This window comes from Paraburkholderia sp. RL18-101-BIB-B (genome assembly GCF_046026985.1).
Classification (GTDB): domain Bacteria; phylum Pseudomonadota; class Gammaproteobacteria; order Burkholderiales; family Burkholderiaceae; genus Paraburkholderia.
The window spans coordinates 170955-286297 of record NZ_JARESV010000001.1 but is presented as its reverse complement, the minus strand read 5'-3'; the positions used below and the strand labels follow the sequence as shown (position 1 = coordinate 286297).

At 63.2% G+C, this 115343-nt stretch carries 101 protein-coding genes (2 of these 101 cut by a window edge); 56 read left to right on the top strand and 45 right to left on the bottom strand.

The window, feature by feature from the left end:
• A protein-coding gene (locus P0D73_RS01280) for a putative zinc-binding metallopeptidase (protein WP_408429185.1) crosses the window boundary here: on the bottom strand, positions 1 to 438 show its 5' end (the start). 837 nt of this gene lie to the left of the window's left edge; 438 of the gene's 1275 nt are visible here — the first part of the coding sequence; its start codon is at positions 436 to 438; its stop codon lies beyond the left edge, outside the window.
• 335 nt (positions 439 to 773) lie between these two features.
• Between P0D73_RS01280 and P0D73_RS01275 the strand changes: the two genes are divergently transcribed.
• The 19 genes from P0D73_RS01275 to P0D73_RS01185 all read left to right on the top strand — a co-directional run bounded on the left by P0D73_RS01275 (position 774) and on the right by P0D73_RS01185 (position 27285).
• A complete protein-coding gene (locus P0D73_RS01275; protein WP_408429183.1) occupies positions 774 to 4247 on the top strand; it encodes a transglutaminase family protein in 3474 nt (1157 codons plus the stop codon).
• Positions 4248 to 4276: 29 nt separating this feature from the next.
• Positions 4277 to 6931 (top strand): circularly permuted type 2 ATP-grasp protein, encoded by a 2655-nt coding sequence (locus tag P0D73_RS01270; protein ID WP_408429181.1) that lies wholly within the window; start codon positions 4277 to 4279, stop codon positions 6929 to 6931.
• Positions 6928 to 7818, top strand: coding sequence for a transglutaminase family protein (locus P0D73_RS01265; RefSeq protein WP_342960568.1), 891 nt, complete (start codon positions 6928 to 6930; stop codon positions 7816 to 7818). Before P0D73_RS01270 ends, P0D73_RS01265 begins: the two co-directional genes overlap by 4 nt.
• Positions 7819 to 8188: 370 nt before the next feature.
• A complete protein-coding gene (locus P0D73_RS01260) occupies positions 8189 to 10291 on the top strand; it encodes a fimbria/pilus outer membrane usher protein (protein ID WP_408429178.1) in 2103 nt (700 codons plus the stop codon).
• A 446-nt stretch (positions 10292 to 10737) separates the two neighbouring features.
• Positions 10738 to 11691 carry a lysophospholipid acyltransferase family protein gene (locus P0D73_RS01255; protein ID WP_408429176.1) on the top strand — a complete coding sequence of 318 codons (954 nt, stop codon included), beginning with the start codon at positions 10738 to 10740 and terminating at the stop codon, positions 11689 to 11691.
• Between the two features lie 61 nt (positions 11692 to 11752).
• The gene (locus tag P0D73_RS01250; RefSeq protein WP_408429174.1) at positions 11753 to 12958 is read left to right on the top strand and encodes an HlyD family secretion protein; all 1206 of its coding nucleotides are present in this window, start codon (positions 11753 to 11755) and stop codon (positions 12956 to 12958) included.
• A gap of 11 nt (positions 12959 to 12969) precedes the next feature.
• Complete coding sequence (locus tag P0D73_RS01245; protein ID WP_408429171.1) at positions 12970 to 15078, top strand: peptidase domain-containing ABC transporter; 2109 nt, start codon at positions 12970 to 12972, stop codon at positions 15076 to 15078.
• Positions 15071 to 16375, top strand: coding sequence for a TolC family outer membrane protein (locus P0D73_RS01240; RefSeq protein WP_408280958.1), 1305 nt, complete (start codon positions 15071 to 15073; stop codon positions 16373 to 16375). Before P0D73_RS01245 ends, P0D73_RS01240 begins: the two co-directional genes overlap by 8 nt.
• Before the next feature lie 174 nt (positions 16376 to 16549).
• Positions 16550 to 16972, top strand: a complete 423-nt coding sequence (locus P0D73_RS01235; protein ID WP_132377902.1) for a MarR family winged helix-turn-helix transcriptional regulator — start codon at positions 16550 to 16552, stop codon at positions 16970 to 16972.
• An 81-nt stretch (positions 16973 to 17053) separates the two neighbouring features.
• Positions 17054 to 17476, top strand: coding sequence for a MarR family winged helix-turn-helix transcriptional regulator (locus P0D73_RS01230; protein WP_408175061.1), 423 nt, complete (start codon positions 17054 to 17056; stop codon positions 17474 to 17476).
• Between the two features lie 84 nt (positions 17477 to 17560).
• Positions 17561 to 18661 (top strand): HlyD family secretion protein, encoded by a 1101-nt coding sequence (locus P0D73_RS01225; RefSeq protein WP_207915700.1) that lies wholly within the window; start codon positions 17561 to 17563, stop codon positions 18659 to 18661.
• 7 nt (positions 18662 to 18668) lie between these two features.
• The gene (locus P0D73_RS01220) at positions 18669 to 20240 is read left to right on the top strand and encodes a DHA2 family efflux MFS transporter permease subunit (protein WP_408175059.1); all 1572 of its coding nucleotides are present in this window, start codon (positions 18669 to 18671) and stop codon (positions 20238 to 20240) included.
• A 10-nt stretch (positions 20241 to 20250) separates the two neighbouring features.
• The gene (locus tag P0D73_RS01215) at positions 20251 to 21684 is read left to right on the top strand and encodes an efflux transporter outer membrane subunit (RefSeq protein ID WP_408429167.1); all 1434 of its coding nucleotides are present in this window, start codon (positions 20251 to 20253) and stop codon (positions 21682 to 21684) included.
• A 54-nt stretch (positions 21685 to 21738) separates the two neighbouring features.
• Entirely contained in the window at positions 21739 to 22926 is a 1188-nt protein-coding gene (locus tag P0D73_RS01210) for a thiolase family protein (protein WP_408429605.1), read from the top strand.
• Between the two features lie 196 nt (positions 22927 to 23122).
• Positions 23123 to 24400 carry a NupC/NupG family nucleoside CNT transporter gene (locus tag P0D73_RS01205; RefSeq protein WP_408429164.1) on the top strand — a complete coding sequence of 426 codons (1278 nt, stop codon included), beginning with the start codon at positions 23123 to 23125 and terminating at the stop codon, positions 24398 to 24400.
• Positions 24401 to 24415: 15 nt separating this feature from the next.
• On the top strand, positions 24416 to 24805 hold the full coding sequence (locus P0D73_RS01200) for a cytidine deaminase (RefSeq protein ID WP_408429161.1): 390 nt from the start codon (positions 24416 to 24418) through the stop codon (positions 24803 to 24805).
• Positions 24802 to 25767 (top strand): nucleoside hydrolase, encoded by a 966-nt coding sequence (locus P0D73_RS01195; protein WP_408429159.1) that lies wholly within the window; start codon positions 24802 to 24804, stop codon positions 25765 to 25767. Before P0D73_RS01200 ends, P0D73_RS01195 begins: the two co-directional genes overlap by 4 nt.
• 213 nt (positions 25768 to 25980) lie before the next feature.
• Positions 25981 to 26916, top strand: a complete 936-nt coding sequence (panE, locus tag P0D73_RS01190; protein ID WP_132377885.1) for a 2-dehydropantoate 2-reductase — start codon at positions 25981 to 25983, stop codon at positions 26914 to 26916.
• Between the two features lie 69 nt (positions 26917 to 26985).
• Complete coding sequence (locus tag P0D73_RS01185) at positions 26986 to 27285, top strand: hypothetical protein (protein ID WP_132377883.1); 300 nt, start codon at positions 26986 to 26988, stop codon at positions 27283 to 27285.
• Between the two features lie 94 nt (positions 27286 to 27379).
• Here P0D73_RS01185 and P0D73_RS01180 read toward each other — a convergent pair whose 3' ends face one another.
• Genes P0D73_RS01180 through P0D73_RS01150 form a run of 7 tightly spaced genes read right to left on the bottom strand, consistent with a single transcriptional unit; the run spans position 27380 to position 34231 of the window.
• Positions 27380 to 28426, bottom strand: a complete 1047-nt coding sequence (locus P0D73_RS01180) for an ABC transporter substrate-binding protein (RefSeq protein ID WP_408280975.1) — start codon at positions 28424 to 28426, stop codon at positions 27380 to 27382.
• Positions 28427 to 28458: 32 nt separating this feature from the next.
• Positions 28459 to 29586 carry an NAD(P)/FAD-dependent oxidoreductase gene (locus P0D73_RS01175; protein ID WP_408175049.1) on the bottom strand — a complete coding sequence of 376 codons (1128 nt, stop codon included), beginning with the start codon at positions 29584 to 29586 and terminating at the stop codon, positions 28459 to 28461.
• Complete coding sequence (locus P0D73_RS01170; protein WP_408429155.1) at positions 29579 to 31012, bottom strand: FAD/NAD(P)-dependent oxidoreductase; 1434 nt, start codon at positions 31010 to 31012, stop codon at positions 29579 to 29581. Before P0D73_RS01170 ends, P0D73_RS01175 begins: the two co-directional genes overlap by 8 nt.
• Positions 31009 to 31401, bottom strand: a complete 393-nt coding sequence (locus tag P0D73_RS01165; protein ID WP_408429153.1) for a (2Fe-2S)-binding protein — start codon at positions 31399 to 31401, stop codon at positions 31009 to 31011. Before P0D73_RS01165 ends, P0D73_RS01170 begins: the two co-directional genes overlap by 4 nt.
• Positions 31401 to 32195: an ABC transporter permease gene (locus P0D73_RS01160; protein WP_408249223.1), complete on the bottom strand. Its 795-nt coding sequence runs from the start codon at positions 32193 to 32195 to the stop codon at positions 31401 to 31403. Before P0D73_RS01160 ends, P0D73_RS01165 begins: the two co-directional genes overlap by 1 nt.
• Positions 32196 to 32232: 37 nt before the next feature.
• Positions 32233 to 33147 carry an ABC transporter permease gene (locus P0D73_RS01155; protein WP_408175044.1) on the bottom strand — a complete coding sequence of 305 codons (915 nt, stop codon included), beginning with the start codon at positions 33145 to 33147 and terminating at the stop codon, positions 32233 to 32235.
• Positions 33140 to 34231: an ABC transporter ATP-binding protein gene (locus P0D73_RS01150; RefSeq protein ID WP_132377869.1), complete on the bottom strand. Its 1092-nt coding sequence runs from the start codon at positions 34229 to 34231 to the stop codon at positions 33140 to 33142. The genes P0D73_RS01155 and P0D73_RS01150 overlap by 8 nt, the downstream gene beginning before the upstream one ends.
• Before the next feature lie 302 nt (positions 34232 to 34533).
• Here P0D73_RS01150 and P0D73_RS01145 point away from each other — a divergent pair, with 302 nt between their 5' ends.
• On the top strand, positions 34534 to 35415 hold the full coding sequence (locus tag P0D73_RS01145) for an IclR family transcriptional regulator (RefSeq protein WP_408249228.1): 882 nt from the start codon (positions 34534 to 34536) through the stop codon (positions 35413 to 35415).
• A gap of 62 nt (positions 35416 to 35477) precedes the next feature.
• On the opposite strand, the gene P0D73_RS01140 is transcribed toward P0D73_RS01145, so the two are convergent.
• Positions 35478 to 37058, bottom strand: coding sequence for an OprD family outer membrane porin (locus tag P0D73_RS01140; protein WP_408312103.1), 1581 nt, complete (start codon positions 37056 to 37058; stop codon positions 35478 to 35480).
• On the opposite strand from P0D73_RS01140, the gene P0D73_RS01135 reads away from it, so the two are divergent.
• Positions 36992 to 37207 carry a hypothetical protein gene (locus tag P0D73_RS01135; protein ID WP_408312339.1) on the top strand — a complete coding sequence of 72 codons (216 nt, stop codon included), beginning with the start codon at positions 36992 to 36994 and terminating at the stop codon, positions 37205 to 37207. The genes P0D73_RS01140 and P0D73_RS01135 overlap by 67 nt on opposite strands.
• A 38-nt stretch (positions 37208 to 37245) precedes the next feature.
• On the opposite strand, the gene P0D73_RS01130 is transcribed toward P0D73_RS01135, so the two are convergent.
• The 6 genes from P0D73_RS01130 to P0D73_RS01105 form a co-directional block, all read right to left on the bottom strand.
• Positions 37246 to 38271 (bottom strand): ABC transporter ATP-binding protein, encoded by a 1026-nt coding sequence (locus tag P0D73_RS01130; protein WP_408312106.1) that lies wholly within the window; start codon positions 38269 to 38271, stop codon positions 37246 to 37248.
• Complete coding sequence (locus P0D73_RS01125; RefSeq protein WP_408429149.1) at positions 38268 to 39266, bottom strand: ABC transporter ATP-binding protein; 999 nt, start codon at positions 39264 to 39266, stop codon at positions 38268 to 38270. The genes P0D73_RS01130 and P0D73_RS01125 overlap by 4 nt, the downstream gene beginning before the upstream one ends.
• A 1-nt stretch (position 39267) precedes the next feature.
• Positions 39268 to 40182 carry an ABC transporter permease gene (locus tag P0D73_RS01120; protein ID WP_408175037.1) on the bottom strand — a complete coding sequence of 305 codons (915 nt, stop codon included), beginning with the start codon at positions 40180 to 40182 and terminating at the stop codon, positions 39268 to 39270.
• A 3-nt stretch (positions 40183 to 40185) separates the two neighbouring features.
• On the bottom strand, positions 40186 to 41124 hold the full coding sequence (locus P0D73_RS01115) for an ABC transporter permease subunit (RefSeq protein ID WP_408280997.1): 939 nt from the start codon (positions 41122 to 41124) through the stop codon (positions 40186 to 40188).
• Positions 41125 to 41140: 16 nt separating this feature from the next.
• Positions 41141 to 42757: a peptide ABC transporter substrate-binding protein gene (locus P0D73_RS01110; protein WP_408175036.1), complete on the bottom strand. Its 1617-nt coding sequence runs from the start codon at positions 42755 to 42757 to the stop codon at positions 41141 to 41143.
• Between the two features lie 181 nt (positions 42758 to 42938).
• Complete coding sequence (locus tag P0D73_RS01105; RefSeq protein ID WP_132377855.1) at positions 42939 to 43511, bottom strand: helix-turn-helix domain-containing protein; 573 nt, start codon at positions 43509 to 43511, stop codon at positions 42939 to 42941.
• 929 nt (positions 43512 to 44440) lie between these two features.
• On the opposite strand from P0D73_RS01105, the gene P0D73_RS01100 reads away from it, so the two are divergent.
• The 9 genes from P0D73_RS01100 to P0D73_RS01060 all read left to right on the top strand — a co-directional run bounded on the left by P0D73_RS01100 (position 44441) and on the right by P0D73_RS01060 (position 56279).
• Positions 44441 to 45982, top strand: a complete 1542-nt coding sequence (locus tag P0D73_RS01100) for a peptide MFS transporter (RefSeq protein ID WP_408175035.1) — start codon at positions 44441 to 44443, stop codon at positions 45980 to 45982.
• Positions 45983 to 46194: 212 nt separating this feature from the next.
• Positions 46195 to 47667 (top strand): MocR-like pyridoxine biosynthesis transcription factor PdxR, encoded by a 1473-nt coding sequence (pdxR, locus tag P0D73_RS01095; RefSeq protein ID WP_408429146.1) that lies wholly within the window; start codon positions 46195 to 46197, stop codon positions 47665 to 47667.
• Between the two features lie 158 nt (positions 47668 to 47825).
• Positions 47826 to 49895, top strand: a complete 2070-nt coding sequence (locus P0D73_RS01090) for a bifunctional 2',3'-cyclic-nucleotide 2'-phosphodiesterase/3'-nucleotidase (protein WP_408429143.1) — start codon at positions 47826 to 47828, stop codon at positions 49893 to 49895.
• The gene (locus P0D73_RS01085; RefSeq protein ID WP_408175032.1) at positions 49892 to 50638 is read left to right on the top strand and encodes a tetratricopeptide repeat protein; all 747 of its coding nucleotides are present in this window, start codon (positions 49892 to 49894) and stop codon (positions 50636 to 50638) included. Before P0D73_RS01090 ends, P0D73_RS01085 begins: the two co-directional genes overlap by 4 nt.
• A gap of 399 nt (positions 50639 to 51037) precedes the next feature.
• The gene (locus P0D73_RS01080) at positions 51038 to 51490 is read left to right on the top strand and encodes an HU family DNA-binding protein (protein ID WP_007177969.1); all 453 of its coding nucleotides are present in this window, start codon (positions 51038 to 51040) and stop codon (positions 51488 to 51490) included.
• Positions 51491 to 51891: 401 nt separating this feature from the next.
• Complete coding sequence (locus tag P0D73_RS01075; RefSeq protein ID WP_132377847.1) at positions 51892 to 53301, top strand: circularly permuted type 2 ATP-grasp protein; 1410 nt, start codon at positions 51892 to 51894, stop codon at positions 53299 to 53301.
• Between the two features lie 165 nt (positions 53302 to 53466).
• Positions 53467 to 54417, top strand: coding sequence for an alpha-E domain-containing protein (locus tag P0D73_RS01070; RefSeq protein WP_132377845.1), 951 nt, complete (start codon positions 53467 to 53469; stop codon positions 54415 to 54417).
• A gap of 12 nt (positions 54418 to 54429) precedes the next feature.
• A complete protein-coding gene (locus tag P0D73_RS01065) occupies positions 54430 to 55230 on the top strand; it encodes a transglutaminase family protein (protein ID WP_132377843.1) in 801 nt (266 codons plus the stop codon).
• Between the two features lie 176 nt (positions 55231 to 55406).
• The gene (locus P0D73_RS01060; RefSeq protein ID WP_132377841.1) at positions 55407 to 56279 is read left to right on the top strand and encodes a proteasome-type protease; all 873 of its coding nucleotides are present in this window, start codon (positions 55407 to 55409) and stop codon (positions 56277 to 56279) included.
• Positions 56280 to 56507: 228 nt separating this feature from the next.
• On the opposite strand, the gene P0D73_RS01055 is transcribed toward P0D73_RS01060, so the two are convergent.
• Entirely contained in the window at positions 56508 to 57689 is a 1182-nt protein-coding gene (locus P0D73_RS01055) for a porin (RefSeq protein WP_132377839.1), read from the bottom strand.
• A gap of 416 nt (positions 57690 to 58105) precedes the next feature.
• Complete coding sequence (locus tag P0D73_RS01050; RefSeq protein WP_408429141.1) at positions 58106 to 59437, bottom strand: YhjD/YihY/BrkB family envelope integrity protein; 1332 nt, start codon at positions 59435 to 59437, stop codon at positions 58106 to 58108.
• A gap of 237 nt (positions 59438 to 59674) precedes the next feature.
• On the opposite strand from P0D73_RS01050, the gene P0D73_RS01045 reads away from it, so the two are divergent.
• Both P0D73_RS01045 and P0D73_RS01040 read left to right on the top strand, forming a co-directional pair.
• On the top strand, positions 59675 to 60214 hold the full coding sequence (locus P0D73_RS01045) for a YbaK/EbsC family protein (protein ID WP_408175370.1): 540 nt from the start codon (positions 59675 to 59677) through the stop codon (positions 60212 to 60214).
• Between the two features lie 256 nt (positions 60215 to 60470).
• Complete coding sequence (locus P0D73_RS01040) at positions 60471 to 62030, top strand: methyl-accepting chemotaxis protein (protein ID WP_132377835.1); 1560 nt, start codon at positions 60471 to 60473, stop codon at positions 62028 to 62030.
• A gap of 8 nt (positions 62031 to 62038) precedes the next feature.
• Here the strand turns inward: P0D73_RS01040 and P0D73_RS01035 are convergent, their stop codons facing one another.
• The 8 genes from P0D73_RS01035 to P0D73_RS01000 form a co-directional block, all read right to left on the bottom strand.
• Positions 62039 to 62485, bottom strand: a complete 447-nt coding sequence (locus tag P0D73_RS01035) for a response regulator (RefSeq protein WP_408175027.1) — start codon at positions 62483 to 62485, stop codon at positions 62039 to 62041.
• Positions 62486 to 62645: 160 nt separating this feature from the next.
• A complete protein-coding gene (locus tag P0D73_RS01030) occupies positions 62646 to 64133 on the bottom strand; it encodes a SulP family inorganic anion transporter (RefSeq protein ID WP_408429138.1) in 1488 nt (495 codons plus the stop codon).
• 257 nt (positions 64134 to 64390) lie between these two features.
• Positions 64391 to 64981 (bottom strand): BPSL1445 family SYLF domain-containing lipoprotein, encoded by a 591-nt coding sequence (locus tag P0D73_RS01025; protein WP_132377831.1) that lies wholly within the window; start codon positions 64979 to 64981, stop codon positions 64391 to 64393.
• Positions 64982 to 65167: 186 nt separating this feature from the next.
• Entirely contained in the window at positions 65168 to 66556 is a 1389-nt protein-coding gene (locus P0D73_RS01020; RefSeq protein ID WP_408429136.1) for an FAD-binding oxidoreductase, read from the bottom strand.
• Between the two features lie 349 nt (positions 66557 to 66905).
• Positions 66906 to 67667: a 3-oxoacyl-ACP reductase gene (locus P0D73_RS01015; protein ID WP_408312129.1), complete on the bottom strand. Its 762-nt coding sequence runs from the start codon at positions 67665 to 67667 to the stop codon at positions 66906 to 66908.
• A gap of 782 nt (positions 67668 to 68449) precedes the next feature.
• The gene (locus P0D73_RS01010; protein WP_408429134.1) at positions 68450 to 69748 is read right to left on the bottom strand and encodes a hypothetical protein; all 1299 of its coding nucleotides are present in this window, start codon (positions 69746 to 69748) and stop codon (positions 68450 to 68452) included.
• A gap of 1263 nt (positions 69749 to 71011) precedes the next feature.
• Complete coding sequence (pdeM, locus tag P0D73_RS01005) at positions 71012 to 71671, bottom strand: ligase-associated DNA damage response endonuclease PdeM (protein WP_408312135.1); 660 nt, start codon at positions 71669 to 71671, stop codon at positions 71012 to 71014.
• Complete coding sequence (locus tag P0D73_RS01000; RefSeq protein ID WP_408429132.1) at positions 71668 to 74310, bottom strand: ligase-associated DNA damage response DEXH box helicase; 2643 nt, start codon at positions 74308 to 74310, stop codon at positions 71668 to 71670. The genes pdeM and P0D73_RS01000 overlap by 4 nt, the downstream gene beginning before the upstream one ends.
• A gap of 219 nt (positions 74311 to 74529) precedes the next feature.
• Between P0D73_RS01000 and P0D73_RS00995 the strand changes: the two genes are divergently transcribed.
• The 3 genes from P0D73_RS00995 to P0D73_RS00985 all read left to right on the top strand — a co-directional run bounded on the left by P0D73_RS00995 (position 74530) and on the right by P0D73_RS00985 (position 76605).
• Positions 74530 to 75387 carry a carbon-nitrogen hydrolase family protein gene (locus P0D73_RS00995; protein WP_408429130.1) on the top strand — a complete coding sequence of 286 codons (858 nt, stop codon included), beginning with the start codon at positions 74530 to 74532 and terminating at the stop codon, positions 75385 to 75387.
• A 253-nt stretch (positions 75388 to 75640) separates the two neighbouring features.
• The gene (locus P0D73_RS00990) at positions 75641 to 76042 is read left to right on the top strand and encodes an FKBP-type peptidyl-prolyl cis-trans isomerase (protein WP_041759096.1); all 402 of its coding nucleotides are present in this window, start codon (positions 75641 to 75643) and stop codon (positions 76040 to 76042) included.
• A 101-nt stretch (positions 76043 to 76143) separates the two neighbouring features.
• Positions 76144 to 76605 (top strand): DUF488 domain-containing protein, encoded by a 462-nt coding sequence (locus P0D73_RS00985; RefSeq protein ID WP_132377817.1) that lies wholly within the window; start codon positions 76144 to 76146, stop codon positions 76603 to 76605.
• 47 nt (positions 76606 to 76652) lie between these two features.
• Here the strand turns inward: P0D73_RS00985 and P0D73_RS00980 are convergent, their stop codons facing one another.
• Positions 76653 to 76883, bottom strand: a complete 231-nt coding sequence (locus P0D73_RS00980) for a DUF2964 family protein (protein ID WP_132377815.1) — start codon at positions 76881 to 76883, stop codon at positions 76653 to 76655.
• Positions 76884 to 77234: 351 nt separating this feature from the next.
• Here P0D73_RS00980 and P0D73_RS00975 point away from each other — a divergent pair, with 351 nt between their 5' ends.
• Complete coding sequence (locus P0D73_RS00975) at positions 77235 to 78308, top strand: DUF6765 family protein (protein WP_408429128.1); 1074 nt, start codon at positions 77235 to 77237, stop codon at positions 78306 to 78308.
• A gap of 27 nt (positions 78309 to 78335) precedes the next feature.
• On the opposite strand, the gene P0D73_RS00970 is transcribed toward P0D73_RS00975, so the two are convergent.
• Together P0D73_RS00970 and P0D73_RS00965 are read right to left on the bottom strand one after the other, a co-directional pair.
• Positions 78336 to 78572 carry a hypothetical protein gene (locus tag P0D73_RS00970; RefSeq protein ID WP_132377811.1) on the bottom strand — a complete coding sequence of 79 codons (237 nt, stop codon included), beginning with the start codon at positions 78570 to 78572 and terminating at the stop codon, positions 78336 to 78338.
• Positions 78573 to 78627: 55 nt separating this feature from the next.
• Positions 78628 to 78921, bottom strand: coding sequence for a hypothetical protein (locus P0D73_RS00965; protein WP_408281037.1), 294 nt, complete (start codon positions 78919 to 78921; stop codon positions 78628 to 78630).
• A 371-nt stretch (positions 78922 to 79292) separates the two neighbouring features.
• On the opposite strand from P0D73_RS00965, the gene P0D73_RS00960 reads away from it, so the two are divergent.
• The 4 genes from P0D73_RS00960 (at position 79293) to cls (ending at position 82617) form a co-directional block, all read left to right on the top strand.
• The gene (locus P0D73_RS00960) at positions 79293 to 79631 is read left to right on the top strand and encodes a hypothetical protein (RefSeq protein ID WP_408429126.1); all 339 of its coding nucleotides are present in this window, start codon (positions 79293 to 79295) and stop codon (positions 79629 to 79631) included.
• 215 nt (positions 79632 to 79846) lie between these two features.
• Entirely contained in the window at positions 79847 to 80698 is an 852-nt protein-coding gene (locus P0D73_RS00955; protein WP_408281466.1) for an H-NS family nucleoid-associated regulatory protein, read from the top strand.
• 22 nt (positions 80699 to 80720) lie between these two features.
• Positions 80721 to 81206 (top strand): hypothetical protein, encoded by a 486-nt coding sequence (locus P0D73_RS00950; protein WP_408429124.1) that lies wholly within the window; start codon positions 80721 to 80723, stop codon positions 81204 to 81206.
• 148 nt (positions 81207 to 81354) lie between these two features.
• Entirely contained in the window at positions 81355 to 82617 is a 1263-nt protein-coding gene (gene cls / locus P0D73_RS00945; protein ID WP_408429122.1) for a cardiolipin synthase, read from the top strand.
• A gap of 12 nt (positions 82618 to 82629) precedes the next feature.
• Here the strand turns inward: cls and P0D73_RS00940 are convergent, their stop codons facing one another.
• The 7 genes from P0D73_RS00940 to P0D73_RS00910 form a co-directional block, all read right to left on the bottom strand.
• The gene (locus P0D73_RS00940) at positions 82630 to 83586 is read right to left on the bottom strand and encodes a hypothetical protein (RefSeq protein ID WP_408429120.1); all 957 of its coding nucleotides are present in this window, start codon (positions 83584 to 83586) and stop codon (positions 82630 to 82632) included.
• Positions 83580 to 84374 (bottom strand): MetQ/NlpA family lipoprotein, encoded by a 795-nt coding sequence (locus tag P0D73_RS00935; RefSeq protein WP_408312153.1) that lies wholly within the window; start codon positions 84372 to 84374, stop codon positions 83580 to 83582. Before P0D73_RS00935 ends, P0D73_RS00940 begins: the two co-directional genes overlap by 7 nt.
• Positions 84371 to 85453, bottom strand: coding sequence for a formylglycine-generating enzyme family protein (locus tag P0D73_RS00930; protein ID WP_408429118.1), 1083 nt, complete (start codon positions 85451 to 85453; stop codon positions 84371 to 84373). The genes P0D73_RS00935 and P0D73_RS00930 overlap by 4 nt, the downstream gene beginning before the upstream one ends.
• 7 nt (positions 85454 to 85460) lie before the next feature.
• The gene (locus P0D73_RS00925; protein WP_408429116.1) at positions 85461 to 87407 is read right to left on the bottom strand and encodes an arylsulfatase; all 1947 of its coding nucleotides are present in this window, start codon (positions 87405 to 87407) and stop codon (positions 85461 to 85463) included.
• A gap of 159 nt (positions 87408 to 87566) precedes the next feature.
• Positions 87567 to 88109, bottom strand: coding sequence for a hypothetical protein (locus P0D73_RS00920; RefSeq protein ID WP_408175007.1), 543 nt, complete (start codon positions 88107 to 88109; stop codon positions 87567 to 87569).
• A gap of 113 nt (positions 88110 to 88222) precedes the next feature.
• Positions 88223 to 88870 carry a response regulator gene (locus P0D73_RS00915; RefSeq protein WP_132377793.1) on the bottom strand — a complete coding sequence of 216 codons (648 nt, stop codon included), beginning with the start codon at positions 88868 to 88870 and terminating at the stop codon, positions 88223 to 88225.
• A gap of 2 nt (positions 88871 to 88872) precedes the next feature.
• On the bottom strand, positions 88873 to 90282 hold the full coding sequence (locus P0D73_RS00910; RefSeq protein WP_408175006.1) for a cache domain-containing protein: 1410 nt from the start codon (positions 90280 to 90282) through the stop codon (positions 88873 to 88875).
• Positions 90283 to 90521: 239 nt separating this feature from the next.
• Here P0D73_RS00910 and P0D73_RS00905 point away from each other — a divergent pair, with 239 nt between their 5' ends.
• Together P0D73_RS00905 and mctP are read left to right on the top strand one after the other, a co-directional pair.
• Positions 90522 to 90719 (top strand): DUF3311 domain-containing protein, encoded by a 198-nt coding sequence (locus P0D73_RS00905; RefSeq protein WP_132377789.1) that lies wholly within the window; start codon positions 90522 to 90524, stop codon positions 90717 to 90719.
• Positions 90716 to 92197, top strand: coding sequence for a monocarboxylate uptake permease MctP (gene mctP, locus P0D73_RS00900; RefSeq protein ID WP_132377787.1), 1482 nt, complete (start codon positions 90716 to 90718; stop codon positions 92195 to 92197). Before P0D73_RS00905 ends, mctP begins: the two co-directional genes overlap by 4 nt.
• Positions 92198 to 92283: 86 nt before the next feature.
• Here mctP and P0D73_RS00895 read toward each other — a convergent pair whose 3' ends face one another.
• Positions 92284 to 93516 carry an NAD(P)/FAD-dependent oxidoreductase gene (locus tag P0D73_RS00895; RefSeq protein ID WP_408429113.1) on the bottom strand — a complete coding sequence of 411 codons (1233 nt, stop codon included), beginning with the start codon at positions 93514 to 93516 and terminating at the stop codon, positions 92284 to 92286.
• A gap of 5 nt (positions 93517 to 93521) precedes the next feature.
• On the bottom strand, positions 93522 to 94433 hold the full coding sequence (locus tag P0D73_RS00890; RefSeq protein ID WP_408429111.1) for a LysR family transcriptional regulator: 912 nt from the start codon (positions 94431 to 94433) through the stop codon (positions 93522 to 93524).
• 288 nt (positions 94434 to 94721) lie between these two features.
• Here P0D73_RS00890 and P0D73_RS00885 point away from each other — a divergent pair, with 288 nt between their 5' ends.
• From P0D73_RS00885 to P0D73_RS00865, 5 genes are all read left to right on the top strand, one after another.
• A complete protein-coding gene (locus tag P0D73_RS00885; RefSeq protein WP_408429109.1) occupies positions 94722 to 95666 on the top strand; it encodes an aromatic alcohol reductase in 945 nt (314 codons plus the stop codon).
• 213 nt (positions 95667 to 95879) lie between these two features.
• The gene (locus P0D73_RS00880) at positions 95880 to 96743 is read left to right on the top strand and encodes a DUF3348 domain-containing protein (RefSeq protein WP_408429107.1); all 864 of its coding nucleotides are present in this window, start codon (positions 95880 to 95882) and stop codon (positions 96741 to 96743) included.
• A 10-nt stretch (positions 96744 to 96753) separates the two neighbouring features.
• A complete protein-coding gene (locus P0D73_RS00875; RefSeq protein ID WP_408429105.1) occupies positions 96754 to 99372 on the top strand; it encodes a DUF802 domain-containing protein in 2619 nt (872 codons plus the stop codon).
• Positions 99369 to 100016, top strand: a complete 648-nt coding sequence (locus P0D73_RS00870) for an OmpA family protein (protein WP_132377777.1) — start codon at positions 99369 to 99371, stop codon at positions 100014 to 100016. The genes P0D73_RS00875 and P0D73_RS00870 overlap by 4 nt, the downstream gene beginning before the upstream one ends.
• The gene (locus P0D73_RS00865) at positions 100009 to 100659 is read left to right on the top strand and encodes a DUF2894 domain-containing protein (protein WP_408429103.1); all 651 of its coding nucleotides are present in this window, start codon (positions 100009 to 100011) and stop codon (positions 100657 to 100659) included. The genes P0D73_RS00870 and P0D73_RS00865 overlap by 8 nt, the downstream gene beginning before the upstream one ends.
• A gap of 53 nt (positions 100660 to 100712) precedes the next feature.
• Here P0D73_RS00865 and P0D73_RS00860 read toward each other — a convergent pair whose 3' ends face one another.
• Both P0D73_RS00860 and P0D73_RS00855 read right to left on the bottom strand, forming a co-directional pair.
• Positions 100713 to 101006 (bottom strand): TFIIB-type zinc ribbon-containing protein, encoded by a 294-nt coding sequence (locus P0D73_RS00860; protein ID WP_408429100.1) that lies wholly within the window; start codon positions 101004 to 101006, stop codon positions 100713 to 100715.
• A 72-nt stretch (positions 101007 to 101078) separates the two neighbouring features.
• Positions 101079 to 101843: a TerC family protein gene (locus tag P0D73_RS00855; RefSeq protein ID WP_408429098.1), complete on the bottom strand. Its 765-nt coding sequence runs from the start codon at positions 101841 to 101843 to the stop codon at positions 101079 to 101081.
• A gap of 121 nt (positions 101844 to 101964) precedes the next feature.
• On the opposite strand from P0D73_RS00855, the gene P0D73_RS00850 reads away from it, so the two are divergent.
• Positions 101965 to 102843, top strand: coding sequence for a LysR family transcriptional regulator (locus P0D73_RS00850; RefSeq protein ID WP_408174992.1), 879 nt, complete (start codon positions 101965 to 101967; stop codon positions 102841 to 102843).
• Here P0D73_RS00850 and P0D73_RS00845 read toward each other — a convergent pair.
• Positions 102819 to 103280, bottom strand: a complete 462-nt coding sequence (locus P0D73_RS00845) for a TerB family tellurite resistance protein (RefSeq protein WP_408174990.1) — start codon at positions 103278 to 103280, stop codon at positions 102819 to 102821. The genes P0D73_RS00850 and P0D73_RS00845 overlap by 25 nt on opposite strands.
• A 326-nt stretch (positions 103281 to 103606) precedes the next feature.
• Here P0D73_RS00845 and P0D73_RS00840 point away from each other — a divergent pair, with 326 nt between their 5' ends.
• Both P0D73_RS00840 and P0D73_RS00835 read left to right on the top strand, forming a co-directional pair.
• Positions 103607 to 104692, top strand: coding sequence for an alpha/beta fold hydrolase (locus tag P0D73_RS00840; protein WP_408429095.1), 1086 nt, complete (start codon positions 103607 to 103609; stop codon positions 104690 to 104692).
• A 194-nt stretch (positions 104693 to 104886) separates the two neighbouring features.
• Positions 104887 to 105855, top strand: coding sequence for a hypothetical protein (locus P0D73_RS00835; RefSeq protein WP_408174988.1), 969 nt, complete (start codon positions 104887 to 104889; stop codon positions 105853 to 105855).
• A 202-nt stretch (positions 105856 to 106057) separates the two neighbouring features.
• Here the strand turns inward: P0D73_RS00835 and P0D73_RS00830 are convergent, their stop codons facing one another.
• Complete coding sequence (locus tag P0D73_RS00830) at positions 106058 to 106336, bottom strand: hypothetical protein (protein ID WP_408429092.1); 279 nt, start codon at positions 106334 to 106336, stop codon at positions 106058 to 106060.
• A 4-nt stretch (positions 106337 to 106340) separates the two neighbouring features.
• Between P0D73_RS00830 and P0D73_RS00825 the strand changes: the two genes are divergently transcribed.
• Positions 106341 to 106706 (top strand): CPBP family glutamic-type intramembrane protease, encoded by a 366-nt coding sequence (locus P0D73_RS00825; protein WP_408429090.1) that lies wholly within the window; start codon positions 106341 to 106343, stop codon positions 106704 to 106706.
• Between the two features lie 48 nt (positions 106707 to 106754).
• The gene (locus tag P0D73_RS00820; protein WP_132377761.1) at positions 106755 to 107123 is read left to right on the top strand and encodes a VOC family protein; all 369 of its coding nucleotides are present in this window, start codon (positions 106755 to 106757) and stop codon (positions 107121 to 107123) included.
• 118 nt (positions 107124 to 107241) lie between these two features.
• Here P0D73_RS00820 and P0D73_RS00815 read toward each other — a convergent pair whose 3' ends face one another.
• Positions 107242 to 107562, bottom strand: coding sequence for a DUF4148 domain-containing protein (locus P0D73_RS00815; protein ID WP_132377759.1), 321 nt, complete (start codon positions 107560 to 107562; stop codon positions 107242 to 107244).
• Positions 107563 to 107749: 187 nt separating this feature from the next.
• Here P0D73_RS00815 and P0D73_RS00810 point away from each other — a divergent pair, with 187 nt between their 5' ends.
• Positions 107750 to 107947, top strand: a complete 198-nt coding sequence (locus tag P0D73_RS00810; RefSeq protein WP_132377757.1) for a hypothetical protein — start codon at positions 107750 to 107752, stop codon at positions 107945 to 107947.
• A 74-nt stretch (positions 107948 to 108021) separates the two neighbouring features.
• Positions 108022 to 108825 carry a hypothetical protein gene (locus P0D73_RS00805; RefSeq protein WP_408429602.1) on the top strand — a complete coding sequence of 268 codons (804 nt, stop codon included), beginning with the start codon at positions 108022 to 108024 and terminating at the stop codon, positions 108823 to 108825.
• 159 nt (positions 108826 to 108984) lie between these two features.
• Here the strand turns inward: P0D73_RS00805 and P0D73_RS00800 are convergent, their stop codons facing one another.
• Entirely contained in the window at positions 108985 to 110151 is a 1167-nt protein-coding gene (locus tag P0D73_RS00800; protein WP_408174984.1) for a porin, read from the bottom strand.
• Between the two features lie 427 nt (positions 110152 to 110578).
• Between P0D73_RS00800 and P0D73_RS00795 the strand changes: the two genes are divergently transcribed.
• A complete protein-coding gene (locus P0D73_RS00795) occupies positions 110579 to 111238 on the top strand; it encodes a M24 family metallopeptidase (protein WP_408281093.1) in 660 nt (219 codons plus the stop codon).
• Positions 111239 to 111280: 42 nt separating this feature from the next.
• On the opposite strand, the gene P0D73_RS00790 is transcribed toward P0D73_RS00795, so the two are convergent.
• The gene (locus tag P0D73_RS00790; protein ID WP_408429086.1) at positions 111281 to 112777 is read right to left on the bottom strand and encodes a HAMP domain-containing sensor histidine kinase; all 1497 of its coding nucleotides are present in this window, start codon (positions 112775 to 112777) and stop codon (positions 111281 to 111283) included.
• On the bottom strand, positions 112774 to 113520 hold the full coding sequence (locus P0D73_RS00785; RefSeq protein ID WP_132377749.1) for a response regulator transcription factor: 747 nt from the start codon (positions 113518 to 113520) through the stop codon (positions 112774 to 112776). Before P0D73_RS00785 ends, P0D73_RS00790 begins: the two co-directional genes overlap by 4 nt.
• A 266-nt stretch (positions 113521 to 113786) precedes the next feature.
• Here P0D73_RS00785 and P0D73_RS00780 point away from each other — a divergent pair, with 266 nt between their 5' ends.
• Positions 113787 to 115343 carry the 5' portion of a cytochrome c biogenesis protein DipZ gene (locus P0D73_RS00780; RefSeq protein ID WP_408429084.1) on the top strand. 318 nt of this gene lie beyond the right edge of the window, so 1557 of the gene's 1875 nt are visible here — the first part of the coding sequence; its start codon is at positions 113787 to 113789; its stop codon lies off the right edge, out of view.

Below are 115343 nucleotides of genomic sequence, written 5' to 3'. Positions count from 1 at the left end.
GCCGCCGTCCTCGAGGAATTCGAAGGCGAGGCCGTGCTCGGGATCGGCCTGGCGCGACTTCACGTCGAGGCCGAGTTCGGCCAGCGTGTACAGCAGACGGCGTTTGGCCATCTCCAGCCGGTACCAGTAGAGCCGGTTGTCCGGCGCGCTCAGATTCGGAATCGTGAGGGTCAACTGGCACGCGCGGCACAGCACGTCCGGCGAGTCGGCGGGAATCATCCAGTTGCAGACGTTTTCGACGGCATAGTTGTGGCATTGACGGAACAGCGCGCCTTCGGCGCCCGGATGCAGGCTGCGCCAGCGGCCTTCGCCGGCATCTTCGAACGCGCTGATTTCCGCCAGTTCAGGCACATAGCCGAGCAATGACTCGCAACGTTCGCAACGAACGTTTTCGTAGAACACGAGGTGCGAGCAGTGATTGCAGTGGAAGGTTTTCATCGGTCGAGTTTGGGAGGTAGGAGGGCAGTCATAAGCGAACACCTGCCGCAATCTTCATGCCGCATTTGCCAGACGTCACTGGTTTAACGCACATTACGTGCATGATCGTGCATGAACGCTGCGCCGCTTTGGTGCGCGGCCTTGAAAACGGCGGTGGAAGGGCGCTTGGTTCGATCGACCGGACGATCGGCGAGGCGCGGCATACTTCACGAGAGGCGGTGATCCGGGCAGTAGAGGCAGTTCACGCAGTTTTTCGCACTTGTTCAACAAGCGTTCAGTAAACGGCATGAAGCTTGCTTTTTGGCGGGCTGCCATCCTTCGTCCAGGAGTCCGGTGTGTCCATACGCGTCGCGTTGCATCATGTCACACATTACCGTTACGACAGGCTGGTTTCACTGTCGCCCCAGGTCGTGCGTCTCAGGCCTGCGCCGCATTGCCGGACCCCGATTCTTTCGTATTCGATGCGGGTCGAGCCGGCCGAGCACTTCATCAACTGGCAGCAGGACGCGTTCGCCAACTATCAGGCCCGGCTCGTCTTCCCCGAGAAGACGCGCGAATTCAAGGTGACCGTGGATCTGGTCGCCGAGATGGCCGTCTACAACCCGTTCGACTTCTTTCTCGAGCCCTCGGCCGAGCGGTTTCCCTTCGACTATTCGCCCGGCCTCGCGCTGGAACTCGCGCCGTACCGCGTCAAGCGGCCGATGACGCCGCGCTTCGCCGAGTTCGTCGCGAGTATCGACCGCACGCCGGCCGGCACCGCCGACTTCCTCGTCGCCCTGAATCAGCGGCTGCAACGCGAGATCCGCTACCTGATCCGCATGGAGCCGGGCGTGCAGACGCCCGAGGAAACGCTCGTGAGCGCCGCCGGCTCGTGCCGCGATTCAGGCTGGCTGCTGGTGGAGACCTTGCGGCAATTGGGGCTGGCGGCGCGCTTCGTGTCCGGCTACCTGCTGCAGCTCGCGCCCGACGTCAAATCCATCGACGGCCCGAGCGGCACCGAAGTCGACTTCACCGACCTGCACGCGTGGTGCGAGGTCTACCTGCCGGGCGCCGGCTGGATCGGCCTCGATCCGACCTCCGGGCTGCTGGCGGGCGAAGGGCATATCCCCGTCGCCTGCACGCCCGAGCCGGGCAGCGCGGCGCCGATCTCCGGCGCCGTCGACGAGTCCGAGGTCGAGTTCGACCACACCATGTCGATCGAACGGGTCTTGGAGACGCCGCGCGTCACCAAGCCGTTCAGCGAAGCGGTATGGGCCGACGTCCTGAAAATGGGCGCGCAGGTCGACGGGCAGCTCGCCGACATGGACGTGCGTCTGACGATGGGCGGCGAGCCGACCTTCGTCTCGGTGCGCGATCGCGACGCCGCCGAATGGAACACCGACGCGCTCGGCCCGACTAAACGCGGCTACGCGGTCGCGCTGATGGACAAGCTGCGCTCGCGTTACGGCGCGAACGGCTTCCTGCATATCGGCCAAGGCAAGTGGTATCCGGGCGAGCAATTGCCGCGCTGGGCGATGTCGCTGTACTGGCGCGCCGACGGCGAGCCTTGCTGGCACGACCCGGCGCTGTTCGCGGACGAACGCGAGCCCGGCACCTACACCGCCGCGGACGCACAACGCTTCCTCGCGCATCTGGCGATCAAGCTCTCGCTCGACACGGATTGCATCCAGCCCGGTTTCGAGGACGTCTGGTACTACCTGTGGCGCGAGCGCCGTCTGCCGGTCAACGTCGATCCCTTCGACGCACGGCTGGACGACGAACTGGAGCGCGTGCGCCTGCGCCGCGTGTTCGACGCCGGGCTGGGCGGCGCGACCGGCTTTGTGCTGCCGCTCGCGCGCGAACGCGAGGTGCCCGGCGAGGCGCCGCAATGGGTTAGCGGCCGCTGGTTTTTCCGCGACGAGCGCATGTTCCTGATTCCGGGCGATTCGCCAATGGGTTATCGCTTGCCGCTCGATTCGCTGCCGTGGGTGTCGAAGACCGACTACCCGTACCAGCACGCGCACGATCCGTTTGCGCCGCCCGTGCCGTTGCGTTCAGCCGCGCAGTTGCGCATGCAATACGACGGCGAGCAGCGCACCATGAGTCCCGCCGACGCGCGGCGCGCGGCGGCGTTGTCGTCCTCGGCGGCGGAGTTGCTGAGCGGCATGCCCGGCGGCGGCGTGCTGGCCTATGCGCGTCAGCCCGGCGACCAGGCGGCGCCGGCGCGCGGCCAGTCGTCGAAAGAAACGCTTCGCACGGCGATTTGCGTCGAAGCGCGCGACCCGAAACGCGCGGCCGGTCCGAAGGCCGAAACGGACGCGTTCGGCAGCGGCCGCACGCTGCTGCATGTGTTCATGCCGCCGCTCACCGAACTCGACGACTATCTCGACCTGCTCGCCGCCGTCGAAGCGACGGCCGCCGAGTTGCGCATGCAGGTGGTGCTCGAAGGCTATCCGCCGCCACGCGACGCGCGTCTGAAAGTGCTGCAGGTCACGCCGGACCCCGGCGTGGTCGAGGTGAACATTCATCCCGCGGCGAACTGGGATCAACTGGTCGATCACACGGAGTATCTGTATCAGTCGGCGGCTGAAAGCTATCTGAGCAGCGAGAAGTTCATGACCGACGGCCGGCACACCGGCACCGGCGGCGGCAATCACTTCGTGCTCGGCGGCGCGACGCCCGCCGACAGTCCGTTCCTGCGCCGTCCCGATCTGCTGGCGAGCCTGATCGCGTACTGGCACAACCACCCGTCGCTGTCGTATCTGTTTTCCGGGCTGTTCATCGGGCCGACCAGCCAGGCGCCACGCATCGACGAAGCGCGCAACGATCAGGTCTACGAGCTCGAAGTGGCGTTCCGCGAATTGCAACGGCAGATCGACATGCTCGGCGGCCGGGACAGCGCGAGCCTGCCGGCGTGGATGATCGACCGCTCGCTGCGCAATATCCTGATCGACGTGACGGGCAACACGCACCGCGCCGAGTTCTGCATCGACAAACTCTATTCGCCCGATGGTCCGACCGGCCGTCTCGGCCTGCTCGAATTGCGCGGCTTCGAAATGCCGCCGCACGCGCGCATGAGTCTCGTGCAGCAACTGCTGCTGCGTGCGCTGGTTGCGCGTTTCTGGCACACGCCGTACACACAGCGGCTCACGCGCTGGGGCACCGAACTGCACGACCGCTTCCTGCTCGGCACCTTCGTGAAGATGGATTTCGACGATGTGCTCGGCGAACTGAACCGCGCGGGCTTCGCCTTCGACGGCAGCTGGTTCGCGCCGCACTTCGAATTCCGCTTCCCGCTGGTCGGCGAGACGACGGTCAATGGCGTCTCGCTGACCATCCGCAACGCGCTCGAACCGTGGCACGTGATGGGCGAGGAGGGATCGCCGGGCGGCACGGTGCGGTATGTGGATTCGTCGGTGGAGCGGCTCGAAGTGCGCGCGCTCGGTCTGAACGACAACCGCCATGTCCTGACCGTCAACGGCGTGCCGGTACCCTTGCAGCCGACCGGCCGCGTCAGCGAATATGTGGCCGGCGTGCGCTTTCGCGCGTGGGCGCAGCCATCGGCGTTGCATCCGACCATCGGCGTGGATGCGCCGCTGACTTTCGATCTGGTCGACACATGGGCTGGCCGCTCGGTGGGCGGATGCCAGTATCATGTCGCTCATCCGGGCGGGCGCAATTACCAGACCTTCCCGGTCAACGCCTATGAGGCGGAAAGCCGGCGGCGCGCGCGCTTCTTCGCGTCTGGACATACGCCGGGGCCGCTCACGGTCGATGCGCCGCATCGCAGTCTGGAGTTTCCGTTCACACTGGATCTGCGCTACTGGTGAAACCAGCACACTCTTAAAACGACACGACCTTGGCCTTTCAATCGACTTTTCCCTTCGAAACGTCCGCGGCGCGCGCGGACGCTTCGTCCCTGTTGCGCCTGCTGCCGGCCCACGAGGGACATTGGGACGAGTTACGCGACACCTCGGGCGCGTTGCGCGAACCGTGGCGGCAATTCTTCGAGCGGCTCGGCGAAGACGGCATTGCGCGGCTCGACGATCACCTCGCCTCGGTCGCGCAGCAGATCCGCGACAACGACATCAGCTACAACGTCTACGCGGATAACGGCGAGCCGAGGCCGTGGGCGCTCGACCTGCTGCCGTTCCTGATCAGCGAGGACGAGTGGGCGCATATCGAGCGCGGCGTGACGCAGCGCGCGCATCTGCTCAATGCGATCGTCGCCGATATTTACGGGCCGCAAACCTTGCTGGAGCGCGGACAATTGCCGCCCGCGCTGGTCTTCGGCCACCCCGGCTATCTGCGCTCGGTGAAGGGCTACGCGCCGCCGGGCGGCCAGTTTCTGCAAGTGGTCGCGGTCGACCTGGCGCGCACACCGAACGGCGACTGGACCGTGATGGCGCATCGCACCGAGGCGCCGTCCGGGCTCGGTTACGCACTGGAAAACCGCCTGATCGTGTCGACGCTGTTCGCCGATCCGTTTCGCGCCATGCATGTGAGCCGGCTCGCGCCGACCTACTCGCAACTGATCGCGACACTCGTGCAGGCGGCGCAGGCCACGATGCGGCACGACAGCGAAGACGCCGAGCATTCGCCGCATATTGCCTTGCTCACGCCGGGGCCGTTCAGCGAAACCTACTTCGAGCACGTGTTTCTGGCGCGCTATCTCGGCGTGACGCTGGTCGAGGGCAAGGACCTGACCGTGCGCGACGACAAGCTCTATCTGAAGACCCTCGCCGGTCTCGAACGCGTGCATGTGGTGCTGCGGCGTCTGGACGATGCGTTCTGCGACCCGGTCGAACTGCGCGCCGATTCGAGCATCGGCGTGCCCGGCTTGTTGCAGGTGATGCGCGCGGGCAACGTGATCGTCTCGAACGTGCCGGGCTCGGGCTTCGTCGAATCGCCGGCGTTGCATGGTTTTCTGCCCGGCATTGCCGAAGTGCTGCTCGATGAAGACCTCGTGTTGCCGAGCGTGGCGACGTGGTGGTGCGGCGAAGAAGCGGCGCGCGACCATGCGTTCGCGCGTCTCGACGAAGCGTTCGTCGTGCCGACGTGGCCGGTCACCGGACGCGATGCGCCGCCCGGCGTGGAGCAGGGCCGGCAGCGCTTATCGACGTGGCGCGAGCGGATCGAGGCCATGCCCGACACCTACACGATCCAGCAGGCGCAGCGCTTTTCCTGCACGCCGCGTTACGAGGAAGGCACCATTGGCCGCCGTCCGTCGGTGCTGCGCGTCTATGCGATTGCGGACGTCAACGGCGGCTGGCATGTGATGCCGGGCGGCTTCACCCGCATGGCCGCCGAACGCCAGGCCACCGTGTCGATGCAGTACGGCGGCAGCAGCGTCGATACGTGGGTGCTGTCGAGTCAGCCGACCTCGACCTTCACGCTGTTGCCTTCGCCGATGCAGCCCGCCGACCTCGCGCGCAAGCATCGCACCGTGTCGAGCCGCGCGGCGGAAAACCTGTTCTGGGCAGGCCGTTATGGCGAACGCGCTGAAAACAACGTGCGGCTGTTGCGCCTTATCCTCGGCTCGCTGGAAGGCAATGATGCCGACGCGATGTTTCCGACTCTGGTCGAACTCGCCATGCACTGCGGGCTCGTGCAATCCGGCGACATGTTCGCGCCGCATTCGCCGCCAGCTTTCGAGCGTGCGCTGGTCGCCAATCTGAGCGAGAGCACCGGCGCCGCGAGTATCGGCCAGAACCTGACCTCGCAGGCGCGCTCGAATGGGGAAGTGCGCGGGCGTCTGTCGAACGATCACTGGCGCACGATTCTCGCGGCGCGCAACGACTTCCGCGACGCGTTGCAGATGTTGATGCCTGCGCCGGGATACGGCGGTGGTTCATCTTCGTCTTCGTCGCAAAGCAATGGCAACGGTGGCGCGAACGGCCGCGGCGAACGCTACGAGCGGTACGACCGCGTCACGCTGATGAACGCGCTCGAACACCTGTCGGTGCAGTTGTCGGCGATCAGCGGCGCACAGGGCGACCGCATGACACGCGACGAAGCGTGGCGTCTGCTGTTCGTGGGCCGCCACATCGAACGCGTATCGGCGATGACCTCGTTCCTGCGCGTGGTCGCCGACAAAGGCCAGCTTTCGACGCCCGCCGGTTTCGATCTGCTGCTGCAGTTGTTCGACAGCACGCTGACGTACCGCTCGCTCTATCCGGGCCGCTTCGAAGTGCCGGCCTTGCTCGACCTGCTGGTCATCGAGCCGACCAATCCGCGTGGCATCTACGGCGTGTACGAGCGCCTGCGCAAAAAGCTCGACGAGATCGCCGTGGCGGCGGGCAGCACGCGGCATCGTCCGTTCGCTGAATTGATGGCGCCGACCGATCTGTTGCCGACGCTCGAATCGCTGTGCGAGGTGGACGAAAACGGCACGTACGTCAATTTGATTGCGGTGTGCGATCAGATCGGCGGCTTCGTCGGCGCGGCCGCGCATGAAATCAGCGCGCGCTATTTCAGTCATGCCAGCACGGTCGCCTCGCAGGTGTGGTCATGAAGCACACGCCGACCGTGCTGTCCGTCTCGCATCGCACGACCTATCGCTACTCCACGTATGTGGAGACCGCGCAGCATCTCGCGACAATCCGGCCGATTGCCTGTTCGTGGCAACGGGTGGTCTCGCACAGCGAAAAGATCGAACCCGAACCGTCGTATCTGAATAGCCGGATCGACGCATTCGGCAACGACGTGCTGTATTTCGCTCTGGATGCGCCGCATGAGCGCTTGCAACTCGTCAGCGAAACGACCGTGGCGCTCATGCCGCGTTGGACCGATCTCGATCCGGAAGCGACGCCCGAATGGGACGACGTGGCCGATGCGCTGCGCTTTCGCGTCGGCGGCCAGTTCCGGCCCGAGGTGGAGTTCTGTTTCGCGTCGCCGAATATCGTGCCGCGTCCGTCGCTGCGCGACTATGCGTTGCCGAGTTTTCCGCCCGGCATGCCCATCGCCGCGGGTGCGATCGATCTGATGCACCGCATTCACGAAGACTTCGCCTACAAGCCTTCCGCGACGATGTTCGATACGCCCGCCGAACGCGCCTTCGAATTGAAGAGCGGCGTGTGTCAGGACTTCGCGCAGGTGATGATCGGCTGCTTGCGCTCGCTGGGTTTGCCGGCGCGTTACGTGAGCGGATATCTGCGCAACGATCCGCCGCCGGGACAGCCGAGACTGATCGGTGCGGATGCGTCGCACGCGTGGGTGTCGGTGTATTGCCCCGGCAGCGGCTGGATCGATCTCGATCCGACCAATGACGTGCTGGCCGATATGGATCACGTGACGCTCGCCATCGGCCGCGATTACAGCGATGTGTCCTTGCTGCGCGGGATGATTCTCGGCGGCGGCGCGCATCGGGTGGAAGTGGGGGTGACGGTGCTTGCGCTGTAGGGGCCGCGCCTTCCCTCTCTATTTCACATAGTTATCCCCGGCTTGGATAAGCTTCAGACCGCGACCCATGTGTCGCGGCTGCCACGCTCACGGCTACGCTCCTCTCCCGCATTCGCAAATCTCCCGCTGGTGCACGTTTGCACTCGGCATGCAGCAACGCGGCTCAATGCTTGTACCGCGCGTAAAACCTGCGGCCCTATTGGGAAAGTTCCGGCCTTCTCTCAGTGAAATCGTCTAGCTGGCGCGAGCGCCAGCGCCGATACTTTCGTTCGAAACGCGGCCACGCAGAGCCACGTGCACATCGCTACACGCATAACGAACACTGACGGTTGAAATGGCGGGGAAAAGACAGTCCGAATTCGCGCGGGGATTGAATAGGCGTGCGTTCAGGCATACCCATGCGCTGATGTTCGGCGCGCTCGGCGCTTGCGTGCCGGCGTCCGGGCACGCGCAGGCGCTTGCCGGCGTTAGTAGCGTGTTCAGCGGCCAGCGCAACGACGATCGCGTCGATGCTTCGGCAATAGTGCCTGAAGTGCCTGCGCCCACAAGCGAACCTGTCGTGAATCCGTACGCTGAGAGTCCGTCGGCGGCGCTCGGCTACGCGTTCAATACGTTCCATACGTCCAGCGAAGGAGCAGCGGACACACAGAGTTATCTTGGCTTTACTGCCGGCGTCAATATCGGCAACTGGCGAGTGCGCGAGCGGGGTGTGTTGCAGTCCAATACGGGCCGGGGCACGTCCTACCAGAATGTCGCGGCTTACCTGCAGCATGACATCCCGTCGTTGAAGAGCCAGCTCGTGCTGGGGGACCAGTTCACGGACGGCGCTGTGTTCGACAGCATCGGCGTGCGTGGCGTAAAGATGGAGAGTATCGATAGCGCGGTGTCTGAGTCGCTGCCCGGTTACGCACCTGTGGTGCGTGGCGTGGCGATGTCGAATGCGCTGGTCACCGTTACGCAGAACGGCAACCGTTTATACGAAGCGACAGTTGCGCCAGGGCCGTTTGAGATTCATGACGTTGCACCAACAGGGTACGGCGGCAATCTGCTCGTTACCGTGACGGAGGCGGATGGAAGTCGGCACAGTTTCACCGTGCCGTATACATCTGTCGTACCGCTTGTGCGGCCAGGCTCGACGCGCTTCAGCATCGTCGGTGGCGCGACCCGTGACGCGCAGATCAGGCATCACGGCGCTTTGCTGCAAGGCGCGGTTCAGCACGGTATCAACAGCGTGATGACGGGCTATGGCGGGGCGATCGTCGCCGACGGCTATCTGTCCGGCCTGATCGGCGCGGCGCTCCGTACGCCGATCGGCGCACTGTCGGCCGATGTCTCGGAGGCTCAGGCCGATGTATCGCATGCACGGAGTATGCGCGGCACAAGTCTGCGCATCGGCTATAGCGAGTTCATCGAGCAGACGGATACGAACGTGTCCGTCGCGGCGTACGGCTACTCATCCGGTGGCTTCCTCACGCTGCGCGACACGATGCTGGGGCGGGACGCAATGCAAGCGGGTTCGGGCGCAGACGGCATCCGGCGCCGGCGCAACCAGTTGCAGATCACCCTGAACCAGCGCGTCGGCGCCGGTGACGGTTCGCTATATGTGGTCGGCTCGACCTCGAATGCCTGGAACCGTTCGGGCTCCGATACGCAGTTTCAGATCGGCTACACCGGCGCATTACGTGTGGCCGAAACGAATCTGAACTACACCGTATCGGTTTCCCGTCAGCGCAACGGGTTGGCAGGGCCAATGAGCAATCAGGTGTTCGCAAGCGTCTCGGTGCCGCTAGGCAAGGTGGAGCGCGCTTCGTCGCTGTCGGCGGGCCTGATGCATGACAGTCGTGCCGGCTGGTCCGAGCAGGCCATGCTCGCGGGCTCCGCCGGCACCGCGGATGAACTGCGTTACGGCATATACGGAACGCATTCGGAACGGTCGACTACAGGTGGTGGCAGTGCGCAGTACCAAAGTGCCTACGCGACTTTCGGTGGGAGTGCGAGCGGCGGTTCCGGTTACTCGCAGGCGTCGGCGAATATGCGGGGCTCAGTGTTTGTTCACCGGCGAGGCATTGCGCTGGGCAACGAACCGGGAGTCACAGCAGACATTGTTTTGCCGACGAACGGCGTAAATGTCAGCGCGCCAGACTCTATCGGCCCGAACGCGAGCAGTCCCGGTTATGTGCCGGTGCCGCATCTGGAGCCGGGCGGTGCGGACCGGATTGAAATCGGCGTCCGGCGCGAATTGGCCAACGGCAGCGCCGAACCGACGGATCCGGAGACTGCGTCGCGATGGAATGAGTGGGTCATCAAGCAGGAGACGGTTGGCGACAACGTCGCTGCGAATGTCGCCACTGCGGACCAGACGGAAGGCGCCGAGCGTCTGATGCTGTTCACGAACATCATGCCGATGAAAGTGTATGCACGTAATTCGGTTGTTTTGTGGTCGGACGTCGAGCGCGGGAACGGGCATCACTGAAATAGCCCGGGACGCTCACGCGCGATGTCCTGACTCGGGGCTGTCTGAAAATCTGCGTGGCCCAGATGGATAAAGATTCGAGAATTGGCCGAGTCTCACTGGAGGCAAAGCCATGTTTTGTAGGTCGTAGTCTGTAGTTATAGCTGTACTAACTTTATTTCACAAAAAAGGCAAGAAAATGCAAAAGATCGATCGTAACGCGCTGGCTCAATCGAAAATCGCCGGTGGCTGCTGCAAGGGCTACTGTGCACCGGCGAAGCCGGCTCCGGCACCGGCACCGAATTGCCACGGGGGGCGTAACTAAGCAGCGTTAAGGGTGTAAGGGCGGGCTGATTACCCGCCCGCAGTCTCGCGAAGCCCGATCGTTCGCGATCGGCCTTCGCGTTCAGATGACGAATGATGGCGTTCCCGCGGAACGGCTATGTCACCGTGACGAAGGAGCCAGCATGGGGTTGTTAAAAGCGTTGCGCGCGTTGCCCGTTGCCGTCAGGCGCGGTGCGAGGCGCGGCCGCGCCTGGGTGCAAGGCGCCTGTCTCGCGCGCATACCTCTGCGTGCGATCGAACCGCTTGCAATTTTCGCGTGGTACGTGGGGAGTCGTTTCAACGCTCGGCTACGCTGGAGCGGTATTGAGCGGCGGGATGTCGGGCGCGACGTGTTGAAGCTCGAACAGATTGACGACCATCGCGTCCTGTCGGGCAGGGTGCTCGAGAAACTGATCGATCAGCGGCTTCATTTTGGCCGCCAGCGCAATCGCGCCGAAACCTGGCCGGATTTGCAACGCGCGGCTGGCGTCCTCGCGCAGATCATCAGGAAAGTGAAAACAGCGACGCCGGAGCGGGCGGTCATCGTTTCGCCGTTCCACTACCTTTCGCAATACGCCAATATTTATCTGATCGACGAACTGCGCAAGCAACTCGGTCTCGCATCCATCGGTGTCGTATCGGGCGTGCCGCAAGACATTTACGGAAGCGATGAGGCGATGATTCCGCACATCGACATCCTTCACACCTATAGCGAAACGAACCGCGGCGGATTGGGATTGCGCGCGGCGCGCTCGCTCAGACGCAACGGCGTCGTCGTGCTGTTTTCCGACGCGCCGCCATTCGCGTTGAGCGGCTATCCTATGGAGACGGTCGGCGTGTCCATGTTCGGCCGTTCGGCGCGTATTCATAACGGCGTATTCCGTATGGGCGCGCCGCTCGACGCGCTGCTGCTGCCGTTCTATCTGCGCTTCGAGCGTGGGCGTTTCAGTGCGGTCGTGCTGGAGCCGATCGAGCTCGCGCAAAGCGACGCACCTCAACGTGTCGCCGATTGCATCCAGAAAGCGCTGAGAGACAACTATGCGCGCTCGCTAGCCGCCGGACATCCTTCAATGTACGCGTTTGCGCCCGCCAGATAACGCACGCAACCGCCGTTAGAAAGACACATCTCGTCTCCAGAAGAGAGGCGGCAGGACAGTAATGGAACCAACCAGTATCCCGCAGTTCAAGGACATTTCATGGCGATGGATCGCCTATGTCGCGTCGGCAATCGTGATGGTCGCAATTGGCTTCGGCTTCCTGCATGAAGTCGAGCTCAAGCAGGATGTGCAGTGCGAAATCGTCTCGCCGTCTGAAGTGAAGGTGCGGGGTTTGAGCGGACTCGTGACGTCGGTGTACGTGCACCCGTTGGAACGTGTGGCGTCGGGTGCGCCCTTGTTCACACTGCAGCGCGATCTATCGTTATCGAGCGACGGCCGCCAGCGCAATGTGTTCGACTCGCAAATGCGCGACGAGCAGATTCGTGTCGCAGACGAGCAGTACACGCAGCGCAAGGCGCAACTCACCGCGCAGCGCGATGCTTCATCGCTGACCGGCGCGAGCCGGAGAGCGGAATTCAGCGCGCTGGATGAACAGATCGCCCAGAACCGCCAGCTTGCGGACGAATCGCAGCAGAAGCTCGTGCGCCTCAAGTCGGTGTCGGACTACGTGACAGCCGATCGTATCGAGCAGGCCAGCGCGGACGAGCATCAGGTCAAGGTCTCCATTGCTCAAGGCAGGGCGCGCCGCGAACAGTTGCGCGGCGAGATATCGACGTTAAGCGGCACGCTGATCGACCTCGATGCGCAACTGAAAGAGAACGACGCCAGGCACGAACAAAGCATTCAGGAAATCCAGATGCGCTTCGAGCAGTCGCGCCTCGACGCAACGATCTCGGCACCGCGGGCGGGAGTCGTCACGTTTTCGAAACTCGTGCCGGGTCACACGCTGGAGGCATCCGACGTCGCGCTCGTCATCGCGACGGACGAGAAGGGCGCGTTGCGGGCGGCGCTGCGCATTCCGTCGCGGCGTCGTGGGTTCGTCGAAAAAGGTCAGACCGTACGGCTTAAATTCGATGCGTTTCCGTACGCGAAATTCGGCAGCTACGAAGCCCGCATCGACGCTATTTCCGACACGACGATGCAGGCCTCCGCAGCGCCTCCTGGCGTTCCCGCCTCGCTGGCCGCTCAAGGCGGTGGAGACGGCGACTATCTGGCGTGGGCAACGCTGCGGGGCAAGACGTTCGACTACGGCAAGCAACATTTCGACATCTTGCCGGGGATGCGGGCAACGGCGAGCATCGTCGTCGAGCGCAGGACGATCGCCGAATGGGTGCTGGCGCCGCTTTTCCGCATGATCAGAGGCTAACAGGAGACCCGGTGCGAACGATCTATCAGAACGAAGTCGCGGAATGCGGCTATGCCTGCCTGGCAATGGTGCTTTCACATCTCGGCCGCGCGACTGAAGTGCGCGAGTTGTCCGCGTTCAGGCCAATCTCGGCAAATGGCCTGACTTTGATGGATCTCTACGACGTGGCGACCGACTTCGGCCTGGCCGTACAGGCCTACCGGTTCGACATGGCGGATCTTCATTCGGTCAAGCGAGGCTCGATTCTTCAATTCGGCGGCGCGCATTTCGTGGTGTTCGAGAAGTGCGGGCATGGCTACGTTCAAGTCCTCGATCCGGCCAGCGGGCGGCGGCGGGTCTCGATGGATACATTTATGGCGAGCGTGTCCGGTTATCTGCTGGAATGTTCGGCAACGCCTTCCATGCCGCGTATTCGCGCGAAATCGCCGGTGCCCGGTGCGCTTGCACGCGTGCGGGCATTGAATCCCGCACTGCGCAGACAACTGGCGAAAGTCATGTTCGTCACACTGGGAAGCCAGTTTGCGATTCTCGCCATGCCTTATCTCGGCAACCTCGTGCTCGACTACGTGGTCTCCGCGGACAACCTGAATTTGCTGAGCGTGTTAGTGCTGACATTTGCCGGCATTTTCGCGGTCGGGGCGCTGAGCCAGTATGTGGAGTCGCGCCTTGTCGAACTGCTGCATCAGCTTACGCAGGTCAATATGACCGAGGGATTGCTCGGTCATCTCCTGCGCAACCCGATGTCGTGGTTCGAAAAGCGTCATGTCGGCGATGTCTTCGCACGCGTCAAGGCGCAGGACGAGATCAGCGTCTATGCGACCCGAACCGTCACGTCGATGTGCATCGACATCGCGGTGGGATCTCTGGCGCTGGGTCTGATGCTGGTGCAGAGCCGCATGCTGACGGCCGTCGCCGTGGCCATGTTCATCCTCTATCTTGCCGTCGCGCTGGGCATGTTCGCGCGCATGCGGGACAACCACGCGCTTGTGCTGGAAACGTCGGCGCGCTGCGACGACGCATTGATCGAAACGATCCGGGCTGCGAGCCTGATTAAGCTCGCGCAGGGCGAGACGCGCCGTACGGCGCTCTACATGATCAAGTACAAGGAATATGTGGGCGCGCTGCTGGCGAGTAACAGGTTGAACAGCGCGCGCGACGCGATCCTCAAACTGGTCCAGTACGCGGACACGATTGCGATCACCTGGTTCGCCGCGCGGCTGATGCTGGCCGGCAGCGTTTCCGTGGGCGTGTTCTATTCGTTTCTGATCTACAAGTCGTTGATGTCCGAGCGCTTTGCCCATGCCGTCAATGGCGCGTTCGCGTATTTCATGCTGAGCGTGCCGACCGCGCGCGTGGCGGATATCGTCGAGTGCGAGGAAGAGCGATATACGCCGTTTGCCGAGCGCAACCGTGTGACGGAGATACGTATGTTCGAGCGTATCGAGGTGCGCAACGTCACGTTTCGCTACGGCGTGTCCGACCAGCCGGTTCTGCGGGACGTGAGCATCGATATCCGGCATGGCGACAAGGTCGCCATTACGGGTCCGTCGGGCGCGGGGAAATCGACGTTATTCAAACTGCTGTCGGCTGCCGAGCCGCTTCAGAAAGGTCAGATCATGCTCAACGGCATCGCATGGCCCAATCTGACTATCGACGAAATCCGCCGGCATGCGGCCCACATGCGTCAGGGCGATCTGATTCTGCACGGCTCGATTGCCGAAAACATCACGTTATTTGCAGCCAGTATCGACGAAGACCGCGTACACGCGCTGCTCGAAGACGTCGGATTGATGCAGGACGTCATGCGTCTGCCGATGCGCACCCGAACCGTGATTAGCGACACGATTGCGAACATCTCCGCTGGCCAGCGGCAACGCCTGCTGTTGGCGCGTGCGCTCTATCAGGGCCGAAGTCTGCTGCTGCTCGACGAGCCCACGTCCAATCTGGATCCGGCTTCGGTGCAACACGTGGCTGCCTTGCTGCGCCGGCTGAACTGCACGGTTGTCGTGATCACCCACGACCGGTCGCTGGCAGCCGCGTTCGACGTTCGGTATCGCCTTGTAGACGGTGCACTGGTGCCCGAGCACTTACATCCTCTGCCGGAGCCGATCCATGCTTAAGTTCCGTGTCGCGCGCGTTGCGGTGCACCTGTTTTGCGCCATGGCGAGTCCCGCATTTGCGGCTGACCTCCTCACCGTCACGCAGCAGACGCTCGGCCGCGACTCCAGCCTCGCGCAGGCACGTGCGGGCTACGCGGCCGCGCAGCAGGCCGTTCCGCTGGCGCGTGCGGGATTACTGCCGCAGATTTCCGCAGGCTGGGGGCGCACCTACAATCGCCTCGCGACAGATGGTTTTCCGACCACGACCTACTGGCAATCGGGCTGGACCGTCAATATCGCGCAGCCGTTGTTCGACTGGACGAAATGGAGCAACTACAAGCAGGCGGATTTTGTCGAAGCGCGCGGCGCTGTCGAACTGAATGCCGCGCAACAGGCGGCGATTCTGCGCGCCGTGCGTATCTATTTCGAAGCGCTTGTCGCCGAGGATGAGCTGAGGCGCGTGAGCGAATACGCGGCCGCGGTCGATCAGCACCTGCAGTTGATCAATCGGGGCAAAGCGGCGGGTGAAGCAACGCTGATCGATTTGCGCGACGCCCAGACCGCGCGCGAGAAGGTCGCGATCGAGCGGATGGATGCTGAAAACACGTTGCTTGCGAAGCGCCGCGCGTTCGAGCAGGCCACCGGCGTGCCGTTCGAGACGCTCGCGCGATTGCCAGAGTCGTTGCCCATGCCGCGCCTGCAACCTGAGGACATTGATGCATGGGCCGCGCAGGCGAAGAATCACGCGTTCGACGTGCAACTGAAACAGCTGGACTGGGAGATCGCCCGGACGGAGGTGAGCAAGGCGCAGTCGGCGCACTTGCCCTCGGTTTACCTGACCGGAAGCTATACGCCCGCCGGCGCGGCCTCCGGTTTCTCGCGACCCACAACCACGACAACGGGCATGCTGGCGGTCTCGATACCGATTTTTTCCGGCGGTGAGACACAGGCAAAGGTGGAGGCGTCATCGGCGCTGGAAGACAAGGCGCAAGAGGGCTTCACGGGCGCCACGCGGGACGCCGAAGCCGCGGCCCGCGACGATTACAGCCGCTATCAGTACGGCCGCACGCGAATCGACTTGCTTGCCCATCTGGTGGCGTCTTCGCAAGAAGTGCTGGCGGCAAGTCGGGTCGGTTTTCGCGTGGGTAGCCGCACGGCCAGCGACGTGCTCAGAGCGATCGACGCACTCTATTCTGCGCAACGCGATTTGCTGGCGGCTCGTTATGACGCCATCGTCGCGTTGATGCAACTCAAGGGCGACACAGCCGCCCTGAGCATTGCCGACGTGGTCCAGATCAACAATGTGCTGGTGCACTGAAGGAACAGTGATTTGGCCCGTTGATATGGCAGACGTGCTAAAAATAACACTTTCGCGTGGGTAACCCCATATAGCGGGAAGCAGCATGGATGAGGCCGTTGCCCAAATTCAGCAACACTGTGTTCAAAATAGCCAAACTTGACTCTGTGCGTATGCACATATAGACTCCACCTCATGAACCGTCCCATCTCTTACGACGAATGCAACTGCTTCGCGTTGCGCCAGGCGGCCCGGCACGTCACGCAAATCTACGAACGCCACCTCGGCGAGGTAGGCCTGACGGCTGCGCAGTTCACGATTCTCGCCAAGCTCGCGCGCATGCCGAATCTGCCCATGGTGGATCTGGCGGACGCCATGGTGATGGAGCGCACCACGCTGGTCCGCGCTATGAAACCCCTGCAGCGCGACGGTCTGGTAGTAGCCGAATCGGCGGAGCATGACGGCCGCACCCTTCTGTTCAGCCTGACGGACAAAGGCGAAGCCACGTTCGATCAGGCGGCCATCGCGTGGCGCGCCGCACAGGACGAGTTTGAAAAGAAGTTCGGCCATGCGCGCGCCAAAACGCTGCGCGCCGAACTCTTCAGCATCACCGGCTAGTTGAGGCGTACCCGCTCGTTCCGACGAGCATCGGTTCGCCTGTTTATGTGCATACGCACTCACAAACGAGGAAGTGCAGCAATGGAAGGGCTCTTCGACGACGACTGCTTTGCCATCCGCCAGGCCGCGCGTTATGTCTCGCAGATATACGACCGGCACCTGGCGAATGTCGGGCTGACCATTACGCAGTTTTCGCTGCTGGGACGGCTCAAACGCACCGGCCCCATGACGATGAAGCAAATGGCTGAAGCCATGCGCATGGAACGCACCACCCTGGTCCGCACGATTCAGCCACTGCGCCGTAACGGCCTCGTGTCGAGCGAGGCACTCGGTGCCGACGCGCGGGCGCTGACGATCACGCTCACGCCTGCAGGCGAGGCGCGTCTCAAGGCAGGGGGCGAACATTGGCATGCCGCGCAAGCCGAATTCGAGCATCGTTTCGGCGAACGGCGTGCGGCTGCATTGCGAGGCGAATTGTTCGCCATCACACGGGATTCAATCTGAAGTCGCGGATACGGCGACGTACAGCCGGCGCAATCCACGCGCCGTTTTTTTAACGTAACGAGTGCATACGCACATATCGACACCATGTCCACTACTCCATCGACTATCGCCCCGCCGAGCGCGGCGCAGACCGCCAAACCGGCACGGCGCATTCCGTGGATGCTGCTCGCGGTCATCACGGTCATTGCCGTGCTGGCGCTTGCTGCGTCGTACTGGTTCTTCGTCGGCCGCTTCGTCGAAACGACTGACGATGCCTACGTGGGCGGCGATGTCACCGTGATGGCGCCGAAGGTGAACGGCTTCGTTACGGATGTGCTCGTGCACGACAACCAGTTCGTCCACGCGAACGAGGTGCTGATCCGGCTCGATGCGCGCGATTACGACGCGCGGCTCGCCCAGGCCACGGCGGAAGTGCAGAGCGCACAAGCCGCGGTAATCGAACTGCAGGCGAAGAAATCCTTGCAACTCGCCACCATCAACGAGCAGGCCGCCGAGGTGCGCGCGTCCGGCGCCGAATTGACGCGCAGCGCCGCGGACCAGACGCGCTACCGCGAACTGGTGAAGGACGACGCGGTATCGAACCAGGTGGTCGAACGCGCGGATGCCGATCTGACCAAAGCGCGTGCGGCGGTCGATCGCAGCGGCGCCGCGCTGATCGCGGCGCAACGTCAGATTGCGGTGCTCGACGCGCAAATCGGCGACGCCGAGGCGCGCATCGCGACGGCGCAAGCCGCCCAGCGTGTCGCGGCGCTGAATGTGGAGTACACGACGATTCGCTCGCCGATCGACGGCTATATCGGCAATCGCACGGCGCGTGTCGGCCTGCTGGCGAACACCGGCGTGTCGCTGCTGACCGTGGTGCCGTCGAGCGGATTGTGGATCGACGCCAACTTCAAGGAAGACCAGTTGAAGAAGATGCGCGTCGGCGACAGCGTCGATGTCGATCTCGACGCATCGAGCACTGCGATTCACGGTGTGGTGGAAAGTCTGGCCCCGGCCACCGGCGCGACGTTCAGCGTGCTGCCTGCCGAGAACGCCACGGGCAACTTCACGAAGATCGTGCAGCGCGTGCCGGTGCGTGTGCGGCTGAACGTGCCGAAGGAAATGCAAGGCGTGCTGCGCCCCGGTCTGTCGGCCACGGTGAAAGTGCATGTGAGTTCCGGCAACGCGCCGGCGCGCGGATGAGCCGATCATGACCCAAGTTCTCGCCAACCCCGCCGACCTGCCGACGCGAACCAAAGTCCTGGCGTTCACGCTGATGTGCGTGGGGTTTTTCATGGCGACGCTCGATATCCAGATCGTGGCGTCGTCGCTCAAGGATATCGGCGGCGGTTTGTCCGCGAGCCAGGACGAACTCTCGTGGGTGCAAACCTCGTATCTGATCGCTGAGATTCTGGTGATTCCGATGTCCGGCTGGCTCACCCGCGTGTTCTCCACGCGCTGGGTGTTCGCGTTTTCCGCGCTCGGCTTCACGATCACCAGCATGTTGTGCGGTCTCGCGTGGGACATCAACTCGATGATCCTGTTCCGCGGTTTGCAGGGCGCGCTCGGCGCCGCGATGATCCCGACGGTGTTCACCACGGCCTTCGTGCTGTTTCCCGGCAAGCAGCGGCTGATTGCATCCACCACCATCAGCGCGCTCGCCACGCTCGCGCCGACCATTGGTCCGGTGATCGGCGGCTGGATCACGTCGCAATGGTCGTGGCACTGGCTGTTCTATCTGAACCTGGTGCCGGGTCTGGCCGTCGCGCTGATGGTGCCGAAGTACGTGCATTTCGACAACGTCGAACTGTCGCTGCTGAAGAAAGGCGATTACCTGGGCATCCTTCTGATGTCCGGTTTTCTCGGTTGCCTCGAATACGTGCTGGAGGAAGGGCCGCGCAAGAACTGGTTCGGCGACGACGTGATCCTGACGTGCGCGTGGATAACGGCGATCTGCGGATTCCTGTTCATCGTGCATGCGTTCACCGCGAAAGAGCCGATCGTCGATTTGCGCGCGTTGGCGATCCGCAACTTCGGCATTGGCAGTCTGCTGTCGTTCATCACCGGGATCGGGATTTTCTGCGCGGTGTTCCTGACGCCGGTGTTCCTGTCCCGTGTGCGTGGCTTCGATTCGTTGCAGATCGGCGTGGCGCTGCTGTCGGTCGGCTGTTTTCAATTGGTCGCGATGGTGGCGTATTCGGTGGTCGCGCGCTTCATCGACATGCGGATCCTGCTGGTGTTCGGTCTGGTGCTGTTCGGCGTCGGCTGTTATCTGTATGTGCCGCTGACCAATCAGTGGGGCTGGCAGGAGTTGCTGATCCCACAAGCGTTGCGCGGCATCGGCCAGCAGTTCTGCATTCCGCCCATTGTCACGATGGCGCTCGGTTCATTGCCGATGTCGAGGCTTCGCTCCGCAAGCGGCCTGTTCAACCTGATGCGTAACCTCGGCGGCGCGATCGGCATTGCGGTGAGCAGCACGATGCTCAACGACCGCCTGAACCTGCACTACGAGCGGCTCGATGAACACCTGAACGTGGGCCGTCCGGTGGTCGAATCGATCTTGCAGCAGCAAAGCGCGCATTTTGCGGCGGTGGGCGGCAACGCGCTGAACGCGGCCAACGCCGGGCTCGGCCAACTGCACGCGCTGCTGATGCGCGAAGCGCTCGTGCTCACGTTCTCCGACACGTTTTACGCCCTGTCGCTCTGTTTCGTGGTCGGCCTGCTGAGCGTGCTGTTCTCGCGCCCGTTCGGCAATACCGCACCGCCGCCCGATGCTCATTGAGGAATTCAACATGAAACCGATCCTTGTCAAAGTACTGGCGAGCGCCGCCTTGCTGACGCTCGCGGCGTGCGCGGTGCAACCGGCAACGCACGCGGATTTGCCGCAAACCGTGAAAACCGTCGCGCCTGCCGCATGGAATGTCGACGCGCCGCAAGACAGCGTGAGCGCCAACGCGTGGTGGGCGCAATTCGGCGACCCGGTCATGCATCAACTGGTCGAATCCGTGTTGACCGGCAACCTCGATGTGCAGGCGGCGGTGGAGCGCGTCAGGCAGGCGCAGGATCTGGCGAAGCAAAATCGCGCGGCCCTGCTGCCGGAGTTGAATGCGAGCGCGACCGCGTCCAACTCGCGTCAGAACACGCCGCCGCCGCTCGGCTATGTGCGTCAGGCCGGCGTTGGCTTGACCGCGAGCTGGACGCCGGATGTGTTTGGTGGCGAGCGTCTCGCGGTATTAGCGGCGCAGGCCCAAGTGTCGGGACGTCAGTCCGCATTGAACGAGGTGCGCCTAGCGCTCGCGGCGAATACCGCGGCAGCGTATATCGATCTGCGCTGGGCGCAATCGCAGTTGCAGATTCTGAGCGACAACGAGCAGATCCGCGCACGCGCGCTGAAGCTCACGCAGCAGCGTCTGCACTACGGCCTGTCGACGCAACTCGACGTCGCGCGCGCACAGAACCAGCTCGAGGATTTGCAGGCGCAGATCCCGCGCGTGCAATCGGCGGTGCAGCATCAATTGAGTCTGATCGCGGTGTACTCGGGCCGCACGCCGGAGAGCGTCGACGGCTTGCTGCTCGCCAACGCACGCGACATTCCGGTGCCCGCGCAAAGCGTGCCGCAGATGCTGCCTTCGGAAGCGCTCCTGCAGCGTCCCGACGTGCGCACCGCCTACGCGACGGTCGAACAGCGCGCGGCGGAAGTGGGCGTGTCGAAAGCGCAGCGTTATCCGCAGTTCCGCCTCAATCTCGCCGATGGCTTGCTGGCCTCGTCCTATCTCGGTTTGCCGACGCTGACCGACAACCTCTTCAGCGCCGCCTTGAACGCGACGAGCCCGATCTTCAACGCGGGCCGCATCACCGCGAATATCGACGCGAGCGAAAGCCGCATGCGCGAATCGCAACTCGGCTTGCAGCAAACCATGCTGCAAGCGCTGAAGGAAATCGAGGACAACCGCGGCGATCTGGTGAGCGGCGCCGTGCAGGTGCAACGTCTTGGCGGCGCGCTCGATGCGTCGAACCAGGCGCTGCGTCTGTCGAGCGAACTGTACAAGGGCGGCGCGGCGGATTTTCTCGATGTGCTGACCGCGCAGGAGGCGTATCTGCGTGACGCGGAGTCGTTGAACCAGGCCAAGCGCGAGCATGCGCTTTCGGCCGTCGCGTTGTACCGGTCGCTCGGCGGCGGCTGGGATGTGCCTGACGCGGTCACGGCGGTATCGGCGAACAACTGATCGACCGATGCACGCGCGTGGCCAATGAGGTGTTGAACCAACTGGAGAGAAATGATGGCGAACCAGCGAGAAGTAGTGATCTGCAATCCGGTGAGAACGCCGGTCGGCGCATTCGGCGGATCGTTGAAGGACGTGCCGGCAACCGAAATCGGCGCGGTCGCCGTGCGTGAGACGTTGCTCCGCAGCGGGCTCGACGCGGCTGAGTTGGCGTCGGTCGTGATGGGCAATGTGATCCAGGCCGGCAACAAGATGAATCCCGCGCGCCAGGCATCGATTGGCGGCGGTGTGCCGGTGGCCGTGCCGGCATTGACGGTCAATCGCGTGTGCGGCTCGGGCGCGCAGGCAATCGCATCGGCGGCCCAGGAAATCCTGCTAGGTCTCGGCGATGCGGCCGTGGCGGGCGGCATGGAAAACATGGACCGCGCGCCGTATCTGCTCGACGGAGGCCGTTGGGGCTACCGCATGGGCAACGCGCAGATCCACGACAGCCTGTTGCGCGATGGCCTGAACGACGCGTTTTCCGGCGAGCATTCCGGCTGGCACACGGAAGACCTCGTCGCGCAATTCGACATCACGCGCGAAACTCAGGACCGTTGGGCCGCGCGTTCGCAGCAGCGATTTAGCGAAGCCCAGGCGCGCGGCGATTTCGACGCCGAACTGGTTGGCGTGGAAATAGCAGGGCGCAAAGGCCCGCAGCATTTCACACGCGATGAACAGCCGCGTCCCGACACCACCGTGGAAACGCTGGCCAAACTACGTCCGGCATTTCGTCCCGACGGCACGATCACCGCGGGCAACGCGCCCGGATTAAACAGTGGCGCGGCCGCAATGCTCGTGGCCGAGCGTAGTTTCGCGGAAGCACACGGTATCGCGCCGTTCGCGCGTCTCGTGTCTTATGGCGTTGCCGCGGTCGAGCCCGGCATGTTCGGCCTCGGTCCCGTGCCGGCCGTGGAGATGGCGTTGGCGCGAGCCGGTTGGCAATTGCGCGATGTCGAGCGCTTCGAAATCAATGAGGCGTTTGCCGCCGTGCCGATCGCGGTCGCGCGCAAACTCGGCATTGCGGACGAGCTGATCAACGTGCAAGGCGGCGCGATCGCGCATGGCCATCCGATCGGCGCGACCGGTGCCGTGCTGACGACACGCCTGCTTCATTCGATGCGGCGCGACGGCCTCAAACGCGGCATCGTGACGCTTTGTATTGGCGGTGGCCAGGGCATCGCGCTGGCATTGGAAATGCTGTGACTTTGAGTCGATAGCTGCAGGGTGCGTCGGCATGCGAAATACATGTCGACGCACCCTTGTCGAAGTTTCGCAGATGCGTCTCGCATCAACCGTGATGCATTCTTCGGCACTAGAGTGCCGTCCCATATTTAAAGTTTTTGTTCCGGCATCAGTTTCGTTTAGCATCAATGCCATTTTCACAAGAACATCACGAGACATGGCACTGATCGCTCGAAATATCCTCGGTATTGCCGTACTGCTATTCATCGCGTTGATCTTTTCCACTAACCGGCGCGCTATCCGCTTACGGACTGTAATCAGCGCGCTGCTGGCGCAGATCGGTATCGGCGCATTCATTCTGTTCGTGCCGGTCGGCAAATCGATACTTTCGGGCGCGGCGTCCGCCGTCAATAACGTGCTCGGCTACGGCAACGCGGGCATCGAGTTCCTGTTCGGCGGCCTCGTGCAAGCGAAGATGTTCCAGGTCTTCGGCGACGGCGGTTTCGTGTTCGCCGTGCGCGTGTTGCCGGCCATCATCTTCGTCACGGCGTTGATCTCCGTGCTGTACTACCTCGGCGTGATGCGCTGGATCGTGATCGTGCTCGGCACGGTATTTCAGAAGCTGCTCGGCGTGTCGAAGCTCGAATCGTTCTCCGCGGTCACCACGATCTTTCTGGGTCAAAGCGAAATGCCCGCCGTGGTCAAACCGTTTACGCGCGACATGACCGGCGCTGAATTGTTCGCGGTGATGTCGAGCGGCATGGCGGCCGTCGCCGGGTCGGTGCTGGCGGGCTATGCGGGGCTCGGCGTGCGCATCGAGTATCTGCTGGCGGCGTCGTTCATGGCGGTACCGGGCGGCTTGCTGTTCGCGAAGATCATTCATCCGTCCACCGAACCGAGCCGGGTACATATGGACAACCTCAACTTCGACGAGAAGCGTCCCGCCAATATCATCGAGGCCGCGAGCTCCGGCGCGACCGTGGGCCTGAAAATCGCGGTGATGGTCGGCGCGATGCTGATCGCGTTCGTCGGGCTGATTGCATTGCTCAACGGGATCGTGGGCGGCGTGGGCGGCTGGTTCGGCCATCCGCAACTGTCGATGCAATCGATGCTCGGCGTCATCTTCGCGCCGCTCGCCTATCTGATCGGCGTGCCGTGGAACGAGGCCACGATCGCCGGCAATTTCCTCGGCCAGAAGGTCATTCTCAACGAGTTCGTCGCGTATGCGTCGCTGTCGCCCTATCTGAAAGACGCCGCGAGCGTGACCGCGGCCGGTCTGCAGGCGCTCGATCCGCGTACCATTGCTATCCTGTCGTTTGCGTTGTGCGGCTTCGCGAACTTTTCGTCGATCGCGGTGCTAACGGGCGGCTTTAGCGCCGTCGCGCCGGGACGCCGTGCCGAAGTCGCGCGTTACGGCCTGCGTGTCGTGCTTGCCGCGACGCTCTCGAACCTGATGAGCGCCACGATTGCGGGCATGTTCATTACGCTGAATTGAATCGAGGATTGCTGGATGAATATGGAACAACTGTTGGAACGCGCGGGCGTCGCGCGAGAAAAGGCCTATGCGCCTTATTCGAAATTCAAGGTCGGCGCGGCGCTGCTGACCAAAGACGGCCGGGTGTTCGACGGCTGCAATGTCGAGAACGCCTCGTACGGTTTGTGCAATTGCGCGGAACGTACCGCGTTTTTCAGCGCCATTGCTGCGGGTTATCAGCGTGACCAGTTCGCAGCGCTTGCGGTGATCGGCGATACGGACGGCCCGATCGCGCCCTGCGGCGCGTGCCGCCAGGTGATCATCGAATTGGGCGGCCCTGAACTGCCGATTCGCCTCGGCAATCTGCATGGCGCCACGCGCGACACCACCGCGCGCGAACAATTGCCGGATGCGTTCTATCTATGACCAAGCACAAGGTCATCTACGACACCGACCCAGGTGTGGACGATGCAATGGCGCTCGTGTTTCAGGCGCTGCATCCGGATATCGAACTGCTCGGTCTGACGAGCGTATTCGGCAACGCGACGATCGAAACAACCACGCGCAACGCGCGCGTTCTCGCCGGACGGTTCGCCGCCGGCGTGCCGGTCGCGCAGGGTGCGGCGGCTCCGCTCGAGCGCAGCGCACCTGAACCGCTCGCCTGGATTCACGGCGACAACGGGGTCGGCAATATCGCGCTGGATACAACGGACGCGGCCGCGCTCGATGCGCGCCCCGCGCATCGCTTCATCATCGAGACGGTGCGCGCGCATCCTGGCGAAGTGACGCTGCTTGCCGTGGGCCCGCTCACGAACCTTGCGCTCGCGCTTGCCGACGATCCGCAGATCGCCTCGCTCGTCAAGCAGGTGGTGATCATGGGCGGCGCGTTCGGCACGGACGGCGTGCTCGGCAACGTCACGCCCGCGGCGGAAGCCAATATCCTGGGCGACCCGGATGCCGCCGATATCGTGTTCGGCGCGGCGTGGCCGGTTGCGATCGTCGGGCTGGACGTCACGCAGCGCACCATCATGAGCCACGAGTATCTGGCTTCGCTGCGCGATCGCGGCGGCGCGGCCGGTCAGTTCGTGTGGGAAGTGTCGCGGCACTACGAGGCGTTCCACGAGCAAAGCGCGCAGCTTGAGGGCATCTACGTGCACGATTCGTCCGCGGTGGCCTATGTGCTGGCGCCGCATCTCTATACGACGCGCAGCGGTCCGGTGCGCGTGTTGACGGAGGGCATCGCGGTGGGCCAAACCATCCAGAAGCCGTCGGCCATGCCCGTGCCCGCGCCTGCCTGGGATAGCCGCCCCGACTGCAAAGTATGTGTCGAGGTGGATGTGCCGGGCATGCTGGCGCTTTACGAGCACACCATTTGCGGCACGCTTTGAGAATGACGCGGTCGTATGACAGACTCACATGCGGCAGGCGCGGATTGATCTGACGTAAGCCGCTGTGCAATGCAACACGCCGGACCACGGCAATCCTGGCCGGTGCCGATCTTCAATCTTTGCTACATTTCTGCACACGCACTGCATAAGCGCCTCCTGAAGCCGTGGCTCATGGACGCCGGTGCGTGACCGAAATCTATCAAGAGGCCAAAGATGCGAATTCTAGTAGTAGGGGCGGGCGCCGTGGGCGGCTACTTCGGCGGGCGTCTCGCAGCGGCGGGCCAGGACGTGACCTTCCTCGTGCGTCCCGGCCGGGCGGAAAAGCTCAAGCGTGACGGACTCGTCATCAGCAGCGTGCGCGGCGATCTCAAGCTGCCCGATCCGCAAACGATTCTCGCCGGCGTCAGCGCCGAGCCGTTCGATCTCGTACTGTTGAGCTGCAAAGCCTTCAGTCTCGACGACGCCATCGATTCCTTCGCGCCGCTGGTCGGCGAGTCGACGCTGATTCTGCCGATGCTCAACGGCATGCGCCATATCGACGTGCTCAACGAAAAGTTCGGCGCCGCGCGCGTGCTGGGCGGTCAATGCGTGATTGCCGCGACGCTCAATGCCGAGCAGCACATCGTGCATCTGAACGACACCCACGCGATCACTTTCGGCGAACCGGCCGGCGGCACGTCGGAGCGTGTCCAGGCGATCGCCGACGCGATGGCCGGCGCGAATTTCGACGCGCTGGTCAGCGACAACATTTTGCTGCGCATGTGGGAGAAGTGGGTGTTCCTGGCCACTTTGGCGGCCGGCACGTGCTTGATGCGCGGTTCGGTGGGCGATATTCTGGCTGCGCCGGACGGCAAGCGCGTGATCGAGAATCTGTTGGGCGAATGCCGCGCGGTGGCGGAGCACAACGGTTTCACGATGGGCCCGGATTTCGACGCGCGCGCCACGCAAACGCTCTTCACACCATCGCCGCTCACCGCTTCCATGCTGCGGGACGTGGAAAACCACTCGCATACCGAGGCGGATCACATTCTCGGCGATCTGATTTCACGCGGCGGCGACGCGCAAAAGGGCGAGCACGGCTTGTCGTTGCTGCGTATCGCCTATAGTCATCTGAAGACGTATGAAGCGAGGCAGGCCCGCACGTCCTGAGCGATACCACGGGCACGAATCGGGACTCCGCTGGCATGGCCAAAACAGCCTAACGATCAGAGGTGAAGCATGCCGAGTCCAATCGGATCAGTGCCCGCACTCAGTGCCGCTTCGGCCACGATCTTCTCGATCGGCATCGTCTTTCTCGGCTACTGGGGTTTGTATGAACCGACCACATGGCGAGTTGCCGACGTCTTCGTCTTCGTGTCCGCGCTGATCGGCTTCGGGTGTCTCGGGCTCGTGCCGTGGGTCGCGACGAGTCCTGTCGAACCCGAATCCAGCGATAGCCGGATTCGCATTGCGCGGCATCTGTTTCTTGTCGGCGTGGTGGGAATCTGGCTTGCGGTGGCGATGTCGGTGATCTTCTAGCGCAGCCACGCAACACGACGTTCACGCACAAAAAAACGCGCGCCTTGCAGCCTTGCAAGGCGCGCGTTTTCGTTGAAGCGCAACCAATCGGCGCTTAGCGCTCGATCTGCCGGTTCCAGCGCGTATCCCACTGCGCGCGGTGCGCGTTGATCGTATCCCAATCCACTACCGTCACCTTGCGCACCAGATCGTCGACGTTGCCGAGGCTCTGCTGCATGGGCGGCGTCATCTTCGCGAGATGGTTGGTGGGAATCTGGCGGCCGGCCTCGGCGGCCCTGGTTTGCGCCGGCGCCGACAACAGGAATTGCGCGAGCTTCTGCGCCAGTTGCGGATCGGGGTTGTTGTTGACCACGCACAGGTCGACCAGCAGCAGCACCGGACCTTCCTTCGGATTCACATAGCCGACCGGAATGCCCTTGTCCGCCAGATCGCCCACGGCGGTCGGCGTCAACGGGAACAGGCCCGCTTCGCCGGTCTGGACCATTTCGGAAATCTTCGCCGAGTTCGGCACGTACTCGACCACGTTCGGTCCCACCGTACTCGCCCATTTCGTGAAGCCCGGCTCCACGTTTTGCTCGCTGCCGCCCATCAAGCGGTTGATGGCGAGAAAGCCGTGCAGCCCGAAGGTGCTGCTCGACGCCGACTGGAACACCACCTTGCCCTTGTATTTCGGATCGGCGAAATCCATCCACGATGTGGGCGGGGCCCAGCCTTTTTCAGCGAACAGCTTCTTGTTGTAGGCAATACCGGTCATGCCTAGTTGCACGCCCGCGCCCATATCGTCCTTCATGCGCGCGAACGGATAGAGTTCCTTGAGAACGGGCGCGTCGTCGAGCTTCTTGCACACGCCCATGCTGACCGCGCGCGCCATCACGCCGTCGTCGAGAAACACCACGTGAATCTGCGGGCTGGCCTTGTTGGCGAGCAGCTTGGCGAGAATATCCGACGACGTGCCCGGCACCACCACCACCTTCACATTGTTGGCTTTCTCGAAGTCGGGCAGCACCTGGCTCGTATAGGCCTTCTCCATCGGACCGCCGTTCATGCCGATGTAGATCGTCTTGCTTTGCGACCACGCCGGCGCGGCTGCGCCGAATGCACACAATGCGGCCAGCGCCGCGAGCGTCTTGAACAGTTTCATTGAGGGGCTCCTGAGATTCACTAAACGAGGACTTAAGCGACCGGAGAGGTCGCGACAGCAGCAAAGCGGCCAATCGAAAAAGCGTCGAGTGGCGTGGCGGTGGCGCCGTCGACGACGAGATCGGCGAGCACGTCACCGACACCCGGCGCGAGCAGGAAGCCGCCGCCTGAAAAACCGAATGCATGCAACAGACGCGGCACGGTACGGCTCGCACCGATGATCGGATTGCTGTCGGGCGTTTCGCCTTCCACGCCGCTCCATGTGCGGATCAGCAGCGCCTCGCGCAACGCCGGGAGCAGCGCGCACGCATCGCGCATCACGGCGCGCGTGGTGTCCGTCGACGGCTGGCCGTATTCGCCGTCGCCATGTCCGCGTCCGCCGCCGATCACGCAATTGCCGCGCGCCACTTGCCGCGCGTAGATGCCGCCGCCATACACGCCCAGGTTGTGCGTGATGAAGAGCGGCAGCGGTTCGGTGACCCACATGTTCGGGTAGATCGGTTTCATCGGCACGGTCTCGCCGAAGTGGCCCGCCACCGTATTCGCCCACGCGCCTGCGGAATTGATGAGCCAATCGGCGCTGATGCGCAGGTCGCCGGCGCGCAGTTGAAAGCGCGTGCCGTCGTGATGAATGTCGGTGAGTTCGGTTTGCTCGCGCACGTCCGCGCCGGCGGCCCGCGCGGCTCGTGCGAATGCGGGCGACACCAGCCGCGGATTCGCATGACCGTCCGTCGCGCACAGCGAGCCGCCGACGGCCGCTGGCCCGAGCCACGGATAGCGTTGGCGGAACGCCGTGCCGCTGATCAGTTGAGCATGCAGTCCATAGTCGCGCGCCATGTCGGCCCACGTTTGCAGCGCGACCAGATCGCTTTCGCTGCGCGCCAGGCGCAAGTGTCCGGACACCGTGAATTCGCCGTCGATGCCGATCAGCTCCGGCAAGCGGTCCCAGATACGCCGCGCGCGGATCGCGAGCGGCATCTGTTCGACAGGGCGTCCCTGGCAGCGCACGCCGCCGTAGTTCACGCCGCTTGCTTGCGCGCCGCAATAGCGCCGCTCGAACAGGCCGACGCGCAAGCCTCGCTTCGCCAACGCCAGCGCAGCCGATGAACCGACCAGCCCGCCGCCCGCGATCGCGACGTCGTAGTGCAATGTGTCACTCATCGCGCGCCTCCACGGGGATGTCGGCGATGTCGTCGGCAACCATCTCCGGCGAGAGCGGAATCGGTTTGACGGGCGGCTGGCTGCGCAGGCGGCCCACCGCGTCGAGCAATTGGCCGGTTTCCTCGGCGAGCAGGGTCAGCGCGGCTTCGCCGCACATGCGTCCCTGGCAGCGGCCCATGCCGACGCGCGTGAGCGCCTTCAGCCGGTTGATCTCATTCGCTTCGCCGTCGCGGATGCAGCGCCGCAACGTGCCCGCGTCGACCTCTTCGCAGCGGCACACGGTCATGTCGTCGGGCCATTGCGACGCGCATTTGGCCGGCGGCGCGAACGCCGTTTCGATGCCCTCGCGAAATACCGCGATACGTTTCAGGCTGCGCTCGATCGATGCGGCGTCGGGCATGCCCGGACCGCGTGGATGCGCGATGCCGAGATCGTCGAGCAAGGCCAATGCGGCGCGGCGGCCGGCCAGTTCGGCGGCGTCCGCGCCGGCGATGCCCGCGCCGTCGCCGGCGAGATAAAGGCCGCGCACGGAACTGCGTCCCGCCGGGTCCACTTCGGGGAGCCAGCAACGGTTGGTCGCGTCGAAACGGAAGCGGCAGCCCGCGAGATCGGCCAGCTGCGTTTCCGGCTTCAGGCCGAAGCTCACGCCGACCGCGTCGCATGCAATGGTTTCGGTCGGCGAATCTTCACGCGACGCGCGCCATTCGAGCGCTTGCACACCATCGACGCCGCGAATGCCGACCAGCGTCACATTGCGCTCGATCCGCACGCCATGCGTTTTCAGCCAGCCGACGTAATACAGTCCTTTCGCGAAAGTAGACGGCAGGCGCGCGAGTTTCGGCGCTGCGGCGATCTGCTGCGAGAGCGGACTCGTGTCGAGCACGGCCACGACTTGCGCGCCGGCTTTCACGTACTGGTACGCCACCAGATACAACAGCGGTCCGGTGCCGGCCAGCACGACGCGCCGGCCGATCGCGCAGCCTTGCGCCTTCAGCGCGACCTGGGCCGCGCCGAGCGTGTAGACGCCCGGCAAGGTCCAACCCGGTACCGGCAGTACACGGTCGGTCGCGCCGCTGGCGATGATCAGATGCGAGAACGGCACGCGCAGCTCGCGCCCCGCGTGCAAGGTATCGAGGCGGCCCGCTTCGCAGGCCCACGCGAGCGTGTCGGGGCGATAGTCGAGATGAGGCAGAAGTGCGGCCATGGTCGAATGCAGGGCTTCGGCCTTGTGCGCTTCGAAACCATAGAGCGTTTTTTTCGAGCGCTCGAAGCCGCCGTTCGCGGGCGGTTGCCGATAAATCTGGCCGCCCCAGCGTGCGTTTTCATCGATCACGATCGGCTTCACGCCGGCCGCGACCAGCGTCTCGGCAGCGCGTACGCCGGCCGGCCCGGCGCCGACGATCACGATGCGGCGTTCGTCGCTCATCGGGCGTCTCCGGTTTCATCCGCGGCGCCGGCTTCCACAGCGGCGAGTCGCGTGAGCACACGCATGCCTTCGGTCACGAGCGTCGAGCACGCGCGCACGCGCTTGCCGTCTTCGGTGCGCATCCAGCAGTCCTGGCATGCGCCGATCAGGCAGAAACCCGCGCGCGGCGCGCCGCTGAATTCGCTTTCGCGCACGCGGCGTTGTTGCATCAGCACGGCCGTCAGCAGCGTATCGCCTTGCAGTGCGGCGACTTCCTGGCCGTCGAGAAAGAAGTGCAGCGGTTCGCGCCGCGTTTCCGCCACGCGGATGAACTGCGGCTCGCGGCGTGACGCGGGAGCGTGAGTAGGCGGCAAGGTGGACGGCATGAGAGCTTGGTCGGAAGAGGACATCAGTGCTGGCCGATCAGAATGCGGTTCAGGCCGTACACGCGGTCGAGCAGCAGCATCGCGCCACCGGTGATGAAGATCACCAGCGCCGAGACGGAAGCCATCATCGGATCGATCGATTCGGTCGCGTACATGTACATGCGCACCGGCAGCGTGACGGTTTGCGGCGAGGTGACGAAGATCGACATGGTCAATTCGTCGAAGCTGTTGATGAAGGCCAGCAGCCAGCCGCCGGTGATGCCCGGCAGAATCATCGGGAAGGTGATGCGGCGAAACGTGGTCCACGGGTCGGCGCCGAGCGAGTGCGCGGCATGCTCGACGCTGCGATCGAGGCCGCTCACCGAAGCCAGCACGAGCCGCATGACGAACGGCGTGATGATGATCATGTGCGCGAGCACGAGCCATGCGAACGAGCCGGTCGCGCCGATCAGCGCGAAGAAGCGCAGCAGCGCGATGCCGAGTACGAGGCCGGGAATCACGAGTGGCGACAGCAACAGCCCGTTAAGGAAGCTGCGTCCCGGAAAGCGCGCGCGGCCGATGGCGAGCGCGGCGGGCAGCGCCACGATCAGCGACAGTGTCGCCGAAGCGAATGCCAGCTTCAGACTGTTGAAAAACGCGCCGATGAAATCCGGGTAATTGAGGATCGCGCGAAACCAGCGCAGCGAGACGCCGTGCGTGGGCAACGTGAGCGTTTCGTCGGGCGTGAAGGCGACCAGCACGACGATCACGAGCGGGGCGAGCACGAACGCGATCACGAGCGTGTGGAAAATCAGCGCGATGGGGCCGTTTTTTCTCATGATGTTTTCACTGAGTGAGCCAATGTATGCCGATGAATTAGCCGAGGCTTCTGGTGTACTTGCGTTCCAGAACCCGGTAGTACGTGAGCATCACGATCAGATTCGCGACCAGCAAAAGGAGCGCGATGGTTGCACCGAGCGGCCAGTTCAGCGAGCCGAGGAATTCGTCGTAGACGGCGGTGGCGGCGACCTTCAGGCGTCGTCCGCCGAGCAGGCCCGGAATCGCGAAGGCGCTCGCCGACAGACCGAACACCATCAGGCTGCCCGACAGAATGCCCGGCGTCAGTTGCGGGAGGACGATGCGGCGCAGTGTGGTGGCCGGCGACGCCATCAGCGAAAGCGCGGCGTTTTCCGTTTGCGGGTCGAGCTTCTGCAAGGCGGTCCATACCGGAATCACCATGAACGGCAGCATCACGTGAACGAGTGCAATGACGATCGCGAAGGTGGTGTACTCGAGTTTGTACGGCCCGAGTCCGACCAGACCGAACGCCTGGTTCACGAGGCCGTTGGTGTTGAGCAGCATGCTCCAGCCGAACGCCCGTACCACCACTGAGACCAGCAGCGGCGCGAGAATCACCAGCAGGAACATCGAGCGATACGGATCGCGCATGCGAGAGAGCACGTACGCTTCCGGCGTGCCGATCACGATACACAGCAGCGTGACCAGAAACGCAATGCCGAAGGTCCGCAAAAAGATGGTGTGGTAATACGACGAGCTCAGCACTTCCGCGTAATTGCCGAACTGGAATGCGGCGATCGGCCCGCTGGCCGGATCGAAGCGATAGAACGTCAGCACTAGCGTCATCAATAGCGGCACCAGCACGAGCGCCACGAACAGCAGAAAGGCCGGCGCGCACATCAGCCAGAGCGGCAAAAACGCATGCCAGGGCGCGCGGCGGCTGTTGCCGGATTTCATGTCGCGGTCGTCGGTGGCGGGCAGCGTACTAGCCATGATGCGCGTCCCGTTGAATGAAGCGGATTGCCTCGCTGTTCCAGTCGACGCCGACCGCCGCGCCTTCGGCGAGCGGCTCCGTGCCTTCGTTCTGGCAACACACCAGCACTTCGCCGAGCCGGCTGTCCAGCCGGTACAACCATTGGCTGCCGAGGAAGAAGCGGCTCGTCACGGTGGCCGGCACACGTCCCGCGTTCGGTGCGCACAGGCGCAGCTTTTCCGGGCGGATGCACAAGGTCACCGCGTCGCCGACGCCGACCACGCGCTCGCGCGCCGGCAACTGCGCCGTGTGCCCCGTCTCGGCGAGATCGTGGCCGAGGTCGATGCGGATCGCGTCGCCGTCGCGCGCCACCACGATGCCGGGCAGCATGTTGGCCTTGCCGATGAACTGCGAGACGAAGCGATTCTCCGGGCGCTCGTACGCTTCGTACGGCGTGTCGATCTGCGTGATGCGGCCGGCTTCCATCACCACCACGCGATCGCTGATCGACAATGCTTCGGATTGATCGTGCGTCACCATGATGGTGGTCGTGCCGATCTTGCGTTGAATGCCGCGCAGTTCGAACTGCATGTCTTCGCGCAGCTTGGCGTCGAGGTTCGACATCGGTTCGTCGAGCAGCAGCACCGGCGGCGCGATCACGATGGCACGGGCAATCGCCACACGCTGCCGTTGACCGCCGGAGAGTTCGCGCGGAAAGCGATGCGCGAGCGCGTCGAGGCGCACCAGCGCCAGCGCTTCGCGGATGCGCTCCTTGCGCTCGGCCTTGTCGATGTTGCGCATCTCCAGCCCGAAGCCGACGTTGTCAGCGACGCTCATGTGCGGAAACAGCGCGTAGCTCTGGAATACGATGCCGAGACCGCGCTTGTTCGGTTTCATGTGCGTGATGTCGCGGCCGTCGAGCGTGATGCGTCCGCGCGTCGTCTCGACGAAGCCCGCGATCATCTGCAAGGTGGTGGTCTTGCCGCAGCCGGACGGTCCGAGCAACGAAACGAACTCGCCTTTTTCCACCGACAGGTTCACGTCGGCGACTGCCTGCAGATCGCCGAACGATTTCGTTACGTCCGTGAGTGTAAGGAACGACATGATCTGGCCTTTGGATGTTGCGACACCGGTTCAATCGACTACTGTCTCGATGACGCCGACTCTAGCTAGCCAAATTACCGTCAGTCAATTTCAAATTCCGTTTGACGGTATAAAATTGGAAAAAATTTCGTTTGATGGAATGTATTCGGTAGATCGATAGCAAACGTTCCGCTGCGTGACGTCCGGAAAATCCCTATGAATCATTAATGCAACGGCAAAAGAGAGGATGACGGGCCGGATTCCACTTGCGGATAAAACACTTTATAGTGTTCCGATCAGTGAAATAATTGCGAACCATAAAGATGAATGCTGCCGCCAAACGAGATACCGACCCAGCCGCCGCCGACGAGACCGGCGGCGCGCCCGGCCCCGGCATGCTGGAACGTGCGTTCGCGGTAATCCGCGCGTTGTCCGAAGCGCAACCCGATGGCGGCCGCGTCACGCGTCTGGCGAAAGCAGTCGGGCTGACGCAGGGCACCGTGCATCGCATCCTGCATGCGTTGATCGCGGAAGGCATCGTCGAACAGGACGAGAACTCCAAGCTGTACCGGTTGAGTGTCGATTTCTTCGCGCTCGCGGCGCAGGCCGGCAATCCGAGCGGCATGCGCACGCTGTGCCGTCCCGCGTTGCTGCGCTTGTGCGCGAGTCTGGGCGACACGATCTTTCTGCTCGTCAAAAGCAGTTTCGACGCAGTGTGCCTCGACATCTGCGAAGGGCCGTTTCCGATCCGCTCGTTCACCGGCGATATCGGCGGGCGTGTGGCGTTGGGAGTCGGGCAGGGCAGTCTGGCGATTCTCGCGTTCTTGCCCGAGGCCGAGCGCGAGGAGATCATCCGCTTCAACGTGCCGCGCATTCGCGGCTACGGCGTGCTCGACGAAGTGTATTTGCGCACTGAGATCGAACGTGTGCGCCAGTTGGGCTACGCGGGGCGCAATAGCGGCGTGCTCGACGGCATGGCGGGCGTGGCGGTGCCGATTCTGGATCGCACCGGCGTGGCGGTGGCGGCGTTGAGCGTCGGCACGCTGGCCGCGCGTCTGGGCGACGACCGTCTGCCGATGGTGGTCGAATTGCTGCGTCGGCAGGCCGATGCGATCGGCCCGCAAACCAATCCGTTCGATGTCGCGTTGCGCCGGCCAATGCACGGCTTGTCGCGCGCGATGACGACTGAACGGATCACGGGCTGAGCCTAAGCGCGATCACCGAGGCAGCGCGCAAACCGCGCCGCCCCGAATCGCGCTGGAAGCGCTTAGAACACCTTCACCGGCACATTCACCACTAGCCGGTATTCCATGTTGTTGCCATCCGAGTAGTGGTACTGGCTGTTGTGCCACATCGCGATGAACGTGATCTTCGTATCCTTGAAGCGTCCGCTTTGCAGCGTGTAGCTCGGAATGAAGCCGAACTCGTGGTGGTGGCCATGCACTGGCTCGCCGTTCTTCCAGTACAGATCATGCAGCGGCGCGGAAGGCGAGGCGTTTTCCGCCGCGCCCGCCGATGCATCCGCGCCCCAGCCGTATTGCCCCCAGAACATCGCCTTGAGCCCCGGCACGCCAGCGTATTTGCCGTCGAACGTATAGCGCAATTGCAGCGATTGCTCGTGCGGCGCGTTGTAGTCCACGTCCATCGAGTTGGTCAGGTAGATACCGTTGGTCTCGTTGACGTAGTCGAAGAACTGGTCGCCGAGTACCTGCTGGTAGCCAAGCAGCAGCGCATGCGGGCCGTGCTGCGCGGAGACCGACACGCTGTACGCATTGCTGTTGATGTGCCCCTGACGCGACGCGCCGGTATCGTGCGTCGAGTAGATGTTGGCGAGGCCGCTCCACTTGATGGTGGTCGGATCGCCGAACGACTGCGCGACCGAACCGTAGTACTGACGCCAGACGTCGTCGGCCTGATCGACATACAGGGCCATCTCGCCGTTCTTCGCGTAGTGCCACGTGCCGCCCACATACGTGAGGCGATCGATCCGCGTGCCGCCATACGAGGTGGTGAGATTGCTCAGGTTCGTGTGGCCGCGCGCGTCGACTTTGGTGAAGCTGCCGGCCTCGAGCGTGGTGTGCACGAGATCGTTGCTGACCATCGAGACGCCGAGGAAGGTCGGCGGCAGCGCGCGGTTGTCGTGTGGTTCGAGGAACGGGTTGGTGACGATCTGCAAACCGTATTTCACGACCGTTTCCGAAATGCGTCCCTTGATATCGTACATGCCGGGATAAGCCCACGCGAGCTGCTCCGACCCGCCGCCGTCCTTGCCGACGTGCACCATGTTGCCCGCGCCGTTGCCACCGTCGAGTTTGAGCGCGCCGAACAGCGATGCATCGACGCCGAAGCCGACCAGCCCTTGCGTGTAGCCGGATTCGTAGTTGGCCTGCACGCCTTGGACCCACGCGTGACGGTAGATCGTGTTGGGCGCCTGGAAGTAGTCGGAGTAATTGCGAAACTGCAGATTCAGATGGCTTTCGGCGATGAAACCCTTGCTCGCCGCCTGGCTCGACAACTGCGCGGGCGGCGTGACCGTTTGACTGGCCTCGGCGTTGACGATGGCGTTGGTGGTGTCGGGCTGATCGTTGCGCACCTGGCCGCCTTGCTCCGCGCGGCGCTTGCCGGACGTATCGTTTTGCTGCGTCGGTGTGGCCTGCGCGAGTTGCGCCGGGGACGACAACGTTTGCGCGAGCGTTTGAGTTTTAGACGCCTCGGAGGTGGGCTCCGTGACGCCGTCGTCGGCATACGCGTTAGCGGCTAGTGTCAGTGCTGGAAGCGTGAATGCGCAGTAAAAGAAGGTTGCTGCTCCGGTTTTTTTTGACCGGTTTTTTGATCGGCTATCTTTCATTGAGTACGTCTCTGATTATTGTGGTGAATCTTTGGCTGGCGGTTAGCCAGTCCACGTTTATCGTTCGTCCCGCGATTGGCAGGACGAACGAATCCAACGGCGCGACGGCCCGCCGCGCCGGGAATACGGTTTTAACTTTCTGGTTTTAGCTTCTCAGGTTCTTTGCTGTAGCGTTGCCCGAGGGCATTTACTTCGCGGTGTCTCCCACGCGAATGCAAGCGACGCGTGTCGCCTTGGCCCCATGCGTGACGGGCTGCGGAATCTCCCGGGTACAGGCTTCGATCGCATCCGGGCAGCGCGTGCGAAACGCGCAGCCGGAGGGGGGACTGAGCGGCGAGGCAATCTCGCCGCGCAACAGCAGATGACGGCGCGCGCGCTCCACGACCGGATCGGGCACCGGCACGGCCGAGAGCAACGCCCGCGTGTACGGATGACGGGGCGTGCCGTACACCTCGCGCTTGTCGCCGAACTCCATCACACGTCCCAGATACATCACCAGCACGCGGTGGCTGATCGCTTTGACGACGGCCAGATCGTGCGCGACGAACAGCAGGGAGAGCGACAGTTCGCGTTGCAGATCGCGCAGCAGGTTGACGATCTGCGCCTGGATCGACACGTCGAGCGCGGACACCGGCTCGTCGCAGATCACCAGTTGCGGCTCGCCGATCAGCGCGCGCGCAATGCCGACGCGCTGACACTGGCCGCCGGAAAACTCATGCGGATAACGGCGCAGATGCTGCGCGTTGAGACCGACGCGTTCGAGCATGGTCAGCACGCGCCGCTGCACGTCGGCACGCGCAATGTCCTGACCGTGCGTGAGAAGCGGCTCGGCGACGATCTGTTCGATCGTCATGCGCGGGTCGAGCGAGGCGAGCGGATCCTGGAAAATCATCTGCACGTCGCGGCGCAAACGCGAGGTATCGCGGCGCGCGCCCGGCAGCACGGTTTCGTCGCCGAGCCAGCGCACGCTGCCGCTCGCCACCGGCGCGAGTCCGATGATCGCGCGCGCGAGCGTCGACTTGCCGCAACCCGATTCGCCGACGAGCCCCACGGTTTCGCCGCGCCGCACGTTGAACGACACGCCGTCCACGGCGCGCAGCGTCGCTTTACCGGACCACGGATAACCGCCACGCGGCACGCCGAATTGCACCTTGAGATTGTCGACGCGCAACAGCGTGGCCGCGTCCTGGTTTGCCAGAGGAGTGGTGTTCATACGTGTTGTGCCTCGAGAATTTCCCCGACCGGCCGGTGGCACGCGCGCAGCGCGTCGGCGTGGCCCGCGGCGGCGGAAAGGGGCGGGCGCGATTCGCGGCAACGGTCGGTGCAATATCCGCAACGCGGCGCGAATGCGCAACCCGCGCCGACTTCACCGGGCAGGGGTGGATTGCCCGGAATGGTTTGCAGCGGACGGTCGTCGTCATCGTCGGTCAGACGCGGCAGCGCGTTCAGAAGGCCGAGCGTGTACGGATGCGTCGGCGCGGTGAATAGCGCGGCGGCGCTCGCCTGCTCGACGGTCTGGCCGGCGTACATCACCATCACGTCGTCGCACAGGCCGGCCACCACGCCCATGTCGTGCGTGATCAGGATGATCGCCGTGCCGCGTTCGCGATTCAGTTCGCGCAGCAGTTCGATGATCTGCGCCTGCACGGTCACGTCGAGCGCGGTGGTGGGTTCGTCGGCGATCAGAATTTCCGGTTCGGAGAGCAGCGCCATCGCGATCATCACGCGTTGGCGCATGCCGCCGGAAAACTCGTGCGGATACATGTTGATACGCCGTGCGGCATCGGGAATGCGCACCGATTCGAGCGTTTCGATCGCGCGGCGGCGCGCTTCGCGGCGCGACATCTTGCGATGCAGTTGCAGCGTCTCGGTCATCTGCCGTTCGATCGTCAGGAACGGATTGAGCGAGGTCATCGGGTCCTGAAAGATCATGCCGATGCGGTCGCCGCGAATCTTGTTCAGCGCCGCTTCGTTCATGCTCAGCAGGTTCTCGCCGCGATAGGTCGCGGCGCCCGACACCTTGCCGTTGCCAGCGAGGAGACCCAGCAACGCCATCACGGTCTGGCTCTTGCCGGAGCCCGATTCGCCGACGATGCCGAGCGTGCGCCCCGCTTCGAGTGAAAACGACACGCCTTGCACCGCGTCGACGGGTGCGCCTTCGCGGCGCGTAAAGCGCACGCTGAGGTCTTTGACTTCGAGTAGCGGCATGTCAACGGTCCTTCGGATCGAATGCGTCGCGCAAACCATCGCCGACGAAATTCACGCAATACAGCGTCACGCACAGCATCACGGCCGGGCACAGCAGCAGCCAGGGCATCGATTCGAGCTTCTGCGCGCCGTCCTGAATCAGCACGCCCCAGCTCGTCATCGGCTCCTGAACGCCGAGGCCGAGAAACGAGAGCACCGATTCCGTCAGCACGATGTTCGGCACGGTCACGCTCGCATACACGACGACCACGCCGAACAGATTCGGCACGATGTGGCGCGCGATGATCGAACGCGAGCTCACGCCGATCGCCTTCGCGGCGTCGATGAATTCGCGCGAGCGCAGCGACAGCGTCTGGCCGCGCACCACGCGCGCCATGTCGAGCCATGAAAACGCGCTGATGGTGAGCACGACCAGATAGAAGGCGCGGCCGAACATCGTCATCATCAGGATGGCGATCAGCATGTAGGGAATCGCGTACATCATGTCGACGATACGCATCATCACGGCGTCGACGCGTCCGCCCAGATAGCCCGCGGTCGCACCGTACGCGACGCCGATCAGTCCCGACACCAGCGTGCCGAGCAGGCCGACTTCGAGCGACACGCGCCCGCCTTGCAGCGCACGCGCGAGCAGATCGCGGCCGAGTTCGTCGGTGCCGAACCAGTGCATGTTTTGCAGCGTGGGCGGCAGGCTGATCGCGCTCCAGTCGCTATCGATCGGGTTGTTCGGCAGGAACCACGGACCCGCCACGCAGGCGAGCACGATCAGCATCAGCACGACGAAACCGGTAAAAGCGGCGCGGTTGCGCACGAAGCGCCACGCGGCGGTGGCGAGCGGGCCGCGCGAGCGCGGCGCCTTCGCGATGGCCGCGAGCGGGTCGAGCGCCGCGGCAGTCGATTGAAGAGAGCGGGGCATGGATCAGTACCGGATGCGCGGATCGAGCCACGCATACGCGAGGTCGACCAGCAGATTGAACAGCACGGCGACGGCGGTCGTCAGCACGACGAGGCCGAGCACGAGGGTGTAGTCGCGGTTGATCGCGCCGTTGACGACCAGTTGGCCGAGGCCCGGCAGCGCGAACACCGATTCGGTGACCACCGCCGCGGTGATCGACGAGATGCAGATCGAGCCGAGCAGCGAGACGACCGGCATCAGCGCGGGCTTCATGGCGTGGCGCAGGACAATCGTTCGGCCAGGCAAACCCTTGGCGCGCGCCGTGCGGATGAAGTTGCCCGACAGCACTTCGATCATGCTGCCGCGCATCACGCGGGCAATCGCGGCGACGTTGATGATGGTGAGCAGCACGATCGGCAGCACGCGATAGCGCCACTCGCCGTCGCCCCAGCCACCGGCCGGCAGCCAGCCGTGTCCTTCCGAAGTTTTCAGCAGGATCGCGAAGATCCACACGAGTACCGGACCGAGCACGAAAGGTGGCACCACGTTGCCGATATTGCCGAGCACCATCACGAAGTGATCCACGAAACGGTCGCGCCGCACCGCGGCCACCGTGCCGAGCGCGACGCCGATCACGACCGCGATCGGCACCGACACGCCGCCCACGCCGAGGCTGACCGGCAGCGCCTTCCACACCAGGTCGTTGACCGACCAGTCGGCATAACGGAACGACGGCCCGAGGTCGCCGTGCAGCAGTGAACCGAGGTAGTGGAAGTACTGCAACCACAACGGTTCGTCGAGGTGATACTTGGCGTTCAGGTTCGCCAGCACGGCCGCCGAGAGTTGCTTCTCGGTGTCGAACGGGCCGCCCGGGGTGAGATGCAGCAGCAGATAGCACGCGGTGATCACGGCGATAATCGTCGGGATCGCCCAGAGCGTGCGGCGCAGCGTATAGGCCAGCATGACGGTGCTCCCGTGCTTAGTGCTTGATCAGATACATGTCTTGCGTGGCGCGCTGGTCGAGGTAGTTGGTCGGTTTGTAGCCGCCTACATACGACTTGACCAGCCGGTCGGCCGAATACTGGAAGAGCGATACCACGGGATAGTCGTTCATGGCCAGATCGTGTGCCTGCGTGAACAACGCGGTGCGCTTCGCGTCGTCGAGCTGCTGGTTGCCTTCGTCGATCAGCTTGTCCACTTGCGGGTTGCAGTAGTGCTGGTCGTTCTGCACGCTGTTGCAGCGGATCAGATCGAAAAACGAGTTGGCATCGTTGTAGTCGACGAACCAGCCGTCGCGCGAGGCCTGCACCTTGCCGTCGTGGCGTTGCTTGAGCAGCACCTTGTATTCGACGTTTTCAAGCTTGGCGGTCACGCCGAGCTTGGTGCGCCATTCGGAGGTGGCGAACAACGCGACCTTCTTGTGCAGGTCGTTGGTGTTGTAGGTGAGCGTGAACGTCAGCGGCTTCGCGTCCGAATAGCCCGCGGTCTTCAGCAGGTTGCGCGCGTAGTCGATGCGCTTGGGCATCGGCCAGCTCGCCCACTCCGGCGTAAACACGCCCGAGCCTTCGGTGCCTTTGGCGATCAGGCCGTACATCGGCACTTCGCCGTCGGCCGTCAGACGCTTGGTCAGCAGGTCACGGTCCAGCACCATCGCCAGCGCCTGGCGTACGCGCTTGTCCTTGAAGGCCGGGTCGTCGTTATTCAGGCTGTAATAGTACGTGGCGATCTGCAGGCCGGTTCTCAGCTCGGAACCGAACTGCTTGCTCACCTGTGCATAGATGCCCGAGGGCACCGAGTAGGTGTAGTCGAACTGGCCGGCCTGATACATGCGCATCGCCGTTTCGTCGTTCTCGATCGGCAGGTAGGTCACTTTCGTGATCACGACCTTGCCAGTATTCCAGTACGTCGGGCTTTTGGTGGCCACCAGGCGATTGCCTGGCTGCCAGTCGGCCAGCGCATACGGGCCGTTACCCACGAAGTTGCCCGGACGGGTCCAGTCGCCGCCGAACTTCGTCACGACCGCGCGATTGACCGGCGTCATCGTCGCCATGGCCGTTAGCTGCGGGAAAAACGTGGCGGGCACTTCGGTCGTGACTTCGAGCGTGTACGGATCGACGGCGCGCACGCCGAGGCTCGCGAGCGGCGCCTTGCCGGCGAGAATCGCCTTGGCGTTCTTCACGAATTCGACCAGCACCGTGTATTTCGAACCCGTCTTCGGATCGAGCACGCGTTGCCACGAGTAGACGAAGTCGGCCGCCGTGACCGGCTGGCCGTTGCTCCAGCGCGCATCGTGACGCAGCTTGAAGACCCACGTATTCGGCCCGGTGCGCGACCACGATTCGGCGACGCCCGGCACGATCGCGCCGCTCGCATCCATGCGCGTCAGGCCTTCGAACAGGTCGAGCCCGATCGTATTGCCGGTCCATGATTCGATATGCGCGGGGTCGAGCGATTCGGTTTCGCCAGGCACCTGGCGGGTCATTTCCTGGCTGGCGGCGAGCGTGACGCCCGCGGGCACCGTGATGGCGAAAGCGGAAGGGGCAAACGTGAGGACGAGCGCAGTCAGCGCCGTCGCGTAGACGAACGGGGTTTTCATCGGTTGAGATCGCAGGAAAGGTCGAGAGAGAAACGCGCTGGCGCCAGGGCGCCCGTTTAGCTGCGTTGCTCGGGCCAAGGCGGCCCTTGTTGCTCGTGGTGGTAGCGCGACATGCAGGATTCCTTACATTTCGTAATGCAGGCAATCCCCGGCCGGCTCAACCGGATAAGGTGCCTGCTCTTTAGAACAGTCTTGGTGTGCCCACCCAGACGACCACCGACTCGATGCGCGCGGTGTTCACCCAGCTGTGCGGCACCGTCGATTCGTAATGCGCGCTGTCTCCCGCGTGCAACACGAACGTCTTGCCTTCCAGCGTCAACGACACTTCGCCGTCGATCACATACACAAACTCTTCCCCGGCATGCGTGGTGACTTCGGAGCGCTTCTGCCCGGGCGGCATCCTCACGAGGATCGCTTCGAGCTGACGGCCGCCCGTCACGTTGGTCAGCCGCGCAAACAGATTGGCCGAGTCCGCAAAACCGAAAAACTTCAACTGATCGCCACGACTCACGCTGCGTTCTTCGCTGGGCGTGTCGACGAAATACTGCACCGTGACCCCGAGTGCGTGGGCGATACCGGCCAACGAAGTGATGGACGGTGACGCCAGCCCGCGCTCGACCTGCGACAAAAACGGCTTGGAAATCCCCGCCGCGGTTGCCGTGTCATCCAGCGTCCGCTTGAGCCGTTGGCGCAGTGCGCGGATCTTGCTGCCGATTTCTAGTGCCGGATTGCTTTTTTGAATTGTCGTGACCATAGCAGGAGGAAATTAGCCCGTCAAAATTTGTTTGATATAAGTAAATATGGTTTGATTGCGTCCAGGCCGGGCTTCGGGTCTTTTAGCCCCGGTGCTGCGAGAGACCACATTTCGAGACGACACTCTATGTTGCCAGAACCGAAACTAATCCCAGCCAAATTGACTGGTTATTTCGAGAAATAGCAAACAAACGCAGTAACGGCTGCAGTATTGCCCGCCGCTAACCGCGGTTATGCAATATGAGTATCAGGAAGATTAAACGTATGACACAAAAGACTATTTTCGATGGCAAGCGCCGCTGCGGCCAAGGCGTACGGCGTGTAACGACAGGTTATTGACGCCGGATCAGTGAATTCCCTGAGTGACTCAGGATGTTTCTGTTTGCAGAATCAGCCCCGCTTGCGGAAGGGCGCGCATGTGCACACCACACGCGAACCCGGCCGCTGTTTTTCATTCCGCCCGCGGCGATCCCGCGCGGTGGAGCACTGTCCGGCACGTTCCAACCGAACGGCAGCCGGCGTAAGGACATGACCATCACTGCCGATTTTTCCCGCCGCGGGCTTTCCGCCTGCCACCGCGTGGCAACGCCGCTCTCTGTCGGCCCCGAAATCCCCGTTCGTCGCGATGCTTTATCATTGAGCCCGCTCCGCATGCCGGAGTCCGAGCCCGGTGTGGCGCAGGTTCCCTCAAGGGGACTTCCCGCGGGGCGTTTCGCGAGGCGGGCCTCGATCCCATCCCCTGGTTTATCTGCTGGTTTGGCGCTCTAGCGCGCGGATGAGCGCGCCTACGCGCTGTGGCCGCACGGTGCCGTGTGGTGCCTATTCGCACCGGTGACGCGCACGCTTCGCCGACTGTCTTTCCAGATTCCGTTTCACGCGCCGCGCGGCCAGTTCGCGCGACGCCGCAACCGTTTGAACAAGAGGTACATGATGAATTCATCCAACCCGCCCAGCGCGCGCGTCTCGCAGACCCGTTCGTTTTCGACGGTCTTTCTGATCGAGATGTGGGAGCGTTTCGGCTATTACGGCATGGCGGCGCTGCTCGTGCTGTTCATGATCGACAAGCTGCAATTCACCGACAGCCACGCCACCCTCACGTGGGGCGCATTCACGGCGCTGGTGTATGCGTCGCCGTCGATCGGCGGCTGGATCGGCGATAAGATTCTCGGCGCGCGCCGCACGATGATCTTTGGCGCCGGCGTGCTGTCCGTCGGCTATTTCATGCTGGCGCTGCCCAACGACCAGCTTGCCTATATGTACGCGTCGCTCGGCGTGATCGTGGTCGGCAACGGTCTCTTCAAGGCCAACGCCGCGAATCTCGTGCGCCGCATCTATGAAGGCGACGACGCGCGCATCGACAGCGCGTTCACGATCTACTACATGGCGGTCAACATCGGCTCGACGGTGTCGATGCTCGCCACGCCGTGGATCAAGGACCATTGGGGCTGGCATACGGCCTTCGCCGTCTGCTGCGCGGGGATGCTGCTGTCGGTGCTGAACTACTTCATCATGTTCCGCACGCTCGCGCATATCGGCTCCGCGCCGGACGTTGAACCGGTGCGCTGGAAGCGCGTCGGCGCGGTCGCGCTGGGTGGCCTCGCGCTCGGCGCGGCGACCATGTTCGTGCTGCAGCACAAGGCGATCGCGGTGGCCTGCGTATACACGGCGGGCGTCGCGATTCTGGCGATCTTCGGCTACATGCTGATGAAGTGCGAACGCTCGGAGCGCTCGGGGCTGGTCGCCGCGCTGATCCTGACCGCGCAAGTGATCCTGTTCTTCGTGTTCTACGTGCAGATGTCGACGTCGCTCACGCTGTTCGCGCTGCGCAACGTCGACCCGCGTTTCACGCTGTTCGGCGAAACCTTGTTCACGTGGAGCGCCGCGCAGTTCCAGGCGCTCAACCCGATCTGGATCATGTTGCTGAGCCCGGTGCTCGCGCTGCTTTATACGAAGCTCGCGAAGAGCGGCAAGGACGTGCCGGTGGCGGTGAAGTATGCGTTCGGTTTTGCGGTGGTCGCGGCCGGCTTCTTCGTCTACGCGGCGAGCGGTAAGTACGCGGTGAACGGGCGCGTGTCGTCGTGGTTCATGGTGGGCGGCTACGGTCTGTATTCGCTCGGTGAACTGCTGGTGAGCGGCCTGGGACTCGCCATGATCGCGCGCTACGTACCGGCGCGCATGAGCGGTTTCATGATGGGCGCTTACTTCGTGGCGACCGGCGTGTCGCAATATCTGGGCAGCGTGGTCGCGAATTTCGCGCAGATGCCGGCGGGCGATATGGATCCGCTCGAATCGTTGCCGCTCTATACGAAGCTGTTTACCGGCCTCGGCTGGCTCGCGGCAGTGGGTGCGCTGGTGGCGGTTCTGTTGCTGCCGTTGATGCGCAAGCTTTCGCGCGAGCATCAACGTTGCAGCGATGAGGCGCGTGCGACCGCGCGGCAAACCGCGGCATTGAATGGGGTGGTGGCGGAGTAATCGCGTTCCGGGTGCCAAACGCGGCGCACGTCACGGCGTGCGCTGGCAAAACTTGAATGGCGCGCCTTGCAATGCACGGCGTGCCATTTTGTATCTGGAGGCGCCGCGCACGCGCTTGAATGGCCATCGGATAGCACGGGCAGAGGTAAGCTAACGGTTGCCATTGGTCTTTTCAAATAACCGTTTCCCGGATACTCAAGGTAGCCACCCGGATGGAAATCCATATCGCGGTCGAAGGGCATCACGATCTGTCCGGACAGATCTATCGGCAGTTGCGCGCCGGCATTCTCGAAGGGCGTCTCGCGGGCGGCACGCGCCTGCCGTCCACGCGCGATCTCGCCACGCAACTGGGTGTGTCGCGCAAGACCACGCTCGACGTGTTCGAGCGGCTGCTCTCCGAGGGTTATCTGAGCGCGCGTGGCGGCTCGGGCACCTTCGTCGCCGATGGTCTGGAGCGTCTGCCGGTGGAGCGCTCCGCGCATGCGCGGGCGGCGGAGTCGTGGCGCGAGCGGGCCAAGATGAAGGCGGCCGCGCGCGCCCAGCCGCTGTGGGAGGAGATGCCCGAGAGCTTGCCGTTGCCGCGGCCTTCGGTGGCGTCGCCGCAGGACTTCGTCGGCGGCGCGACCGACAAGACGCTGTTTCCCTTCGACGTCTGGCGCCGCTGCGTGAATCACGCGTTGCGTGCGCAAGCGCGCGGCCCCGGCATCTATCGCGACACGGCCGGCGAGCAGGAACTGCGCCTCGCGATCTCGCGCTACCTCGCCTTCAACCGCGCCGTCGCCAGCAACTGGGAAGACGTGATCGTCACGCAAGGCGCGCAGCACGCGCTCGATCTGCTGGCGCGAATCACTTTGCGTGCCGGCGAAGTCGCGGCGATCGAGGACCCAGGTTACAGGCCGGCGCATGCGTGCCTGAAGGCCACCGGCGCGCGCGTGGTGCCCGTGCCGGTGGATGCCGAAGGCCTGATCGTCAGCAAGCTGCCGGACAAGGCGCGGCTCGTCTACGTGACGCCTTCGCATCAGTTCCCGCTCGGCATGCCGATGAGCCTCGAGCGCCGCGTCGAGTTGCTCGAATGGGCGCAGAAACGCGGCGCGGTGATCATCGAAGACGACTACGACTGCGAGTACCGTTTCGAAGGCCGGCCGATGGAGCCGCTGAAAAGCCTCGACCGCGCCGGACTCGTCGCCTACGTCGGCACGTTTTCGAAGACGATCTTTCCTGAACTGCGAGTCGGCTATGTGGTGCCGCCGGCCTCGCTCTATGGTCCGCTCATCAAGGCGCGCCAGATCGGCGACTGGCACGGCTGCACGCTCACGCAAACCGCGCTCGCGTCCTTCATGCTCAACGGCGATTTCGCCAAGCATCTGCGGCGCATGCACAAGACTTACGCGGCGCGCCGCGAGATGCTGCTCGACCATCTGCGCGGCGGCCTCGCGCCCTGGTTCGAACCGATCGTGCCGACGGCCGGCATCCACATGGCGGCGCGTTTGAAAGCGCCGCTGACGGAAGAAGCGGTGGTGAACGCGGCGCGTGAAGCATCGATCGGCCTGTATGGACTCGCGCCGTTTCATCTACGCGCGAAGGCGCAGCCGGGCCTGATGTTCGGCTACGGCAATATCGCGGTCGAGCACATCGACGCCGCGCTCACGAAGCTCGCCGGCATCCTGCCGCGGCTCGCGCGGTAAGCCCGTGATCCTCGTGTGCGGATTACTTATGGCTATCTAATGCCATACAAATCAGTGTCATAAACCCACCGTACTCTTGCGCCTCTGTAATTGTTTGTAATGCAAAGCCGGCCCGATGGTCCGGCATGACAACACAACAAAACCGGAGGGCGGTAAAGATGCGAGTGACCTTGATGGCAGGAAAGCGGCTGCGCGCGCGTGGCGCGATCGGCGCCTTGGGAACCGTGGGTGCGCTGAGCGCGATCGGTATAACAGCATGCAGCAGCAGTGTCGACACGCCTGCGCCGCAAGTGGCGAACGGCACGACCGCGACGCTCGCCTTGCTGGAGACCACCGACATCCACACCAATCTGCTCAGCTACGACTACTACAAGCTGGCGGAAGACAAGTCGCTCGGCCTCGAGCGCACGGCGACGCTGATCGCGGCGGCGCGCAAGGAATTCCCCAACACCCTGTTGCTCGACGACGGCGACACGATCCAGGGCACCGCGCTCGCCGACTATCAGGCGCAGGTCGCGCCGGTCGATTGCAAGACCACGCTCGGCGTCTACAAAGTCATGAATCTGCTGAAGTACGACGCGGGCACGATCGGCAATCACGAGTTCAACTACGGCCTGCCGTTTCTCGCGCAAGTGACCGGCAGCGCGTTCGACGTGCCGAACATGAGCCCGGTCGCGTCGCAGCCGGCCTGCGCGGGGCCGAACTTTCCGCTGGTGCTCTCCAACGTGCTCGGCGCGAAATCGCAGCAGCCGATCCTCAAGCCGTACACGATCCTCGAACGCACGATCACGGCCACGACGCCCGACGGCAAGACCGTCAGCGCGCCGGTGAAGATCGGCGTGATCGGCTTTACGCCGCCCGCAATCATGGCGTGGGACAAGCGCTGGCTCGACGGCAACGTCTACACGCAAGGGCTCGTGGAAAGCGCCTCGAAGTACGTGCCGGAAATGAAGGCGAAGGGCGCGCAGATCATCGTGGCGATGTCGCATGGCGGGCTCGACAACTCGACGTATTCGCCGTCGATGGAAAACGGCAGCTACTATCTCTCGAAAGTGGCCGGCATCGATGCGATGCTGATCGGCCACTCGCACCAGGTTTTCCCCGATAAAAACAGCACCGTCACGCAATTCAACCTGCCGGGTGTCGACAAGGTAAAGGGCACCGTCAACGGCGTGCCGACCGTGATGGCGAATTTCTGGGGCAAGCATCTCGGCGTGATCAAGCTCGCGCTGAACTACACGAACGGCACGTGGACGGTGGACCGCAACGCGAGCACCGCGCAAGCCCGCTCGATCCAGAACGCGGATAACAGCTACGTGGCCGTCGACCCGGCAGTCTCGCAGGCGATTGCCGCCGAACATGCGGCGACCATCAACTACGTGAAAACGCCGATCGGCACGACCGATTTCCGCATGACCACCTACTTTGCCGATGTGGGCGACGTGTCGGCCATCGAGATCGTCAACCAGGCGCAAGCGGCCTACACGCAGGACTACATCAACGCGAATCTGCCGCAATATGCGGGCATTCCGGTGCTGTCGGTGAGCGCGCCGTTCAAGAGCGGCTTTGGCGGCGGTAACGATTTCACCGACGTCGCGCAAGGCAACGTGGCGATCAACAACGCCGCCGACCTGTACCTGTACCCGAACACGATCTACGCGGTGAAGGTGACGGGCGCCGACCTGAAAGCCTGGCTCGAAACCGCGGCGAAGCGCTTCAACACGATCGATCCGGCCAACACGGCGGCGCAGGCACTCGTCAGCACGTATCCCGGCTATAACTTCGACATGATCACGTCGAAGGACTTCAGCTACGAAATCGACGTGACGCAGGCGGTCGGCAGCCGGATTCGCAACCTGAAATATCAGGGCGCGGCGATCTCGGATACGCAGTCGTTCATCGTCGCGACCAACAACTATCGCGCGAGCGGCGGCGGAAATTTCCCAGGGCTCGACGGTAGCAAGACGATTTACGCGTCGCCGGATGCGAGCCGCGACGTGCTGATCGCCTACATCAAGAAAGCGCAGACCATCAAGGCGGCGAGCAACGGCAGCGATCGTAGCTGGCGCTTCACGAAGGTGGCGACAGCCGGTCCGGTAACCTTCCTGTCGGCGCCGAACCTCACAGCGCTCGCGCAGGCCAACGGCATCAGCAACGTCGCCCAGATCCAGTCCGATGACGGTACCGGCAAGGGTCTCGCGGTCTACTCCGTGAACCTCAACCAATGAACGCGCGCGTCTCTTTGACGCTGGCGTCGGCCGTGGCCATCTGCGCGGGGACGCTCGCCACGGTGGCGGCCACGCGCGTGTCCAACGTGCAGATCGACGACTGGCAGATGCAGGGCACGGCGACGCATGCGGCCTGGCCGCTCTGGCAGTTGCGGCTGACCTCGGCGTTCGGCAACGCGACCGCGCGTGAAGCGCTCGCGGACGTGCTGGTGAGTTCGCTACAGATCGACGAGCAACGCGAAGGCGTCGAGCTTTACCGGCAACTCGCACTCGACGGCGCGCCGCGCGCGCAAGCCACGCTCGGGCGTCTGCTGTTGCGCGGCCTGCCCGGCGTCGTGCCGGACTACGTGGAAAGCCGCCGTTGGCTGACGCTGGCGGCATCGCATGATTCCCGCGATGCCCAGGCGGCCTACGATCTCGCGACGCTCTATCGCAACGGATACGGCGTGGCGCGTGATGCAGGCCTGGCGATTCGCTGGCTCGAACAGGCGGCGCAAGCGGGGCTGCCGCTCGCGCAGTTCCAGCTTGCCAACGAGTATCGCTTCGGCGCGACGCTGCCGCACAACGACGCGTTGGCGCTGCAATGGCTCACGCGCGCGGCCAATGCGGAGTTACCCGAAGCCAACCTCGCGCTGGCGATGGCGTATCGCAACGGCGAGCTCGGCTTGCTGCGCGACGAAAACGAGTATTGGGCTCACGTGAAGGAGAGCGAACACGATCTCAAACACGTCAGCCGGCAGTAAAAAAGTGTTTTGACTGCCGCCCGCGATTTCTATCGCAGGGCGAGATTGGCCGCCCCCTGCAGCGCTTTTCGCTGCAGGGGGGCGTGTTTTTTCCGCCGCATGGAAGCCGACGACGAGCGGTCCACCGGTCATCGTCCACGCAGAAAGTGCCGTTATTCATGCATCGAAATGGCTTGTAACGTACGTTACGTGTTGGTGTTGCCAGGCCCCTCGACGCACGTTTACCCGCTAAAACAAGCATCAAAATGTGTTGCGCAGTCTGCGCCGCGCAACAAACCTTCGCTGTTATACATAAAAGAGTCGCGCAAATCGTATTAGCGCTTGTAGAATCCGGCGTTGAAGCGTGCACATACCGTGTGCGCTTCGTGCAATTCACTGACCACAACAGGTAGGAGAAACATGCCGACTTCCGCAAAAAAGGTGGCCAAGAAGGCTGCTGCCCCGGTACCGACCAAGAAGGTTGCTGCAAAGAAAGTTCCTGCGAAGAAGGCCGTCGCAGCTAAGAAGGTCGCCGTGAAGGCGTCCAGCGCTCCGTCGCCGATCAAGGACACCTTCACGAAGGCCTCGCTGGCTGCACACGTCGCTGAACGCGCTGCTGTGGAACCGAAGACCGCCAAGGCTGTTCTGGCCGCGCTCGAAGACACGATCCTCGGCGCCGTGCACAAGAAGGGCGCTGGCGAATTCACGCTGTCGGGTCTTCTGAAGATCGTCGTGCAAGCTGTGCCGGCGAAGAAGAAGCGCTTCGGCAAAGACCCGTTCTCGGGCGAAGAGCGTTGGTTCCCGGCCAAGCCGGCTAGCGTGCGCATCAAGGCACGTCCGCTGAAGAAGCTGAAAGACGCAGCTGCAGGCTGATCGCGTTTCACGCGTTGCCGTTGTTTAACAATGGTTGACGCTTGAGACGCTTCGAAGGAAGTCCCCTTGGGGACGATCCGCAGTGCACGTTGTCCGAATCCCCGTGGGTGCAAATCCACGGGGATTTTTCATGCGCGCTCAGGGCGTATTGCGATTTGATTGGACGGCTCAGGGATTTCCCGGCGGCGCACCGCGGTGCCGCAAATGCACCGTACTAGCGCATCATGGGCCGCCGCAGTACGATGGCATCGAAGCCATGCCGGCCGGGATGCGCTATTCGCGTGCATGCAACCTGTTTAGTACGCGAAAAGCTCAATGGCATAGCGCTTGCTTGATCGATTGTCGAACACCGAATGCGCAGCGCATTCGCCTTCTATCCGACAACAAGAGCGGGGCGTGACATGCGATGCTATGACGAGATGCGTCATCATGACGATGCCGTGCGGCCACACTACGCGCGCTTTGAGCGGTGGCTGGTGAAGCAGGGCAACGAGGCGATCGCACGCAAGCGTGCGGAAGCCGACCTGCTGTTTCGCCGGGTCGGCATCACCTTCGCGGTGAACGGCGACCTGTCGGGCACCGAGCGGCTGATCCCATTCGACCTGATTCCGCGCATCATTCCGCGCGGTGAATGGCAGACGCTGGAGGCTGGTTTGCGCCAGCGCGTGCAGGCGCTCAATCTGTTCATCCACGACGTCTATCACGACCGCAATATCGTGCGCGCCGGTATCGTGCCGGCCGAGCAGGTGTATACCAACGCGCAATACCGGCCTGAAATGCAGGGCGTGAATGTGCCGCTCGGTGTTTACGCGCATATCGCCGGCGTCGACGTGGTGCGCGCGGGCGACGAAGGCGAGTTCTACGTGCTCGAAGACAACCTGCGGGTGCCGTCGGGCGTCTCCTATATGCTCGAAAACCGCAAGATGATGATGCGGCTTTTCCCCGAACTGTTCGTGCAGAACCGCATTGCGCCGGTCGCGCATTATCCCGATCTATTGCTCGATACGCTGCGCTCGGTCGCGCCGGAAGGCGTCGACGATCCGGTCGTGGTGGTGCTCACGCCGGGCATGTACAACTCCGCGTATTTCGAGCACACCTTCCTCGCGCAGCAGATGGGCGTGGAACTGGTGGAAGGCAAGGATCTATTTGTCGACGACAACTATGTGTTCATGCGCACCACGCAGGGGCCGAAGCGCGTCGACGTGATCTACCGCCGCGTCGACGACGATTTTCTCGATCCGCTCGCGTTCCGTAACGACTCGGCGCTCGGCGTGCCGGGTCTCCTGACCGCGTATCGCGCCGGCCGCGTGGCGCTCGCGAATGCGATGGGCACCGGCATCGCCGACGACAAATCGATCTACCCGTACGTGCCGGAAATGATCGAGTTTTACCTCGGCGAGAAGCCGATCCTCAATAACGTGCCCACGTTCCAGTGCCGCAAGCCGGACGATCTGGCGTACACGCTCGCGCATTTGCCGGAGCTGGTCGTGAAGGAAGTGCACGGCGCGGGCGGCTACGGCATGCTCGTCGGACCGGCTTCGACGAAAGCCGAAATCGAAGCATTCCGTGAGCGCTTGATCGCGCGTCCGGCGGGGTACATCGCACAGCCCACGCTGGCGCTTTCCGCGTGTCCGACCTTCGTCGAAGCCGGCATCGCGCCGCGCCATATCGACTTGCGTCCGTTCGTGCTGTCCGGCAAGACCGTCACGATGGTCGCCGGCGGACTGACGCGCGTGGCCCTGCAGGAGGGATCGCTGGTCGTCAATTCGTCGCAGGGAGGCGGGACCAAAGATACGTGGATGGTCGACTGACGCGGTTGCCGATGCGGTTGCCCAGGCTTCACGCAACCGCGCCTGCAACCCAACGCGCCGGGGCAGCAAGCGATACGCGACTCGCACGCCACCGGCGCACACGGATAACCAGCGCGGGCCTTTTACTTTGACGAGGCCTCGCGTCATCAGATACGGAACGCCGTCATGCTAAGCCGAACCGCCGATCACCTTTTCTGGATGGCCCGCTACATGGAGCGCGCGGAGAACACCGCCCGCATGCTCGATATCAACCTGAAGGCGCTGCTGTTGCCGCAGACGCCCGACCAGGAGGCGCGCGCGCAACGCTCGGTGCTGCGCATCTCCGAACTCGAAACCGCGTTCGCGCAGCGCTACGACGAACCGACCCGCGAACACGTGCTCGATTTCATGGTGGCCGATGCGACCAATCCGTCGAGTATTCATTCGTGTCTGCAGGCCGCGCGCGAAAATGCCCGCGCCGTGCGCGGCACGCTGACGACCGAGTGGTGGGAAACCATCAACGATACGTGGCTCGAATTCAATGAGCGCGCTTCGTCCGGCCAGGCCGCGAGCAATCCGGGCGCGTTGTTCGAATGGGTCAAGTTCCGCTCGCATCTGTCGCGCGGCGTGACGATCGGCACCGCGCTGCAGGACGACGCGTTCTTCTTCACACAGTTGGGCACCTTCCTCGAACGCGCCGACAACACCGCGCGGATTCTCGACGTGCGCTTTGCCGACGTCGAACCGAATTCACGCGACGCCGCACGCCAGCTCGAAGACTTCTATTACTGGACCTCGATTCTGAGCTCGGTGTCGGCGCTGGAGATCTATCGCAAGGTGTATCGCGACGTCGTCACGCCGGCGCGCGTGGTCGAACTGATGATCCTGAATCAGCAGATGCCGCGTTCGCTGCTGGCGTCGCTCGAAGGCGTCTGCGTGAATCTGGCGATGCTGCGCACATCGGGCTCCAACCAGTGCGAACGGTTCGCCGGCAAGCTGCGCGCCGAACTCGTGTACTCCGACATCCGGCAGATTTTCGAAGCCGGCCTGCACGCCTATCTGACACAGTTCCTCGCTCGCGTGTTCGAGCTGGGCAATCTGGTTGCGCGTACCTATCTGATGTTGCCAGTCGCCTGACGGAGTTCTTTTATGTACCTGACGATCCGCCACGACACGTCCTATCGCTACGAAGCGACTGTCCATTATTCGATCCAGCAATTGCGTCTGACGCCGGCGAGCGGCGCCTCGCAGGTCGTGCGGCGCTGGAGCATCGACGCGCCGGGCAAGCTCGACGCGACCTTCGACGCCTACGGCAACGTGCTGCACACGCTGGTCATCAACAAGCCGCATAGCGAGATTCGCCTGCACGTGGCCGGCGAAGTGGACACGATTCCGCTGATCGACGGTCATTTGCCCGACGCAGTCGGCCCGATTCCGCTCGAGCATTTCACCTGCTCCACGCGGCTGACCGAGGCCGATGGCGCGGTCCGTGAACTGGCCGAATCCGTGCCGAACCTGACGAGCTCGGCGAATCTGATCGCGCTGTCCGAGCAGATCCTGCAGCGCGTGAAGTACAACCCCGGCATTACCGAAGTCACCAGCACGGCCGCCCAGGCGCTCGCGCTCGGCAACGGCGTGTGCCAGGACCACGCGCATCTGATGCTAGCGTGCTGCCGCGCGCGCGGCATCCCGGCGCGCTACGTGAGCGGCTATATCGAACCCGGCGAGGTGACGCACGGCGCGAGCCATGCGTGGGTGGACGTGTGGCTCGAAGGCAAGGGCTGGATTTCCATCGACGTCACGCATGCCGCGTTTGCCAGCGAAATCTACTGCCGCCTCGCCGTCGCGCGAGACTATGAAGCGGCTGCTCCGGTGCGCGGCCGGCGTATCGGCGGGCTGGAAGAACAGCTCAAAGTGTCCGTTACGGTCAGCTCGCAGCTGTCACAATAGACGCAGAAGGAGGGCGGTCCGCGGAGCGGGCCTGGAGGCGCGAGCGCGCGCCAGCCCTCATATCTATTCAGCTGAGGCCCGCAAAGGCCGATAAACAGGAACAAAGCACGATAGAGGCGCATGCGCGCCGCATTACAATAGCGGCGTTCAGTTGTTTTTTGCGGGTACCTTTCCTTATGACTTACTGTGTAGCGATGTCCGTCGACGACGGTCTCGTGTTCCTCTCGGACACGCGCACCAATGCGGGCGTCGATCACATCAGCACCGCGCGCAAGATGTCGGTGTTCGAGCTGCCGGGCGAGCGCATGCTCACGCTGCTGGGCGCGGGCAATCTGTCGCTCACCCAGGCGGTGCTGCACGAGTTGTCCGAGCCCACGGATCCTTCCCAGCCCACGCTCTGGAGCGCGCCTACCATGGCCGACGCGGCCCGCGTGATCGGCCGCGCGGTGCGCTGCGTGCATCAGCGCGAGGCGGAGGCGCTGCAGGAATTCGGCGTCGACTTCAATTGCAGCTTCATTCTCGGCGGGCAGATCGCGGGCAACCGGCCGCGCCTGTTCATGATCTACGCGGCGGGGAATTTCATCGAGGCGTCGGCGGTGAATCCGTATTTCCAGATCGGCGAGGCCAAGTACGGCAAGCCGATCATCGACCGCGTGCTGACGCCGTCCACGCCGCTCGACGAAGCCGCCAAGTGCGCGCTGATCTCCATGGATTCGACGCTGCGCTCGAACCTGTCGGTCGGCTTGCCGCTCGATCTGCTGGTTTATCAAAAGGACACGCTGCGCGTCACGCGCTTCGTCTCGATCGATCACGACAATACGTACTTCGAGATGATTCACCGCACCTGGGGCGAGCGGCTGCGCCAGGTGTTCGGCGAGATCCCCGATCCGGACTGGCAGGAATCGCCGAATGTGCCGCTGTTACAGCGGGAGCGGGCGCTGGTGCTGCATCGCGCGCCGGTGGGCGCTGACGGCATCGAGCATGAACTCGATGCGAAGCCCGCGCAGACGTTGGCGCAGGCTGAGCGGGGCAAGGCGCAGCGAAAGTAGGCTGAGCGGCGTATCCGCGCTTGCTTGCTTCAGCGCTCCGGCGCTTCGAGCGCGCGAGGTATCACACCAAAGGTCGTCAGCAGCCTGAATCAGGCTTGCTGACGGCCTTTTTCATTTGTGTCGTCCCGAAGAAGCAAAGAACTCAGGACGAAAAAAAACCAGCCATGGGCTTCTCGCCCGTGGCTGGTCTTCAACTGCGTGTTGCTTCAGCAGTCCGTCAAAGTTCGATTAGAACTTGTGGCGGATGCCCAGGCTGACCATCTCTTGCGAGCTGGAAGCCGAGTTGTAGCTATACGAACCGATTGCTGCGCCTGCATCGACCAGCGTGCCGGCCGACGTGCGTTGCTGGCCGCTTGCGTGCTGATATGCGCCAACCAGGTAGATGTCCGTGCGCTTCGACAGGTTGTAGTCGCCGCCCAGGGAAACCTGGTGATACGTTGCGCTCGAATCGCCGCTAGCCTTGGTGTAGATGTAGCCCACGCCAACCAGCATTGCCGGCGTTGCCTGGTAACCCAGGTATGCGCCGCCGATGTTGTACTTCTCGGTCGAACCGAAGCCCGAATTCGCATCCGGCTTGTACTGTGCGTTGCTGTAGCGCAGGTTAGCCGTGAACGGGCCTGCGACGTATTGCAGAGCGACCGAAGCGATGCCGATCGACTTGGCCGCGGCGTATGCGCCGTTGACCTGGTTGTCGAACGTGCCGTCCGACGTGCTGCCGTTCCAGCCCACCGAGCCTGCCGCCGTGCGGCTAGCCAGCGTGTTGCCGTTGTCTGCGCGGAAGTAACCGGCAGCGACGCTGAACGGACCCGTTGCGTACGTTGCAGCACCCGACCACGTTTGGCCCGAACCCGTTGCGCCAGCCACGCCGCCCAGAGCGTACATGCCTTCGAACTGGAAGCCGCCCCACACCGGCGAGGTGTACTTGATGGCGTTGTTCGTGCGCGAGGAGTTGTCGTTGTTGTCGACGTCGCCCGGCGTGGTGAAGGTGGAACCGAAGTAGTTGTCAGCCGTCAGCGGCTGGACCAGATCGACCAGCGGGTCGTACTGACGACCCAGCGTGACCGTACCCCATTGATCGCCCGTCAGGCCCACGAACGCTTGACGACCGAACATCCGGCCGCCTTGACCCAGCTTGCCGCTGTTCACGTCAAAGCCGTTTTCCAACTGGAAGATTGCCTTCAGGCCACCGCCCAGGTCTTCCGTGCCCTTCAAGCCGAAACGGTCACCTTGAAGGTTGCCGGCGAACATGGCTACCAGGTTCTTGTTCTGGCCAGCGGAATCCACCGTGTTGTGAACGTACTGGATCGATTCGTCGATCAAGCCGTACAGAGTTACGCTGCTTTGAGCATGTGCCACGCCAGTGACGCCGAGCAGCGCCAGCGAGAGGGTAGACAGTGCGATTCGTTTCATCCATTTCTCCACGCAGATGATTAGTTTCTTTGTTGCGGAAAGGAGAATAGCTCAGAGGGTCAATTGGCAAGAACTGGAAAAAAAAGAGTGTCTCCAAAAACTGACAAACCACGCAAAGCCTTGTATTTAAAGCGCGTTAACGATTATTTCTGTTTCCGCAACATTTATTCATTGACTCAGCATTATTGTTGTTTTGTTGACAGTGACTGCTCCGTTACGTGTACTTTCGACACTGATTTGAATGTAGTTTGTAATGAAGTCGTCTAAGTTTCCTGCCTGTTTTGTAGCGTTTCCATAAAAATCGAGACGGATTCGCTTGACGACGCGGCTAGACAGGGTTTCGGCGCTGTGAGCAGGTGCTACCGTCCGGGCTGACGGGTGCAGCCCTGGTAACTGGCCTGGTTGCAACTTGCGATTTAGTGGTTGCTGTCGTCGGTATTGCGGCGCGCGACCATCACCGCGGCGAGCCCAGCGGTCGCCGCGAATAGCACCGACGTCCACGGATGGCGCCTCACGTAGCGATCAGCCGCAACGGCTTTGCGGCTCGCCTCAATGAGCGTGACGGCCGCGATGCGCGTCGCTTGCGCTTCGGCCAGCACGACCGTACGGCCGACCTTGAGCGCCGTCGCTCGCGCCGACGGCCTGTTTCTGGAGTGCACCCGGAAAGTCCCCACCGGCGCTGCGCCGCTGAGTGCGCCCGCCTTTGCGTTGCGCATCGCGGGGGCGAGCGCGGCGTCGCGCAAAGCGGTGCGTCCGTCCGGTTCCGCGTCGGCGTGCGGCACGGCATCCGCCGCCATCGTCGATGCCGCCAGAACCGAGGCGAGCTTGGCGCGGCTGCCGGGCGGCGTGTCGTCCTGTATGCCCCAGCCACCGCGCGGATCGTGCATGCGCCCGCGCGCCGCCGAAAATTCCGCGCCGAGCAGCAGCACGGCGGCGGAGAAGTACAGCCACATCAGCAGCACGGCGAGCGAGCCGGCTGCGCCGAACGAGGTGGCCATGCCGGCGTGCGCGAGATACAGCGCGAACAGCTTCTTGCCCGCCGAAAACAGCACGGCCGCGACTATCCCGCCGACGAGCGCATCCCGCCAGCGCACGCGGGCATCCGGCAGGAACTTGAGCAAGCCGGCGAAGGCGAACGCCAGCACGAGCAGACCGACGCCGAGTTGCATAAGATTGCCGATCACGACATACGGCGAGTCGCCCCACAGCCATTTGCCGATGAAGATAATGACCGTATCGAGCACCAGCGAAACAATCAGCAGGAACGCGACGCCCAGCACCAGCCCGAACGAGATCAGGCGCACGCGCACCAGCGCGATCACGCTCGACGAGCGCGGCCCCGTGTACGGCCACACTATATTGAGTGCGCTGTTGAGCGACGAGAAGGTGGCCGAAGCGCCGATCACCAGTGTCGCGAGCGAAATGATCGCCGCTACGCCGCCGGCGCTGCCGCTGTGATGGGCGTTCTCGACAATGGTTTGCACGCCCGCGGCGGCCTGATCGCCGAGCAAGCCGTGAATGTGGTCGAACAACTCGCCGCGCGCGGCTTCGGCGCCGAAGAACCAGCCGGCCACGGCGATCACCATGACCAGCGTGGGCGCGAGCGAGAACGCGGCATAGAAGGCGATGCTGGCGGCCATCGCAGCGCAGCGGTCTTCGGAGAACTGTTTGAAGGCGCCGATGGCCCAGTTGGCCTGCTTGCGGGCCACCAGTTGGAGGTTCTCGGCGGAAAGCGTGTCGATATCCATGGTCGTGTTTCCCAATGGGTGCTGGCGCCGCGCGGGCAAGACGAGGTGGCGGGTGCGGACCGGGGGCTGACTGTTCAAGGAGCTTAGCCACGGTCTTCGCGTCAAAGCCTTTCGCAAACCTTGTGCCTGTCACTATAACAAGCGTGACCGGCGCGCGCCGCCTGCGTGCCGGGCGGCACACCTCGGGCGAGGAGTGCCGTTAGAATGCCGAGGGATCCTCCTACACTTTTGCTCACTATGCACTCGCACGAACTCGTACAGCGGCTGGACGTCATTGCAGCGGAACAACTGGGCGCGCATTTGCCTGCGCATGTGGTCGAGCAATTGCCGGCGCATGGCGTAACGGTTTTCTCCGTCACCGACGACGCGTCGGATACCGCCGCATTCAGTGCGCGCTACGGCTTCGGTCTGGAAGACTGCGCGAACACGATCGTGATCCGCTACAAGAAAGAGGGCGCCGAGCATTACGCGGCGGTGGTCTCGCTGGGTTCGCTGCGGCTCGACATCAACGGCGCGGTGAAAGCGGCGCTGGGCGCGCAGCGGCTTTCGTTCGCCAAGCGGGAAGCGGCGGTGGAGCACAGCGGCATGGAGTTCGGCGGCATCACGGCTTTCGGCTTGCCGGACGACTGGCGCATTCTCGTCGATGCCGCCGTTATGGAGCGGACCCAGATCGTCATGGGCGCGGGCGTGCGAGCCGCCAAGTTGTTGCTGGCGCCCGACGTGTTGCGTCAATGGCCGCGCTGCGAAGTTGCGTCGCTGACGCTGCCGGCGGAGTGAGGCTCGGCTCGATCCGCAAGCACGACATCAAATTAGGCGAAGGGCGCCGCCGCGCGCGTGTCTCTTAGTAAACAGAGCCAGCCGGGTTCGCGCTCCGGCCGGAGCCTGCCACACCCACGTCCTGGCCCGGCGTCCGAAGCCGACCGGCAAAGCCTGAAGTTTTCCCCCGCTCCGCCGTTAATCCAAAGAGTGACATGAACCGCCGCGGCGTCCGCCGCGAGGCGGCGCGTCGACGACAAGTACAAGGGATACGGAGATGGAACGGTTTCGCCTGAAGGTGCGGCTTTGGCTTGCACTAGCAGTCATGTGCATGGGAATTCTGGCAATCGGCCTGTGGGGCGCTTTCAAAACACGCGACACGATGATCGCCGACCGCCAGGCCGAACTGAAGAGCGTGGTCAGCGTGGCGTACAGCGTGCTCGATCGCTATAACGGCCTGGTCGCCGCGGGCACCATGCCGCTCGCCGACGCGCAGCGCACGGCGATGGCCGATCTGCGCGCCATGCGCTACGACGGTGCAGGCGGCTACCTCGTGATCGAGGACGCGCATGCCCGCGTGCTGATGCACGGCGTGCGCGCCGACCTCGAAGGCAAGGACATGAGCGGCTTCACCGACCCGCAAGGCCGCCACGTATTCAAGGACGGCTCCGATCTCGCCCAGCGAGAAGGCGAAGGCTTCATCCACTTGCAGTTCCTGAAGCCGGGCTCCAACGAAATGGCGCCGAAGATCAACTACGTGCGGCTGTACAAGCCGTGGGACTGGACGATCGTCACCGGCGTATTCACCGACGATATCGACGCCGCGTTCTACACGACACTCATCCAGTATGTGGGCGCCGCGCTGCTGCTGTGCCTGGTCGTGTCACTCGTGATCGGCGTGATTCTGCGCAGCATTTTGCGCCAACTCGGCGGCGAACCGGCGTACGCGGCGCAGATCGCCGCGCGTATCGCCGACGGCGACCTCGACGTGACGGTGGAGACGAAAGCCGGCGACGAAACCAGCCTGCTGGCCGCGATGCAGCGCATGCAGCAGCGCCTCGCGCAGGCGATCGCGCAGATTCGCGGCGGCGCGACGCTGATCTCGACGGTGTCCAACGAAATCGCCGCCGGCAATGCAGACCTGTCGCGCCGTACCGAGCAGCAGGCCACCGCGCTCGGCGAAACCGCGTCGAGCATGGAGCAGATCACCGCGACCGTGAAGCAGAACGCCGACAACGCGAAGCAGGCGAGCCAGTTGGCGCATAACGCATCGGAGACGGCGGCGCGCGGCGGCGAAGTGGTCGGCCAGGTGGTCGAGACGATGCGCGGCATTTCGCAGTCGTCGCATCGGATCGGCGACATCATCGGTGTGATCGAGGGGATCGCGTTTCAGACCAACATTCTTGCTTTGAACGCGGCGGTCGAAGCGGCGCGCGCCGGCGAGGAAGGACGCGGCTTCGCCGTGGTGGCGGGCGAAGTGCGCAGCCTCGCGCAGCGCAGCGCGGCGGCCGCGAAGGAGATCAAGACGCTGATCGAAGAGTCCGCGGCACAGATCGAAGGCGGCTCGCAGTACGTCAGCCGCGCCGGCGAAACCATGCAGGAAGTCGTGCAGGCGGTGCGTCGCGTGACGGACATCATGGGCGAGATCAGCGCGGCTTCGGTGGAGCAAAGCTCGGGCATCGAGCAGGTCAACATCGCGGTGGCGAGCATGGATCAGACGACCCAGCAGAACGCAGCGTTGGTGGAAGAAGCGAGCGCGTCAGCGGATGTGCTGAAAGCGCAGACCGGGCAGCTCAGCGCGGCGATTGCCGTGTTCACACTGCCAGAAGGCCGCTGACCGGCCGCTCACGCCTGGGCGAAGTGGTTTTCGAGAATATCCGCCACGCGCCAGAGCGAACAGGGGCGCCGGCAATGGCCGTCGAAGCCGGCGTCTTTCAGCAGGCCGATCGGGTCGAGCGGCCAGACGTTGCTCATGGCCAGCATCAGGACGTCGGCATTGGACCGTTCCGCGCGCGCCGTGCGCGTGAATTCATAGCTGGAAACGGAGTCCAGGCGCGTGTCGAGTAAAACCGCGTGCGGCTTCCACCACTTCAGAAAGCTTTGCATCTTGATCAGATCTGCGGCGTAGATCGCGTCGTAGCCCTTCAGCGAAAGCAGCAACACCAGCGATTCGCCGATCGCCTTGTCACGATGTCCTATTAGAACGCGGCGCGATTGCCTGGCATCCGCTGCGCTTCTGCGTTTCCAGATCGCAAACTCGGTTTCATCGTCGAGCGATACGCGTCTTGTCACGGTGGCCTCCGAAGACTGCACGCGGAACGTCTACTGTAGTACGAAAAACCGACGGTCTCGGGAAATATTACCTTCGATCAGTGTTTGCACCAGGTGCAAATTGGCGTTAGAAATTCGTCAGGTTGCGCGCGCAACTTTCAGGTGTCCGTGCTGCCATTCGTCATGCAAATGCAATTCCGGCGCGGCTCAGCAGACGCTCGTTGCGCTCGGACAAGTTCTTCATACGTAGCTCCTTGCCGGCCTTTCGATAACGTTCGACCAAGCCTTGCAATGCCGCAAGCGCCGAATGATCGGCCAACAGCAGATCGCGGCAGTCGACCGTGACGCGCTCGGGATCTTTTACCGGGTCGAAAAGCTCGTGAAAACGCGTGGTCGATGCGAAGAACAGCGTGCCGCGCGGCGCGTAGATTTTGTCGCCGGCGCGATCTTCGACATGCGCGTGAATTTCACGAGCGTGCTGCCACGCGAAATTGAGCGCGGCGATCACGATGCCGCACAGCACGGCGATCGCCAGATCGGAGAACACGGTGATGATGGTGACCGCCACGATCACCAGCGCGTCGTTGCGCGGCACCTTGCCCAGCACCCGCAGCGAGCCCCATGCGAAAGTTTGCTGCGCGACCACGAACATCACGCCGACGAGTGCCGCCAGCGGAATGCGCTCGATCAGCGGGGACAGGAACAGGATGTACATCAGGATCATCACGCCGCTGACGATACCAGACAGGCGCGAACGGCCGCCTGAATTCAGATTGATCATGGTCTGGCCGATCATGGCGCAGCCGCCCATGCCGCCGAACAAACCCGAGGCGATATTCGCCGCGCCGAGCGCGAGGCATTCGCGGTTCGGCTGGCCGCGCGTTTCGGTGATCTCGTCAGTCAGATTGAAGGTGAGCAGCGTTTCCAGCAGGCCGACGATCGCCATCAGCACCGCGTAGGGCAGCACCACATGCAGCGTGTCCAGATTCAGCGGGACGCTCGGCATATGCAGACTCGGCAGGCCGCCCGCAATGTGCGCCATGTCGCCTAGCGTGCGCGTCGGCACATGCAGCAACTGCGTGAAGAGACCCACGCCGACAATCGCCACCAGCGCGGGCGGCGCCGCGCGCGTGAGCCGGGGCAGCAGATAGACGATCGCCATGGTCAGCGCCACGAGTCCGCACATCATCAGCAGCGCGCTGCCGTGCAGCCATTGTTCGCCTTGCGGCGTGGTCTGTCTGAAGTGCGCGAGCTGCGCCATCGCGATGATGATCGCCAGCCCGTTGACGAAGCCGAGCATCACCGGATGCGGGACCATGCGGATCAGTTTGCCGAGCCGCAGCGCGCCGAATAGCACCATCAGCATCCCGCTGAGGATCACTGTTGCGAGCAGATATTGCGCACCGTGTTGCACGACGAGCGCGACGATGACCACCGCCATCGAACCGGCGGCCCCGGAAATCATGCCGGGCCGTCCGCCGAACAACGCCGTGATGGCGCAGATGAAGAAAGCGCCGTACAGGCCCATCAACGGATTGAGGTGGGCAACCAGCGCGAAGGCGATGCATTCCGGCACCAGCGCGAACGACGAGGTCAGTCCTGCGAGGACATTGCTTTTGATGCCGGGCAGCGTGGCGAGCCAGCCGTGAGTGGGACGAGCGGTGTTCATCTTCTGCTAGGTGGGAAGTCCGGGCAAACGGCGCGTATGTAAGCGAGACGCGCGTATGCGAACAGATGAGTGTCCCGGCCTGAGGCGCAGCGGTGGCCGGGCAAGATTGCAAAAAGCGTGGATTTTACAGCAGTGCGGTCAGGGTGACCGGGAGGCGGGCAACGCAGTGGCAGCGTCCGCGCCGGGCCGGGCGGAGATGCCACGCAACCGGCGAGGCGGCTGCGTGGCAATGCGCGTGTGCGTTCAGACTCAAATACTCAAATCATCAGACGCGAGACCTTGGTGCCCTCGAGCGATATGCCGGCCATCAGGCCGCCGTTCGTCAGCACAAAGGCTTCGACCGGACTCGTGGCGGTCGACGTGTCGACCGCGCCGTTCGCGCCGATCTTCAGCAAGGCGACGGTGGCATCCGCGCCGGCAGCCCAGCCTTGGCTGCTGGTGAATTTGTCGAGTGCATCTTGCGTCATGAACAGGAATATGAGGGCCTTCGACTGCGCGCCGATCTGCAAACCGAACGAGCCCGCGACGGTGCTGTAGTAACCGGTCGTGCGGCCGGCCACGCGCAGCGCGCCTTCGCCGTACTGGCCGCCGACCCAGAAGCCCGCCGAGATGACGTTCGGGAACACCAGAATGCCGCGTGCTTTGGCCACCAGTTCACGCGAGCCGGCGACGTTCTCGTAGAGACGCGACAGCGTGGAATCGACTCCCGCGTTGATGCTGTCACGCTTGCCGGCGTTGGCCGAAGGCGATGCGCTCGAGGACGGCGACGTCGTCGTGCAGCCCGCGAGGCCGAAACCTGCAGTGGCGAGCGCGGCGCTGGTGGTCATGATGAATTGTCGTCTGCGCATGATTGTTTTCCTTTTGCGTTATTGACGTTATGAAGTGGCGTTTTTCGTTTCCAAGGAAGCGGTAGGGCCGTGACGCCGGCACGCCCGTACGTCAATTGCTAACCAGCACTTTGCGTGCCCGGCCCCGCCGCGCGTTAGCGGGGACAAGGCGCAAGATCCCGGCGCCCGTTCCCCGCCTGTCTATGACTACGCCGACGGCCGGATGTTCTGGTTGTGACGGAACAGGTTGCGTGGATCGTAGCGGTTTTTTACACCGACGAGGCGTTCGTAATTCGGCCCGTACGCATCTGCGACGCGTCCACCTTCCTCCTCCGTCATGAAGTTGACGTAGACGCTGCCGAGCGCGAACGGCGCCGCTGCATCGAAAAATGCGCGGGCCCAGCGGACACAGCGCTCGTCGTCGCTCGCATCGTCCCAGCGGCCGTGCACGTTCATCGCGTACAGCGTGTCGCGGCTCGAATAGGCGGTGGCTTCGACTGGGACGCGCTGGGTCTGCTCGCCGATCTGTCCGAAGAAAATCTCGCATTGCGGCGACGGCAGGTTGTCGATCGCGGCGAGCAGCGCGTCGATGAGGCCGTCCGGAATCTCGTCGAGATTGTGCGATTTCCAGTAGTTGCGCGCGCCCGGCGTGAGCAGCGGGTCGAACGCCTGTTGCCACATGACAAACGGCATTGGGCCGAGATGTTCGCCGAGCGGCGTTCCAAAGGCGCGCACGAATTCCACCGCGGCCGGACCGCTTTCGACGTCGCCGGTATAGCACATCGCGAAGACGATCACCGGCTTGCCGTGTACTTCGGGTGGCAGAAAGGGCAACGGCGGCGCGAGTCGCAGCACGGCCCACACGCTCAGTTCCTGCGGCATGCCGGCGTTAGCGGCGCGGTATTTGAGCAGGGCGTCCCTCGCCTGGTCGATCGGCAGGACCACGAGGCCGCCGTACACCAGTGGTCCGACCGGATGCAGGGCGAACTCGAATCGCGTGACGACGCCGAAATTGCCGCCGCCGCCGCGAATGGCCCAGAACAGATCTTCGTGCGAATCGGCGCTCGCGTGGACCAGTTCGCCCTCGGCGGTGACGACGTCGGCTGACACCAGATTGTCCACGGTCATGCCGTATCTACGGCTCAGCCAGCCGAAGCCGCCGCCGAGCGTCAGGCCCGCGACGCCGGTGGTGGAGTTGATGCCGAGCGGCGTGGCGAGTCCGAAGGCCTGCGCTTCATGATCGAAATCGCGCAGCGTCGCGCCCGGTTCGACATACGCGCGACGGACCGCGGGATCGATGCGCACCGATTTCATCTGCGACAGGTCGAGCACGACGCCGTCGTTGCACAATGCGCTGCCGCCGATGTTGTGGCCGCCGCCGCGAATTGCGAGCGGCAGGCCGTTGTCGCGCGCGAACGCCACGCCGCGGCGCACGTCGGCTACGCCTGCGCAACGCAGGATGATCGCCGGACGCCGGTCGATCATCGCGTTCCAGATGCTGCGGGCTTCATCGAAGCTCGCGTCGCCGGGCAGCAGAACCTGGCCCCGCATGGCGGTTTTCAATTCGTCGACGGCGCTGCTGGACACATTAACCATGACTCAAACTCCTGATAGTGGTGGAGATTTGCAGAACACTATTCAGCTGACCAAAGCAAATCGGAAGTGTTCTGAAAGCTTGTTTTGCGTCCAGTAAACGAGTCTGCCTCCTGAAGTCAAACAAAGGTAAACCCGCGTTCTTTACCGATTGTGCGCAGGAGCTCGCGCGGCAAGCGTCCGCGGGCCTTGACGGTGGCGCTAGCCCATCCAGGCGCCGCGGATGGTGGAAATGCTTCGGAAAAAGATACTGACGGGAAGTGTTGGTTGTGCCGCGGCGTGGTGGGTGCGCAGCGACACTTCCTGGTTTGGCTCGCGCGAATGGGCGGCGCACGAGCCGTGAGCGAACCGCTCAGCCCTTCACGAGGCCGCCGTCGACGATCAGGTTCTGGCCGGTCACCGCGCGTGACCACGGCGACAGGAAGAACAGAACGGCATCCGCGAACTCTTCCGGTGTCGTGACGCGGCGCACCGGCGTGGAGCTCGCGATCAGGTCGAAGACGAATTCCGGCGTGGCCGCGCTTGCGTCGGTGGTGCGCAGCAGTCCACCCGACACCATGTTCACCGTGATGCCGTCCGGACCGAGATCGTGGGCGGCGGTACGCGTAAGCGACAACAGCGCCGCTTTGGCCGCGGTGTAGTCGTGATAGGGAACCACGGGGTTCTGAAACAGATTGGTGCCCACGTTGACGATGCGGCCGAACCCTCGCGAACGCATGCCGGCGACCGCCGCCTGAATCGTATTGAGCGCGCCTTTAAGCGAGCCGTCGAGTTGCTGCTGGAAACGCGCCCAGTCGATGGAGTCGATTTTCGGGCGAGCGTCGCCGTCGAACTGGAAGTCGGCCAGCGCGTTGTTCACTACCGACACGATCGGTTGCCCGGTTTGCACCTGTGCTTTTTCAAACAGGCGCGTGACGGCGGCCGCGTCGGTGACGTCCGCCCGAAGCGGCAGCACACGATCGCCCAATTCCTCTTTCAGCGCGAGAGCCGCTGTTTCGCTGTTACGGTAGTTCACGACCACGCTCGCGCCTTCGCGCACCAGCGCGCGCGTGATCGCCGCACCGAGTCCGCGAGCGCCGCCCGTGACCAGCACCCATTGTTCGGATAGAAGCATCTGTTTTCCTGTTCTCGATGAAATTGCGATGCTCGTATTGTCGCCCGATTCAGGATTCGCGCTCGCTCCGTGCGATGGCGCATACATCGCGAACGAATTCAAAAAGGAATTGGTGGTGGATTCGCGCGGCAATTGGAATGCGGTGCGTGCCACAAGTTTTATATGGCGAGGAAGGGTAGTCGATCCGATGATGAAATGCTTTTGTTCGCTCGACGTCTTTGCGCCTTGCCGAAGTACGGAGGTGATTATGGCGCAGAGTAAATAGTCCGAGTTGTGCCGTCTGTGTGATTGCCCTCACTCGCGCATGGGCAGTTTCCTTTTTGTGTTCGCATGCACACGTATATGAAGCATTCGAACGTATCCGCTTGATTCATCTGATCAAGCGGATTAAGGAAAACGTAAAAAAATAATAGTTGGGACTGCGTATCTAAAGGCTCGAATCTTCGACTCTTTATAAGGCCGGTAACTGACGATCTTTAACAGTTCCGCTGCGCAATTAATCGTAAAAAACGCGGCGATATCGCATTGCGTGGGGTAGCGCACGGTCACTGGATGGCACTCCGCATAACTTCAACGTCCATCAGGCCCAGCTGTGCGGTTTTAAAAAACAGGCTCGCGCACAGCCAGTTGTCTTCTCTCGAATCACGTTGAATCGGACCGGGGTTTTCCGCGCGAGAGAGGCCGAGCGTCATGTGGTTTTAGCGTAACGCGAGGCAAAGACGACTGGGCGTTGAGGTTTCATCTTTGACAGTGAACAGAGATTCACCTGTTACCAGGGCCGGTCACTCAAAGCATATAGTTAGGAGAATGAAATGAAAAAGCAAAACGGGGACGCGCTGGCGCTGGGGACGCGCCGGGCGGTATTCGCAGTTGCTGTGAGTCTGTATGCGGCGATGGCGGGTGCGCAAACGAATCCGGCTGCGTCGGCCGCGCCGTCGGTCAGCTCGAACAAGATGATGTTGGCGCAAGCCTTGCCGGCCGATTGTCTGGACTCGCTTGGGTGCAAGCGGGAAATCGGTAGCCTCGTGATGCCTGGTGGAAGTGGAATCGCCGCGGCTGCGGGTGGGTCGGTATCGGCTACGGGCAGCGGCGGCAACGGGCCTTCGTCGGTGGGGGCGACGGGCGCGGGCAATAGCGGCGCGAATGGTGGGGCTAACTCCGGCTCGTCGGGGTTGGGCTCCGGCAGTACGGGTAGTGGCGGCGGCGGAACCGGCACAGGGGGTGATGGCGGTGATGGCGGTGGCACCGGCGGCGATGGAGGTGACGGTGGCGACGGCGGCGATGGCGGCGGTCATGGTCATGGCCATGGTGGCCATCATGGTCACGGCGGTCATCACGGTCATGGCGATGGTGATGGTGATGGTGGTCATCATGGCGATGGTGGCCATCATGGTGACGGCGGTCATGGCGATGGTGGCCATGGCGATGGTGGCCATGGTGATGGTGGTCATGGCGATGGTGGTCATGGTGATGGCGGTCATGGTGGTAGCGGTCATGGTGGTAGCGGTCATGGTGACGGCGGTCATGGCGATGGCGGCCATGGCGACGGCGGCCACGGCGATGGCGGTCATGGCGATGGTGGCCATGGTGATGGCGGTCATGGCGATGGTGGCCATGGTGATGGCGGTCATGGTGGTAGCGGTCATGGCGACGGCGGTCATGGTGACGGTGGACATGGCGATGGTGGTCATGGTGGTAGCGGTCATGGTGACGGCGGTCATGGCGATGGCGGCCATGGTGACGGTGGTCATGGCGACGGCGGCCACGGCGACGGTGGTCACGGTGACGGTGGTCATGGCGATGGTAGCCATGGTGACGGTGGTCACGGCGACGGCGCTCACGGCGATGGTGGCCATGGCGATGGTGGTCACGGCGACGGCGGTCATGGCGCTAGCGGTCACGGCGACAGTGGTCATGGTGACGGCGGCAAGGGCGACGGCGGCAAGGGCGGAAATGGTCCCGGCACAGGCGGCTCGGGCAATGGTGGCCATGGAGAAGGCGGCCACGGCGACGGCGGCAATGGCGGAAACGGTCCTGGCGCGGGCGGTCCCGGCAGTGGTGGTCACGGAGACGGTGGTCACGGAGACGGCGGCAAAGGCGGAAGCGGTCCTGGCGCAGGTGGCTCGGGCAATGGCGGTCCTGGCGCAGGCGGCCCGGGCAATGGCGGCTCCGGCAATGGCGGTCCTGGCGCGGGCGGCTCGGGCAACGGCGGTCCTGGCGCAGGCGGCCCGGGTAACGGCGGTGCTGGCGCGGGCGGCCCGGGTAACGGCGGTTCCGGCAACGGCGGCAAAGGCGGAAGCGGTCCTGGCGGAGGCGGCGCTGGCAATGGTGGCCCGGGCGCAGGTGGTTCGGGCAACGGCGGTGCTGGCGCAGGCGGCCCGGGTAACGGCGGTTCCGGCAACGGCGGCAAGGGCGGAGGCGGTCCTGGCGGAGGCGGCGCTGGCAATGGTGGTCCGGGCGCAGGTGGTTCAGGCAATGGCGGTCCTGGCGCGGGCGGCCCGGGTAACGGCGGTTCCGGCAACGGCGGCAAGGGCGGAGGCGGTCCTGGCGGAGGCGGCGCTGGCAATGGCGGTCCTGGCGCAGGTGGCCCGGGCAATGGTGGTCCTGGTGCAGGCGGCCCGGGTAACGGCGGTCCCGGCAACGGCGGCAAGGGCGGAGGCGGTCCTGGCGCAGGTGGCCCGGGCAATGGCGGTCCTGGTGCAGGCGGCCCGGGTAATGGTGGCTCCGGCAACGGCGGCAAGGGCGGAAGCGGTCCTGGCGCAGGTGGCCCCGGCAATGGCGGTCCTGGTGCAGGCGGCCCGGGTAACGGCGGTCCCGGCAACGGCGGCAAGGGCGGAAGCGGTCCTGGTGCAGGTGGCCCCGGCAACGGCGGTCCTGGCGCAGGCGGCCCCGGCAACGGCGGTCCCGGCGCAGGCGGCCCCGGCAACGGCGGTCCTGGCGCAGGCGGCCCCGGCAATGGCGGTCCCGGCGCAGGTGGCCCGGGCAATGGCGGTCCCGGCGCAGGCGGCCCCGGCAACGGCGGCCACGGCCGCGGCGGTAACGGCCCAGGCTCCGGCAACGGAGGCCAAGGCCACGGCGGCGGCTTCGGCGGCGGCTTCGGCTCAGGCCGCGGCGGCTTCGGTGGCGGCTTTGGCGGCCACGGTGGCGGCTACGGCGGAGGCGGCGGCGGAGGCGGCCACGGCGGCGGCAACCACTAACGGAGCGACGCTCCTTCATCGCACGGAGGCCGGGAGACCGGCCTCCCTACCGATGCCAAACGGAGCGAGCGAACGACCCCCGTCCGCTCGCTCCCACCCTCAACCTCCACGAATCAGTTGCTCAAGAGATCAGAACGAAGTCCCGCATCACACCACTTCAATCACCCTCTCCTGCACCACCAGGAAAACCTTCTCCCCGGCCACGCGACCATCCTCACGCGCGCCTCCAGTAAAACTCCCGAACGCAGGCAATACCCCACACGCCGTCCCAAACCGGAAACACGGAACCCGTACCGAATCGTTGCGCGTCGCAATCCGATACACCGGGTGCATATGCCCCGCGAGCGCATACGCACCTTCCACCCGGTGCGGGTGATGACACAACGCCCACGGCCCCACACGCCAAGGCTCCTGCACATACTCGACGTCGAGCGTCGCCGGCAGCGCGCCCGCATGCCGGTCGTGATTGCCCTCGACCAACACAACCCGCAGCCCCGCATGCCGCGCGCGCCAGACATGCAATGCGTCGAGCGTCTCGCTGGCATGCGCCTCGCGCGCATGCAGCAGGTCGCCGAGAAACACCAGCATGGCCGGTTCGAATTCGGCGATCAGAATATCCAGTCGCATCAGGTTGTCGGCGGTCGAGCCGATCGGCACCGGAATGCCGCGTGCGCGAAACACCGCGTCCTTGCCGAAATGCGCATCGGCGACGAACAGACAGCGCAGCGCCGGATCGAACATCGCGCGCAAGCTCGACAGCACAAGAGCATGCCCGCCGATCTCCACCGGCAACGATGCCGGCTTCATGTGCGGGCCGCCTTCTCGAGTTCGGCGAGCATCCGCTCGACGCGATCCGCGAGTTTCTCCGTGCTGACCTTTTCCCGCAGGCGTCCGACGATCAGCGGAAACGCAAATGGCGTCGGCTTTTTCGGTCGCGTGACGACCACGCGGCTCGCGTTCATGCGTTCGAGCGCAATGCGAATGCGGCGGGCGTCGAGTTCCTGCAGCAGCACTTCGTCGTCGGCCTGGTTGAGCAACAGGTTGCCGCGATCGTGATTGCGAAAGATTTCGTAGAAGAGGCCACTCGACGCCTGCAATTGCCGCGCGCTTTTCTGCTGCCCTGGATGCCCCTGGAACACCAGCCCCGACACGCGCGCAATCTCGCGAAAGCGCCGCATCGAGAGTTCCGAAGAATTGAGACTGGCGAGAATGTCGTGATCCAGTTCTTTGGGCGAGAGCAAACCGCTTTCGAGTTGCGCAGCCCAATCGAATGGTTGCGCGGACAGCAACTCGAAGCCGTAGTCGTTCATCGAAATAGAAAAGGTGCCGGGTTTTTCGCGTGCGACGCGCCATGCGAGCAATGCGCCCAAACCGATATGCGCCGTGCGCCCGGCAAACGGATAGCAAAAGAAATGGTGTCCCTCGCGCGATTTCACTAACTCCACCACCAGCACGCCCGGCTCGGGCAAGGCCGACCACTTCTGCTGCAATTCGAGCAGCGGCCGCACGGCGCGCATTTCGGGTTCGTCGTAGATGCCGCCGGCCGCGCGTGCGAGCATCGTCAGCGTGGCGTCGGCGAGTTCGGAGGACAGCGGCATGCGGCTGCCCGCCCATTGCGGCATGGCTCCACGCGATGATGTCGCGCGCCGAACCCACGCGGTCATATCCTGCACGCGGACCAGTTCGAGTGCACGGCCGCCGAAGGTAAAAATATCGCCTGGTTTAAGCCGTGAAATAAACGATTCCTCGATCGCGCCGAGCCGTCCGCCCGAGAGATAAGCGACATTCAAGGTGCCGTTCGCGACGATCGTGCCGATGTTGTTGCGATGCCTTCGCACCAGATCCTCGCGCGGCACGCGGTACAGGCCGTCGCTTTCGCGTACCACGCGATGGTAGTCAGGATAGGCGCGCAACGCCGTGCCTCCTCCTTCGACGAAGCCGAGCGCCCAGTCGAACTCCGCCTGCGTCATTTGCCGGTAGGCATAGGTGCTGCGAATTTCGCCGTACAGTTCGCGCGCGTCGAAACCGCCGCCGATCGCCACGGTGACGAGATGCTGCACCAGCACGTCGAACGGTTTCTCGGGCGTCTCGCGTCCTTCTATCTGACGCTTCTCGACAGCCTCGCGCGCGGCGGCGGCCTCGACCAGTTCGAGCGCATGCGTCGGCACGATCGTGACACGCGACGGCCGCCCCGGCGCGTGACCCGAACGCCCCGCGCGCTGCATCAAACGCGCGACGCCCTTGGGCGAGCCGATCTGGAACACGCGCTCCACCGGCAGAAAATCGACACCCAGATCGAGGCTCGATGTGCACACAACCACTTTCAACAAGCCACTCTTGAGGCCGCGCTCGACCCAGTCGCGCACTTCCTGATCGAGCGAGCCGTGATGCAGCGCGATCAGGCCGGCCCATTCGGGCCGCGCTTCGAGCAGCGCCTGATACCAGACCTCGCATTGCGAGCGTGTATTGGTAAACACGAGCGACGTTTGAGCCTCGCCGATCGCTTCGGCCACTGCGCCCACCTGGCGCATGCCCACATGGCCGCCCCACGGAAACCGCTCGATGGTCTCGGGAATCACCGTATCGACGATCAGTGCTTTCGGCAGCGCGCCATGCACGCTCACGCGTGCCGTCTTCACGGGCGCGAGCAAGACATCGGCGGCGAAGGACAGATTGCCGAGCGTCGCCGACAAGCCCCATACCTGCAATTCAGGCCGCCAATGCGCGAGACGCGCGAGCGCGAGTTGCGTCTGCGTGCCACGCTTATTGCCGAGCAACTCGTGCCATTCGTCGACGATCACCAATCGCACGTGCGCGAGCACGTCACGTGCATCCGGGCGAGTGAGAATGAGCGAGAGACTTTCAGGCGTCGTGACCAGCGCCGACGGCATGCGCCGGTTCTGCCGCGCGCGCTCGGCCGACGACGTATCGCCTGTGCGTAACCCGACGCTCCACGGCACGGCGAGTTCCGCGGCCGAACTTTGCAACGCGCGCGCGGTGTCCGCAGCGAGCGCGCGCATCGGTGTGATCCACAGCACGGTGAGCGGCTCCGGCTGTGTGCGGGGCGTGCGTTTGCGCGTGGTTGGCAGGGCGGCAAAAGCGGCCAGTGCGCCGAACCATACCGCCCATGTTTTACCTGCGCCGGTCGTGGCGTGCAGCAAACCGCTCGCGCCACGGCCGATTTCCTGCCAGACCTCGCGTTGAAACTCGAATGGCTGCCAACGGCGCGCGTCGAACCACTCGGCGAGTTTTACGGCAAAGGGGCGTTGTGCAGCGGTTTCGTCGATGGAAAAAGGCAGCGGCTCGAACGCCGGCTCACGCGCGTCGAGCCGCGCCTGTTGCTCGCGGCTGCGCGGAATCCGGCGCGGCCGGGGCGCGCGGCGCCGCTCCGGAAGAGCAGACGGCGCCGGGGCCGTGGTCTCGTCGGAATCAGCCGGCTCGGTCATCGAAAAGCGCTCTTTAGCATCGGATTCGCGTGTCGGCGAACAACTCGAAGGAGGGGGTCTTCTATGTCGACCGCCAAACCGCACAGGTGGTTCACCACGCATCTTCGCACTTACACGCGGCGTGCTGCTCGTGTTTAAATGCCGAGGCGTTGCCCGCCTATATCCGGGGTTGAACGTAGGCGGGCGCATCGCAACGGTTCATTCATCACGGAGTGCGCGTTGAATCACACACAGGCATTGCTGCCGCAAACTTCATTGCGAATCGCGGCTGCGCAAGCTCAACCGGTGTCCGGTGACGTCACGGCCAACATCCCCAGAACGGTCGAATTGACCGCTCTGGCCGCAAACGCCGGTGCAAAACTGGTGGTTTTTCCCGAGAAATTCCTGAGCGGCTACGAACCCGGCCTGATCGCCGGCGACCCCGCGAAATACGCGTTCGACGCAAACGACGCACGCCTCGAACCGATTCGGAACATTTGCCGGCAGCGCGAGATTGCCGTGATCGTCGGCGCGGCGACGCGCGGCGAGGGCGGCTTGCATATTTCTTCGCTGGTGTTCAGCCGTTCCGGCGAGCGACTCGATCCGTATCACAAGCAATACCTGTACAGCAGCGAAGCAAAGATCTATCGGCCGGGCACGCAAGGCCGCATGCTTGAAATCGACGGATGGCGTCTCGCGCTCGGCGTGTGCTACGACTCCGCCTTTCCGGAGCACGCGCGTCTTGCGGCGGTCAACGGCGCGCACGCGTATCTGGTGAGCGCGCTCTTCAGCGTGAAGACCGGCTACCACCAGTCGCGCATCTGGTTTCCCGCGCGGGCATTCGACAACACCGTGTACGCGTTGTTGTCGAATCACATCGGCACGACCGGCGGTTGGGCCACGTGCGGTGCGAGCGCAATCTGGAGCCCGTCTGGCGACGTGGTGGCGGAAGCGAGCCGCGAGCGCGAACAAGTGATTACCGCACTACTCGATCCGGCCGTGCTGGCCGATGTCCGCGAACGCGAGACGGTGCTCGCGGACTTCAACGCGCGCGGCGAGGCGACGACGGGAGCCTACGCGGTACAAAGTCTGGACTGACTAAAAACGCTCGCCGTAAGTCAATTCGAAGCAACAGGCTGCACCACGCTCAAAGTGTTGCGCTGCGACGCGGGCGTCGCTCGGAACAGTGCGATCATGCCCGCGCTCAGTAACGTGAAACGGGCCGCCTCGCTTATGAACGGGCCGTAATAGCCGGCGTCCGCAGTACAGCTTCGTCCATGCAAGCCAGCAGTGCTGGTGCGTCACATGCGATCCGTTACAATGACGCGCACTACCCATCTGGAGACTCGCTTTGAAATCTATCGTTGCATTGGTCGCAGCAGCTCTTCTGTCTTCGACGGCAATGGCCGCCGCGCCCACCACCGAAAAACTGCCTTCCGGCGTCGTGGTTGAACACCTGACGCAAGGCACTGGCGCCCAACCGGCCGCAGAAGATGTCGTGAAGGTCAACTACCGCGGCACGCTCGCCAACGGTACCGAGTTCGATAGCTCGGCGAAACACGGCGGCCCGGCCACGTTCCCGTTGAATCGCGTGATTCCGTGCTGGACGCAAGGCGTGCAGAAGATGAAGGTGGGCGGCAAGGCCAAACTGACCTGCCCGGCAGCGACCGCTTACGGCGATCGCGGCGTCGGCGTGATTCCGCCGAACAGCGACTTGACCTTCGAAGTCGAACTGGTCGGTATCGTCAAGTAAACCAGCGCGACGTGAACTGAAACTGAGCCCCGCTCCGGATATCGCAGCGGGGCTTTTCTTTTTCCGGGCACTGCGTCTGCCCGCTGCCAGGTACTCCCGAGATGAAACGTGAAACCAATGCCGTGCAGGTGGCCACCATCGGATTTACCGGCAAGACGGCTCAGGAATTTTTCGATTTGCTGAAAAACGCACAGGTGCGGACGGTACTCGACATCCGCCTGAGCAATACGTCGCAACTTGCCGGCTTCGCGAAAAAACAGGATCTGCCTTTCTTTCTCGACAAGTTGTGCGGCGCTGCTTACGAGGAAATGCCCGACCTGGCTCCGGAGCCCGATTTGTTCAAGCGCTACAAGGCCAAAGAACTGACGTGGGACGATTTCTCGGCGGCTTACGTCGAGTTGATCGCAAAGCGCCGGGTGGAAAGCAATCTGGACGTCGATCTATTCCGCTCGGCCTGCCTGCTTTGCAGTGAACATTTACCACACCACTGCCACCGGCGGCTCGCACTCGAATACCTGAACTCGCGTTGGAATAGCCGCCTTAAAATTACCCACCTGTCGTAACCGCCGACTGGATGGCGGCGCCTTTGCGCAACGGGAGAAGGCCGGATTCACTCGGATGGCGCGAACAGCATCGAGATATAAATGATGGTGGAGACGACAGTAATGCCGACGCCGATGAAAACTTTGGTGCGATTGAATTCCAGTCCGCCGTTAATGGCCACGCAGATCCCGACCACGGACGCCAGCGTGCCGATCGTGGCCAGCAGGACGTGAAGCTTGCTGCGTAGCAGCTTGCGCCGTTCCGGACTTGCGCCTTCTTTCCAATTGTCGAGTTTCACAGGATTTATCCTTTGAGTTAGCGTGTACTGCCCGAAGGTTTGGACTGGAGAGTGGTGCGGCCCGGTTATGCCCTTTCGCATTACGAATAGTTTCCAATGGCACAGCATAGCTGAGCCGCCGGACAGTGCAAATAATAAAAACGGGTAAATGCAGCGCCCGATTGTCACAAGTCTATTTAGTGGCGCGGCGCGTATGGGCCGGACTCCGCATGAAGCAGGGCGGCGAGCGGTTTTTTAAAGTCCCGGCGCGTTCGGTCGTCTACTATCTACTCACGTGCCGACGCGGCATCCACCTCGCCGCGCAGTCCAGAATCCCCCGTCGTCATTCGTCGCGCGTCAGGAGCGCCTGCCATGAATATCGACTTTCATTATGGTGTCGTCTATATTGCCGCCCGCGTGGCCGGCATGCCGGCCGACGACGCGATCACCGTGACGCATGCCTGCCAATACGTGGACGATGCGACGACCGCGGGCATTTTGCGCTTCAAGGGCGGCGAGACGTTCGAACGCTTTGCCACCGCGCACAAGTTATTCGACTACGCCACCACGGAGGACGACAAAAACCGGCTGGTATGGACGCCCTTTCATTTTCTGCCGGCCGCCGTTGGTTCGACGTTGCACGAAAAGGCCGTGTGCCGCCCGGATAGCGCGGTCGCGCGCGAGGTGGTGCGGCGCGCGATCCTGCGCCGGGACACCGAGACAGGATTGCATCGGCTGGGCGTGACGCTTCACACCTATGTCGATACATGGGCGCATCAGGGCTTCGCCGGCATCGAAAGTCCATGGAATCGGGTTCATCTGCTGGAGGCCCAGGACTGTACGCGCAAAGGCTGGTTCGCCAAACTCAGGCTCGCCAGCGAGCACCTGATCGAGCACATCGAAGAGGATGTGCTGACCGTTGCGTTGCCGGTCGGTCATGGCGCTGCCTTGCACTATCCTGACCAGCCGTGGGCAAAATGGCATTACATCGACGGTAGAAACGAGTTCGTCCAACGACACAATCTGCCGGAATTCGTGCAAGCGGCCGAGATGGCATGCCGCGCGGTGCGCGCCTATCTGGCGGGGCGGCAAGATTTCGAGAACCTGCCCGGCATGCCGGACGATGTGAGAGACGTGCTCACGAACCTGCTCAATACGAACCGGCTCGAGGACGACAACGATCGCTTGCGGCACATTTGCCGCGTCGTGAAGGCCGGCGGTATTCCGGGTTTGAAAGAGTCGATTCCGGAATACGTGCCTAAAGGTCCCGGCTCCTGGAAGTTCCTGGCCACCGGTTTGAAGTTCGACGACGACACCGGAGACAAGCCGGTATGGACGGACGCCTTTGAGAAAAGCGATTACCGGCTATTTCACGACGCGGTCAAGCAGCACCGCTTCGTGACCACGCAGGAGATTCTGCCGACGCACGGATTGCGAATCGCCTGAACGGGGCGCCAGCGCCCCGAACCCCGGTTATTCCACTCTGGCTTGCTGACGTTGCGCGGCCTGTTCTTCCGCATGTTTTTTGGCCATATGCCGCCCCACCAGACAGCCGCCGACCGCGCCGACCACCGCGTGGTGTCCGGCATAGTGACCCGCCACTCCGCCTACGACCGCTCCCTTCATGCAGCCGGCCGCGTTTGCCGTGCCGACCGCTGCTGAAGTGAGTGCGACCGCCGCGAGGGCGGTTTTGATGTAACCCGCTTTCATCTGAAAAGTACCCGTTCAATTGAGGTGTTCTAACGTGGCGCTATTCGGCGTCATTTCAATAGCCGCCCCAGTGCCGTTCACGCCATTCGTGTTCGCGCCAATGCTCACGGCGCCATTCGCGTTCCCGCCATTCACGGCGCTCGCGCCACTCGCGTGCGCGCCAGTCGCCGTCACCGCCATAGGCAACCGGGACCACCGCCGGATCGCGCGCGACATAAACAGGCGGCGGCGCTGCAACCACGCCGACTGGAATGCCGACTCCGACGGCCACATCCACGTGCGCCGAGGCCGCCGACGATGCCGCCAGTACTGCCAGACCCAATGCCGCGCCGATAATCTTCTTGTTCATTTGCCTTCTCCTTGCATATCGAAGTGCGATGCTTCCGATTGCCTCAGGTTCGCCCTTGCGAGCTTTCCAGAGCTTTGCGTCGAGTTACGGTTCGGAGTGTAGGAGGGTGGTCCGGACACAGGTGAAACAGCGCTGCGAGATTGGTAACGCGGGGTTACGGAGGTTCGGGCTAGCGCATTGCATCTCGGGAAACCTGGATTTCCTGGCAGGCAAAAAGTGTTTTTATAAAAAATGACCGGCGCAAACGTACGAAAGCAATAAAAAATGTACTGCCGTCCTTTGAATCTTCGAATGCTTGCCTATAGTAGAAGCGACTAATGCCGCGATGCACAGCGGCTGCCTTTCTTGATGCGTGTGACGGGGAAACGAAAATGACACCATCGAATGCTGCGATCTATCAGTCCCGGGCGTCGACGCCGGAGTCCTTACGAGCGCTCGCCGGCTATCTCGAACTGGCGCTCGACGAAGGCGAAAGCGTGGTCCTGATGCGAGTCGGCACGCATGTGCGCAGTGTTTATGTCGGCGACCCGTCCGGCGCATTGGAGGAATTGACCGAGCATGGTGTGGTGGCCGCCTGTCAGGCTGACGAGATGCTGTCGTTGACCCGGATGGACCTCAACCGCATTACCGCGGATGACCAGCAGTACCGGTTCATGCGCAGTGTGCGGTATATCGCCGACCGTCAGGCCGTCGTGTTTACGCCGATGTGATCGCCGGCCCAACAATTGGAAAGACAATAGAAGAGAAGGGGGAGTGGCAAAGGAAAAGACAGAAAAAGTGCGGCAACGGAGTAAAGAACCCAAAAAGTTCGTACTCCACCGGATCCATGATCGACTCCGACTCGTGTTTTTATAGCCACGCCGATCTGCCTTTCTCGCGTCATTCGTGGCATAGTTCGATCGATTACCACATAAGGAGCAATCAAATGCCCACGTTAGAGCAAATCCAAGCAAAGCTTAAAAAGCTTCAGGCGCAAGCTGACGTCCTTATTGCCAGGAAAGCGCAAGTCGCGGTCGACCAGATTCGTGACCTGATGCTCAAACATGGCCTGACTACCGCGGATATCGAAGCCCAGGCAAAAGCCCGGCGCGCCGCGAGAGGCCTGAATGGCAATGGCAAGGTGAAAGCCGGCAGCTCCGGTAAGGCAATAGCAAAGTACCGCGACCATAAAACCGGTGCGACCTGGACGGGTCATGGCCGCGCGCCGGGTTGGATTGCCGGCGTGAAAGACCGCACACAGTTCCTGGTCGAAGGCGCGAGCGAACTGAAGTCGGCGGCCAAGGCGGCTGTCACCCATGCGAAAGGCAGCAAAGGTCAGCCGAAAGGCGCGCAACCGCCCAAGTACATCAATCCGAAAACCGGCGCGACCTGGAGCGGCCGCGGCCCGGCGCCGGCATGGCTCGCCACGGTCAAGGACCGCACCAGATTCCTGATCGATAGCGCTTCGGCAAGCGTGGCGGATGCTGGTCACAAAGCCGCAAAGAAGGCCGGCAAAGTGAAGTCGGCGGCAACTAGCGGCGTAGTGAGCAAGAAAGCCGCAGCCCGAAAAGTCGTGGCAAAGAAAGCCGGCGCGGCCAAAAAGACAGTTGCAAAGAAAGCCACGGCGGCCACCAGGAAAGTAGCGGCAAAGAAAGGCGCCGCAAAGCCGGCCGCGAAGAAGAGCGCCGCGACTAAAGCAGCCAGGAAAGCACCTGTGCGCAAGACCGCAGCCAAAAAAGCCGTCGCGGCGACTGTCGCGGCCACACCGCAAGCCGCGCCGGCGTCAGCCGGTGCATGAGCGTAACCGAGTCGTGAAGTAGATGACCAGTACGCTTGAAACACCCCAGCAGGAAGACCAGGTCGTCCTGCTGGACTCCGTTCCTCATCCGGCAGAAGATGCCGGCGAACCCTTCATCGTCGCGAGTGACCGCCGGGTCATTCTCTCTTATCCGATTGCGGAATCCGACTTTGAACGGTTCGGACCATTCGATCCCGACGACGACCCATTTTGCGCCGTGCTATTTCCGGACACGGTATTTCATCGCCTGGGTCCGCCCGGCGACGGCGATCTTGAGATCCATCCGCTCGCCTCGCAGGGTCTCACTAGCTACTCGGTACATGAAGTCATGAATTCGTCGCTTGCCGCCGAGCTTGCGGCGGTCGCATCGACGGGACCCGCGCAGCGCCATTTTCTCATCACGTTTCAGCAGTCCACATTCGAATGCGTAGCGTCGGACTATACGGTGGTCGGTGTCTATGGCGCGGGTGAAATAGCCATCCGGGAAGCGTTCTCGCTGGTCAGGTAATGAGGTCGAGTAGCAAGGTGCGGGCCTGCAACGGGCACGCGCAATGCGTCCTGCGTTCGTCGTAACAGCCGGGGCTGAGGCCCGGAGTCTTCGTCAAACCGCAGGACGCGCATCCGACGCGTCCCGCCGATTAGCATCGAGGCCACGCATGCTGACGATTTCCATTACCGCCTTCGTCACGCTCGTCATCATCTTGGTGATTGCCAATTTATCGAGCGGCGAGAAGAAGATCGAACACAAGATCGAACGCCTTTATGCGAGCGACGATCCGCAATTCCTTCGCTCGATGGGTTTGCTGCTCGGGCCGCCCGTCATCTCGGGCAATCGCTTCGAGATGCTGCTGAACGGCGACCACATTTTTCCTTCAATGCTGGAAGGCATCCGTTCCGCACGGCAAACGATCACGTTTGAAACTTTCATCTACTGGTCCGGCGAGATTGGCGAGCAGATTGCGCAGGCACTCGCGGATAAAGCGCGCGAAGGCATCGCGGTGCACGTGCTGCTCGACTGGGTCGGCTCGTCGAAAATGGATAAACGCTATTTGGATCTGCTTCGCGATGCCGGCGCGGAAGTGATTCAGTATCACAAGCCCCATTGGACCGGCCTTGGCCGCATGAACGATCGCACGCACCGCAAACTGCTGGTGATCGACGGGCATATCGGCTTTACGGGTGGCGTGGGTATTGCGCCGGAGTGGACCGGCCACGCACAGAATGAAAAGCATTGGCGCGATACGCATTTCCGCGTGGCGGGTCCGGTGGTCGGCCATATGCAGGCCGTATTCATGGACAACTGGGTCAAGGCAACCGGCAATGTGCTGCACGGTCCCGGCTATTTTCCCAATGTCGAGTCAATGGGCGACGGCCTCGCGCATATGTTCAGCAGCTCGCCCTCGGGCGGCAGCGACGACATGCAGTTAATGTATCTGATGGCGATCACGGCAGCCACGCACTCCATTCATCTGGCGAGTGCCTATTTCGTTCCCGACAAGCTGACCATCAACGCGATTGTCGAGGCGGCGAAACGCGGCGTGAAAGTGCAGATCATCATGCCCGGCAAACGGATCGACACGCATACCGTGCGCGAAGCGTCGCGCGCGTGCTGGGGCGATCTGCTCAGAGCGGGCGTGGAAATGTACGAGTATCAGCCGACCATGTTTCACTGCAAATTGCTGGTGGTGGACGAATACCTGGTTTCGGTCGGCTCGACCAATTTCGACAATCGTTCGTTCAAGCTCAACGACGAAGCGAATCTGAACATCTACGACCGCGACTTCGCGAAGCAGCAAACCGCCGTTTTTGCGGAGGATCTAAAGAAGTCGCAGCAGGTCACGCTCGAAGCATGGATGCACCGGCCCTTTACGGAAAAGCTGATCGAAAAGTTCGTGCCGCTGCTGGATACGCAACTCTGACGATTCTTTGGATTACCGATCTGCGCCAGAGAGATAGGCTTCGATAGGTGATAGAGAAGAGGGAGTGCCGTTTTCCACTTCCATGGCAGGGAGTGGTGTGCCAAGAAGCGTTTGTGCACGTTGATACGCATGAGCGAATCCGCGCAATTCCTGAGTCACCGGACGATCGTCCAGGCGGCGTCGCAAAAGCGCTTGCTCAATACTGCGGTCGATCAGCGCGAGTTGACTGTCGATATAGTCGAGGCATAACTGTCGGGAACGCGCGGAAGTACTGGCCACGGCCAACAGCGCCGGCACGATCGAGATCGTCAGAAAGCCACCCGGCGGAATACGCGCCAACGCGGCGGGCGAGTCGAAAAGATCTTTACGCAGCGATTCGAATACTGCACGGCCCCACACCTCACGCTCTCTTTCGAGCGCGCGGCGGCGACGCGCCAAAGCGTCCCTGGCATTCGCGTCTTTTATCTCGCCTTCCGCTGTCATTAGTGCGGCGTCCGCGCGTTCACCTTCCTGAATGCAGTCGGCGCCCAGGTACGAGGCGCTCTGATTGCGGCCGGCCAGCACGAGATGTTGCAGCGTATCCGGCACGAGCGGATCGAGCGGCACGACTTCACACGTGACCGGCTTGCCGTTTAGATGGATCGCACAGCGTCCATCATCGGCGAGCGCGGGACAGCGCGCCAGAGAAGGGTAATCGTAGCCCTGCGTCATGATGCTGAAGGTGTCGCCCGCGCGATGGAGCAGCGTGTCCGCGATCGATTCGAAAGCGGCGATATCGGCCTCGTCGAGCAAGGCTTCGTGCCGGCCGACGCGCACCCGCTCACCGATGCGCCTGCGCGGCACGCGGCCGATCGCAAGGCAGCCGATGAACCGGTCGCGATGCCGGAACAGCTCGGGTAACGACATGGCCGGCGGACTATTGCAGCACTTGCCGCACGCCGTGCACGCGAACGAGAAAGCGTTCACCACGGCCGGCGCACCGAGTCCTGATAGCGCGTCAGAATGAAATGCGCGACGTCGTTCGAATGGTAAGCCGCCACCAGTTGCGCAACCCAAGGCCGAGCGCGGTCGGAATCGCGCACCGTCAACACGTTGGCGTAAGGCGAGCGGGCATCTTCGAGACCGAGGCTGTCGCGCGCCGGGTAAAGACCCGCGCGCGCCGCGTCGTCGCTATCGATCACGGCGAAGGCCACGCTGTTCAATGAGTCGAATAGACGTGCGCGCGGCACCTGGCGGATCTGCAGATTCAGCCGGTTGCTCGTGATGTCGGCGAGCGTCGCATGCAAGCCGGCCCTGTCCTTGAACGTCAGCAGCGTGAAGTTCTGCAGCAGGATCAAGGCGCGCGCCGTGCCTTCCCGGTCGTCCGGAATGGCGATCGTCGCGCCGCGTTGCAGTTGGCCGAGGTTCGTCAGTTTGCGCGAGTACAAGGCGATGGGAAACGTCACGGTGGTGGCGACGCTCGCGAGCGCAAAGCCGTGCTGTTTGCGCTGTGCGTCGAAGCGTGGCTCGTCTTCGAAACTCGCCGCGTCGATCTGCTTCGCGGCAAGCGCGGCGTCGATACGCTCGGGCTGATCGAATACGACCACGTCGAGCGTGAGTCCGCGACTGGCGGCGACGCGGCGCACCTCGTTCATGATCTCGGCATGCGCGCCCGCACTCACACCTACCTTGATGACTTGCGACGCGGCAGCTTGCACGTGCTGAACCATCGAAGCGGCGACCAGCAGCACGGCCGTTGCGAATAACCGTGACTTCATGACGCATCCCTCAACACCGTGCGAAAACCGATATGCGACGCCGGCAAATCCGCTTCCTGCTGTTCGCGCGACGCCGCCCGATAGCGCACGCAATAGTCGCGCGAGCATAGGAACGAGCCGCCTTTGATGACCATCGGCGTGTCGTGTTTGCGGCTGAGCGGCGCGACCGCCGCGGTATCGCCATTGGTGTGGGACTGGTGCGGACCGCTATAAGCATCCTTGGTCCATTCCCACGCATTGCCGATCATGTCGTAGAGCTTGAAATCGTTGGCGGCATAGCAGCCGACGGGCGCGAGGCCGACGTGACCGTCCTCATTCGTGTTGAGCACGGGAAAGACGCCTTGCCAGTAATTCGCGCTCGGCTTGCCGTGTTCATCGCGCGGAGCGGTATCGAGCTCCGCGCCTTCGCGGCCCGCCTTGCCCGCGTATTCCCACTCGGCTTCGGTGGGCAGATCGCGGCCCAACCAGCGCGCGTAGGCGAGCGCATCGGCTTGCGTGACCATCGTCACCGGTTGGTTCATGCGGCCTTCGAGCGTGCTGCCAGGTCCGGTTGGATGGTTCCATGCGGCGCCTTTCACCCACGTCCACCAAGAGAGATCGCGTGCATTCATCTCGTCGCGTGTCGGCGTATGAAATACCACTGCGCCGCCTTGGCGCTCCGAATCGCTGACGTAGCCCGTGGCCTTCACGAATGCCGCGAACTGCGCATTCGTCACATCGGTCTGATCGATCCAGAAGCCCGCGACGCGCGTCTTGCCGTCGCCGGCCGGACGCTCGTCTTCGTAACCGAGCTTGCTGCCGAACACGAAATCGCCGCCATGCAGATGCACCATGCCAGCTTTCGGATCGTCGGGCCAGCGCGAAGGCAGGCCGGCGTAACGCTTGCATTGCCGCTCGGAGCCGAGCGCGGCCAACGGACGCGATGCATTGAGTTCGTCGAATGCCCCTTGTTTGCCGCCGCTAAAGACCGCCGAAGCGGCCGTCGTGGCGGTAAATGCAGCGGCGAAGGCGACCGTGGCGATCGCCGCGTAGACGCCGTACAGCGCCGCGTTGCTTTTGAGCTTGAATCTGACGGTCATTGCGTGCTCAGTAGTAGCCGCGCGGACGCAACGGTTCGACGCCGCCGACGCTGCTCATATAGTTGTTCCACTGCTGCACGAGACCGTCGATCACCGAGGGATTCTGCGTCGACACGTCCTGCGTTTCGCCACGGTCGGCGCTCATGTCGAACAGTTGCCAGTGACCGTCCACGGGACCGAGCGGCGGTTCCGTCCACAACGCTTTCCAGCGGCCGTCGGCGCTGCGCAGATAGCCGCGGCCATAGGCTTCGTCGCCGAACGATGCGGTGTGCACGGCGCTCGTGGTCTGATCGTTCAGCAATGGCAGCAGCGACTGTCCGGTCACCGGATACACGTAGCGATTGTTATAGACCACCTTGCCCTTGTTCTGATCGACGCCGGTCAGCGTATTGATGAGCGCCGGCGCGGCCTGCGTAGGCGGCGGAATCTGTGCGACGGCGAGGAACGTCGCGGTGTTGTCGGTCACGTGCGTGAAGTCACGCAGCGTCGGCTTCTGCGTGGTCTGACCCGGCTGATGGACGATCAACGGCGTGGATACGCCACCTTCGCCCGAATAACCCTTGGTCAGACGGAACGGCGTGGCGCTCACCTCGGCCCAGCGCAAGCCGTACTGCAGACGTTGCGCGTTCTGCTTGCCGTTGTCGGTGCCGAGTGCCGAATAAACCGGGTCGGCGGCGTTGGCGGTATCGGTCGCGGTCGGGTCGGCGCCGGAGTCGATCGGCCAGCCTTCCGCGCCGTTATCCGACTGGAACATGATGAACGTGTTGTCGTACTCGCCGATATCCTTCAGATGCTGGATCAGCAGGCCGATGTTGTGGTCGAGGTTTTCGACCATGCCCGCGTAGATTTCCATATAGCGCGCCTGGGCCTTCTTCTCGGCGGGCGAGAGGCTCGCCCACGTCTTGTTCACCGTGCCCGGACCATAGTCGGTATAGCCTTGCGCCGCGCTATGCACGGCGCTCACGTACTTCGCGTTCACCGTGCCGTTGTTCGCGGTGGCCGCGGTCGCGGCGAGCGTTTCCGACGCGCCGCCGTACGGCAGAAAGTCGTTCGAGATGATGCCGAGCGCCTTTTGCCGCGCAATGCGCGCGTTGCGGATCGCGTCGTAACCGGCGTCGTATTTGCCGGCGTAGTTATGCAGATAAGGCTCGGGTACTTGCAGCGGCCAATGCGGCGACGTGTAGGCCGCATAGGCGAAGAACGGCTTGCCATCGCCTTTGTTCGAGTCGATGTACGAGATCAGGCGCTGCGTGTAGAAGTCGGTCGAATAGAACACCGCTGGGCTGCCGCCCGCGCCGCCCGGTTGTCCCGGCTGGCCGGGCTGCACGTATTTGCCGTCTTCGGTGTAGTTCTGCGAGTTCGCCGGTTCGTGCGCGAAGTGATTGGTCGCGGCGCCGCCGAGCAATGCATAGCTGTGTTCGAAGCCCCATTGGTCGGGCGTCTGCCCACCGCCCGTCGTGCTGCCGACAATGCCCGAGCCGATATGCCATTTGCCGGCCATATACGTGTGATAACCGCCGTCCTTCAGCAGCTGCGCAACGGAGAGCGCGCGGTCGTTCAGATAGCCCTCGTAACCCGGCAGGCCTTTGCGCTCATCGGTCGGCACACCCATGGTGCCTTCGCCGACCAGATGGTGGTCGGTGCCGGAAATCAGCATGGAACGCGTGATCGCGCAGACGGTGCCCGTGTGGTGATTCGTCAGGATGCGGCCCGATTGCACTAGCGCGTCGAGGTTGGGCGTGTTGATCTCGCCGCCGAACGCGTGGATGTCGGAATAGCCGAGGTCGTCAGCCATGATGTACAGAATGTTCGGGCGTTTCTGCGCGACTACGGGTGCGGGCGTCGGGCCGGGCAAATTGTCGTCGCCGCACGACGCGAGTGCGACGAGGCTGGCAACGGCGGCGCCGATCATGCCAAGGCGAAGAGAAGGGCGCTGCGATCGTTGTGTTGTCATTGTTGTCGTGACCGGATATGTCGGGTCGCCGATGGTAGCAATGACGTCGAAACGCCCAAAGTTCGATTTCTGCGTTGCTATGTTCGATCGCCGATATAGGCGTTGCAGCGTGATACCGGATATCACGCGCGCGCTGCATTCGCTCGTCGGCCTGTGTGGCTAGTTGCCTGGATCGAGTACCGGCTTGTCCGGATTCGCAAGCGTTTTGTAGGGGAGCTGTGCGGCATGCGGATTGGTGGTCGTGTCGTCGATCACACGCTCGACGTCCGCGGTTTTCGCGAGTTCGGTGAGGAAGGCCTTCTTGTCGAAACCTGGCGCAACGCAACCTTCGACATAGATGAAGCGGCGTTGCAGCGTCAGCCAGAGCGTCGACTGTTCGCGCCAGTGCGTGGCGAAGTTGATGTTGGTGAGGCGTCGCCGCAGGGCGTCGGCGATTTCCACGTCGTACAGATAGGCGTTCGACAAACGGCAGCGGCCTTCCACCCAGCAGCTATTGCCGCGCTCGATCCGGTAATGGCTGTCGTCGAGCCATTCCTGCTCGGTTTCGAGCGGGCCCAAAGGCACCGGACAGTCGCCGATCGCTTTGGAGATCTGAAAGAACGGATCGTGGCCGCGATTGACGCGCGCCGGTTCCGCGTGCGCGTGAGTGGCGGCGAAACAGATCAGCAGACTCGCTAGCCGCAATGGGATCGAACGTTTCATCCTCATCAGCTCCAGGTGTCGGGCGTTGAGTAGATCAGACGGAACGACGGCAGTGGTTCGAGTGGATGCTGTGCTAACTATGCTGCGATCGCGCACTCGCGTCAGTCAGGTTTTTACCGGCTCGTGCGACGATTCTCGACTGCGAACTTGATCAACTCGGCCTGACCTTCAATATCGAGCTTGCGTTTCAGATTCAGCCGATGCGTTTCCACCGTACGCACGGAGAGATCGTTGCGCTGAGCGATCTGCTTGCTGGACAGGCCTTCCGCGAGCGCGTCGAGAATGTCGCGTTCACGCGGCGTGAGCCGCTCGACGGGCGACTGCGTTGCCGAAGCCTGAATCAGACGTGCGCCCAGTCCGGCGCTGAAAAACTGTTTGCCTTCGAGCACCGCGCCGATCGCCTGGATGATTTCGGTGGCGGGCGAATCTTTGAGCACGTAACCGCTCGCGCCCGCGCGCACCGCCTGGGTCACATACTCGAGATTGTCGTGCATCGACAGCATGAGCACGCGAATCGCCGGGAAGCGTTCATGAAACATGCCGGCCAGTGCGATGCCGTTCATCCCGTTCATGCCGACATCCATCAGTACGAGGTGGGGCTCCTCACTCGCGGCGAGGGCGAGCGCTTCCTGCGCATTGCCCGCTTCGCCGACCACTTCGAGGTTGCGCACCGCTTCGAGCCGTGCGCGCAAACCGTCGCGCACGAGCGGATGATCGTCGACGAGAATCAGACGGGCGATAGCGGGTGAGGCGTCGTTCATGGTCAGGTTTCCTGCAAGGCCGGCAATGTCGGCTCGGTCGATCCGAGCGGCACGCGTGCGGTGACGAGAGTGTGGCCGGCCTGTGAACTGAGCGACAGCGTGCCGCCCAGCGCTTCGAGCCGTTCGCGCATATTGCGCAGACCCACGCCCGAGCGCCGGCCGACGAACGCATGCGCCACGTCGAAGCCGCGTCCGTTGTCCGCGATGTTCAGCGTGACGGCGTCGTTCGATACTTCCAGCGCGAGCGCCGCGCTCGACGCCTGCGCGTGGCGCACAATATTCGTCAGCGCTTCCTGCGCGATCCGGAACAACACGGTGTTGACCGCGTCGGGCAAAGCCGCCGCGTGAGTGTGGGCAATCTGCGTGAAGCCGATCTCGATGCCCGACTGCTCGCTGAGTTCGCGGGAGAGTTGCTCCAGCGCAGCCGCCACACCGAGATCGTCGAGCATCGACGGACGCAGCGCATGGGAAATGCGCCGCACTTCGCGCAAGGTGTCGCCAAGCCGGGTGAGGCTGGTGGTGAGCGCGGCCTCTGCCGGGGGCACGCGCACTTCGCTGCGCTCGAAGCGCGCCAGCGCGGATTCGAGCAGCAGCTTCACGGAGACCATCATCTGGCTGATGCCGTCGTGCAGTTCACGCGACAGGCGCGCCCGTTCGTTTTCCTGCGACTCCACCACCTGCTGAGCAAGCCGCTTCAGTTTGGCGTCCGCACTGCGATATTCGGTGACGTTGAGCACGAGCGCGCATAGCGCGATCACAGCGAGTCCGGCCACGGCGATCGCGTCGATCCATTTCATCGTACGATCGATGTTGGCGGCCGCGCCTTCGTCGATATGCGCGAGCGTGCTGTCCACGTCGTCGAGATAGATGCCGGTGCCGATCATCCAGCCCCAGCGCTCCAGCGGCACCACATAGCCGAGTTTCGAAGCCACCTTGCCCGTCGACGGACGATGCCACAGGTAGCGCACATAGCCGCCGCCGCGCGAGGCCGCGGCGAGCAGTTGCTGGATCGTCAGCGTGCCTTCGCGGTCGCGCATTTCCCACAGGTCGCGCCCCACGAGGTCGGGCTCGCGCGGATGCATCAACGAACGGCCGTGCATGTCGTAGACGAAGAAATAGCCGTCCTTGCCGAAGTCCATTTTTTCCAGCACGTCGAGCGCGCGCATGCGCAGCATCGAGTCGTCGCGCGCATTGTCCTGGCCAGCGTTATAGAGCGGCGCGATCGCGGTAGTGGCGAGTTCGACGTAATGCTTGAGCTCGATCTCCTTGCTGGCCATATACGCGGCCTGCGTGGTCGCGTGCTGCGTCTCGGCGAGCGCCGTGGCTTCCTGGCGCACACCGATTTCGATGCTCGCGATGGCGGCCAGAAAGGGCACGATCGCCAGCAGGACAATCTTGGCTTTGAGTTTCATCGTTGAAAAGACGGCCGACCGGCTACGTAGTATTACGTAGCCGGCTTACGTAGTTGCGCGCTTGTGAGGACGCTCACGAAGGCGAATACTACATCCCCGCGGCGTAGTGCGCCTTGAGGGCGTTTGCGCGGCGCGAGGAGCGCATTCCGGTTTCGCCGACTAATATCACGAAACCGGTTTCCGCGTGCCGGGCCACAAGCCCTGGCGCGCGGTGTCGATAATAGACTTAGGAGATGATTGTGGAGACCTCCCACCCTGCCGGCCGTTCATGGCTATGGCTGATCTTGCTGATCCCGTACATCGCATTGCTGTGGCTGCCGTTCTATAACGACACGCGTCCGTCGTTCGCCGGCTTTCCGTTCTTCTACTGGTATCAGTTCTTGTGGGTGCCGTTGACCTCGTTACTGATTTACGTCGTGTACCGAGGTGTCAAATGAGCGATACGAATCCTGTGAATCCGGTTGCGATGACCGTCTTTATCGCATTCTTCGTTCTCGTTACCGTGATCGGCTTCTTTGCCGCGCGCTGGAAACGGGGCGACCTGACGCAATTGCACGAATGGGGCCTCGGCGGCCGCCAGTTCGGCACGGTCATTTCGTGGTTCCTCGTGGGCGGCGACTTCTATACCGCTTATACGGTGATCGCGGTGCCCGCGCTGGTCTATTCGGTGGGTGCGTATGGCTTCTTTGCGTTGCCGTACACGATCATCGTCTATCCGTTCGTGTTCGCGGTGATGCCGAAACTGTGGAAGGTCGCTCAGGCGAAAAACCACATCACGGCAGCGGACTACGTGCAGGGCGAATACGGCGGCAAGTGGTTCCCGGCAGCCGTCGCGATCACCGGCATTGTCGCGACCATGCCGTATATCGCGCTGCAGCTGGTGGGCATGCAGGTCGTGATCAAGGGGCTCGGCGTGACCGGCGAAATGCCGCTGATCGTCGCCTTCGTGATTCTCGCGCTATACACGTATGCGAGCGGCCTGCGCGCGCCGGCGATGATCGCGTTCGTCAAGGACATCATGATCTACATCGTCGTGATCGCGGCGGTGTGGCTGATTCCGGCCAAGCTCGGCGGCTACGCGCATGTGTTCGACGCGGCCGATACGTACTTCAAGGCCAAGGGCGGCGCGACCGGCATCATTCTGAAGCCGACGCAATTCACCGCGTATGCGTCGCTGGCTTTGGGTTCGGCGCTGGCGGCGTTCATGTATCCGCATACGATGACGGCGGTGCTGTCGTCATCGTCGGCGAATACGGTGCGCAAGAATGCGATCTTCCTGCCGGCGTACACGCTGCTGCTGGGTCTGATCGCGTTGCTCGGCTATATGGCGATTGCGGCCGGCGTGCATGTGAAGTCGGCTTCGGACATGGTGCCGGCGTTGTTCAACACGCTGTTCCCGTCGTGGTTCGTCGGCTTCGCGGCGGCGGCGATTGCGATCAGCGCGCTGGTGCCGGCGGCGATCATGTCGATCGGCGCGGCCAATCTGTTCACGCGCAATCTGTGGCGTCCGCTCGTTTCGCCGAATATCTCGCCTGAAGGCGAGGCTTCCACGGCGAAGATCGTCTCCCTCGTCGTGAAGTTCGGTGCGCTGCTGTTCATCGTGTTCCTGCCGACGCAATACGCGATCGACCTGCAACTGCTGGGCGGCGTGTGGATTCTGCAGATCTTCCCGGCGATCGTGTTCTCGTTGTACACGCGTCGTTTGAACACGCCGGGCCTGTTCCTCGGCTGGCTGGCCGGGATCGTGCTCGGAACCGGGCTGGCGATTTCGCAAGGCCTCAAGCCGGTGTTCGCCCTGCATCTCGGCGATGCGGTCTATCCGGTGTATATCGGCCTGATCGCGCTGGCGGTCAATATCGTCGTGAGCTTTGCCGTGTCGGTTCTGTCGCCGCGTAGAGTGGTGGCCGCGGCCTAAGCAATCGATGCCGAGATAAAGGAACGCCGCGGAGCTTGTTTGTCCGCGGCGTTTTTTTATTGTGGCTCGGAGCGCGACCCGCGCCGTTAGAACCGCTCCACGCTGAACGGCCGCGGGTCCACCACGGTTTCCTCGCCGGTCATCATCTCGGCGATCAGACGTCCGGTTATCGGACCCAAGGTCAGCCCGTGATGCGCGTGGCCGAACGCGAACCACAAGCCCGCGTGTTTTTTCGCGGGGCCGATGATCGGCATCATGTCCGATGTACAAGGACGTCGGCCCATCCAGGGTTCGTCGTCGAGACGCTTGCCCAAGGGAAACAGCGTGCGGGCAACCGGCTCGACCGCCGCAAGTTGCGCCGGCGTCTTGGGCGCATCGAGGTTCGCGATTTCCGCACCGGTCGTCAAGCGGATGCCGCGCGCCATCGGCGCCAGCACGTAGCCGCCTTCCGCGTCGAGCACCGGATGATTCAGACGGGCTGTCCCCTGCGGCTCGTAGTGCATGTGATATCCGCGTTTGACGGCGAGGGGCAAGCGGTAACCCAATCGCGTACTCGCGCGATCCGACCACGGCCCCAACGCCACGACGGCGGACGAAGCCGAGATCGTTCCCGCTTCCGTATCGACCTGCCAGGCATCGCGAAGCGTGTCCGCATCGCCGATAAAAAACCGTCCGCCGAGCGCTTCGAAGTATCTGGCGTAAGCGGTGACGAGCGCGTTCGGGTCGCTCACGGAATCGGATTCCGGATAACGCAGGCCGCCCAGTAGCGTCTTGTCGAGATCGGGCTCCATCTGTTGCAGGCGGGCGGCGTCGAGCGCTTCGAACTCGACCTTGTATTCGCGATGCCACTGTTCGGCGAGCCGCAATTCCGCGTCGCGAGCCGCTGCGGTGCGAAACACTTTCATCCAGCCGATCGGGCGTAAAAGCGCGCTCGCGCCGGCATCGGCGGCGAGCGCCCGGTGCTCGCTCACGCAATGCTCGATCAGCGTCGCGTACGACTTCGCAATGGCGGCGTGCCGCGCCGGATGTGAGTTGCGCCAGTACTGCCACAGAAACGGCGCTGTCTTGAGGATGGCGTCGGCATGATAGCGAACGTCCGCCGACTGGTTGCGCGCATAGCGCAGCAACGTGTCGAGTCCCCGAGGAAACGCGTAGGGATAGACGCCTTCACGCTGAATCAGTCCGGCATTGCCGAACGAGGTCTCGTTGCCGGGCAGCTTGCGATCGACCAGCGCGACCTGGCGGCCGCGTTTCTGCAAATGCACGGCGACGCATACGCCGACAATGCCTGCCCCGAGCACAACGGTATCGAATTTCATTCTGCTTATAGGCCTCGCTTGAAGTCGCTTTGTTCGAAGAGTTCCGCGATCCAGTCGACGAACGTTCGGGTCGCGCCGCTTGCGTTTCGGCCGTGCGGATAGACGATCGAAACAGGCACAGCCGACGATCGCGCACTGGCGAGTACTTCTTTCAGACGTCCTGATTTCAGATACGGCAGCGCGACGAATTCCGAGAGCTGGATCAGTCCCAATCCTTCCAGGCCGCATTGCAGATAGGCTTCTGTCTCGTTGACCGAGAAGCGGCTCGGCATGGTCATCGCGAGATCTTCGCCTTGTACGTGGAAGCGCCAGTCGAGCGGCCTCCCTGTCGAGTTCGAGATGTAATTGATCGCACGGTGATCGTTGAGCGCGCTCACGCTGTCGGGCTCGCCATATTCTTTCAAATATCGCGGCGATGCGCACGTGATCCAGCTCAGTTCGCCGAGCCGCCGCGCAATCAGGCTCGAATCCGCCAGTGCGCCGGTGCGGATCACGCAATCGATGCCGTCGTAGATCAGGTCCGCGGGCCGATCGCTCAGACCGAGCACGAGTTCGATGCCGGGAAAGCGCTGCTCGAATTCGCGCAGCCGCGGCAACACGATCGCGCGTCCGATCACGCCCGGCATGTCCGCGCGGACACGTCCACGCGGGGTCGCCGCATCGACGGACAACTCGCTTTCCACGCGCGCGATCTCCGCGAGAATCGCCCGGCAGGACGTGTAGTACCGCTCGCCCGCATCGGTCAGGCTGAGCGTGCGGGTACTGCGCCGGAGCAGGGCGGCGCCCAGCTCGTGCTCCAGATTCTTGATCATCGTGGTCACCGACGAACGAGGCAGCGAAAGCGTCTCCGCGGCCTTGCTGAAGCTCTGAGCCTCGACGATGCGCATGAAGGTCGTCATCGCTTGAAGTTTGTCCATGAGCGGGGCACCTGTCCGGGTTCGCACTGCGCCGTCCACAGGCGCGTTGCAGCGGGCGTTCATCTTACATGGAGTCGTTCGCTTATCCGACTTGAGCCGGCTGGTTCGAGGCGGGCGCTTTCTCAATTCCGTGAGGGCGAACAATGGCGGCGACTTGCGCACCTAGACTCCAGATCGTCCGGCTGACTTCCGCGTGAAGCTGCAACGCAACAGCGTGTTACCGGTGACGGCGGATCGCGCGAGCGAACGCCACTCGATCCATTCCCGAACTTCGAAAAGGTCTCACACATGTCGCACACTCAATCCATTCTCGTGCTCGGCGCCGGTGAACTCGGCATGGCCGTATTGCGCAGTCTCGCGCGGCGCGCCGCGTCGACGCCGGGCGTCTCGCTCGCGGTTCTCCTGCGACCGTCCACCCTGCAATCGAGCGATGCCGCCAGGCAGAAGGAAATCGCCGAATTGCGCGCGCTCGCCATTGAGCTCGTGCCGGGCGATCTGGCCGCGCAGTCCGAGGCCTCGCTTGCGGCGCTGTTTCGGCGCTTCGACACGGTCGTGTCCTGCACCGGGTTTGTCGGCGGCAAAGGCGTGCAGTTGAAGATTGCCCGTGCCGTGCTCGCAGCTGATGTCGCGCGTTATTTCCCGTGGCAGTTCGGCGTGGACTACGACGTGATCGGCCGGGGCAGCGCGCAGGACCTGTTCGATGAACAACTCGACGTGCGCGACCTGCTGCGCGCGCAAGGCCGCACCGAATGGGTGATCGTGTCGACCGGCATGTTCACGAGTTTTCTGTTCGAGCCGTCCTTCGGCGTCGTGGATCTGGAGCAGAACACGGTTCACGCGCTCGGCAGTTGGGACAACGCGGTGACGGTCACCACGGCCGATGACATCGGCAGACTGACCGTGGAGATCATGTTCGCCGAGCCGTGCATCGCGAACGAGGTCGTGTTCGTCGCTGGAGATACGGTGACATATCGTCAATTGGCGGATGCCGTCGACGCGATGCTCGGGCGCAAGGTTCGCCGCGTCGAATGGAGCGTGCCGCAATTGCAAAGCGAACTGGCCGAGGAGCGCGACAGCTCGATCAGGAAGTACCGCGTGGTGTTTGCGGAAGGTGAGGGCGTGTCATGGGACATGGATCGCACGTTCAACGCGCAGCTCGGCATGGCGGTTTGCAGCATGGAGCAGTGGATGCGCGAAAACCTTCTGATGAGCGAGGGCGTGTCGCTTCAGTGAGCGCGCAATCGGGCGGAGCGGCGAGCCGGAGCGGACGGTCGGAACAGAAGGCCCAAGAAGGCCAAAGCAGCAGGCGAATCATCAAGCCGGAACGCCCCGCCGAGCACGGCTCCGCTCAAGTAAAATGCGCCTCGCGCGCGGTCCGCGGATCGACTTGCGGCCGCCCAGGCGCCGACAGCGTGTAAACTGGCGACTTTTTTTGTCTCCGGTGGTATGTTGCAAGCCCCCCAGCGCACCGCCCTCAGCGGCCCGGCGCTCATTCGCTTACTGGCACGCCTCGCGGATGTCGATGTCCCCGAATCCAGGCAATCGCTCTCGGACCGGCTCAGCCAATGGCTCGGCTGGACCGACGCCATTGCGCTGTCCTCGGCACTGAGCGGCACTCCGCCGGCCGTCGCCGCCGGCGCGCGAAGCTTCGGCAGCGCCGAAGAGTCGGAATACGTGCGCGCACGCAGTTCGCTCGCGAAGAACATCACGGGCGATAGCGTGTTCGCAGCCGACAGGCGGCGTGGTCCCGCGCATGCGTCCGCACAGGCGGCGTCGCAGAATACGCCCGCGGAGCCGGCGGCCGATTACGCGGTTTTCCGTCAACGCTACCTCTCCATCCAGCAGTCGATGGAAATGGCGATCGGCAATCTGCGCGGCCGCCTGCGGAGCATGCTGGCCGCCAGAACGCCCGCCATGGCGCGGCTCGCCGTGGTGGATGCGGTGATGGAGCGCGCGCTGAGCGAGCGCGAGCGCAATCTGCTGGCTGCCGTGCCCCTGCTGCTGGCCGGGCACTTCGAGCGCTTGCGCGCGGCCGAGCAGGCGACGCTGGCCGCCGCCGAGGCCGCCGAGGCCGCCGAGGCCGCCGAGGCCGGCGAGTCCGCCGAATCCGCCGAATCCGCCGAATCCGCCGAATCCGCGGACGACGCCAGAAGCAATGCGGCAAGCAGCGCCGCAAGCAACCCAGCGGCGCCCACGCCCGGCGCATGGCTGAATGTGTTCCGCAAGGACATGCAAAGCGTGTTGCTTGCCGAACTGGATGTTCGTTTACAACCGGTCGAAGGGTTGCTCGCCGCCCTTCGCGCCAGCTAACTGGGACACTATGTCCAGATATCGTATTGATCTCGTTGTGTTTTTGGCCGGTCTGGCCGCGGTGTGCTGGATCGCCGCCGGCTACCTCGGTTCGAACCCGCTGGCGCTGGCCGTCACCTTACTGATTGGCGTGTGCTACCTGGCGGGCGCGCTCGAATTGCACCGCTACAACCAGGCCACCGCCACGCTCGCGCACGCGGTCGCCGGGCTGTCCGGGCCGCCGCCGAATCTCGGCGCATGGCTCGAGGCCTTGCATCCGAGCTTGCGCAACGCGGCGCGCCTGCGCATCGAGGGCGAGCGGGTGGCCTTGCCGGGTCCGGCGCTGACGCCTTACCTGGTCGGCTTGCTGGTGCTGCTCGGCATGCTCGGCACGCTGCTCGGCATGGTGGTGACCTTGCGCGGCACCGGCATGGCGCTGGAAAGCGCGACCGACCTGCAAGCGATCCGCGCTTCGCTCGCCGCGCCGGTCAAGGGCTTGGGCTTTGCGTTCGGCACCTCGATTGCGGGCGTGGCCACCTCCGCGATGCTGGGGCTGCTGTCCGCGTTGTGCCGTCGCGAGCGCCTGCAGGCAGCGCAGATGCTCGACGTGAAGATCGCGACGACGCTGCGCATCTACTCGCAGAGTCATCAGCGCGAAGAGGCGTTCAGGCTTTTGCAGCGTCAGACTGAAGTGATGCCCACGCTGGTCGACCGGCTGCAGACGATGATGTCGGCCATCGAGCAACAAAGCCTCGCGTTGAATGAGCGGCAGATCGCCAGCCAGGAGGCCTTCCACGGCAGGGCCGAGGCCGCTTATACGCGCCTCGCCAGTTCGGTCGAGCAGTCGTTGAAGGCGAGCGTGGCGGACAGCACGCGCGCCGCCGGCGCGGCGCTGCAGCCGGTCATGGAAGCCACGATGGCCGGCCTCGCGCGCGAGACGACGGCCTTGCACGACACCGTCACGCACGCCGTGCAGCGGCAACTGGACGGCCTGACGAACGGCTTCGAGACGAGCACGACGACCGTCGCGGCTATCTGGAACAAGGCATTGGCGGGACATCAACGTTCGAGCGAGGAACTGGCGCAGCATCTGCGCGCCTCGCTGGATCGCTTCACCGACACTTTCGAGCAGCGCTCGGCAGGTCTGCTGGATGGCATGTCCGCGCGGCTGGAAAGCACGGCGGGAAATGTCTCGCAGGCGTGGAACGAGGCGCTGTCGCGTCAGGAGAGCGTCGGCGAGAAGCTTGCGGCGAGCAACCAGCAGGCATTGGCGGCGGCCGCTGCGACTTTCGAGCAGCACGCGGCGTCCCTGCTGCGTGGCGTGGGGCAATCGCACGCGGACTTGCAGACCGAGCTGGCTTCGAAGGATGAACGGCGGCTCGCGGTGTGGACCGAGACGCTCGGCGCGATGGCCGCGACCTTGAGCAAGGAATGGGAGCAGTCGGGCACGCAAACCGCGAGCCGTCAGCAGGAAATCTGCGAGACGCTGGCGCAAACGGCGCGTGATATTTCGGCTCAAACGCAGGCGCACGCCAGCAAGACGATTGCCGAAATCGACCGGCTGGTCGAGGCCGCGGCGGAAGCACCGAAAGCCGCGGCGAATCTGCAGGCCGAATTGGCCTCGCGGGATCAGCAACGGTTGGCAGCCTGGACCGAGACGCTGGGCGCGATGGCCGCGACCTTGAGCAAGGAATGGGAGCAGTCGGGCGCGCGCACTGCGACCCGTCAGCAGGAAATCTGCGAGACGCTGGCGCAAACCGCTCGCGACATATCGGCTCAAACGCAAGCCCACGCCAGCAACACGATTGCTGAAATCGACCGGCTCGTGCAAGCCGCGGCGGAAGCGCCGAAGGCTGCTGCGAACCTTCAGGCCGAATTGGCCTCGCGGGACCAGCAACGTCTGGCAGCCTGGACCGAAGCGCTCGGCGCGATGGCCGCGACGCTGAGCCAGGAATGGGAACAAGCGGGCGCACGCACCGCGAGCCGTCAGCAGGAAATCTGCGAGACGCTGGCGCAAACCGCGCGCGACATCTCGGCCCAGACGCAGGCCCACGCCAGCAACACGATCGCCGAGATCGGCCAACTCGTGCAAGCCGCCTCGGAAGCGCCGAAGGCCGCGGCCGAAGTCGTCGCCGAACTGCGCCAGAAGCTCTCCGACAGCATGGTCCGCGACACCGCGATGCTGCAGGAGCGCGCTCGCTTGCTGGAAACGCTGGAAACCCTGCTCGACGCCGTCAATCACGCGTCCACCGAGCAGCGCACGGCGGTCGACGCGCTCGTCGCCACGTCGGCGGATTTGCTGGAGCGCGTCGGCACGCGCTTCACCGACAGGATCGAACTCGAAACCGGCAAGCTAGGCGCGGTTGCCGCGCAAGTCACTGGCAGCGCCGTCGAAGTGGCAAGTCTCGGCGAAGCGTTCGGCACCGCCGTGCAAGTGTTCGGCGAGTCGAACGACAAGCTGGTGACGCACCTGCAACGTATCGAAAGCGCGCTCGACAAATCCCTTGCGCGCAGCGACGAACAGCTTGCGTACTACGTGGCGCAGGCGCGGGAAGTCATCGACCTGAGCGTGATGTCGCAGAAGCAGATCGTCGAAGACCTGCAGCGGCTCGCCGGCCGGCGCGCATCGGCGGGAGCTGAAGCGGCATGAGCGAGGACATCGACGGCGGCGTGGAGCAGGTCGCGCCGATCTGGCCGGTTTTCGGCGACCTGATGTCGGTGCTGCTGGGCGCCTTCGTGCTCATCCTCGTGGGCGTGATCGGCGTGCAACTGGAGCTTTCGAGCAAGCTGGAGCAGGAGGTCAAGCAGCGTCAACTGGAAACGCAGCGCCGCAAGACGCTCGAGCAGGCGCTCGCGGGGCCGCTCGCCGCGGGGCGCGTGACGCTGGTGAATGGGCGCATCGGCATCAGCGGCAATGTGCTGTTTGCGCTGAACTCGGATCAGTTGCAGCCGCAAGGCCGGGATCTGCTGAAGAGTCTGGCCGGGCCGCTGTCCGCGTATCTCGGCGCCAATGACGAAATCCTGATGGTGAGCGGCTTTACCGACGACCAGCGGTTGCGCGAAGGCAATCGCCGTTTCGCCGACAATTGGGAACTGTCGGCGCAGCGCGCGCTGACGGTGACGCGCGCGCTGATCGACGACGGCGTGCCCGCGTCGTCGTTGTTCGCGGCGGCGTTCGGCTCCGGGCAACCCGTGAGTTCCAATACGGACGAACAGGGACGCGCCAAAAACCGTCGTGTGGAAATCGCGCCGGTGCCGAGACCGTCGACTGCAACGGTGAAGCCACGTGATTAACGGCGGCGACAGCGATCCGGCAAGCGGAGCCCGTGCGACGCTCGACGCGTGGCGCGAGCGCGGCGCGGATCGCCTGGATCCTGTGCGCTTCTATTTCATCGATGCGTTCGAGCGGCGCGCGGCCGCTCACAGCGGCGAAACGCGACGGATTCTGGACGAGCGGCTGTCGGGTCTGCTGGACACATATGCCGCGCAAATCGAACGCGCGGCCTCTTCGGCTAACGACGCAGCTGCTCACGGCGCGGGCGAATCCGCGGATGCAACGCTGAAAGGCCTCGTCGATTACATCGCGAGCCAGGATCATGTGCCTGTGGCGAGCGGATTGCCGCACTCCGCTTCGTATCCCGAACTGCCCGCGCTGGATTATTTCAGGGAAGTCTGGTCGAAAGTCCGTACCGAGAAGCAGATGCGGCAGTCGCTGGAACAGGTGCCTGGAAACGCCGGCCCGCTCAACTCGAGCAGCCTCGTGCACCGGGCGCTTTCGCTCATGCGTGAAGTTTCGCCAGGCTACCTCAAGCAGTTTCTGTCCTACGTCGATGCCTTGTCGTGGATGGAGCAGATGAATGGTGGCGCCGCGCCCACCGGTAAAGACGCGCCTCGCGGCGGCAACGCCGGCAAGAGCGCTCGCGGCAAAGCACGCTAGTGCGATATGCGCCGGAATGTTCCCGGCGCTTCTTCCCTCATGGCTGACGACGCTCAGTCGAAATCGAACACGTCGAAAATCGAGCGCTTTTTCTTCTGCGTCCGATAGTCCGTTCGACGGTCGTCGTATCCACGCTGGTTATCGTACGAATGCTCCCGCTCCCGGTAGGCGTCGCGGCTTGCACGCGGCGCGGGCGGTGCGTCGGCACTTGCCGCGTCCTGCGCAATCAGCTTGTCGAGTTCCCCTCGATCGAGCCACACACCCCGGCAGTCCGGGCAGTAATCGACTTCGATCGAGCGACGCTCGGTCATCAGCAGGTCGGTGGTCTTGCAAACGGGGCATTTCATAGTGTCGCTCCTCAAGAGTAGAAAGACATCGAATGCTGGACCGGGCGAGCCGCCCGATCCGGAAACAAACCATCACACGGTATCGACCGTTGCCCGGTGCTGAGTGCGCTTCGATTTCGCGCGGCGCACCAGCATGTTCATCGCCTCGACGAAACCGGAGAACGCCATCGCCACGTAGATGTAGGCCTTCGGCACGTGTGAGCCAAAACCTTCCGCAATCAGCGTCATGCCGATCACGAGCAGAAAGCTGAGCGCGAGCGTGACGATGGTCGGATTGCGATCGATAAAGCGTGACAGCGGGCGTGCGGCGAACAGCATTGCCAGGACCGCGCTGATCACCGCGACGAACATGATCAGCATGTGTTCGGTCATGCCGACCGCGGTGATGATGCTGTCGACCGAGAACACCATATCGAGCACCAGGATCTGGCCGATCGCGGCCGCCACGGTCAACTGGACGGTGCTGCCCGTCTTGCTGCGTTCCTCTTCGGCATGGACCACGTGATGGTGAATTTCACGCGTCGCCTTCCAGACGAGGAACAGGCCACCGCCGAGCAGAATCAGATCGCGCCACGAAAACGCGTGACCGAAGAGCGTAATGGCCGGCGCGGTCAACTGCGCGATCCACGCGACCGTGCCGAGCAGGCCGAGCCGCATCACGAGCGCGAGCATGATGCCGATGCGCTGCGTGCGAGCACGTTGCGCTTCCGGCAGCTTGTTGCTCAGGATCGAGATGAAGATCAGGTTGTCGATGCCGAGCACGATTTCCATCACGACCAGCGTGAGGAGCGCGGCCCATGCGGCGGGGTCGGCAACGAGTGTGAGCAGAGTGTCCATGGTGTCCGTTGGCGAATGAATGCGGGTGACGTCGGATTAGCGTCATGATCGCCATCTTCTGGCTTCGGATAAATCAGTGATAATCTGAGCGACGTATCGTTTTTTTCGAAGTGTTACGCCCATGCTCAATTACCGTCACCTGTACTATTTCTGGATCGTCGTGAAAGAGGGCGGCTTCGCGCGCGCGGCCGAACGGCTCGACATGGCGGTGCAGACCATCAGCGCGCAGGTTCGGGAGCTCGAAAAATCGATCGGGCGTCAATTGCTGAAACCGGCGGGGCGCGGCGTCACGATGACGGAAGCCGGGGAGACGGCGTTCAATCGCGCGGAACAGATTTTTCAGCTCGGCGAGGCGCTCCTCGACGAGATGCGCGAGGCCGGAGGGGAAGGCGTGGTGCGGCTCGCCGTCGGTCTGTCCGACGGCATTTCAAAGCTCGCGGCGCACGCGTTGCTGGCGCCGGTGCTTGGTACGCCGTCGCTGCGGCTCTTGTGTCACGAGGGCGAGCACGCCGAATTGATGTCGGAACTCGCGCTGCATCGGCTCGATCTGGTGCTCGCTTGCCAGCCGGCGCCGCACAATGCCGACCTGCGCGTGCTGAGCCAGCGCCTCGCCGGTTCGCCGGTCGACTGGTATGGCCCGACGGAAATCGTCCGCAAGTCCGCGCGCGCGGGCTTTCCGCAGTGCCTCGCGGACGTGCCCGTACTTTTGCCGACCCGCCACGCCGCCTTGCGCGCGCGGCTCGACCGCTGGTTCGACGCGCAGGGCATCCGGCCGCGCATCGTCGGCGAATTCGAGGACAGCGCGCTGATGGCGGTGTTCGCCGCGCGTGGCCTCGGCGTGTTTCCGCTCGCGGAACTCGGCGCGGAGGACCTGTCGCTGCTGCGGGGCCTGCGCTGGCTCGGCCGCGCGGATGGCGTGATCGAGGAGATTCACGCCATCCGCTCGCGTCGCGGGCAACATCACGGGCTCGCTTCTCAGGTGGTGGCCGGCGCGCGTTGATAACTGCGCATGACGCGCGACGGAAGCCCGTGACGGTTGGCGGCCGGCGTCAGATTGGGTCCCCACGCGTTCAGGATGGCCGCGAGCAGGGCGATTTCGCCGTCCGCCAGATAATCGTCCGCGACCGTAACGGCGACACATAGGCGAATGATCTTGCGGCGCAACGCAGGATCGTCGATTTCGTCGATCAAGGTCGTGAGCATGGCCGGATCGAGACGGCCCACCGGCGGCGCGAATGACAGATGCGCGACCGAATGGTCCTCGCACAGCGTTTGCACGATCTGCTCGAACTGCGCGGGCGCGAGACCGAGTTCGCCGGCGATATTCAAGCGCAGCAGCACGCGCTCTTCCGAACTGCACACGTGACCGTCCGAAGTGAGGGCCAGCGCGACGATGCGTGCTGCGGCTTGCGGGCTGTTACGCGGATAGGTTCGCATGATATTTTCCTTGCGTGGACGATGTCCGTAGTGAAGATGAACTCCAGTCTGCGGTGCGTTCAGGATCGGATAAACCTGCTAATTACGAAGCGAAGGTTCGGAAAAGACGAAGCTCGGCGAGGCGATCACGAAAAGGCGATGTTTGAAGAATGCTCGTGTGCCACGGCACGTCCCGCGTTCGCGCTCGAACGTTTGCAGCGTTTGATTACATCGTGACGGCTTTCTATGTTGAAAGCTGCTCATACCGGCATCCCGCGCGGCTAGCGGGAAGTTCTTTCCTCCGACAAATCACGGCCTCTCAAGCCCGCAACTACATTCCGCGAGTCATGTCCGCAAGTCCGCCCAGTCTCCGGCAGCAGATACGTTTCTGTACCAGCAGCGACGGTGTGCGCATCGCCTATGCGGTCTCGGGCACCGGTCCCGTGATCATCAAGGCGGCGAACTGGCTGAGCCATCTCGAACTCGATCTGAAGAGTCCCGTGTGGAGCCATCTGGTCGAGGAACTGAGCCGCAATCACACGCTCGTGCGCTACGACCAGCGCGGCTGCGGCCTATCTGATCGCGACGTAGCGGAGATTTCATTCGAAGCCTGGCTGCATGATCTCGAGGCGGTAATCGACGCGAGCGGCGTCGAGCGCTTCACGTTGCTGGGCATATCGCAGGGCGCGTCGATTTCCGTCGCTTACGCGGTCGCGCATCCGGAGCGCGTGAAGCAATTGATCCTCTACGGCGGCTATGCGCGCGGCAAGCTCAAGCGGCACGGCGGCGACGCGATGCGCGACGAGGCCGAAACGCTCGTCAAACTCGCCGAACTCGGCTGGGGGCAGCAGAATCCGGCTTTCCGGCAATTCTTCACGACGCAGTTCATCCCTGGCGGCACGCCCGAGCAGCATCGCTGGTTCAACGAACTCGAACGCATGACCACCACGCCGCGCAACGCCGCGCGAATCATGCGGGTCTTCAACGAGATCGATGTCGTCGATCTGCTCGAACAGGTCACGTGCCCGACGCTTGTGCTGCACGCGAGTGGCGATGCCCGCGTGCCCTTCGAAGAAAGCCGCCTGCTTGCGGGACAGATTCCAGATGCGCGATTCGTGCCGCTCGAAAGCGAAAATCATCTGTTGCTCGATACGGAACCCGCGTGGCTGCGCTGGCGCGAGGAAATCAGAAACTTCCTTTCCGCCGACGTCGCCATCGACCCCGTGTTCGCCACGCTGACGCCGCGTGAGCGCGACATTGTCGAGCTGATTGCGGGCGGACGCGATAACGCGCAGATTGCCGCGCGGCTCGCGCTCAGCGAAAAGACCGTGCGCAATCACATCACGAGCATCTTTGCGAAGCTCGAAGTGGAGAACCGTTCTCAGGCCATCGTGCTCGCCCGCAAGGCGGGTTTCGATTCTCCCGCCGCCTGACGGTATCGGACCAGCCTGGGCATCCGGGACACAGGTCCCCCTGGCACTGCACTAATTCGCGCTATCCGGGCTGCTTGCCGGGACCGCCGCCTCATGTGCGCTACGACCCCCACACGGAAAATTCGATTCAGACGGTGACCCATGCGAAGTCTCGCTGCGCCGCTCGAATCCCTTTTCCATCGAGGAGTAGTGCCATGAATGCCATCCAGGCTGAGTTGCCGTCCCAGCGTTACGCGAGATGTATTGAAGTGTCCCGGCGTATCCGCTGGGATATCGACCGCGACGTGATTCGCGGACGCCGCTTCGATCTCTCGCACAAGTTCCTGCCCGACGGTCTCACGGAAGTCGACCGGCTGCCGTTCCTGAACGCGGACGAGCGCCGGCTGATGTCGCAGGTGCAGGGACGCACTTACGCAAACATGTTCCGGCTGGTCGAGCGTTTTGTCGGCGCGAAGATGCTCGAAGTAGGCCGCGATCACGCGCTGGGTGACCAGATCGCGCTCGAAGCCGTGATGCGTTTCACCGAAGAAGAACTGAAGCATCAGGAACTGTTCCGCCGCATTGAGATACTGGCCGGTGAGGACATGCCGACGGGTTACCGCTTCTTGCCGCCGACCGACGACGTCGCGAACTTCGTTCTCGGCAAATCGACGTGGGCCATTCTCGCGCTGACCTGCTGCATCGAAATCGTGACGCAGGTGCATTACCGTCAGAGCATGGAAGTCGATGACAGTCTGTCGCCTCTGTTCAAGGACGTGTTCCTGTTTCACTGGAAAGAAGAGTCGCAGCACGCGATCATCGATGAACTCGAATGGCTGCGCGACGATGCGAAGCTCGATGCCACGGCGCGGGATGCGGCGATTAGCGACCTGATCGAATTGATCGGCGCGGTGGACGGTTTGCTGCAATTGCAGGCCAAGGCCGACGCGGAGTACTTTCTCGCCAATGCCGGACGCACGTTCACGGATCACGAACAGGCGCGCGTGAAGGCCGGGATGCTGGATGCGTATCGCTGGCAGTACATCGTGTCGGGGGTTGAAGAGCCGCGCTTTTCCAAACTTCTGACGAGCCTGATCGACGAACCTCAGGGCGAGCGGCTGGGCGCGTCGCTCGCGCCGATCGTGCAGCGCACATTGAACAGTGTGATGCTGAATCAGATGTGATGACGACTGAGGCAGCAAGGCTGCCTCGGTTTTTGACGGCAGCGGGGTCTTGCCGAAAAGTCCGGATGAGTTAACACTCGCGGGTGAACATCTGCCCAAATAACTCATAAGGATGGACCATGCTTCGATTTATCGTGACCCGGGGCGTATTGATGTACGGCGTTTCCAGCGCACTGATTTCTCTTGGCATCCGGTGGTATGTTCACTCGACGATCAGCGTCAGAGAAGTATTGTGGGCATTCGTTGTATTCCCGTTGGGCGGCGTTGCGTGGGGAGCGATGACGTGGTGGTGCGACCAGCCGGTTTCTCGTCGATAATCAGCGATTGATAACAACTCGAATAACCGCAAACCGGAGGCAATTCTGGAATCGACATCGACGCTTCGAAGCAGATCACTCGCCGCTCTCACCACTGTACCTACGCCGATCCTCATTTTTGCCGGAGTAGCGTCCATCCTGCTGGCGCAATATGCGATCTCCATTTGCTTGGGCGGAGTATTCGGTTATCCGACGCCGGGTCTCGACCCGTTTGCCGGACGCCCACTGTGGCTCAAAATTCTATGGGTCGCTTTATTTGCGCCGCTGTATGAGACTTTTCTCTTTCAGTGGCTGATCATCAAGTTCTTGCGAGGGCCGTTGCGTCGTTCGTGGGGAGTTGCCGGCGTCGTATCCACCGTGGTGTTCGGCCTCGGACACGGGCATACCGATTGGCGCGCGATTAGAATGCTGGCCACCGCGGCAATTCTGACTTCGATCTTTCTCATCGAAGCCAGACGGTCGGGGCCCGCCTTTCGCGCCACATTTGCAACGCATGCGCTTTTCAACAGTTTGACGATCGCATTGAGCCTGTGACGATCAAGGCTGCTGCGCGTCATCGTTATAAAAACAATTGGGAATTCAATGCAGCCCACTTTGAACCGGATCTTGCTGTATGTGAAAGACGTCCCTAAGACCTGTGCGTTCTATGAACGACACTTCGGATTCGCCCGCAAAGTCGACCCAGATGACCGCATCATCGAATTGGTGTCGCCGCACGGCGGCGCCATCATCATGGTTCATCAGGCGGGGAGGGCAGTGAAGTCCGGACAAGTGACCGTCAAGCTCGTTTTCGATATTCGGGACGTTGAGGCGTTCAAGGAGCAATGCGCAAAGAACGGCCTGCAATTCGGCGCAACGCATCGGGCGGACGGCTACACATTTGCCAATGCCAAGGACCCCGACGGCAATTCCATCTCGATCTCCAGCCGCAGTTTCGCTTCCAGCCGCTAGACGCGAACGCCCGCGTGCGGTGAGTTCGATGCGGGGAAAAAAGGAGCGTCGATCGGAGGAAGACCGACGCTCAAAAGGAGAACCCGCTGTCCACAGGTTCACACACACCGTACCGCCATCAATGCATGGGCATGTTTTGCATTGCCGGCTGATTGTCGCTGAGCGCGCTCTGCTGGGCTGCGTGCATGGCGGCTACTTTTCTTTCCGCTTCCTGAATATCGGCCGGATAGTCGCTTTCGTCGCCGCGAGACGGGTCGTAGCCGGCGGCTTCCAACTCCTCGAGTTCATGGCGGACTTCTGCGCGCGTGACTTGATGCGTGCCGGGCGTGGCCGATGTTTGCGCATAGGCACCGCTCGCCGTCGCCAGAAGGGCAGCGCTTGCGACGAGTGCGCCGGCTACGGCGCGGACCATGAGACGGTTCAGAGAGATCAGTTTCATGTCAATACTCCTCGATATGCGAGCGCAATGTTCGAACTCGACGCGAGTCGGCATCAGCACGCTCTGAACCGGTAAACCAGCGGAGTGGATTTCTTATTCCCGGCAGCGCGTTGAGAAAAGCGTGGGAATAACCACCTCGGATTCCGCGTCTTGCAGTGCGTGAAGACACGAATTGGGGGTGATCAAAATGGACATCATCGACATGGCCCGTCAATCGGGAATGGCGGTTATTCTCGACGCCCGGATTGGCCGGGAGGAATACCACAGCGTGTGCGGTTCGCTGTCGGCGCTACAGAAATTTGCGGACGCTATTCGCCAGGCGCCGGTGAATCACAAAACGGGTGGCAACCGGCAGGAACGGCCTCGTGCGTGGGGGCCGAAATGAATCGAACGCGCATTGCGACCTGGAAGCCTCTGCTTGCGGGCGATATGCTGCGAGCCGCCGGGCGCGCGCCGCTGATGCCTTTTCGGCGGCCGCTGAGTTTGTCTGCTCGCGTTGTGAAGGAATCGACCGTCCATACTCTTCTGCGCCGCTGTCAGCTCGTGTCCGGTGTGGTTCTGCTGGTCTATCTTTCCCTGCACCTGATCAATCACGCACTCGGAATCTGGTCGCTGGATCTTGCGGGGCGCGGTCTTGTGCTGGCGCTGCGGGTGTGGCGCAGTGCGCCGGGAACGGTGCTCCTTTATGGCGCGTCGTTATTGCATTTTTCGCTGGCGCTGCGAACGATCTATGGCCGCCGTCACTGGAAGCTGCCGCTCACTGAATGGGTTCGGCTTTGGGCGGGACTGAGTCTGCCTCTACTGCTGATCCGCCATGTGGTGTCCACCCGCCTTGCCTCGTCGCTGTACGGTTTCGAGCCGAACTACGAGCGCATCGTGATATCGCTCATCACCAGCGGCACGCAAGGTTTGCAGCTTGCACTGCTTGCGCCGGGCTGGGTGCATGGTTGTCTGGGACTGTGGCTGCGTATACGTCATCGTGAAGGGGCGCGGCGCGCGAAGCCCTTTCTGATTGCACTGCTCGTTCTGTTGCCTACGCTGTCCGCTGTGGGTTTTGTTCGAATGAAGCTGGCGGTCCTGGCACTTCGTGTCGGACCATTGCACGCCGACCCGAAGCTGGTCGGGCATCAACTCGCGCTCGATGCATGGCGCCACAACATCCTGATGCTGTATCTGTCGTTGCTGATCGGCGCGTTCGTGGCGGGCCAGCTACGCAACTGGGTGGAACGTCGGCGGCTTCGGAAGGCGATGATTGACGCCTGATTCTCGACGTTCATCGCGTGTCATTCACGACCCCGGATGTGCCGACGATCTTCAGCGTGCAGCACAAAGAGAAGTGCGGACACTGAAGCTCGTCGGTTGTTGCGCGGCGAGATACCGTTCAACTAACAGCGCAACTCGCCATGGCGAGGAGCGTATGCATCAGAAACGATGGCGAATGCCGACGCGGAATGCCAACTGGTTGTCCGCGCCCGGACCCGACGGACCGAAGAAGCTCGTGCTCGAGCCGATCTGCGCCTGCACATCGCCCGTTGCCGTGTTGTGGCCCGAAGCGATCTGGTAGATACCCAGCGCATACACGTCAGTACGTTTGCTCAGCGCGTAGTCGACGCTCAGGTCACCCTGATTCCAGTGGCCCGTGTTCGCGTTGCTCAAATGCATGTACGTATAGCCCGCGCCGACCGTCAAGGCCGCGGTGAACGCGTATTTCGCGCCTGCATCGTAAGCCGTGAACGTGGTCGCCGCGCCCGTCAGCGTTTCGAAACGCGTATTGGTGTAGAGCGCCCACAGCGTGGCCGCGCCGATCGTGTAACGGCCGCCGACACCGTACGTACGCAGGTCGCGCACGTTGCCTGTCGTCACGTTTGCAAGGGTGGTCGAGAAGGTCGGGACGGCCTGGCTCGGGAAGCGGATGTCCGTGTACGCGGCGCCGACGCTGATCGGGCCGTTCGCGTAGTTTGCCCCGAAGCTATACGCGCGCGACGAACCCGCGACCGGTGCCGCGGCCGTGCCGCTGGCCGGTGCGCCGGCAAAAGCGCCTGCCTGGTTCGAGAAGCCATACAACGCGCCGAACGTGAAGCCGGAGAAGTTCGCGCTGCTGAACTTGACCGCATTGTTGATACGGCTGGACGTCAACTGGTCGACGTCGTTGATGTGATAAGCGTAGTTGCCTGCAACGGTTTGGCTGCCGGTCGAATACGTGCCGCCCAGGTAGTCCGTCGAGAACGAGTACTGGCGGCCGAACGTCAGCGCGCCGACGTTGTTCTGCGACAGACCGACATAAGCCTGACGGCCGAACAGTGCGCCGCCTTGGCTGAGCGTGCCGTTGCCGCTGTTAAAGCCGCCTTCCAATACGAACAGCGCCTTCAGGCCACCGCCCAGATCTTCCGTGCCGCGCAGGCCCCAGCGGCTGCCCGACGCAACGCCGTCGTCGTATTTGACGAGGTGGTCGTGGCCCGTGCCGGCTCGGGCGTTGTTCACGTAGCTGATACCGGCATCGATCAGGCCGTAAAGCGTGACGCTGCTTTGTGCATGTGCGTTGAGCGTCATGCTTCCGAGGACGGCGGTTGCGAGCAGGGTCTTTTTCATCGTTTCCTTCTTCTTATAGGGTGGCTGCGCGGCGCAGGTTGTTGCGCGCGGCGCGAACCGGGTTGGCAAACGGCACCAGACATGAATCGAGCGTCCACGGCAAAGCCGCACGAGGCCGCGCAGGGAAAGATCGATGTCTGAAGAGTGCGATTGAACGGGGGCGAGACGACGACCACGTTGTGCGCGATCGGCGCCGCCTGGTGACGGACGCGTCGGAGCATCGGCGAATCGGTCCGGCGCGCGAGTGTCTTTGAAAAAGCGAGCCGTCTTGTCCCGTTATGTCTTGCGGAATATATCGGCCTGTTAACTTCTCGTAAACGAATTCGTAGGTAGTTGTCGTCTTTATGACACACAGTAAGGTGACGTGCGCCGTGGACACTTGCTGTCCCGCTCGCTATGTTCAAGCGGACATAACCGGAGAGATGGGATGGAAGCTGCGGCAAAGCAGGCGGTCGGAAGCAGATACGTGCTCGAGTCGATGAAATACGCGCAGGGCAAGACGTGGGAAGCCGTGAACCGGCTGGCGCAACGGGTACAGCCTGGCATGCTGGAGACAGAGGCAAAGGCGGAATGCCATAACGTGCTCAACGAAATGGGCATGGACCGTATCTGGCATCCGATTCTGGTGCGCTTTGGCGAAAACACCCTGAAGGTGTTCAAGCAGCCATCGGAAGGCGACCCGCGGCTCAAGGAAGACGATATTTTCTTCGTCGACCTCGGTGTGGTTTGGGATGGGCACGAAGGCGACGCGGGCGCCACCTTCGTGGTCGGCAACGACGCTGAGATGAAGGCCTGCGCGGATGCCGCGAAAACGGTATTCGACGAGGTGGAACACCATTGGCGCACGACCCGCGCTGGCGGAAAAGCGCTATACGACTTTGCGGAGCAGCGCGCGGCCGCGCTCGGTTGGCGTCTGAATCTGGATATCAAGGGCCATCGAGTCAGCGACTTTCCGCACGCGATCTACAAGGCCGGCAACCTGGGCGATTTCGCCGATTGTCCGGACGCCGGCCTGTGGATTCTGGAAATCCAGCTTGCCCATCCGACCCGGCCATTCGGGGCGTTCTATGAAGACTTGCTGGTCTGAGCCTGAATCCGCAGCGAAGCAAGGCGCTCTTCGTTAAGTAAGTTACATCAGGACACCGGCGGCACTCGACCGGGTAGCGGCCGTCGGCAACTCGAAGCAGAAGGTCGTGCCCGTTCCCGCCGTGTCGAGCAGGCGTATCTGGCTATGGTGCAATTGCAGCATGCGCTGGACGATCAGCAGCCCCAGTCCACCGCCCCGATGCGCGCCGCCCGAACTGAATGGACGCTCGAACAGACCTTCGCGCTGCTCGGGCGGAATGCCGGGGCCAGTGTCGCTGACCGTGACCGACACCTTGCCTTCCTTATGCGCGAGATCGACTTCGATCGATCCTTCAGCGGGTGTATGTCGAATCGCGTTGTCGAGCAGATTCGTCAGCACGCGCTCGATCATGCCGAGATCGGCGCAGACGTTGGGCAAGCGTGGCGGAATATTCGCTCGCAACTGAATGTGCCGCGCTTCGGCCGGCAATTCGAATTTCTGAAAGACGTCCTGTACCAGATCGACCAGCGAGAACTGTTCAAGCGCGGGCTGCACGTTGCCGTGTTCGAGCCTCGCCAGTTCGAACAAGGCCTGCGCGAGCCGGCCGACCTTGACGCTTTGCGCGAGCGCGATCGCCAGATAGCGTTTGCGCTCCGTCTCGCCGAGCGTGTCGGACTTCAACGACAGCGTTTCGAGGTAGCCGTGCAGCGAGGTCAACGGTGTGCGCAGGTCGTGCGAAATATTGGCGATCAGTTCGCGGCGCTGCTGGTCCTGCCGCGTCAGCGCACGCCATTGTTCGCCGATGCGGTGCGCCATCTGTGCGAACGTCGCTTCGAGCACGGCGATTTCGTCGCGCCGACCGGCCGGCGATGAACGCGGCACGCTCGGCTGGGTGTCGGGCTCGCCCTCCGCATCGAATCGGCGCATGGCGTCGGTCAGGCGGCGCAGCGGCCGCGTGATCAGGCCGAACGCGGTCAAACCGGCGAGCAATCCCAACAGGGCGACTAGCGCCATCGACCACAACGTCGTGCGCAGCACGGAACTGGCCGCCACGCGCGCGGCGAGCGCATCGTGTTCCTCGCCGAGCAGGACCACGTAAATATAGCCGGACGGCGCCTGTCCGCTCAATTGCAGCGGTGCTGCGCTGAACACCTTTTTACCGTCGACGCTGCGCGGGTCGTCGCCGAGAATCGGCAACGCGTCTCCCGCGATGAACTGCCGGATCGGCGCAAGATTCACCTGCTCGCGCTTGACGTGTCCCGCGGGCGCATCGTCCCCTTTGATGCGCCCTTGATTGTCGAGCAGATAGACCTCGACGCTCGGATTCACCCTCATCAACTGGCCGAACAATTGCCGGACCGCGTCGGGCCGCAAGCCGTTGGCGTCCATCAGCGAATTGCCATGAGCGATATGGTCGGCGAGATTGCGCGACAGGCTCTGTATCACTTCCTTCTCGTGCAGATCGCTCGAGCGGATTTGCAGAAAAGCCGATGCGCCGCAGCATGCCAGCAGCAGCACGGAGAAAACAAGCGAGAGCCGCTGGGTCAGCGTCAGATTCACGATGGGTCCTTCGGTGCGCCGGCGGGCGCCGGTGGCTCGCCGGGCACGGCGAGCTTGTAGCCGCGTCCCCAGACGGTCAGGATGCGCTCGGGTTGGGCCGGATCGGCCTCGATCTTCGCGCGCAGCCGGTTGATATGAGTGTTGACGGTGTGCTCGTAGCCCTCGTGCTGATAGCCCCACACCGCATTGAGCAGGTCCATGCGCGAGAACACTTTGCCGGGATGCTGCGCGAAGTAGTACAGCAGGTCGAATTCGCGCGGCGTGAGTTCGATCGGCTTGCCGTCGACGGCGGCCTCGCGCGTGAGCGGATCGATCGACAACCCGGCGATGCGCAGACTGCCGGCTTCGATTTTCGAGTCTTTCGCCAGCGCGTCGACGCGGCGCAGCAGCGCCTTCACGCGCGCCACCAGTTCGAGCACGGAGAACGGTTTGGCGAGATAGTCGTCCGCGCCGAGTTCAAGGCCGAGAATCCGGTGCACTTCGCTCGAACGGGCGCTGGTGATGATGATCGGCGTATAGCGCGTCATCGCGCGGGCGCGCCGGCAGATTTCCAGTCCGTCGACGCCGGGCAGCATCAGATCGAGGATCAGCGCGTCCCAGCCGCCTTGTTCCAGCAGGCGCAGCCCTTCATTGCCGTCGGCGCTGTGCACGACTTCATAGCGCTCGTCGCGCAAATGCAGGCTCAGCACGTTGGCGATGTCGACGTCGTCTTCGACGATCAGGATGCGCTTCAAATTGTCCATGGTGGGCTTCAGCCGCGGTTCAGGGCGTGGTTGAGGAGAGGGGCCGGGCATGGCCGCCGGGAAAAACGGCCCTTGCGCCATTGTGCAAAATTTCCCGGCAGCGAGTTATCACATTTAATTTAACTTTTCGTGAGGACTTCGACACCGGCGGCGCTCTAGGATGTGGGCACTTTCCGCAGTATCAGGCTTTGGATGAACTGCACACCGGCTGCCGCCTGAGCCAGCGTGCCCACTTTAACCGACCTAAACGAACGTTCGGAACTGACATGTTACTCATCGTTCTCGCCTATCTCGGCGGCGCCCTTACGATTCTCAGCCCGTGCATCCTGCCGGTGCTGCCCTTCGTTTTCGCGCGCGCCGACCAACCTTTCGTGCGCAGCGGCTTGCCCTTGCTGGCGGGCATGGCGCTGACCTTCGCCCTCGTCGCGACGCTTGCCGCGGTGGGCGGCGGCTGGGTCACGCAAGCCAACCAGTACGGCCGCTGGCTGGCTATCGCACTGCTCGCGATCTTCGGGCTGACGCTGCTGTTCCCGCGCTTCGCCGATCATCTGATGCGGCCGCTCGTCAGTGCCGGCAATCGCCTGTCGAATTTCGCGCAGGCCGACGGTCAGCAGGTCCGCGCGGGTTCGTCGTTTCTGCTCGGCATTGCCACCGGCCTGCTGTGGGCGCCGTGCGCCGGTCCGATTCTCGGTCTCGTGCTGACAGGCGCGGCATTGCGCGGCGCGAGCGTCGGCACGACGTTGCTGCTGGCGGCCTACGCGGCTGGTGCGGCGACTTCGCTGGCGGTGGCGCTGCTGATCGGCGGCAAGGTGTTTACGGCGATGAAGCGTTCGCTGGGCGCGGGGGAATGGATTCGTCGCGGCATCGGCGCGTTGATGTTGTGTGGCGTCGCGGCGATCGCGCTCGGTTTCGACACCGGCATACTCGCTCGTGTCTCGACGGTCGCAACTGGCGGGCTCGAACAGAAACTCGTGGATAACCTGTCGCCGAACGCGGCGCCGGGCAAAGCGTCGGCCGCGGGTAATTCGGCCGACGCGTCCGGCGGCGCGATGGCGAGCGCCAACCCTGCACCGCAACCGGCCGCTAACGCCGATGCGGATTCCACCGTGGCCAATGCCGCGCAGGGCGGCGCGATGATGCGCACCGCCGCCGAGGCGGCGCCGCTGCCCGTCGAAGGCGTGCTGCCCCCGTTGAACGGCGCGGTCCAATGGCTGAATTCGCCGCCGCTTACGACGCAGGACTTGCGTGGCAAGGTCGTGCTGGTCGATTTCTGGACTTACTCGTGCATCAACTGCCTGCGCTCGCTGCCGTATGTCAAAGCATGGGCGCAGAAGTACAAGGATCAGGGGCTCGTCGTGATCGGCGTGCATGCGCCGGAATTCGCCTTCGAACGCAATATCGACAACGTGAAGAAAGCCACGCACGACCTCGGCGTCGACTATCCCGTCGCGATCGACAACAACTATGCAATCTGGCGCGCGTTGAACAACCAGTACTGGCCCGCGCACTATTTCGTCGATGCGAAAGGGCAGATCCGTTATCACCATTTCGGCGAAGGCGATTACGCGGAATCCGAGAAGGTGATCCAGCAACTGTTGACCGAAGCGGGCCATGCGAACGCGTCGAAGGTCGCTATCGGTATTGCAAACGGCGGCGCGCAAGGCGTGCAGGCCGCGGCCGACAACGCCGACATGCAATCGCCGGAAACCTACGTCGGTTATCAGCGGGCAGAGAATTTCGCGTCGCCGGGCGGGGAAGTGGCGGACAAGACGCACACGTATGCAGCGCCGTCGCAACCTGGCGTCAACGACTGGGGTCTCGCC

Bases quoted from the DNA above. Each gene is read 5' to 3' on its own strand.
- P0D73_RS01265 (WP_342960568.1), top strand. From the start codon at position 6,928: ATGAAGCACACGCCGACCGTGCTGTCCGTCTCGCATCGCACGACCTAT.
- P0D73_RS01255 (WP_408429176.1), top strand. From the start codon at position 10,738: ATGGGGTTGTTAAAAGCGTTGCGCGCGTTGCCCGTTGCCGTCAGGCGC.
- P0D73_RS01250 (WP_408429174.1), top strand. From the start codon at position 11,753: ATGGAACCAACCAGTATCCCGCAGTTCAAGGACATTTCATGGCGATGG.
- P0D73_RS01240 (WP_408280958.1), top strand. From the start codon at position 15,071: ATGCTTAAGTTCCGTGTCGCGCGCGTTGCGGTGCACCTGTTTTGCGCC.
- P0D73_RS01235 (WP_132377902.1), top strand. From the start codon at position 16,550: ATGAACCGTCCCATCTCTTACGACGAATGCAACTGCTTCGCGTTGCGC.
- P0D73_RS01230 (WP_408175061.1), top strand. From the start codon at position 17,054: ATGGAAGGGCTCTTCGACGACGACTGCTTTGCCATCCGCCAGGCCGCG.
- P0D73_RS01225 (WP_207915700.1), top strand. From the start codon at position 17,561: ATGTCCACTACTCCATCGACTATCGCCCCGCCGAGCGCGGCGCAGACC.
- P0D73_RS01220 (WP_408175059.1), top strand. From the start codon at position 18,669: ATGACCCAAGTTCTCGCCAACCCCGCCGACCTGCCGACGCGAACCAAA.
- P0D73_RS01215 (WP_408429167.1), top strand. From the start codon at position 20,251: ATGAAACCGATCCTTGTCAAAGTACTGGCGAGCGCCGCCTTGCTGACG.
- P0D73_RS01210 (WP_408429605.1), top strand. From the start codon at position 21,739: ATGGCGAACCAGCGAGAAGTAGTGATCTGCAATCCGGTGAGAACGCCG.
- P0D73_RS01205 (WP_408429164.1), top strand. From the start codon at position 23,123: ATGGCACTGATCGCTCGAAATATCCTCGGTATTGCCGTACTGCTATTC.
- P0D73_RS01200 (WP_408429161.1), top strand. From the start codon at position 24,416: ATGAATATGGAACAACTGTTGGAACGCGCGGGCGTCGCGCGAGAAAAG.
- P0D73_RS01195 (WP_408429159.1), top strand. From the start codon at position 24,802: ATGACCAAGCACAAGGTCATCTACGACACCGACCCAGGTGTGGACGAT.
- panE (WP_132377885.1), top strand. From the start codon at position 25,981: ATGCGAATTCTAGTAGTAGGGGCGGGCGCCGTGGGCGGCTACTTCGGC.
- P0D73_RS01185 (WP_132377883.1), top strand. From the start codon at position 26,986: ATGCCGAGTCCAATCGGATCAGTGCCCGCACTCAGTGCCGCTTCGGCC.
- P0D73_RS01180 (WP_408280975.1), bottom strand. From the start codon at position 28,426: ATGAAACTGTTCAAGACGCTCGCGGCGCTGGCCGCATTGTGTGCATTC.
- P0D73_RS01175 (WP_408175049.1), bottom strand. From the start codon at position 29,586: ATGAGTGACACATTGCACTACGACGTCGCGATCGCGGGCGGCGGGCTG.
- P0D73_RS01170 (WP_408429155.1), bottom strand. From the start codon at position 31,012: ATGAGCGACGAACGCCGCATCGTGATCGTCGGCGCCGGGCCGGCCGGC.
- P0D73_RS01165 (WP_408429153.1), bottom strand. From the start codon at position 31,401: ATGTCCTCTTCCGACCAAGCTCTCATGCCGTCCACCTTGCCGCCTACT.
- P0D73_RS01160 (WP_408249223.1), bottom strand. From the start codon at position 32,195: ATGAGAAAAAACGGCCCCATCGCGCTGATTTTCCACACGCTCGTGATC.
- P0D73_RS01155 (WP_408175044.1), bottom strand. From the start codon at position 33,147: ATGGCTAGTACGCTGCCCGCCACCGACGACCGCGACATGAAATCCGGC.
- P0D73_RS01150 (WP_132377869.1), bottom strand. From the start codon at position 34,231: ATGTCGTTCCTTACACTCACGGACGTAACGAAATCGTTCGGCGATCTG.
- P0D73_RS01145 (WP_408249228.1), top strand. From the start codon at position 34,534: ATGAATGCTGCCGCCAAACGAGATACCGACCCAGCCGCCGCCGACGAG.
- P0D73_RS01135 (WP_408312339.1), top strand. From the start codon at position 36,992: ATGCGCAGTAAAAGAAGGTTGCTGCTCCGGTTTTTTTTGACCGGTTTT.
- P0D73_RS01140 (WP_408312103.1), bottom strand. From the start codon at position 37,058: ATGAAAGATAGCCGATCAAAAAACCGGTCAAAAAAAACCGGAGCAGCA.
- P0D73_RS01130 (WP_408312106.1), bottom strand. From the start codon at position 38,271: ATGAACACCACTCCTCTGGCAAACCAGGACGCGGCCACGCTGTTGCGC.
- P0D73_RS01125 (WP_408429149.1), bottom strand. From the start codon at position 39,266: ATGCCGCTACTCGAAGTCAAAGACCTCAGCGTGCGCTTTACGCGCCGC.
- P0D73_RS01120 (WP_408175037.1), bottom strand. From the start codon at position 40,182: ATGCCCCGCTCTCTTCAATCGACTGCCGCGGCGCTCGACCCGCTCGCG.
- P0D73_RS01115 (WP_408280997.1), bottom strand. From the start codon at position 41,124: ATGCTGGCCTATACGCTGCGCCGCACGCTCTGGGCGATCCCGACGATT.
- P0D73_RS01110 (WP_408175036.1), bottom strand. From the start codon at position 42,757: ATGAAAACCCCGTTCGTCTACGCGACGGCGCTGACTGCGCTCGTCCTC.
- P0D73_RS01105 (WP_132377855.1), bottom strand. From the start codon at position 43,511: ATGGTCACGACAATTCAAAAAAGCAATCCGGCACTAGAAATCGGCAGC.
- P0D73_RS01100 (WP_408175035.1), top strand. From the start codon at position 44,441: ATGAATTCATCCAACCCGCCCAGCGCGCGCGTCTCGCAGACCCGTTCG.
- pdxR (WP_408429146.1), top strand. From the start codon at position 46,195: ATGGAAATCCATATCGCGGTCGAAGGGCATCACGATCTGTCCGGACAG.
- P0D73_RS01090 (WP_408429143.1), top strand. From the start codon at position 47,826: ATGCGAGTGACCTTGATGGCAGGAAAGCGGCTGCGCGCGCGTGGCGCG.
- P0D73_RS01085 (WP_408175032.1), top strand. From the start codon at position 49,892: ATGAACGCGCGCGTCTCTTTGACGCTGGCGTCGGCCGTGGCCATCTGC.
- P0D73_RS01080 (WP_007177969.1), top strand. From the start codon at position 51,038: ATGCCGACTTCCGCAAAAAAGGTGGCCAAGAAGGCTGCTGCCCCGGTA.
- P0D73_RS01075 (WP_132377847.1), top strand. From the start codon at position 51,892: ATGCGATGCTATGACGAGATGCGTCATCATGACGATGCCGTGCGGCCA.
- P0D73_RS01070 (WP_132377845.1), top strand. From the start codon at position 53,467: ATGCTAAGCCGAACCGCCGATCACCTTTTCTGGATGGCCCGCTACATG.
- P0D73_RS01065 (WP_132377843.1), top strand. From the start codon at position 54,430: ATGTACCTGACGATCCGCCACGACACGTCCTATCGCTACGAAGCGACT.
- P0D73_RS01060 (WP_132377841.1), top strand. From the start codon at position 55,407: ATGACTTACTGTGTAGCGATGTCCGTCGACGACGGTCTCGTGTTCCTC.
- P0D73_RS01055 (WP_132377839.1), bottom strand. From the start codon at position 57,689: ATGAAACGAATCGCACTGTCTACCCTCTCGCTGGCGCTGCTCGGCGTC.
- P0D73_RS01050 (WP_408429141.1), bottom strand. From the start codon at position 59,437: ATGGATATCGACACGCTTTCCGCCGAGAACCTCCAACTGGTGGCCCGC.
- P0D73_RS01045 (WP_408175370.1), top strand. From the start codon at position 59,675: ATGCACTCGCACGAACTCGTACAGCGGCTGGACGTCATTGCAGCGGAA.
- P0D73_RS01040 (WP_132377835.1), top strand. From the start codon at position 60,471: ATGGAACGGTTTCGCCTGAAGGTGCGGCTTTGGCTTGCACTAGCAGTC.
- P0D73_RS01030 (WP_408429138.1), bottom strand. From the start codon at position 64,133: ATGAACACCGCTCGTCCCACTCACGGCTGGCTCGCCACGCTGCCCGGC.
- P0D73_RS01025 (WP_132377831.1), bottom strand. From the start codon at position 64,981: ATGCGCAGACGACAATTCATCATGACCACCAGCGCCGCGCTCGCCACT.
- P0D73_RS01020 (WP_408429136.1), bottom strand. From the start codon at position 66,556: ATGGTTAATGTGTCCAGCAGCGCCGTCGACGAATTGAAAACCGCCATG.
- P0D73_RS01015 (WP_408312129.1), bottom strand. From the start codon at position 67,667: ATGCTTCTATCCGAACAATGGGTGCTGGTCACGGGCGGCGCTCGCGGA.
- pdeM (WP_408312135.1), bottom strand. From the start codon at position 71,671: ATGAAGCCGGCATCGTTGCCGGTGGAGATCGGCGGGCATGCTCTTGTG.
- P0D73_RS01000 (WP_408429132.1), bottom strand. From the start codon at position 74,310: ATGACCGAGCCGGCTGATTCCGACGAGACCACGGCCCCGGCGCCGTCT.
- P0D73_RS00985 (WP_132377817.1), top strand. From the start codon at position 76,144: ATGAAACGTGAAACCAATGCCGTGCAGGTGGCCACCATCGGATTTACC.
- P0D73_RS00975 (WP_408429128.1), top strand. From the start codon at position 77,235: ATGAATATCGACTTTCATTATGGTGTCGTCTATATTGCCGCCCGCGTG.
- P0D73_RS00970 (WP_132377811.1), bottom strand. From the start codon at position 78,572: ATGAAAGCGGGTTACATCAAAACCGCCCTCGCGGCGGTCGCACTCACT.
- P0D73_RS00965 (WP_408281037.1), bottom strand. From the start codon at position 78,921: ATGAACAAGAAGATTATCGGCGCGGCATTGGGTCTGGCAGTACTGGCG.
- P0D73_RS00960 (WP_408429126.1), top strand. From the start codon at position 79,293: ATGACACCATCGAATGCTGCGATCTATCAGTCCCGGGCGTCGACGCCG.
- P0D73_RS00955 (WP_408281466.1), top strand. From the start codon at position 79,847: ATGCCCACGTTAGAGCAAATCCAAGCAAAGCTTAAAAAGCTTCAGGCG.
- P0D73_RS00950 (WP_408429124.1), top strand. From the start codon at position 80,721: ATGACCAGTACGCTTGAAACACCCCAGCAGGAAGACCAGGTCGTCCTG.
- cls (WP_408429122.1), top strand. From the start codon at position 81,355: ATGCTGACGATTTCCATTACCGCCTTCGTCACGCTCGTCATCATCTTG.
- P0D73_RS00935 (WP_408312153.1), bottom strand. From the start codon at position 84,374: ATGAAGTCACGGTTATTCGCAACGGCCGTGCTGCTGGTCGCCGCTTCG.
- P0D73_RS00930 (WP_408429118.1), bottom strand. From the start codon at position 85,453: ATGACCGTCAGATTCAAGCTCAAAAGCAACGCGGCGCTGTACGGCGTC.
- P0D73_RS00925 (WP_408429116.1), bottom strand. From the start codon at position 87,407: ATGACAACACAACGATCGCAGCGCCCTTCTCTTCGCCTTGGCATGATC.
- P0D73_RS00920 (WP_408175007.1), bottom strand. From the start codon at position 88,109: ATGAAACGTTCGATCCCATTGCGGCTAGCGAGTCTGCTGATCTGTTTC.
- P0D73_RS00915 (WP_132377793.1), bottom strand. From the start codon at position 88,870: ATGAACGACGCCTCACCCGCTATCGCCCGTCTGATTCTCGTCGACGAT.
- P0D73_RS00910 (WP_408175006.1), bottom strand. From the start codon at position 90,282: ATGAAACTCAAAGCCAAGATTGTCCTGCTGGCGATCGTGCCCTTTCTG.
- mctP (WP_132377787.1), top strand. From the start codon at position 90,716: ATGAGCGATACGAATCCTGTGAATCCGGTTGCGATGACCGTCTTTATC.
- P0D73_RS00895 (WP_408429113.1), bottom strand. From the start codon at position 93,516: ATGAAATTCGATACCGTTGTGCTCGGGGCAGGCATTGTCGGCGTATGC.
- P0D73_RS00890 (WP_408429111.1), bottom strand. From the start codon at position 94,433: ATGGACAAACTTCAAGCGATGACGACCTTCATGCGCATCGTCGAGGCT.
- P0D73_RS00885 (WP_408429109.1), top strand. From the start codon at position 94,722: ATGTCGCACACTCAATCCATTCTCGTGCTCGGCGCCGGTGAACTCGGC.
- P0D73_RS00880 (WP_408429107.1), top strand. From the start codon at position 95,880: ATGTTGCAAGCCCCCCAGCGCACCGCCCTCAGCGGCCCGGCGCTCATT.
- P0D73_RS00875 (WP_408429105.1), top strand. From the start codon at position 96,754: ATGTCCAGATATCGTATTGATCTCGTTGTGTTTTTGGCCGGTCTGGCC.
- P0D73_RS00870 (WP_132377777.1), top strand. From the start codon at position 99,369: ATGAGCGAGGACATCGACGGCGGCGTGGAGCAGGTCGCGCCGATCTGG.
- P0D73_RS00860 (WP_408429100.1), bottom strand. From the start codon at position 101,006: ATGAAATGCCCCGTTTGCAAGACCACCGACCTGCTGATGACCGAGCGT.
- P0D73_RS00855 (WP_408429098.1), bottom strand. From the start codon at position 101,843: ATGGACACTCTGCTCACACTCGTTGCCGACCCCGCCGCATGGGCCGCG.
- P0D73_RS00850 (WP_408174992.1), top strand. From the start codon at position 101,965: ATGCTCAATTACCGTCACCTGTACTATTTCTGGATCGTCGTGAAAGAG.
- P0D73_RS00845 (WP_408174990.1), bottom strand. From the start codon at position 103,280: ATGCGAACCTATCCGCGTAACAGCCCGCAAGCCGCAGCACGCATCGTC.
- P0D73_RS00840 (WP_408429095.1), top strand. From the start codon at position 103,607: ATGTCCGCAAGTCCGCCCAGTCTCCGGCAGCAGATACGTTTCTGTACC.
- P0D73_RS00835 (WP_408174988.1), top strand. From the start codon at position 104,887: ATGAATGCCATCCAGGCTGAGTTGCCGTCCCAGCGTTACGCGAGATGT.
- P0D73_RS00830 (WP_408429092.1), bottom strand. From the start codon at position 106,336: ATGGAGATCGCATATTGCGCCAGCAGGATGGACGCTACTCCGGCAAAA.
- P0D73_RS00820 (WP_132377761.1), top strand. From the start codon at position 106,755: ATGCAGCCCACTTTGAACCGGATCTTGCTGTATGTGAAAGACGTCCCT.
- P0D73_RS00815 (WP_132377759.1), bottom strand. From the start codon at position 107,562: ATGAAACTGATCTCTCTGAACCGTCTCATGGTCCGCGCCGTAGCCGGC.
- P0D73_RS00810 (WP_132377757.1), top strand. From the start codon at position 107,750: ATGGACATCATCGACATGGCCCGTCAATCGGGAATGGCGGTTATTCTC.
- P0D73_RS00805 (WP_408429602.1), top strand. From the start codon at position 108,022: ATGCCTTTTCGGCGGCCGCTGAGTTTGTCTGCTCGCGTTGTGAAGGAA.
- P0D73_RS00800 (WP_408174984.1), bottom strand. From the start codon at position 110,151: ATGAAAAAGACCCTGCTCGCAACCGCCGTCCTCGGAAGCATGACGCTC.
- P0D73_RS00795 (WP_408281093.1), top strand. From the start codon at position 110,579: ATGGAAGCTGCGGCAAAGCAGGCGGTCGGAAGCAGATACGTGCTCGAG.
- P0D73_RS00785 (WP_132377749.1), bottom strand. From the start codon at position 113,520: ATGGACAATTTGAAGCGCATCCTGATCGTCGAAGACGACGTCGACATC.